The 114,509-nt window shown below is 67.9% G+C and carries 90 protein-coding genes and 1 tRNA gene (2 of these 91 cut by a window edge); 41 read left to right on the forward strand and 50 right to left on the reverse strand.

All coding sequences use genetic code 11. The annotated features are described in order from the left end of the window. Both G4D83_RS00905 and G4D83_RS00910 read right to left on the reverse strand, forming a co-directional pair. Window positions 1-482 carry the 5' portion of a DUF2760 domain-containing protein gene (locus G4D83_RS00905; protein WP_163861477.1) on the reverse strand. The gene continues 121 nt to the left of window position 1, outside the view, so the window shows 482 of its 603 coding nt (coding positions 1-482); its start codon is at window positions 480-482; the stop codon falls past the left edge of the window. Window positions 483-589: 107 nt separating this feature from the next. Beyond that, window positions 590-665, reverse strand: a tRNA-Ala gene (locus G4D83_RS00910). 191 nt (window positions 666-856) lie between these two features. Here G4D83_RS00910 and G4D83_RS00915 point away from each other — a divergent pair. The 5 genes from G4D83_RS00915 (at window position 857) to G4D83_RS00935 (ending at window position 7,235) form a co-directional block, all read left to right on the forward strand. Next, window positions 857-3,217: a tetratricopeptide repeat protein gene (locus G4D83_RS00915; RefSeq protein ID WP_163861480.1), complete on the forward strand. Its 2,361-nt coding sequence runs from the start codon at window positions 857-859 to the stop codon at window positions 3,215-3,217. A 308-nt stretch (window positions 3,218-3,525) separates the two neighbouring features. After that, window positions 3,526-4,410 carry a heme o synthase gene (gene cyoE, locus G4D83_RS00920; protein WP_163861483.1) on the forward strand — a complete coding sequence of 295 codons (885 nt, stop codon included), beginning with the start codon at window positions 3,526-3,528 and terminating at the stop codon, window positions 4,408-4,410. A gap of 29 nt (window positions 4,411-4,439) precedes the next feature. Beyond that, the gene (locus G4D83_RS00925; RefSeq protein ID WP_163861486.1) at window positions 4,440-5,429 is read left to right on the forward strand and encodes an ABC transporter ATP-binding protein; all 990 of its coding nucleotides are present in this window, start codon (window positions 4,440-4,442) and stop codon (window positions 5,427-5,429) included. Next, window positions 5,426-6,283, forward strand: a complete 858-nt coding sequence (locus G4D83_RS00930; RefSeq protein ID WP_163861489.1) for an ABC transporter permease — start codon at window positions 5,426-5,428, stop codon at window positions 6,281-6,283. The genes G4D83_RS00925 and G4D83_RS00930 overlap by 4 nt, the downstream gene beginning before the upstream one ends. Before the next feature lie 85 nt (window positions 6,284-6,368). Beyond that, a complete protein-coding gene (locus G4D83_RS00935; protein ID WP_163861491.1) occupies window positions 6,369-7,235 on the forward strand; it encodes a carboxypeptidase regulatory-like domain-containing protein in 867 nt (288 codons plus the stop codon). A gap of 190 nt (window positions 7,236-7,425) precedes the next feature. On the opposite strand, the gene G4D83_RS00940 is transcribed toward G4D83_RS00935, so the two are convergent. The 3 genes from G4D83_RS00940 to G4D83_RS00950 form a co-directional block, all read right to left on the reverse strand. Beyond that, window positions 7,426-9,021 carry a sensor histidine kinase gene (locus G4D83_RS00940; RefSeq protein ID WP_240356082.1) on the reverse strand — a complete coding sequence of 532 codons (1,596 nt, stop codon included), beginning with the start codon at window positions 9,019-9,021 and terminating at the stop codon, window positions 7,426-7,428. Continuing rightward, window positions 9,021-9,701, reverse strand: a complete 681-nt coding sequence (locus G4D83_RS00945; protein WP_163861494.1) for a response regulator transcription factor — start codon at window positions 9,699-9,701, stop codon at window positions 9,021-9,023. The genes G4D83_RS00940 and G4D83_RS00945 overlap by 1 nt, the downstream gene beginning before the upstream one ends. Window positions 9,702-9,991: 290 nt before the next feature. After that, window positions 9,992-10,507 (reverse strand): periplasmic heavy metal sensor, encoded by a 516-nt coding sequence (locus tag G4D83_RS00950; protein ID WP_163861496.1) that lies wholly within the window; start codon window positions 10,505-10,507, stop codon window positions 9,992-9,994. Between the two features lie 345 nt (window positions 10,508-10,852). Here G4D83_RS00950 and G4D83_RS00955 point away from each other — a divergent pair, with 345 nt between their 5' ends. Both G4D83_RS00955 and G4D83_RS00960 read left to right on the forward strand, forming a co-directional pair. Next, entirely contained in the window at window positions 10,853-11,056 is a 204-nt protein-coding gene (locus tag G4D83_RS00955; protein ID WP_163861499.1) for a cold-shock protein, read from the forward strand. A gap of 208 nt (window positions 11,057-11,264) precedes the next feature. After that, a complete protein-coding gene (locus tag G4D83_RS00960) occupies window positions 11,265-11,636 on the forward strand; it encodes a cupin domain-containing protein (protein WP_163861501.1) in 372 nt (123 codons plus the stop codon). Window positions 11,637-11,697: 61 nt separating this feature from the next. Here the strand turns inward: G4D83_RS00960 and G4D83_RS00965 are convergent, their stop codons facing one another. Next, window positions 11,698-12,123 carry a DoxX family protein gene (locus G4D83_RS00965; RefSeq protein ID WP_163861504.1) on the reverse strand — a complete coding sequence of 142 codons (426 nt, stop codon included), beginning with the start codon at window positions 12,121-12,123 and terminating at the stop codon, window positions 11,698-11,700. A gap of 91 nt (window positions 12,124-12,214) precedes the next feature. Between G4D83_RS00965 and G4D83_RS00970 the strand changes: the two genes are divergently transcribed. Next, the gene (locus G4D83_RS00970; RefSeq protein WP_163861507.1) at window positions 12,215-12,580 is read left to right on the forward strand and encodes a winged helix-turn-helix transcriptional regulator; all 366 of its coding nucleotides are present in this window, start codon (window positions 12,215-12,217) and stop codon (window positions 12,578-12,580) included. Between the two features lie 166 nt (window positions 12,581-12,746). Here G4D83_RS00970 and G4D83_RS00975 read toward each other — a convergent pair whose 3' ends face one another. Beyond that, a complete protein-coding gene (locus tag G4D83_RS00975; protein WP_205522545.1) occupies window positions 12,747-13,193 on the reverse strand; it encodes a hypothetical protein in 447 nt (148 codons plus the stop codon). Between the two features lie 288 nt (window positions 13,194-13,481). Here G4D83_RS00975 and G4D83_RS00980 point away from each other — a divergent pair, with 288 nt between their 5' ends. After that, the gene (locus G4D83_RS00980) at window positions 13,482-14,024 is read left to right on the forward strand and encodes an AAA family ATPase (RefSeq protein ID WP_163861513.1); all 543 of its coding nucleotides are present in this window, start codon (window positions 13,482-13,484) and stop codon (window positions 14,022-14,024) included. Between the two features lie 84 nt (window positions 14,025-14,108). Here the strand turns inward: G4D83_RS00980 and G4D83_RS00985 are convergent, their stop codons facing one another. After that, window positions 14,109-14,693 (reverse strand): TetR/AcrR family transcriptional regulator, encoded by a 585-nt coding sequence (locus tag G4D83_RS00985; RefSeq protein WP_163861516.1) that lies wholly within the window; start codon window positions 14,691-14,693, stop codon window positions 14,109-14,111. Between the two features lie 153 nt (window positions 14,694-14,846). Here G4D83_RS00985 and G4D83_RS00990 point away from each other — a divergent pair, with 153 nt between their 5' ends. Next, window positions 14,847-15,764 (forward strand): SDR family NAD(P)-dependent oxidoreductase, encoded by a 918-nt coding sequence (locus G4D83_RS00990; RefSeq protein WP_176434781.1) that lies wholly within the window; start codon window positions 14,847-14,849, stop codon window positions 15,762-15,764. 34 nt (window positions 15,765-15,798) lie between these two features. Here the strand turns inward: G4D83_RS00990 and G4D83_RS00995 are convergent, their stop codons facing one another. After that, the gene (locus tag G4D83_RS00995) at window positions 15,799-18,807 is read right to left on the reverse strand and encodes a Vps62-related protein (protein WP_163861522.1); all 3,009 of its coding nucleotides are present in this window, start codon (window positions 18,805-18,807) and stop codon (window positions 15,799-15,801) included. A gap of 74 nt (window positions 18,808-18,881) precedes the next feature. After that, the gene (locus G4D83_RS01000) at window positions 18,882-20,276 is read right to left on the reverse strand and encodes an APC family permease (RefSeq protein ID WP_163861525.1); all 1,395 of its coding nucleotides are present in this window, start codon (window positions 20,274-20,276) and stop codon (window positions 18,882-18,884) included. A gap of 198 nt (window positions 20,277-20,474) precedes the next feature. Here G4D83_RS01000 and G4D83_RS01005 point away from each other — a divergent pair, with 198 nt between their 5' ends. After that, window positions 20,475-22,160 carry a DUF4394 domain-containing protein gene (locus G4D83_RS01005; protein WP_163861528.1) on the forward strand — a complete coding sequence of 562 codons (1,686 nt, stop codon included), beginning with the start codon at window positions 20,475-20,477 and terminating at the stop codon, window positions 22,158-22,160. A gap of 66 nt (window positions 22,161-22,226) precedes the next feature. On the opposite strand, the gene G4D83_RS01010 is transcribed toward G4D83_RS01005, so the two are convergent. The 5 genes from G4D83_RS01010 to G4D83_RS01030 form a co-directional block, all read right to left on the reverse strand. Further along, window positions 22,227-22,949 (reverse strand): hypothetical protein, encoded by a 723-nt coding sequence (locus tag G4D83_RS01010; RefSeq protein ID WP_163861530.1) that lies wholly within the window; start codon window positions 22,947-22,949, stop codon window positions 22,227-22,229. A gap of 324 nt (window positions 22,950-23,273) precedes the next feature. Then, complete coding sequence (locus G4D83_RS01015) at window positions 23,274-23,528, reverse strand: hypothetical protein (RefSeq protein ID WP_163861533.1); 255 nt, start codon at window positions 23,526-23,528, stop codon at window positions 23,274-23,276. A gap of 705 nt (window positions 23,529-24,233) precedes the next feature. Next, a complete protein-coding gene (locus G4D83_RS01020) occupies window positions 24,234-29,747 on the reverse strand; it encodes an RHS repeat-associated core domain-containing protein (RefSeq protein WP_163861535.1) in 5,514 nt (1,837 codons plus the stop codon). A 114-nt stretch (window positions 29,748-29,861) separates the two neighbouring features. After that, window positions 29,862-34,328, reverse strand: coding sequence for a hypothetical protein (locus tag G4D83_RS01025; RefSeq protein ID WP_163861538.1), 4,467 nt, complete (start codon window positions 34,326-34,328; stop codon window positions 29,862-29,864). A gap of 393 nt (window positions 34,329-34,721) precedes the next feature. Continuing rightward, window positions 34,722-35,735, reverse strand: a complete 1,014-nt coding sequence (locus G4D83_RS01030) for an MBL fold metallo-hydrolase (protein WP_217911320.1) — start codon at window positions 35,733-35,735, stop codon at window positions 34,722-34,724. A gap of 144 nt (window positions 35,736-35,879) precedes the next feature. Between G4D83_RS01030 and G4D83_RS01035 the strand changes: the two genes are divergently transcribed. Further along, the gene (locus tag G4D83_RS01035) at window positions 35,880-36,803 is read left to right on the forward strand and encodes a LysR family transcriptional regulator (protein WP_163861541.1); all 924 of its coding nucleotides are present in this window, start codon (window positions 35,880-35,882) and stop codon (window positions 36,801-36,803) included. 42 nt (window positions 36,804-36,845) lie between these two features. Here the strand turns inward: G4D83_RS01035 and G4D83_RS01040 are convergent, their stop codons facing one another. Both G4D83_RS01040 and G4D83_RS01045 read right to left on the reverse strand, forming a co-directional pair. After that, window positions 36,846-37,502 carry a TetR/AcrR family transcriptional regulator gene (locus G4D83_RS01040; protein WP_163861544.1) on the reverse strand — a complete coding sequence of 219 codons (657 nt, stop codon included), beginning with the start codon at window positions 37,500-37,502 and terminating at the stop codon, window positions 36,846-36,848. A 49-nt stretch (window positions 37,503-37,551) separates the two neighbouring features. Beyond that, entirely contained in the window at window positions 37,552-38,202 is a 651-nt protein-coding gene (locus G4D83_RS01045) for an SRPBCC family protein (RefSeq protein WP_163861547.1), read from the reverse strand. A gap of 203 nt (window positions 38,203-38,405) precedes the next feature. Here G4D83_RS01045 and G4D83_RS01050 point away from each other — a divergent pair, with 203 nt between their 5' ends. After that, complete coding sequence (locus G4D83_RS01050; protein WP_163861550.1) at window positions 38,406-39,602, forward strand: acyltransferase family protein; 1,197 nt, start codon at window positions 38,406-38,408, stop codon at window positions 39,600-39,602. A 33-nt stretch (window positions 39,603-39,635) separates the two neighbouring features. On the opposite strand, the gene G4D83_RS01055 is transcribed toward G4D83_RS01050, so the two are convergent. Next, window positions 39,636-40,355 carry a helix-turn-helix transcriptional regulator gene (locus G4D83_RS01055; protein WP_163861553.1) on the reverse strand — a complete coding sequence of 240 codons (720 nt, stop codon included), beginning with the start codon at window positions 40,353-40,355 and terminating at the stop codon, window positions 39,636-39,638. Between the two features lie 76 nt (window positions 40,356-40,431). Here G4D83_RS01055 and G4D83_RS01060 point away from each other — a divergent pair, with 76 nt between their 5' ends. Both G4D83_RS01060 and G4D83_RS01065 read left to right on the forward strand, forming a co-directional pair. After that, a complete protein-coding gene (locus G4D83_RS01060; protein WP_163861556.1) occupies window positions 40,432-40,860 on the forward strand; it encodes a VOC family protein in 429 nt (142 codons plus the stop codon). After that, window positions 40,847-41,434 carry a YdeI/OmpD-associated family protein gene (locus G4D83_RS01065; protein WP_163861559.1) on the forward strand — a complete coding sequence of 196 codons (588 nt, stop codon included), beginning with the start codon at window positions 40,847-40,849 and terminating at the stop codon, window positions 41,432-41,434. The genes G4D83_RS01060 and G4D83_RS01065 overlap by 14 nt, the downstream gene beginning before the upstream one ends. 34 nt (window positions 41,435-41,468) lie before the next feature. On the opposite strand, the gene G4D83_RS01070 is transcribed toward G4D83_RS01065, so the two are convergent. The 7 genes from G4D83_RS01070 to G4D83_RS01100 form a co-directional block, all read right to left on the reverse strand. Next, window positions 41,469-42,407 (reverse strand): hypothetical protein, encoded by a 939-nt coding sequence (locus G4D83_RS01070; protein ID WP_163861562.1) that lies wholly within the window; start codon window positions 42,405-42,407, stop codon window positions 41,469-41,471. Then, a complete protein-coding gene (locus G4D83_RS01075) occupies window positions 42,404-43,432 on the reverse strand; it encodes a hypothetical protein (RefSeq protein ID WP_163861565.1) in 1,029 nt (342 codons plus the stop codon). Before G4D83_RS01075 ends, G4D83_RS01070 begins: the two co-directional genes overlap by 4 nt. 213 nt (window positions 43,433-43,645) lie before the next feature. Beyond that, window positions 43,646-45,004 carry a M57 family metalloprotease gene (locus tag G4D83_RS46720; protein WP_163861568.1) on the reverse strand — a complete coding sequence of 453 codons (1,359 nt, stop codon included), beginning with the start codon at window positions 45,002-45,004 and terminating at the stop codon, window positions 43,646-43,648. A gap of 187 nt (window positions 45,005-45,191) precedes the next feature. Then, window positions 45,192-45,677, reverse strand: coding sequence for a hypothetical protein (locus G4D83_RS01085; RefSeq protein ID WP_163861570.1), 486 nt, complete (start codon window positions 45,675-45,677; stop codon window positions 45,192-45,194). 115 nt (window positions 45,678-45,792) lie between these two features. Continuing rightward, window positions 45,793-47,622: a bifunctional metallophosphatase/5'-nucleotidase gene (locus G4D83_RS01090; RefSeq protein ID WP_163861573.1), complete on the reverse strand. Its 1,830-nt coding sequence runs from the start codon at window positions 47,620-47,622 to the stop codon at window positions 45,793-45,795. A 95-nt stretch (window positions 47,623-47,717) separates the two neighbouring features. After that, window positions 47,718-50,513 (reverse strand): TonB-dependent receptor, encoded by a 2,796-nt coding sequence (locus tag G4D83_RS01095; RefSeq protein ID WP_163861575.1) that lies wholly within the window; start codon window positions 50,511-50,513, stop codon window positions 47,718-47,720. 29 nt (window positions 50,514-50,542) lie between these two features. Continuing rightward, window positions 50,543-51,511, reverse strand: a complete 969-nt coding sequence (locus G4D83_RS01100; protein ID WP_163861578.1) for a hypothetical protein — start codon at window positions 51,509-51,511, stop codon at window positions 50,543-50,545. 177 nt (window positions 51,512-51,688) lie between these two features. Between G4D83_RS01100 and G4D83_RS01105 the strand changes: the two genes are divergently transcribed. Then, window positions 51,689-52,423 (forward strand): PaxA, encoded by a 735-nt coding sequence (locus G4D83_RS01105; protein WP_163861580.1) that lies wholly within the window; start codon window positions 51,689-51,691, stop codon window positions 52,421-52,423. A 184-nt stretch (window positions 52,424-52,607) separates the two neighbouring features. On the opposite strand, the gene G4D83_RS01110 is transcribed toward G4D83_RS01105, so the two are convergent. Continuing rightward, the gene (locus G4D83_RS01110; RefSeq protein WP_163861583.1) at window positions 52,608-53,717 is read right to left on the reverse strand and encodes a hypothetical protein; all 1,110 of its coding nucleotides are present in this window, start codon (window positions 53,715-53,717) and stop codon (window positions 52,608-52,610) included. A gap of 233 nt (window positions 53,718-53,950) precedes the next feature. Here G4D83_RS01110 and G4D83_RS01115 point away from each other — a divergent pair, with 233 nt between their 5' ends. After that, window positions 53,951-56,353 (forward strand): YfhO family protein, encoded by a 2,403-nt coding sequence (locus G4D83_RS01115; RefSeq protein WP_163861586.1) that lies wholly within the window; start codon window positions 53,951-53,953, stop codon window positions 56,351-56,353. A 155-nt stretch (window positions 56,354-56,508) separates the two neighbouring features. Here G4D83_RS01115 and G4D83_RS01120 read toward each other — a convergent pair whose 3' ends face one another. Further along, a complete protein-coding gene (locus tag G4D83_RS01120) occupies window positions 56,509-57,693 on the reverse strand; it encodes a fibro-slime domain-containing protein (protein WP_163861589.1) in 1,185 nt (394 codons plus the stop codon). A gap of 447 nt (window positions 57,694-58,140) precedes the next feature. On the opposite strand from G4D83_RS01120, the gene G4D83_RS01125 reads away from it, so the two are divergent. Both G4D83_RS01125 and G4D83_RS45435 read left to right on the forward strand, forming a co-directional pair. Continuing rightward, complete coding sequence (locus G4D83_RS01125; RefSeq protein ID WP_163861592.1) at window positions 58,141-59,394, forward strand: Tat pathway signal protein; 1,254 nt, start codon at window positions 58,141-58,143, stop codon at window positions 59,392-59,394. Beyond that, entirely contained in the window at window positions 59,391-62,618 is a 3,228-nt protein-coding gene (locus G4D83_RS45435; RefSeq protein ID WP_205522546.1) for a phospholipase D-like domain-containing protein, read from the forward strand. Before G4D83_RS01125 ends, G4D83_RS45435 begins: the two co-directional genes overlap by 4 nt. A 24-nt stretch (window positions 62,619-62,642) precedes the next feature. On the opposite strand, the gene G4D83_RS01135 is transcribed toward G4D83_RS45435, so the two are convergent. Further along, the gene (locus G4D83_RS01135; protein ID WP_275902347.1) at window positions 62,643-65,186 is read right to left on the reverse strand and encodes a glycosyltransferase; all 2,544 of its coding nucleotides are present in this window, start codon (window positions 65,184-65,186) and stop codon (window positions 62,643-62,645) included. A gap of 439 nt (window positions 65,187-65,625) precedes the next feature. Here G4D83_RS01135 and G4D83_RS01140 point away from each other — a divergent pair, with 439 nt between their 5' ends. The 3 genes from G4D83_RS01140 to G4D83_RS01150 all read left to right on the forward strand — a co-directional run bounded on the left by G4D83_RS01140 (window position 65,626) and on the right by G4D83_RS01150 (window position 69,515). Next, a complete protein-coding gene (locus G4D83_RS01140; RefSeq protein ID WP_163861597.1) occupies window positions 65,626-67,983 on the forward strand; it encodes a hypothetical protein in 2,358 nt (785 codons plus the stop codon). A gap of 137 nt (window positions 67,984-68,120) precedes the next feature. Further along, window positions 68,121-69,107, forward strand: a complete 987-nt coding sequence (locus tag G4D83_RS01145; protein WP_163861599.1) for a hypothetical protein — start codon at window positions 68,121-68,123, stop codon at window positions 69,105-69,107. A 30-nt stretch (window positions 69,108-69,137) separates the two neighbouring features. Beyond that, complete coding sequence (locus tag G4D83_RS01150; protein WP_163861602.1) at window positions 69,138-69,515, forward strand: DUF4345 domain-containing protein; 378 nt, start codon at window positions 69,138-69,140, stop codon at window positions 69,513-69,515. Between the two features lie 80 nt (window positions 69,516-69,595). Here G4D83_RS01150 and G4D83_RS01155 read toward each other — a convergent pair whose 3' ends face one another. The 3 genes from G4D83_RS01155 to G4D83_RS01165 form a co-directional block, all read right to left on the reverse strand. Beyond that, window positions 69,596-70,852 carry a chymotrypsin family serine protease gene (locus tag G4D83_RS01155; protein WP_163861605.1) on the reverse strand — a complete coding sequence of 419 codons (1,257 nt, stop codon included), beginning with the start codon at window positions 70,850-70,852 and terminating at the stop codon, window positions 69,596-69,598. Between the two features lie 311 nt (window positions 70,853-71,163). Beyond that, complete coding sequence (locus G4D83_RS01160) at window positions 71,164-72,048, reverse strand: hypothetical protein (RefSeq protein ID WP_163861608.1); 885 nt, start codon at window positions 72,046-72,048, stop codon at window positions 71,164-71,166. Then, window positions 72,017-73,336 carry a hypothetical protein gene (locus G4D83_RS01165; protein ID WP_163861611.1) on the reverse strand — a complete coding sequence of 440 codons (1,320 nt, stop codon included), beginning with the start codon at window positions 73,334-73,336 and terminating at the stop codon, window positions 72,017-72,019. The genes G4D83_RS01160 and G4D83_RS01165 overlap by 32 nt, the downstream gene beginning before the upstream one ends. Window positions 73,337-73,646: 310 nt before the next feature. On the opposite strand from G4D83_RS01165, the gene G4D83_RS01170 reads away from it, so the two are divergent. Continuing rightward, the gene (locus G4D83_RS01170; protein ID WP_163861614.1) at window positions 73,647-74,294 is read left to right on the forward strand and encodes a hypothetical protein; all 648 of its coding nucleotides are present in this window, start codon (window positions 73,647-73,649) and stop codon (window positions 74,292-74,294) included. Between the two features lie 315 nt (window positions 74,295-74,609). Then, window positions 74,610-74,933: a hypothetical protein gene (locus tag G4D83_RS01175; RefSeq protein ID WP_163861617.1), complete on the forward strand. Its 324-nt coding sequence runs from the start codon at window positions 74,610-74,612 to the stop codon at window positions 74,931-74,933. Between the two features lie 92 nt (window positions 74,934-75,025). Here G4D83_RS01175 and G4D83_RS01180 read toward each other — a convergent pair whose 3' ends face one another. From G4D83_RS01180 to G4D83_RS01195, 4 genes are all read right to left on the reverse strand, one after another. Then, on the reverse strand, window positions 75,026-75,610 hold the full coding sequence (locus G4D83_RS01180) for a hypothetical protein (protein WP_163861620.1): 585 nt from the start codon (window positions 75,608-75,610) through the stop codon (window positions 75,026-75,028). Window positions 75,611-75,790: 180 nt separating this feature from the next. After that, window positions 75,791-76,573: an SDR family oxidoreductase gene (locus G4D83_RS01185; RefSeq protein WP_163861623.1), complete on the reverse strand. Its 783-nt coding sequence runs from the start codon at window positions 76,571-76,573 to the stop codon at window positions 75,791-75,793. Between the two features lie 97 nt (window positions 76,574-76,670). Next, complete coding sequence (locus tag G4D83_RS01190; protein WP_163861626.1) at window positions 76,671-77,045, reverse strand: MarR family winged helix-turn-helix transcriptional regulator; 375 nt, start codon at window positions 77,043-77,045, stop codon at window positions 76,671-76,673. 148 nt (window positions 77,046-77,193) lie between these two features. Then, complete coding sequence (locus tag G4D83_RS01195; RefSeq protein ID WP_163861629.1) at window positions 77,194-77,619, reverse strand: VOC family protein; 426 nt, start codon at window positions 77,617-77,619, stop codon at window positions 77,194-77,196. 63 nt (window positions 77,620-77,682) lie between these two features. Between G4D83_RS01195 and G4D83_RS01200 the strand changes: the two genes are divergently transcribed. Next, complete coding sequence (locus G4D83_RS01200; RefSeq protein ID WP_163861632.1) at window positions 77,683-78,261, forward strand: TetR/AcrR family transcriptional regulator; 579 nt, start codon at window positions 77,683-77,685, stop codon at window positions 78,259-78,261. 28 nt (window positions 78,262-78,289) lie between these two features. Here the strand turns inward: G4D83_RS01200 and G4D83_RS01205 are convergent, their stop codons facing one another. Further along, window positions 78,290-78,517: an aldo/keto reductase gene (locus tag G4D83_RS01205; protein WP_240356083.1), complete on the reverse strand. Its 228-nt coding sequence runs from the start codon at window positions 78,515-78,517 to the stop codon at window positions 78,290-78,292. A 47-nt stretch (window positions 78,518-78,564) separates the two neighbouring features. On the opposite strand from G4D83_RS01205, the gene G4D83_RS01210 reads away from it, so the two are divergent. Beyond that, on the forward strand, window positions 78,565-79,020 hold the full coding sequence (locus G4D83_RS01210) for a TetR/AcrR family transcriptional regulator (protein WP_476703750.1): 456 nt from the start codon (window positions 78,565-78,567) through the stop codon (window positions 79,018-79,020). Here G4D83_RS01210 and G4D83_RS01215 read toward each other — a convergent pair. Then, window positions 78,998-79,537 (reverse strand): GFA family protein, encoded by a 540-nt coding sequence (locus tag G4D83_RS01215; RefSeq protein WP_163861638.1) that lies wholly within the window; start codon window positions 79,535-79,537, stop codon window positions 78,998-79,000. The two genes, G4D83_RS01210 and G4D83_RS01215, sit on opposite strands and share 23 nt — an antisense overlap. Window positions 79,538-79,611: 74 nt before the next feature. Here G4D83_RS01215 and G4D83_RS01220 point away from each other — a divergent pair, with 74 nt between their 5' ends. Next, window positions 79,612-80,487 (forward strand): alpha/beta fold hydrolase, encoded by an 876-nt coding sequence (locus tag G4D83_RS01220; protein WP_163861640.1) that lies wholly within the window; start codon window positions 79,612-79,614, stop codon window positions 80,485-80,487. 187 nt (window positions 80,488-80,674) lie between these two features. On the opposite strand, the gene G4D83_RS01225 is transcribed toward G4D83_RS01220, so the two are convergent. Both G4D83_RS01225 and G4D83_RS01230 read right to left on the reverse strand, forming a co-directional pair. Further along, on the reverse strand, window positions 80,675-82,393 hold the full coding sequence (locus G4D83_RS01225; protein ID WP_163861642.1) for an LVIVD repeat-containing protein: 1,719 nt from the start codon (window positions 82,391-82,393) through the stop codon (window positions 80,675-80,677). Between the two features lie 204 nt (window positions 82,394-82,597). Continuing rightward, the gene (locus G4D83_RS01230) at window positions 82,598-84,265 is read right to left on the reverse strand and encodes a phospholipase D-like domain-containing protein (protein ID WP_163861644.1); all 1,668 of its coding nucleotides are present in this window, start codon (window positions 84,263-84,265) and stop codon (window positions 82,598-82,600) included. A gap of 215 nt (window positions 84,266-84,480) precedes the next feature. Here G4D83_RS01230 and G4D83_RS01235 point away from each other — a divergent pair, with 215 nt between their 5' ends. After that, a complete protein-coding gene (locus G4D83_RS01235) occupies window positions 84,481-85,026 on the forward strand; it encodes a DUF3060 domain-containing protein (RefSeq protein WP_163861646.1) in 546 nt (181 codons plus the stop codon). 329 nt (window positions 85,027-85,355) lie between these two features. Continuing rightward, the gene (locus G4D83_RS01240; protein ID WP_240356084.1) at window positions 85,356-86,954 is read left to right on the forward strand and encodes a hypothetical protein; all 1,599 of its coding nucleotides are present in this window, start codon (window positions 85,356-85,358) and stop codon (window positions 86,952-86,954) included. 10 nt (window positions 86,955-86,964) lie between these two features. Here the strand turns inward: G4D83_RS01240 and G4D83_RS01245 are convergent, their stop codons facing one another. Both G4D83_RS01245 and G4D83_RS01250 read right to left on the reverse strand, forming a co-directional pair. Beyond that, entirely contained in the window at window positions 86,965-88,179 is a 1,215-nt protein-coding gene (locus G4D83_RS01245; RefSeq protein ID WP_163861648.1) for a methyltransferase, read from the reverse strand. 142 nt (window positions 88,180-88,321) lie between these two features. Next, window positions 88,322-88,693: a hypothetical protein gene (locus G4D83_RS01250; protein WP_163861652.1), complete on the reverse strand. Its 372-nt coding sequence runs from the start codon at window positions 88,691-88,693 to the stop codon at window positions 88,322-88,324. A 184-nt stretch (window positions 88,694-88,877) separates the two neighbouring features. Here G4D83_RS01250 and G4D83_RS46725 point away from each other — a divergent pair, with 184 nt between their 5' ends. From G4D83_RS46725 to G4D83_RS01280, 6 genes are all read left to right on the forward strand, one after another. Then, entirely contained in the window at window positions 88,878-89,111 is a 234-nt protein-coding gene (locus G4D83_RS46725; RefSeq protein WP_163861655.1) for a M57 family metalloprotease, read from the forward strand. Between the two features lie 115 nt (window positions 89,112-89,226). Beyond that, a protein-coding gene (locus tag G4D83_RS01260; protein ID WP_163861658.1) for an IS3 family transposase occupies window positions 89,227-90,386 on the forward strand; the annotation gives its coding sequence in 2 pieces (ribosomal slippage) (window positions 89,227-89,506 and window positions 89,506-90,386; 1,161 coding nt in all). A gap of 290 nt (window positions 90,387-90,676) precedes the next feature. Beyond that, entirely contained in the window at window positions 90,677-91,135 is a 459-nt protein-coding gene (locus tag G4D83_RS01265) for an OmpH family outer membrane protein (protein WP_163861662.1), read from the forward strand. A 456-nt stretch (window positions 91,136-91,591) separates the two neighbouring features. After that, window positions 91,592-92,074: a transposase family protein gene (locus G4D83_RS01270; RefSeq protein WP_163861664.1), complete on the forward strand. Its 483-nt coding sequence runs from the start codon at window positions 91,592-91,594 to the stop codon at window positions 92,072-92,074. A gap of 119 nt (window positions 92,075-92,193) precedes the next feature. Next, window positions 92,194-93,369 (forward strand): DUF2380 domain-containing protein, encoded by a 1,176-nt coding sequence (locus G4D83_RS01275; protein ID WP_205522547.1) that lies wholly within the window; start codon window positions 92,194-92,196, stop codon window positions 93,367-93,369. Next, window positions 93,366-93,836, forward strand: coding sequence for an NUDIX hydrolase (locus tag G4D83_RS01280; RefSeq protein WP_163861666.1), 471 nt, complete (start codon window positions 93,366-93,368; stop codon window positions 93,834-93,836). The genes G4D83_RS01275 and G4D83_RS01280 overlap by 4 nt, the downstream gene beginning before the upstream one ends. A 1,140-nt stretch (window positions 93,837-94,976) precedes the next feature. Here G4D83_RS01280 and G4D83_RS01285 read toward each other — a convergent pair. Then, complete coding sequence (locus G4D83_RS01285) at window positions 94,977-95,891, reverse strand: JmjC domain-containing protein (protein WP_163861669.1); 915 nt, start codon at window positions 95,889-95,891, stop codon at window positions 94,977-94,979. Window positions 95,892-96,062: 171 nt separating this feature from the next. Here G4D83_RS01285 and G4D83_RS01290 point away from each other — a divergent pair, with 171 nt between their 5' ends. The 5 genes from G4D83_RS01290 (at window position 96,063) to G4D83_RS01310 (ending at window position 102,926) form a co-directional block, all read left to right on the forward strand. Further along, window positions 96,063-96,671 carry an RNA polymerase sigma factor gene (locus G4D83_RS01290; RefSeq protein ID WP_163861671.1) on the forward strand — a complete coding sequence of 203 codons (609 nt, stop codon included), beginning with the start codon at window positions 96,063-96,065 and terminating at the stop codon, window positions 96,669-96,671. A 15-nt stretch (window positions 96,672-96,686) separates the two neighbouring features. Beyond that, the gene (locus tag G4D83_RS01295) at window positions 96,687-99,596 is read left to right on the forward strand and encodes a protein kinase domain-containing protein (RefSeq protein WP_163861674.1); all 2,910 of its coding nucleotides are present in this window, start codon (window positions 96,687-96,689) and stop codon (window positions 99,594-99,596) included. 78 nt (window positions 99,597-99,674) lie between these two features. Beyond that, window positions 99,675-100,100, forward strand: a complete 426-nt coding sequence (locus tag G4D83_RS01300) for a hypothetical protein (RefSeq protein ID WP_163861678.1) — start codon at window positions 99,675-99,677, stop codon at window positions 100,098-100,100. A 96-nt stretch (window positions 100,101-100,196) separates the two neighbouring features. Beyond that, window positions 100,197-101,192, forward strand: a complete 996-nt coding sequence (locus G4D83_RS01305) for a PH domain-containing protein (RefSeq protein WP_163861680.1) — start codon at window positions 100,197-100,199, stop codon at window positions 101,190-101,192. Between the two features lie 27 nt (window positions 101,193-101,219). Further along, window positions 101,220-102,926, forward strand: coding sequence for a hypothetical protein (locus G4D83_RS01310; protein ID WP_163861682.1), 1,707 nt, complete (start codon window positions 101,220-101,222; stop codon window positions 102,924-102,926). 120 nt (window positions 102,927-103,046) lie between these two features. Here the strand turns inward: G4D83_RS01310 and G4D83_RS01315 are convergent, their stop codons facing one another. The 7 genes from G4D83_RS01315 to G4D83_RS01345 form a co-directional block, all read right to left on the reverse strand. Further along, window positions 103,047-104,423 carry an esterase/lipase family protein gene (locus G4D83_RS01315; protein ID WP_163861685.1) on the reverse strand — a complete coding sequence of 459 codons (1,377 nt, stop codon included), beginning with the start codon at window positions 104,421-104,423 and terminating at the stop codon, window positions 103,047-103,049. Window positions 104,424-104,968: 545 nt separating this feature from the next. Continuing rightward, entirely contained in the window at window positions 104,969-105,817 is an 849-nt protein-coding gene (locus G4D83_RS01320) for an alpha/beta hydrolase (RefSeq protein ID WP_163861688.1), read from the reverse strand. A 10-nt stretch (window positions 105,818-105,827) separates the two neighbouring features. Further along, a complete protein-coding gene (locus G4D83_RS01325; protein ID WP_163861691.1) occupies window positions 105,828-107,438 on the reverse strand; it encodes an amino acid adenylation domain-containing protein in 1,611 nt (536 codons plus the stop codon). 18 nt (window positions 107,439-107,456) lie between these two features. Next, the gene (locus G4D83_RS01330; protein WP_163861694.1) at window positions 107,457-108,587 is read right to left on the reverse strand and encodes an acyl-CoA dehydrogenase family protein; all 1,131 of its coding nucleotides are present in this window, start codon (window positions 108,585-108,587) and stop codon (window positions 107,457-107,459) included. 30 nt (window positions 108,588-108,617) lie between these two features. After that, window positions 108,618-110,000, reverse strand: coding sequence for a TrpB-like pyridoxal phosphate-dependent enzyme (locus tag G4D83_RS01335; RefSeq protein WP_163861697.1), 1,383 nt, complete (start codon window positions 109,998-110,000; stop codon window positions 108,618-108,620). Between the two features lie 39 nt (window positions 110,001-110,039). Next, window positions 110,040-111,797, reverse strand: a complete 1,758-nt coding sequence (locus G4D83_RS01340; RefSeq protein WP_163861700.1) for a phosphopantetheine-binding protein — start codon at window positions 111,795-111,797, stop codon at window positions 110,040-110,042. Between the two features lie 86 nt (window positions 111,798-111,883). Next, on the reverse strand, window positions 111,884-112,330 hold the full coding sequence (locus G4D83_RS01345; protein WP_163861703.1) for a hypothetical protein: 447 nt from the start codon (window positions 112,328-112,330) through the stop codon (window positions 111,884-111,886). 982 nt (window positions 112,331-113,312) lie between these two features. Between G4D83_RS01345 and G4D83_RS01350 the strand changes: the two genes are divergently transcribed. Then, window positions 113,313-114,215, forward strand: coding sequence for a hypothetical protein (locus tag G4D83_RS01350; RefSeq protein WP_163861706.1), 903 nt, complete (start codon window positions 113,313-113,315; stop codon window positions 114,213-114,215). A 49-nt stretch (window positions 114,216-114,264) separates the two neighbouring features. On the opposite strand, the gene G4D83_RS01355 is transcribed toward G4D83_RS01350, so the two are convergent. Next, window positions 114,265-114,509, reverse strand: partial view of a hypothetical protein gene (locus tag G4D83_RS01355; protein WP_163861709.1) — the 3' portion only. 10 nt of this gene lie beyond the right edge of the window; only the last 245 of its 255 coding nucleotides appear in the window; the start codon falls outside the window, past its right edge; the stop codon is at window positions 114,265-114,267.

Genomic DNA, 114,509 nt, shown 5'->3' on the forward strand with positions numbered 1-114,509 from the left:
TGTCCCGTCACGTTGCCAATGAGGCGGATGCGCTGGGCATCGAAGGACACGGGCACGGTGACCTGCTCTCCCTCCGACTGGGGGAGCACCGGCTTGAGGGTGAAGTACTGGCCCACCACCTTGCGGCACCCCTCGTGGACGGTGCGGCAGGCGGCTCCCACCTCGGCGTCCGAGAAGGCGGCCACGTTCTCCTGGAGGAAGTCCACCAGCCGACCTTCCCTCTGGAGCATGGCGAGCAGGGCCAGGGCGCTGGCGTGCTCCCGCTCGGGCGGCAGGGCAGGGGGCGGCGGGGGGGCCTTGTCCACCGTGGGGGTGGGGGCCGGGGTGCCGGAGGGCAGGAGGTTCAACTGCCCGGCGTCGTAGGCCCGGCTGGCGGGCAGCACGGCGCGAGCGAATTCACCGGACACGAGGCAGCGCCAGAAGCAGAGCCAGGCGAGCCAGAAGCGCGCGAAGAACGACAGCGAGGCAGACGGGTCAGTCATCGACTCCGGATAACAAAGCCCGCCTGCTTTGCAATTCGGCAGTTGCCCGAAATGCCCCCAAATGCAAAGGGCCTCACGGTTTCCCGTGAGGCCCTTCGTTTTCAACATGGTGGAGGTGGACGGGATCGAACCGACGACCTTCGCATTGCGAACGCGACGCTCTCCCAACTGAGCTACACCCCCATTACGGGCCCTGCGTGCGGCGCCCCGGCGTTTGGGCCGCCGAGGTGAACGGGCTAGTACCGGACCGCTTTCATGCTGTCAAGCGCAAGCCTTCGTGACTCATCCGTGCGATTGACGTGCCGCGCAGCGGATGCCATAAAAACCCTTCTTCTCAGGCGTACCCTTCCCGCCCGGTGTCCCTCCCCCCGGTAATGTCTACCTCCCCTTCAAAGACGTTGAGCCCGGCCGAGCTCGCGAAGCTCGAACACGCGTTCGCTTCAGACCCTTCGTCCGCCGCCTATAAGCCCTTGGCCGAAGCGTACCTGAGCATGGGGCGCTTCATGGAGGCGATGGTCGTCTGCAAGAAGGGCGTGAAGGCGCATCCCAACGCCGCGGACCCTCGCATCCTCCTGGCCCGTGTCTATGCCGACCAGGGCAAGGACAAGAAGGCCCTGGAAGAGGCGCTCGGCGCACTCCAGGTCCAGCCCGAGGACAAGGCCGCGCTGCGGCTGGCCGGCGCCCTCCAACTCAAGACGGGCGAAGCCGAGCCCGGCAAGGCGAACCTCCTCAAGGCCTACAGCGTGGATCCGGGAGACCCGGACACCGTCACGCTGCTGCAGCAGCACAAGATCGACCCGCCTCGGCCCGTCGCGCCCGCGCCCGTCGCGGCGCCGCCCGTGGTGACGCCGTCCGCCACGCAGCAGTCGGCGTCGGCCCTCGCGAGTGTCGCGGCCACGGAGGCCCAGACTCCCGCGGCGCCCACGCCGAAGCCCGCGTCGACGCCGCGTGCGCCCTCGGGCCCGTCCGCTCAGGCCCGCACGGAGGCGCCCCGCGCGCCCACGCCCCAGCCCCGCCGCCCGCAGCCGGTGGTGGTGGAAGAGGTGGATGACGACGAGGACGACGAGTCTCCTCGTGGACGTCAGGCGAGCCGGCAGGGGGGTGGCCGCGGCAAGTGGGTGACGGTGGCGCTGGTGGCGGCGCTGGCGCTCTTCATCCCCGGCTACGTGATGTACACCCGGCACACGCGCAACGTCGCCCGTGAGCTGAAGAAGCACCTGGAGGTCGCCGCCGAAGCGCTCAAGCGCGACTCCTTCGACAGCTACAAGAAGGCGTGCGAGGCGGCCGACAAGGCGCTGGAGGTGAACTCCGACTCCGGCCTGGCCCATGGTTACCTGGCGTACGCCTACGCCATCCGCTGGGGCGAGCACGGCGGCGGTGACGACGCGCGCCGCCGCGCCGAGGAGCACCTGGCCGCGGGCATGAAGGCGGGCGACGTCAGCTCGCACCTCATCGCGGCCGAGGCGCTCGTCCAGACGTACGGGGGCAAGGGCAAGGACGCGCTGGGCAAGCTCGAGGAGAAGGTCCGGGCGCTGGACTCCCAGGGCCGCTCCAGCTCGCTGCTCTACCTGACGCTGGGCCTCATCCAGATGAACGCGGGCGACCTGGACCGCGCGCGGGACACCCTGGAGCGCGCGCAGACGCTGGCTCCGGACGACCCGCGCGTCTACTCCGGCCTGGGCGCCGCCTACCGCCGGCTGGGCCAGGACAACACCGCCTGGAAGAACTACGACCTGGCGCTGCGCTACGAGAAGGACCACCCCGAGTCGCTCCTGGGCCGCTCCCTGCTGATGCTGGAGCAGGACGAGCCCAACTTCGGCCTGGTGCAGTCCATGCTCAAGAAGCTCCTGGAGTCGGAGCCGCCGCCGTCGCCCCGTCAGCTCGCCGCCGCGCACCTGGCGCGCTCGCTGCTGGTCAGCCGCGTGTCCGCCGAGCTGCAGGAGCTCAAGCCGGACGTGCAGCAGAAGCTGGTGGAGGCCACCGCGGTGCCGCTGGAGAAGGACAAGGCGCGCGCGGAGATGCTCAAGAGCGAGGAGACGGGCTTCTCGCTCGACAAGCAGAACCCGGAGCTGCACCTCATCAAGGGCCGCAGGCTGCTGGCCGAGGGCAACTTCGAGCAGGCCGCCGAGGAGATTCGCAAGGCCATCCGCGTGGATTCGTCGCGCGCCCAGTTCCACGTCGAGCTGGCCAAGGCCCTCATGGGCAAGCAGGGCGGCGAGAAGGAAGCCGCCGAGGCGCTCCAGACGGCCCTCAAGACGATGGGCGACAGCCCCAAGCTGGTGGTCATGCTGGGCAACGCCCTGCGCCGCCAGGGCAAGCTGGATGACGCCCTGACGCAGTACCAGCGCGCCGTGAAGGACCCGAAGGCGAAGAACCCGGAGGCCCGGCTGGCCATGGGCACCATCTACCGGGAGCGCTCCGACTGGCCCAAGGCGCAGGAGCAGCTGGAGAAGGCGAGCCAGGAGTTCGTCGGTCAGCCCGAGCGCTCGGCCGTGGCGCTCACCGAGCTGGCGCGCGTCTTCCAGGGCAAGGGCGACGCGGCGAAGGCGGACGAGACGTACCAGCGCGCCCTCAACGCCGACGAGGCCTTCACCCCGGCGTACTACTACTACGCCACCCTGCTCTCGAAGGACGCCAAGCAGGGCCCGAAGGCGAAGATGCTCGCGCAGGAGTACCTGAAGCGCGAGCCGAGCGGTGAGCACGCCAACGCCGCTCGCTCCCTCTCCGGAGGGTGAGCGCGGCCCGACTCCGTCGCCGGGGTCGGACAAGCGGGGCTGATGCGCGCGGGCAGCAAGGCGCGCATCGTGCCCGCGGGCCCGGGTTGAAGGGACTCGGGTCCAAGGCTATGCCCCAGGTGTTTGCCTTCCCACGATTGCCAGGACACGAAGACGCGGACCCGGTCCCCCGAAGGGTGCCGGGCGGGCGGCCAGTCACGGGCGCCCCGTCGCGGTGACGTGTCCTTGCCCACCCCCCGGTGGTGCTTGTATGGGAGGGCCGTCAACGCGTCGGCAGTGCCCCTGTCACGCTCTCCCCTGGAGTCCGCTTGAGCGCGCGTGCCGAGTCCATGTCGACGACCGCGTCCGACCTGCTCTCCCTGATGAAGCCGAGGCTGTCGAGCCTCGTCCTCATCACCACGGCGGGTGGCATGTGGCTGGCGCCCGGCCACCTGGCCACGGGCGGTGCCCTGGTGACGCTGCTGGCCACGGCCGGCACGGTGGGTGCGGCCAACGCGCTCAACTGCTACTGGGAGCGCCATAGCGACCGGTTCATGGCGCGCACGCAGAACCGGCCGCTGCCCTCCGGGCGGATGGAGCCGGCGGTGGCGCTGTGGTTCGGCATCTCCCTGGCGGCGGTGTCCCTGCCGGCGCTCGCGCTGGGGGCCAACATGCTGACGGCGGCCCTGGGCCTGCTGGCGCTGCTCAGCTACGTGCTGGCGTACACGCCGCTCAAGGCGCGCACCTCGGTGGCCATGCTGGTGGGCGCGGTGCCTGGCGCGCTGCCCCCGCTGATGGGCTGGACGGCGGTGACGGACCGGCTGGACGCGGGCGGCTTCTCGCTCTTCGCCATCCTCTTCCTGTGGCAGATGCCGCACTTCATCGCCATCGCCCTGTTCCGCAAGGAGGAGTACGCGGCGGCGGGACTCAAGTCGGTGCCGCTGGAGCGCGGGGACGAGTCCAGCCGCGCGCAGATTGTCCTCTACCTGGTGGCGCTGGTGCCGATGACGCTCCTGCCCTTCCAGCTCCACATCGCCGGCACCTGGTACCTGGCGGCGGCGGTGGCGCTGGGCCTGAGCTTCCTGGGCCTGGGAGCGTGGGGGTTCTTCCGGCGACTCGGGAAGCCCTGGGCGCGGCAGGCGTTCTTCTTCTCGTTGGTCTACCTTACCGGACTGTTCGCGGCGCTGAGCCTGGACCGCGTTCCCCGCGGCTAGCGCGGGGGTGCCGGCGGGACACACCGCCCATGCCTGATACCTCGGTCTCCACCCCTCCCGTTCCGCTGCTCCACCTCGAGGGGCTGACCCGACGTTTCAAGGACCGCGTCGCCGTGGACGGTTTGACGCTGTCCGTGCGGCCGGGCGAAATCCTCGGCCTCCTGGGCCCCAACGGGGCGGGCAAGTCCACCACCTTCCAGATTCTGGCGGGCCTCCTGGCGCCCGATGCGGGGCAGGTGCGCTTCGCCGGGCGGGAGCTGTCGCTCAGCGACCCGGCCTTGCGTCGGCAGATGGGCATCATCTTCCAGCGCGGCAGCCTGGATGACCTGCTGACGGCGCGGGAGAACCTGATGCTCGGGGCCCGGCTGTACGGGCTGACGGGCGAGCGGGCGCGCGAGCGGGTGGAGTCCATGTTGACGCTCATCGGCCTGGCGGACCGCGGGGACGAGCGGGTGGGCACGTGGTCCGGGGGCATGCGCCGCAGGCTGGAGCTGGCGCGGGCGCTGGTGCATCAGCCGCGCGTGGTGCTGATGGACGAGCCCACGCAGGGCCTGGACGAAGCGGCCTTCCGCACGTTCTGGGCGCACCTGAAGCGGCTGCGTGACGCGGAGGGCATCACCGTGCTGCTGACCACGCACCGGGCCGATGAGGCCGAAGTCTGCGACAGGCTGGCGGTGCTCGACGCGGGCAAGCTGGTGGCGTGTGACACGCCGGCCGCGCTGGCCTCGCGCATGGGTGGGGACATCCTCACGGTGGAGGCGACCGAGCCCGAGACGCTGGCGCGCGAGGTGCGCGAGAAGCTGGGCGTGGACGCGAAGGTGGTGGAGGGGAAGGTGCAGGTGGAAGCCCGGCAGGGGCACGCGCTGGTGCCTCGGTTGGTGGAGGCCTTTCCAGCGGGCAGGTTGTCGTCCGTCTCGTTGCGCCGGCCCACGCTGGCGGACGTGTTCCTCCAGCTCACCGGGCGCGCGCTGGGCGCCGATGTGCCGGCCGCGGACCCCGCGCCGAGGAAACGCCGATGACCGCCGAACTCTCCACCGCGCATCCCCCCGCCGTGACTGTTTCCGCCCCGGCGCCGGCCGTGCCTGGGACGCTCGCGTTGCAGTGGGCGACGGTGCGCGTGTTGATGGCGCGCGACGTGGTGCGCTTCTTCCGTCAGCCCAGCCGCGTCGTCGGCGCGCTGGCGCAGCCCATCCTGTTCTGGTTCGTCATCGGCTCGGGCTTCGCGGGCTCGTTCCGTGTCGAGGGCGCGCAGGGGCTCGGCTACCAGCAGTTCTTCTTCCCGGGCGTCGTCACCATGGTGCTCTTGTTCAGCGCCATCTTCGCGACGATTACCGTCATCGAGGACCGGCGTGAGGGGTTCCTCCAGGCGGTGCTCGCCGGGCCGGGCTCGCGGCTGGCGGTGGTGCTGGGCAAGGCGCTGGGCTCGTCGGCCATCGCGCTGATGCAGGCGTCCTTGTTCCTGCTCCTGGCGCCGCTCGCGGGCGTGAGCGCGGCCACCGTCAACCTGCCGTTGCTCTTCGCGGTGATGGTGCTGTCGGCGCTGGCGCTGACGGGCATGGGCATGTCGCTGGCGTGGTGGGTGCGCTCCAGCGCGGGCTACCACGCGGTGATGAGCATCGTCCTGTTGCCCATGTGGGTGCTGTCCGGGGCGATGTTCCCGCTCAAGGGCGCGGGGACGTGGCTGTCGTGGGTGATGGTGGTCAACCCCATGCGCTTCTCCGTGGAGGGCGTGCGGCGGGCGCTGTACGGCGCGGAGGCGTCGGTGGTGGTGGGCTCGCCCATGTCGGGGACGGGGCTGGAGGTGCCGGTGCTGCTCGCGTTCGCGACGGTGTTCCTGGGATTGGCCGCGGTGAGCGTCAGCCGTCGCGAATAGCGCGGACGGGCCGTTGGACAGCTTCGCGTCCTTTGACTACGAGGGGACGCGGACGAAGTACACGGTTCACCGAGGAGACTGCACGATGACGCTGCGCACGCTCGGCCTGTCGATGCTGGGAGCCGCGGGGCTGTTGGCCCTGCCCGCTTGCACGAAGGAGGAGGCTCCCGCCACTCCGCCACCCACCACCCAGGCGCCGCCCCCGTCGACGGCCCGTGCGACAGCGCCTGGCGCCGAGCACGCGGCGTCGCCGATTCAGGCGCCCGAAGGCCAGGGGAATGAACAAGCGAAGGTCGCCGCGCCCGCCGGCACCGGTGTGGTGAAGGGGCTGGTGACTTTCACGGGCACGCCTCCCGCCGCGGCGGACCTGCCGCCGAACACCGACCCGGCTTGCGAGGGGCGAGGCTCCAAGGACGAGGCGGTGCTGGTGAAGGACGGCAAGCTGCAGAACGTGCTGGTGCGCGTGAAGGGGACCGTGGCCGGGGCTCCCGCCGCGCCGAGCACGCCGGTGACGGTGGACCAGACGAAGTGCACCTATGTGCCTCGCGTCCAGGGCGCGGTGGCGGGACAGTCGGTCGTCTTCAAGAACAGCGACGGCACGCTGCACAACGTGCGCGGCGTGGTGGGGACGAAGTCGGCCTTCAACGTCGCGCAGCCGCCCTCGGGGGCGCCGGTGCAGAAGCCCGTACCTCCGGCGGATGACGTGCTGAAGCTCAAGTGCGACGTGCACCCGTGGATGACGGCGTTCGTGGTGAGCAACCCGAACCCGTACTTCGCCACGACGGGCGCGGATGGCGCCTTCGCGCTCCAGGGACTGCCCGCCGGCACGTACACCGTGGAGGCGTGGCACGAGACGCTCGGGACGAAGACGACCGAAGTCACGGTGAAGGACGGTGCTCCCGCCGAGGTCTCCTTCGCGTTCTCCTCCGAGGACACGTCCGCGAAGAAGTAGGTCCGCGCCTGTCTCCGCGATGCGGGCCTGAATCCAGGTCCGTGTCGCGTGCCGCCGCGGCACCCGCCCCGAACAGGTCGGCGTGCCCTTCAGGTGGAGAGGGTGCTCCTGCGATACGGCCCGGTGTCGCACGCCTCTGCCGCCGCGAGAGTCGCTCGGGCGAAAGCAGGCTCGACGATTCCGAGCCCGCCTACGCCGCCGCCGGCCGGTCGATGGCGCCCGGGGGCCCGGCCTTCTTCACCGTGAAGCCCACGCGCGCGCCGCCGCCGTCGCGATTCCCCGCGAACGTCTCTCCGCCGTGCGCATGTGCGATGCGCTGCACCAGCGCCAGCCCCAGGCCCAGGGAACCCGCCTCGCGCGCCTCGCCGCCCCGGTCCTTCCGGTAGAAGGGCTGGAAGATGCGAGTCTCCTCGCCCGGCTGAAGTCCAGCACCTCGGTCCTCGACGCAGAACGCGAGGTGCTCTCCCTGCTCCTGCACCCGCAGCATCTCCACTCCGCCACCGTGCCGCCGGGCGTTGTCCAGCAGGTTGGCCAGCGCGCGTCCCAGCAACGTCGCGTCTCCCACCAGCCCCGCTTCCGGCGCATTCACGTCGAGCAATTCCAACGCGAGCCCCGCGCGCTCCAACGCCTGTGTCGCCAGGGCACGTCCATCCAGCACCCGAGATGTGAGCTGGCCGAAGTCCAGCCGTGAGCTGGCGAGCAGCTCGCCCACCAATGCGTCCAGCTCCACCACCTCGCGGTCCACCTGGTCCAGCGTCTTGGGATTGCCACCGCCATCCCGCAGCAGCTCCGTCAGCACGCGCATCCGGGCCAGCGGTGTGCGCAGCTCATGGGACACCGCCGCGAGCAGCTCCCGCTGGTCCGCCACCTGTTTCTCGATGCGCCCCGCCATGTGGTTGAAGGCGACGGCCAACACGGTGAACTCCCCCGTCGCATGTGGAAGCACCTCGGCGCGCGCGTTGAGCCGTCCCGCGCCCAGCGCCTCGGTGGCCTGCACCAGCGCATCCACGGGCTTGGCGAGCCTGCGCGCCATCTTCCCGGACGCCATCCAGAGGACGAGGCACGCCGCGAGCAACGGCAACATCACCTTCTCCGGAGTCTTGCCGCGACTGAGTCCATTGCAGACGCGCACCTGTCCCAGGGGCGTGTTGTCGCGCATGACGGGGAGGGTGAACTCGGCGTGCTTGCACAGCCCGCCCGCCAGCACGAGCAGCTTGCCGCTCGCGTCCGTCACCTCCACTTCGATGTCCAGGTCCTTCGCGAAGGACTGTGCCAGGGCGTCTCGCCGCGCGGGCTCGCTCCACACCTCCTCGAAGCGGTGGCTCGCGAAGTCCTTCAGACGGATCATCTCCTGCTTCCACGTGTTGCCGCCCACCAGGCTGAACACCGTGGCCACCACGACGCCCGTCATGAAGATGCTCAGGCCGAACCACAGGAACAGCCGCCTGTGCAGGCGGGAGCGCACGAAGTGCCCCAGCCGGCTCATGCCCCAGTAGTGGTGCCGCCAGTGCGCGCGTTGCTGGCGCTTCCAGTGGTGCCGCGCGCGGCGGTGATGCGTCTCCCACGCTTCCCTGGAGAAGGGTCCTCGGCGGGGGTCCTTCATCTCCTCGCCATCGTCCTTGTCCGCCTGGGTCCACTGGCCCTCGGGCGGACACGCGCCTTCTCGCTCTCCCTGCAACCACCGGGCGATGTCTTCGGCGGCGTCCGAGTCCGGGCCGTCCCACGGCTTGCACGCGTCCTTCGGATTCCAGGGCCCCCGGCCTCGCTTTCCGTCGCGGCCGGCCATCAGAGTCCCTCTTTGGCGAAGACGTAGCCCACGCCGCGCACCGTCTTGATGAGGCGCGTGCCCACGTCGCCCAGCTTCTGGCGCAGATGCGAGATGTGCACGTCCACCGTGCGCTCGCCCACCACCGTGTCGCTGCGGCCGGCTTCACCCAGCAGCGCGTCGCGGGGGATGACCCGCCCGGCCCGGCGCACCAGCGCCACCAGCAGGTCGAACTCCAGTCCGGTGAGGTCCACCAGCTTTCCTTCCGCGCGCACCTCGCGCCCGGCCACGTCGATGGACAGACCTCCCGCCTCCAGCCGGTCCGCCACGGACGAGGGCTGCGAGCGACGCAGCACCGCGCGCAGGCGGGCCAGGAGCTCCCGGGGGCTGAAGGGCTTGGGCAGGTAGTCGTCCGCGCCCAGCTCCAGCCCCACCACGCGGTCCGTCTCGTCTCCCTTCGCCGTGAGCATGACGACGGGGATGCGGCTCTTGGCGCGGATGCGCTTGCATACCTCCAGGCCATCCATGCCCGGCATCATCACGTCCAGCAGCACCGCGTCGTAGGCACTGGCCTCCAGCGCGGCGAGCCCCCGCCCGCCGTCGGCGGCATGGGTGACGTTGACGCCGTTCTGCCCCAGGTACTGCGCCAGCAGTTCGTAGAGGCGGGAATCATCGTCGATGAGCAGGACACGAGTGGACATGGACGGAGGGGAGTCTAACGCGGCCCCGGCGCGGGGGCCTCGGCCGTTGAGGGATGCGGTGACTCGGACCGCGCGGAGGCGGCCGAGGGAGGCGGGGGCGAATGGGCCCAGGGGCCCCGAGAGCCCCAGCGCTCAGACCCCTCGCCCGCCTGACAGTGGCGACGGTGGCGGGCGACGCTGGCGAAGCCGGAGGCATAACCTCCGAAGGTTCCCAGGGCGAGCAGGACGATGAGCAGGCGACGGCGCATGGTGGAGTTCCTCGTTCCTTTCAGGGGAGGGGAGACGGCGGCTCACACCATCCGCTGGTCGTCACCGCGCCAGCCGCCACGCCCGCCGCAGTGGCGTCCTTGCCAGCCCGGGCCTCCGCGCCAGCCATGCCCCCAGCCGTGCTCCAGGATATCCGCCAGCTCGCGACGCTGGCGCGCATCCAGCGCTTCATGCACCTGCGAGAGCGCGCCCTGGAGCGTGCCGCGCGCGTTCTCCACCGCCACGTCGTGCCGGGCGAACAGCTCGCGCAGCGCGGCGCCGTCGAAGTGCTCACCCCGCAGCGCGGTGCCCAGGGCGGAGCGGCTGGGGCTCACCTCGTCGCGCAGCTTGTCGAAGGCCTCCGTCAATTCCTCGGTGGCCTGGATGATGACCTTCTCCTGGCCGGGCGACGTCTCCAGCCGCTCGAACAGCCAGCGCAGCCTCATCCGCCAGCCGAACCGGCTGCCGCGCCTGTGGCCGTGGTGGCGCCAGCGACGACCGCCCCGCACCGTGTAGATGAGGCCCGCGAGGCACGCGGTCCCAAACAAGAATCCGAACATGGGTCCTGCTCCTTCAAATGGGGCAGCCCGAAGCGGGCGCGCCGTTGTTTGACGGAGAGGAAGGTAGAAGACGGGTGTGAAGGGCGCGCCGGAGCCGCATGAAGAAACGTGAAGGGCCGCGGGCGCCGGCGGGATGAAGACGCGAATGTGGTCTGTTCATCTCCCGAGCGATTTTCAGCGTCTCGGATTGTCCTCTGTACGACGACCGCCTGCCCGCTGGGCGGGGGTCGGGTGGACAAAGGAGTCCGGGAGGTAGATTGTCGCGGCAGTGTCGGAGCGATGTCCGCCCCGCACTGGTGGTCCGGCTGGTCCCGGGGCACCGTCTAGCAGAAAGAAGAAGGTCACATGGCACTCGGTACAGTGAAGTGGTTCAACGACGCCAAGGGTTTCGGCTTCATCGCTCAAGAGGGCGGTGAGGACGTGTTCTGCCACCATACGGCCATCAACATGGATGGCTTCCGCACCCTCCAGGAGGGTCAGCGGGTGGAGTTCGAAGTGACCCGTGGCCCCAAGGGGCTGCAGGCCCAGAACGTTCGCGCGGCCCCCTAAGGACTCGCGTCATTCCTGGCCACCCTTGAGTGAGCCCGAGGCCCGGTCTTCCCACAGGGAAGGCTGGGCCTTCGTCTTTGGTGCGCCCTGGCCCGTCGAGCGGGCGAGCGTCGCCACGGGCCCCGTCGAGCCCTTCCTCATTCCTTACCTTCAGGGCTGAGCGCGGCGCATCCGCCGCCTGACGCCCGAGGGCGAAGGAGACCAAGGCATGGGGGATACCAGCGTGAAGAAGGTGGAGAGCCGGCACTCACCCCGGGGAGACATGGGGCAGAAGTACCTGGCCTCCGGCGTGCGAGTGTCCATGCGACTGTGGGAGGACGAGCCACCTGGCGAGCCCCGGCCCGCCGCTCCGCGCGACTACGAGACGGTGGGCTTCGTGCTGAAGGGCCGCGCGGAGCTGCACCTGGAGGGGCAGGTCATCCTGCTCAACGCGGGTGACTCGTGGCTCGTGCCGCGGGGCTCCAGTCACACGTACAAGATTCTCGAGACGTTCTCCGCGGTGGAGGCCACCAGTCCACCCGCGGCGGTGCACGGCCGCGACGAGGGCGCCGAGAAGGAGCAGAAGCCCGCGAAGGCCTGAGGGTGCTCGGTGAGGAGCGAAGCGCACGGGCTCGCCGTCGAGGGGCGAGCCCGGGTGTTCTTCAACCCCGAGGTGGGATGGGCGCTCTGGAGCGCCGCCCCCAGGCGACGAAGAGCGAGAGCCCCACGAGCAGGAAGTTGAAAGGGGTGTTCGCCGACTCGCCACGCGAGATGTGGAAGAGGATGGCGGAGCCCTGGAGCGCGGCGCAGCCCAACGCGGCGAGGACGGTGAGGCCCGGTTTGATTCGCGTGAGCGAGGGCAGGACGATGCCCAGCCCGCCGAGCAGGTCGACCACGGCCGTCGCGTAGAGGAACGCCGCCGGGACTTGTCCCGCCCACGGAATCATCGCGGCGAGCTGGGGGATGGGCGTCAGGAGCTTCCAGACGCCCGTGCCGGCGAAGATGAGACCCAGGAGGGCCTGGGTGACCCACAGGCCGATGGGGAGGGCTTTGGATGCCTTCGCGCTGCCGCCGAACGCGGTCGTCATGGCGTACCTCCGGGTTCAGAGACCTCGCCTATCTTCCATGCTCGCGGATGCCGGACAAGGAGGCACATTGAAGTCACTAGGGAACGGAAAGATGACCAAGCGCTTCGTCGACGACTGCGTCGCGACGCGTGAAATCCTGAGCCTCATCGGGGACAAGTGGAGCGTCATGGTCATCGTCAACCTGGGTGACGGCGCGGTGCGCTTCAGCGAGCTCAAGCGCGCCATTGAAGGCATCTCCCAGCGCATGTTGACGCTCACGCTGCGGGGGCTCGAATCCGATGGGCTCGTGTCGAGGACCGTCTTTCCGACGACGCCGCCGCGCGTGGACTACGCGCTCACGAAGTTGGGACGAACGTTGTTGGAGCCGGTGACGGAGCTGGCCATCTGGGCGCAGCGCCACCGACCGGAGATTCAGCGGGCACGCGAGGCCTTCCAGCGCGCCGCTGTTCCGAAGTGAGCGTGTCCATGGTGCTTCGACTGCCCCCGAACCTCCCGTTCGATTGAGACCCCCGCGAACAGACATCCGGGTCCGCATCCAGGGCGGAGCCTCCGCAAGCCGTGGGCATCGTCAGGACTACCGCCACCAGCAGTCGTGACCCGTTGTCCGCGCACCCCGAAACGAGTCAGGGGCGTATGTCGTCCGCGAACTGGCGCACGGTGGTGGCCAGGTCCGCGCCCAGGATGAGGACCTGGGCCCGTGTGTCCGGGAGTGCTTGGCCCGTGCGCGAGCCGGAGACGTCAATGGAGACTGGCGCACTCGCGGACTGGGTGCCGCATCGCACTTCGAGTTGCCCTCGGAGTCCGAGTTGGAGGGCGCCATTCATCGGATGGGTGCCGCTGCCCCCGTTGATACGGAAGCTGGAGGTGCAGCCGGCCTCGGGGGGAAGCGGGCACTCGCCTTCGTTGACGGAGAAGGTGGTCTCACCTGTCATCGTCGCGCGGATGCCAGCGCCGCAGTCCATCCCGCCGAGATGGATCTGCACCCGGCCAGGATTCCTGGCAGGGGCCTCGATTCGAACGACATCCAGGATGGACGAGACGTCTGTCTGTCCATTCAGGACGATGCTCATGGTTCCCGTGACGTCATACGTGCCCGCGACGTTGGGACGATGGTCGGGTTGACTGTCGCCAGGAGGCTCGACATGCCCCGGCTCCTCTGGGGACTGGGAATCACTGTCACCACACGCACTGAGTGCCAGCAGGGCGACTGCCATCAAGACACACGAACGCAGCATTTGGGGCTCCCCTTCAGGAGAAGAAGCGCGAGACACCAGTGCCGGCCATGGCGTCTCTTGCACAGGGAACCCCGGGCCTCCATTTTCTGCGCACGGCTTCTTCCTCCTGCTAGAGCGTCAGGCATGCGAATCGCGGTATCCGGGACGCATCGCGCGGGGAAGTCCACCCTCATCGACGAGCTGTCCGAGCAGCTTCCCACCTATGTGACGGTGGATGAGCCGTACCACCAACTGGAAGAAGAGGGGCACGAGTTCCCGCAGCCCCCTTCGGTCGAGGACTTCGAGGCGCAGCTCGCGCGGTCCATCGCCAACCTGGAGGACGCTCCCCGCGACGTGTTGTTCGACCGCTGTCCGGTCGACTTCATCGGCTATCTGCTGGCCCATGAGGACAGCGACGCGTTCGACGTCGAGGCGTGGCTCCCGCGAGTGCGCGAAGCGGTCCAGGGGCTCGACCTCATTGTCCTGGTTGGGATTGAGCGCCCGGACCGCATCTCCTGCTCCGTCTCGGACGACAACGACCTGCGCGTGGCGGTCGACGAGAAGCTGAAGGAACTCCTCCTCGATGGGGCCTACGCCTTTGACGTGGAGGTGCTCGAGGTCGAGGGCTCTCTGAGCGCGCGTGCGAAGCAGGTGCTCGCGCATCTCTCTTCGTCACGTCGGGATTGAGCGCGTCGTGCGGGCCACAGCGGGCCGAGTCCCGACGGCTGCGAGTCCTCGTCCAGCCTGGGGCGCCGTGGAGAGTTGCCCAGGTCAATCCTCTCGCCGGGTGGGCGCTGACATTCCGCTCATCAGGATGCCCAGGTAGCGCTCGCTCGCGGCCCTGGGCTCTCCTCCGATGCGCACGGCATGCACGACGCCGCAGATCAGCCGACGGACGTCGTCGACGCCAACGTCCGTCCGGATGGCTCCCGCTCGGTGGGCACGGGCCAGCAGACGCTGGGTGGCCACGCCGAGTTCGGCCTTCAGCTTCGAAGTCTGCGGCAGCGCGTCCTCCTGCGTGCTGAGGACCTCCGCCAACCCCACGTCGGCCAGTTGCAGCTTCAGGACGGCCCGGAGGAAATGATGCAGTCCCTGGCGAGGCTCGCTCGCGGCCTCGGCTGCCCGTGCCTGCACGACGAGGGACTCGAGGTGCTCGTTCACCAGGGCCTCCAGGAGCGCCTGTCGGGTGGGGAAGTGGCGATACACCGTTCCCACCCCCACGCCCGCGGCCCGAGCCACCTGGTTCAACTGCAGGGACGCATCCCCCTGGGCCATCAGCTCCCGGGCGATGGCCAGCACGTGCTCCCGGTTGCGAGCGGCATCCACGCGCAGTGGCGGCTTCTCCTGCTTCTTCATGCGGCCATCCTAACGGCCAGGGAAACGGATTCTTTATCCGAATGGCTTGAAAATCCACCAGCCGCCCCGTATTCAATGGGCAGAAGTGGATGCCCCATCCGTTTCCATTCCGTGGAGCGGGCCTGGGCCGTCCTCCTACCTGGGAGCCGTCACGTGACTGGGCACACCGATGTTTCGCAAGCGCGTCGCCAGGAAGAAGGCGTCCCCAAGGATTCGGAGGCGGGCGAGCAGGTCGCGCTCGTCACGGGGGCCAATGCGGGCATCGGGTTGGCGCTCACGCGCAGCCTCCTGTCCACGGGCTGGCAGGTCATCGCGGTGAACCGCTCCGCCTTTCCCGAGGATGATGTCCTCCTGAAGGACGCTGTCGGCACGGGTCGACTGCGCGTCTACACGGCCGACCTGACGGACTTCGACGCGCTTCGCGCCGTGCTCGGTGAGCTCAAGGCGCGGGAGGCACGCATCGACGTGTTGTTCAACAACGCGGGCGGCAGCTTCCCGACGCTCGCGTTCTCCAAGCAGGGACGCGAGGTCCACTACGAACTGCAGACGGTGGCGCCGTACGTCCTGCTGATGGAGCTGCGAGAGCTGCTCCACCGGGGGGAGCTGAAGACGGTCATCAACACCTCCTCGGCCGTGTTCCTGCGGACGAAGGCCTTCGACCCGGGCGCGTTGGAGCGTCCCTCGAACTTCAAGATGCTCCTGGGCCCGTATTCGACGACCAAACTGGCGCTCTCGCTGTGGACGCGCGAGCTGGCGCCCCAGCTCGCCGCCGAGGGAATCCGACTCCTCAGCGTGGACCCGGGAGGCAACAACACACAGCGGGCCGGCAAGCCGTCGGGCCTCCCATTCTGGCTGCGGCCCATCGTGACGCTCTTCTTCCCGCCCCCCACGAAGGGCGCGTCGCTGCTGTACGACGCGGCCCTCGGGAATGCCAGACGGGAGCCACCGGGTGCCTACCTCGTCCAGGGGAAGGCGACCAGGCTGGGCTTCCAGACGCAGGGGCGCGCTGTCCTGGACCAGGTGCGAACCATCCATGCCCGGGAGTTCCCGGCCCAGCCTCCTCGGGCCTGAGGCTTCCGATTCTTGAGCACGCCCCGCCGTTCACCTACTCCATGCCCATCGCCTCCGGATTGGAGACGCCCTTCAGCATGGGCCCGCTGGGCCCGCCGTTGCGGATGCACTCATCCGAGTGTTGCGAGATGATGTTGTCACAGCCATCCGGGGGGTTGCCCCATTGGAGGGTGATGTCCATCCACCCTGGCCCGTTCGTCGAGGTATAGGTTCCCAGCGGCTGCCAGGGGATGATGACGGGGTTGACCCACCCGGGCCACGGCGTGCCTCGCCCTGTTTCGTCGCTCAGGACCTCGCCGTTGAAGAACGTCCTGTAGGGATGCGAGCCGCTGTCCGCATAGACGCCGTGCGAGCCAAAGGCCGCATAGGTCTCCGGGTGGAAGTTCAGCAGGCTCAGCGCCTTGTCTCCGAAGGAGAAGAGCTGCCCTTCGGCGTGCTGCGCCATGTAGACCTGCGTCGGTCGCCCCTCGACGAAGCGCACGGTGACATGCTCCCAGTCACCCACGTGGTTGCCGAAGGTCGAGAACCTCCCGATGCATTTATGCACGGCATTGTAGGTGCCGATGCAGACACGCTTGCCCCCGTTGTAGGGATAGAACATCCAGTAGACGACGTCGGTCGTCTGGGTCGGATTTCCGGCCTGCGTGCGAGGGATGATTTGCGCATACATCGGCACGTGGGTCGTCGGGTCCGGACGCTGGCCGGTCAGGAACGCGGGGTCTGTACAGGAGGCGCAGCCCAGTGGCTCCTTCGTCTCCAGGTAGTACCCGACAGGCTTCACGTTCGCGAGGAAGAACTCGGCGGATGACGGCCAGTAATACTCGTCCGGATGGAGCCAGACCATGGGCGCGTACTGGAGGACGGTGAGGTCATCGACTGGTGCGCCCTGGAGCTCGGGGTTGGCGAGGGCGCTCTTGTTGAGGGCCCAGAAAAGGCTGGCATTGGCGCCGCCATAACCCACCTGGCCCACCATGGAGGAGACGGTCAGGGTCCGGTGGTCGATGGGATTGGCCTGGAAGACAGTGCCGTCGCTATAGCCATGTGAGCCCTGGTCGTCCCAGAGCCAGGCGGGGCTGGCGGGCAGGACATATTCGCTGCGGACACATCGGACGAGCTGGGTGGAGGGCTTGTCATAGCCCAGGGTGGCCACCGAGCCGAGGCAGGTATAGCCAGGAGCGGGCTTGGGGTGCCAGAAGCTGGCATCGTGAGAGCCGCCGGTGTGTTTGTCATCCCAGACGAAGTCGTAGTCGATGGGAGGCGCCAGGAGGTCCCCCTCACCGGAGACGGCGAAGGTCATCCGAGCCGGTGTGCCGTGAGAGGGCAAGGCCACGTCGCCCAGGGAGTAGTAGCCCGGGAACTTGTCGAGCTTGGGACGCCAGACGGAGATGTCGTGGTTCGCTCCGGTGTTGTGGTCGTCGTAGACCCAATCGAAGGTGCTCACCGCCTGGACGGAGAGGCGCAGCGGATAGCGGAGCCGGGCCTTGTCGGACCGGAGCGTGAAATCGGCCGTCTCCCCGACCTGGGTCGTCGCGGCGACGAGCTTGTAGCCGCCGGGCTGGAGGTAACAGGCGATGTGCGCGCGTGAGCCGCCATTGGAGTTGTTCGCCTCCGCGAGCACGCGTCCGCTGGAGTCGAGGAGGTAGAGGTAGGGACCGACGATATCGGCTTCGAGGTCGAAGGTGACGATGTCGGGGGGGCCGGAGTACTCGACGAGGAACTGCCGGTTGGCGGTGCTGGTGGGGCTCTGACCACCAGAGGAGCGCCATTGTCCGGAGAGGATGTTGTTGTGACGGGAGGTGGTGGACTCGACGACGAGACTGGACGCCGTGGCGTTGAGGAGGTTGCCGGAGAGGTCCGTGTCCTGGGTGAGGACGATGCGTTGTCCTGAGAACCCCGAGTCCGCGTAGAGGGTGACCTGGAAGCCCTCGGGCACCTTGAGGGAGCGGACGGTGTCATTGCCCAAGGTCAGTTGGTTGATGTCATAGCGACCCGCGCGCAGCGCCTGACGGGCCCCCTTGAACTCGTGCTGGGAATAGAGGGTGACGGGGGCTTCCACCCGGATGCTGGAGGTCTGTCTGTCCCAGCCAGTGCCCGTCAGGATTGTGTCGGAAGTGACGGTGGTGAAGCTGCCGGAGAAGCCCGCGTGCTCATAGATTGTGACGGCCCAGCCTCGTGGAACATGGAGGGAGCTGATGGTGTCATTGCCGACGGTGAGCTTCTGCTGGTCGTACCAGCCGGGCTGGAGCGGCTGCGCGAAGGGCTCCGCACCGCCGGAGGGATAGACGCGCACGACAGGCGTCCACGTGGTGGGCGGATGGGCATAGAAGAGGGGAAGAGAGCCGCCGAGGGCGGGGTCGGCGCCGAGAGGAGCCATCCAGCCGCAGTAGCCACCGCCTGTGATGGAGACGACCTGGTCGACGAAGCTGTAGGACGCGGTGCCTCGCTGGCTGAAACCACTCGCCACGAAGGAGTTGGAAGCCACCTTGAACGGGGTGCCGCGCAAGTCGATGTTGGCCCTGCCGGAGTCACCCCAGTCGCAGGACATGGCGGTGGCGTAGGGCATGGTGGAGATGTTGGCCTGGCCATTGTGTGAGAGCGCGCCGGTGGACCTGGCGAACCGCTGGTCGGACGTGACGACCTTGAGTGTGACGGGGTCGATGCGCAGCCTGGAGAAGACGGTGCGGACGCTGGTGCCAGTCGCCGCGCCACCCGCGGTGTACTGGGCGAAGTTGGAGTGGAGGCCGTTCTCGGGGAGCGGGAGGTACTCGGTGGGGGTGCCCGCCATGTCATGGCACCAGGCTCTCCAGGGCCGAGCGGCGTCCCCCATGAAGTGCAGGATGTATTCACCGTCCATGGCCTGGGGCTGGGCGCTCTTGATCTCCTGACAGGACTGCTCCCTCAGGGGCGCGAGCCGTTGCTGGAGGACGGGCAGGCTCCCGTCCACCTCGATGCCTTCGCCCTGGCAACCCGTGAAGAGCGCGAGGAGTCCCCCGAGGAGCACTCCGTGCCACGCAGCGGACTTCAAAGAAAAACCCAGACGCATGTCGCCAACCCTTCGCTCGATTCAAGGAGCGGGCTGGAGACGGTGCGGGGCTTTCGGGTGTGATTCCCCGGGGATTAATCCGGCGCGGCGAAGACCGTGGCGCGCGCGTCCCTGCGCCTGCGCCAGTAGAGGAACACGGGCACGCCCGCGCCGAGCAGCAGCGTGCCCTTGAGCGCGTTGAGGGGATTGGAGGCCGTGGAGCCCACCACGACGTAGACCGCCGCCGCGATGAAGAGCAGGGGTGTGACGGGGTAACCCGGCACGCGATACGACACGCGAGGCACCTGTCCCTCGCGCTCCCGGGCCCGGTAGACGAAGAGCGTGGCGGCCGTGGCGCCGAAGACGAGCCAGTCGGCGAAGACGACGTAGTCGAGCAGCTCGCCGTAGGTCCCCGTGCCCGTGAGGAGGATGGCCCAGACCGCCTGGAAGACGATGGCCGCGGACGGTGTGTGGTAGCGCGGATGCAGCCGCGCCATCCACGGGAAGAACAGCCCATCCGCCGCCATCGCCTGATAGACGCGGGGCGACACGAGGATGACGAGGTTGAGGAACCCGAAGGTGGAGAGCGCCACACCCGCGGTGATGAACGTGCGGCCCGTGGGCCCCATCAGCAGCCCGAGCGCGTCCGCCGCGGGCGCGTTGCTCGCCGCCAGTCCCTCCGCTCCGAGCGTGCGCAGGTAGGTGAGGTTGGCGAGCAGATACACCGTCACCACGCCGATGACGCCCCAGAGGAGCGCGCGGGGCAGGTTGCGCTCCGGATTCACCAGCTCCTCGGCCACGAAGTTGGTCTGCTGCCAGCCGCCGTAGCTGAAGAGGACGGGGACGAGCGCGGCGCCAATGGCCAGCACGATGGAGTCCGGAGGCACTGGGGGCGTCGTGGTCCCCACCGAAGTCGAGGCCCCCGCGAGCAGCAGACCCGCGCCGATGAGCACCGCGAGCGCCACCAGCTTGAGCACCGTGAAGACGTTCTGCGTGAGCGCTCCGGGCCGCACGCCGAAGTAGTTGACCCCGGACAGCAGGATGATGGCGCCTACGGCGAGCGGAAACCGGTAGCCGTCAGAGAGGCCCGTCAGCGCCAGCGTGTAGTTGGCGAAGGTCACCGCCACCGCGGCGATGGCGCCGGTGGCGATCATCAGCAGCATTCCCCAGGCATTGAGGAAGGCGGGAAGCTCGCCAAAGGCATCGCGCAGGTAGACGTAGCTGCCGCCCGCCTTGGGGATTCGCTGGCCCAGCTCGCCGTAGATGAAGGCGCCGATGAGCGCCACGACACCGCCGAGCAGCCAGGCCCCCAGCGTGAGGGCGGGGGTGTGCACGCGCTGGGCGACGATGGCGGGGTTGAGGAAGATGCCCGAGCCGATGATGCCGCCGATGACGAGCATCACCCCCGAGAACAGGCCCACTCGACGCGCATAGCCTCCGCCCGACGCTCCTGACGGCGCTCCAGCTTCATGCTCGGCGGAAGGGCTCATGGCCCGAGCATAGACGGGAGGGTTCGGGGCCTGTTGAACTTCACGTCCTCGAAAGAATGGCCCATCCGCTTCTTCATCGCGGGTCGCGGGTTGGCTGCTGAACAGCGCGGAGCTCGTCGTCACAGGGGGGAAATCCGGTTCGTGGGGGGCCTGCGTACGGCCTCGGGAACGCAGTCCGTTGCCGCTCCAGGGGAGCCCATGACGCTTGTCAGTCCGCAGTACAGAGTCCTCGCCGTGCTCGCCACCGCGCTCCTGCTCACGGCTTGTAGTGACGACGATGACCCCACGCCGACTCCCGATGCGGGGATGGATGCCGGGACGGACGCTGGCTCGGATGCGGGGACGGACGCTGGGCCGGACCCGGTCATGGTGGGCGAGGTCATCGCGCTGACCGCATCCAATACGCTCGTGTCCTTCAATCGCGCGACGCCTGGCACCCTGGTGGGCTCTGTCGCCGTGACGGGCCTGAACCAGGGCGAGTCGCTGCTGGGCATCGACTACCGTCCCGCGGACTCAGGGTTGTATGGCCTCACCAGCGGGGGCCGAATCGTCACCCTGGCTCCAGACACCGGCGTCGCCACCGTGAAGTCCACGCTGTCCGCCATGACCGGGGACGACAATCCATTCACGGGCCTCGTTGGCACCGACTTCGCCGTGGACTTCAATCCCGTGGCGGACCGCCTGCGCGTGGTGAGCAACACGGGGCAGAACCTGCGCATCAACGTCGACACTGGCGCCACCATCACCGACGGTGCCATCAATGGTGGCAATTCCGGCGCGCAGGTCTCCGGTGCGGCGTACACCAACTCCTTCGCGGAGACCGCCACCACCCGCCTCTTCGTGCTGGATGCGGCAACCGACACCGTCTACCTCCAGGACCCGCCGAACAACGGCACGCTCTCTTCTCCGGCGGCGTTGGGCGTGGATGCCTCGGCGGTGAATGGCTACGACATCGATGCGCGCACCAACGTCGGCTATGCGGCGCTGACGGTCGACGGCACGCAGCGGCTGTATCGCATCACCCCGGCGAACACGACGACGGCGGCCACGGAGCTGGCGGCCATCGGCTCGACGGAGCCCATCAAGGGACTGGCGCTGAAGCAGGAGGTGGGGGCCGCGGTCTACGGCCTCACCGTCGACAACCAGCTCGTGCGCGCCGCTGTCTCCGCGCCCAACACCCTGACCGCGACGGTGGCGGTGACGGGCGTGCCAACGGGAGAGACGCTGCTCGGCATCGACCAGCGCCCGGCGGACCGGACGATGTATGCCCTGTCGTCCGCGGGGAGGCTCTACACGGTGGACACGCGGACGGGAGCGGTCACCGCGAAGTCCACCCTGGCCGCCGACCCCGCCGACCTCTCGGACCCCTTCACCGCCCTGTCGGGAGCCTCGTTCGTCATGGACTTCAATCCGGTGGCGGACCGTCTGCGCGTGGTGAGCGACACGGGGCAGAACCTGCGCATCAACGTGGACACGGGCGCGACGACCACGGACGGCGCCATCAACCGGACGCCGGCTGCCGTCGTCTTCGGCGCGGCGTATACGAACAGCGTCATGGGCGCGACGGCGACGACGTTGTTCGACCTGGAGCGCAACGACAACGTGCTGACCCAGCAGGTGCCCCCCAACAATGGCACGCTCGTCAACGTGGGCGCGCTGGGCGTGACGTTCGTCGGCGCGGCGGGGTTCGATATCGCTGGCGGTGACAACGGCCTGCCGCTGGTGGCGGGCCGCACGGCGGCCAGTGGGCCCTATGTGCTGTATCAGGTGAATCCGCTGACTGGCGCCGCGACGTTCTTCCCTCGCACCGCGACGACGGCGGAGCAGGCGGCCATCGGTGGACCTTCCGGCCCGGAGCTGCGAGACATCGCCGTCGTGTACTGACACAGGCGATTGAAGGACGTGCCCGGAGAAACGGGGCCCGGGCTCAGCTGCCGGGCCCCGTATTCATCAGCCGTCGAGGCCGACGAAGTAGTGGAACGTGTTGCCCGAGGCGCTGGTGATGTCCGAGCGGTAGGCGAAGTTGCTGCCGCTCTTCCAGTACCAGTAGTACTGGCCGGGGCCGATACCCTGGACGGCCTGCCCCTGGACGTTGATGACGATGTAGCCGTCAATCGAGCAGGCGGCGGTCCTGTGATAGTCCACGCTGCCCGACTGCGCATAGGCGCCGTTGCGGTGGTTCAGCAGGCACTGCTTCCAGTCGTAGGTGGCCGCGCAGAAGGTGTTGTGAAACCAGACCGGGTCGCATCCGGCGGAGGCACGCACCTCGCCCTCCTGGGTGGGGCCGTAGTGGGTGCCGGCGCTCACGGGCGACTGGACGACGAGCGGGACGACGGGACTGCTGGCCGTGAGCTGCTTGGCGCGCTCCTGCGCGGCCACGAGCGCCTCGGGCGCCGCCTGCTCACCGGTGAGCGCGCGCCAGGCGTCCACGGGGGACAGCTTGTCGATCTGCGCCGGAGGGTTCGGCGCGGTGCCGACTTCCATGACCATCAACTCGCCGGGGGCGCTCTCGAGGAACTGGACGACGTTGCCGTTGTCCCGCTCCACGCGAGCCAGCAGCCGCGCGGAGGTGGACTCGTCGGACGGAGTCTCCGCCACCGGCTCGGTGGTCTCCACACCGCAGCCCACCATCGTGAACAGCACCACTCCCATCACCGCATTCTTGAGCTTCATGGCGAACTCCATCGAGCAGCGTACCCAGACGCAGCTTCCGTTGAGAGGTGAGGCGCGAGTGCTTCCACCCAGTCCGCCGAGTGGCGCGGTGTGTGGAGCAGCGTCGCGACAGAACGGATTGCAACGCTGGGGCCAGCCAGCGAGCGTGGAGTCCTGAGAGGGACGCGTGTGGCGCGACGATGGAGGGGCCCGCCGTGGGTTGCCGACCCTGGCAATCCTTGCCGGCAGGAGGTGCCACGACAGGGGCCAGACCTCGTGCCTTTCCCTGTCGTGGCCCCTTCGAGACGCCCGAGCAGCCTGGCGGGCGCCGTACCGGAATTCGCGCTACCGCGGTGCCAGACTGCCTCCTACGCAGATGGCCAGGCAGTTACGACACTGGGGGGCGTACCAGCCGATCTCCTCACAGAGGTCGTCGCAGTAGACACAGTCCGGAGGTGGGGCCTGGGCCGTGACGTCGCCCGTGGAGGACTCGGGCGTGGTTGGGGCCGGCGTGACGTCTTCCTCTGGCATGGCGCCACCGCAACCCATCAGCAGGCCTGTGGCTACCGCGATTCCCGGCAGGTTTCGCAATAGATTCATGACCTGTGCCTCCTTGTGGATCCCCGCGACCATCGCGAGTCATGTGCCGGTGATTCGATGCCAAGGATAGGCGATGGATGCATGCGGCAGATAGGGAGGCGCCACTTTCTTGGTGGATGCCGTTGGTCTGGTGGGGCCGTCGTCGCCGAATGGGCGGGAGGCGACGACCAGGAACTCGTCGAGATGAGGTCTTCATGGTGAGTCTGTGGGGCGCGTTGAGTGTGTTTGCGGGAGCCAATGCCCTGGGTGGGGCACTGGCGGGTGCGGAAATGGCCGGGGGCAGCGGTGCCCGGCTCGGGTTGAGGGGGGCCTGGGGCTCTGTCTGGGTGTGTTGTCCATGGCAGCCATCAGGACGGCGGGAGCGCGTGTCTTTCGAACCCTTCCGCCCGAAGACACGTCCGTGCGAGCTCCGGTCCGGCTGCGCCTCATCTATGCGGCGGCGTTCGAGTGGTCCCTCGTCGCCAGTCCGGTCCTGAGCCAATGGGGCGCGGCGAGCATCATCCGCTTCGTCCTTCCCTAGGACGGGTTGGGTGTGCGTCCGCTCAGTGGGCACGCCGCCGTCCTCGGGCACGGTCTTTGGTACCGAGGACGGCACGGTGCCGAAGAGGTGACCTGACGCGAGGCGTGCGGCAAGGTCGCCTGGAACGCGAAAGAGGGCCGGTGGACGACCCGGCCCTCTTCCTCACTGGCTCACGGCGGGTGTCGCTACTTGTTGTCCTCGTAGAACTTCTTCAGCTCCTCCTCCGCGCTCTCCAGGTTCTCCGACGCCTTGTCGATCTTCTTCTGGAGGGCCTGGTCCTCGGCGGCCAGCTCCCTGATGCGCTGGTGGACTTCGTCCATGCGCGCCTCGTCCGGGTGGGACTGGCTCGCCTCTTCGAGGTAGCTCCCCAGCTCATGATGCAGGTTGGCCTGCTGCTGCTCCATCTCCTGGATGGCTTCCCGGATGAAGCGGGCCCGCGACTGGGCCAGCGGCTCGCTGAAGAGGGGGTTGGAGCCGTTGATGCACCCGCCGATGAACTTCACGACCTTGAGGGCGGAGTTGCCCTTGCGGAGGGTGGACACCACCGGGTTGTTCAGGAACCGCTTGCCCAGGTCGTACCCGGCCTTCACGCCCGAGACGACCTTGGGTCCACCGACGCGCACGCCCGCGGCGATGGCGATGGGCGCGCCGACACTCACCCCATTGCCGACGGCGTCCCCGTGGGTCAACGGCTTCTCCTCGGTGCCCGTCGGGTCCACCAGGTCCAGCGGACGGTTGCTCACGTAGCTGTAGAGGTTGCACTCCACGGGACTGGCGCGGCACTTCTCCAGGTCCTCGAGGAACAGCGGGTCCGGCGTCGTGAAGCGGTTGATGCGAGCGTCGTAGTCGCGAACGCCCATGCGCACGAAGCCCAGGTCCGCGTCATAGGCCTTCTCCACGTAGTCCAGCGCCGCCGCGCCCGTGGGGTGCGTCGCCCGGTCTCCGAAGGGAGAAGCAATCCTCGGCGTGCCGTCCGCGTCCGCCATCACCGTGCCCCGGCGGTCGGTGGACAACAGCCGGAAGGTGCCGTTCTGGAGCGCCCCCACCAGCTGCGAGTCCACGCGCACCGGCTGGGTGATGCCCGCGCCGTCCAGGTACGCCCCGCCCTCCAGGTAGGCCGCCAGCGGCGTCCCCGAGCCATCGCGCTTCAGCAGGCGCTCGCCATCCTCGTCGTACAAGAAGCTCCAGGACTGCGTGCCCTTGGTCGCGGTGGCCACCTGGCCGTCCGGCCCGTACGTGAGGCTCAGGTCATCCCTGCCCACCGTGCGGCCCAGTCCGTCCATCGTGTACGTCACGCCCCCGGCGACCAGCGTATTGGCGCCCGTGACGAGGTTGCGCGTGCCCGACGCGTCGGAGATGTGCGTGGACAACCCCATCGCGTCGAAGCCGTAGTCATACACATGCTGCGCGTCCTGCGCGGAGGACAGGAAGCCCTGGGGTGAATAGCCATACTGGCGCACGAGCGTCGTGCCGCCCAAGCCCATCACCTCGCTGCCGGTGAGCCCCCGCGCATTCAGCTTCCAGGCGATACCGGAAGTCCACGCGGGCGTCGTGTGCATGAGGGTGGTGCGCTGCCGGGTGAGGGCGTCGTAGCCCATCTCCACGGACGTCCCACCGCCGAAGTCCACCTTCGCCGTCTGGCCCAGGCCGTTGTACTGGACGCTCGCCCAGGGCTGGCCGTTGCGCGTCAGCGCGCTCATCCGTCCCCAGGCATCCCAGGAGTAGCCGAGCGTCGTCGTGGAGAGGACCGCGCCCCCCGCGTCCTTCACGCGAGTGACTTCCTGGCTCACCTCTCCGCTCTCCGCATACGTCAGCTCGCTCTCCACCGTGCGCCAGCCGCTCAACTGGAGTGTCGACTTCGACAGCGTGCCGTCCGTGCGGTACTCCATCCGCTTCGTGTACCCGTCTCCCGACGTGGCGGTGAGCAGGCCCGGAACGCTCGTGTTGGCGGGCGCGGCGGGTGAGGCGCCGTCGTAGTAGAGCTGGTACGACTTCACTCCGCCCGTGGCGCTCGTGTGGGTGATGCCGGTGCGGCGGCCGATGCCGTCGTACTGGTAGCTCTCGCCGCGGACCAGTGTGTTGCCCGGCGTGCGGAACTGCTTGGCGGACACCAGCCACGTCCCGGGGGCGTACTGGAAGTCCACGTTCGCCACGCCGTCGCGCTCCATGCGGTTGACGCGGCCATAGGCGTCATAGGCCAGGCGGTGTCCCTGGCTGTCCGGCATCGTCACGCTCCGCAGGCGTCCCAGCGAGTCGTAGGTGTACGAGTACGCGAAGCCCAGCTCGTCCTCGTACCGCGTCATCCGCTTCGCCGCGTCCAGGAACTGGCGACGCGTCTGCATGCCGTTCTCCTGCGTCTCGACGACGAGCCGTCCGCCCTCCAGGGCCCAGGACGTCGCCAGGGCCTGCTGGACGTCGGCGTGGTGGCGCAGCACCTTCTCCACGTCGTAGCCGAAGACGGCGGTGCGCACGCTCGACGTCTGCTCGATTCCGCCCAGCAGCGTCGCGTAGTCCAGGGCCGCCATGTCCGTGTTGGCCGGCAGGTTCGGACGCACGTAGCGCGTCTTCTCCCGCTGCTGGCGGCTGTGCAGCGTCAGCCCATCCACCACCCAGCCCTCGGGGATGAGGCGCGTTTTGGCCACGTCCTCGCCGGCCGCGGTGGAGTACTCCTCCGTGTAGCGCCGGGCGTTGCTGCCCGCGTCCACCAGCGCCGTCGCGGCGATGCCCGCGGGCCGCGTGGCCGTGGCGAACCGGTAGCTGAGCGTCTCGTTGGGATTCACCTCGCTCGCGACACCGAGCGAGTCCCACCGCTTCGCCAGCCGCTCCATCCCGTCGTAGCGGAAGCGCTCCACGTGGGTGCTCGCCCCGCGCCGCGTGGTCAACGTCAAGAGGCCGTCGTGCAGCGGGTGACGCTCGGTGACTTCCAGCGCGACGCCGTCAGGCTGAATGACCTTGGAGAGCAGCAGGCGACCCGGAGCGTAGTCGAACGTCGTGGTGCCCCGGCCGGGCTCGCTCACCGTCTTCACGGTGTAGTCGGCCGCGTAGCTCACCGTCTGGAGCGGCATGGCGCCTTGCGGTCCTTGCGCCACCACGCTCTGCACCAGTCCCACGGAGTTGCGGGTGATGACGCCCTGGTAGGAGAAGTCCAGCGCGGGCTGCGGGTGCGTGCCCGCGTACGTCACGTTGGAGGGCAGGCAGTGCAGGTGCTTGACGAGCGCCGGCAGGCTGGCGCGTCCCAGCGTGGTGGTGAGCGTGCCCCACGGGGTGGCGCGCACCTGTTGCTGCGGGCACACGCCGTCGAAGGCCACCGTCTTCGTCGACTCGGTGAGCGTCAGCGCCGGCAGGCTCGCGTCGCGGAAGCCCTGTCCCTCCTCCTTCAGGCGCTTGAACGTGAGGCCCTGGTGCGTGGCGTCCTCGTACTCGCGGAAGGACACCTCGCGGACCTGGGGCGTGAGCGCGTCCGTGCGCGTGTCGGAGAGCAGCAGGCCGGCGAAGTCGTCTCCGTTGAGGAAGTTGACCGCGTGGCTCTCTTGCGGCGCGGTGCGCACGACGCTGTCGAAGCCGACGAGGAAACCGCCCTGCGAGTGGTAGTTGGCCCCGAAGTACTGGTAGCCGTAGGTGACGGTGTCGTAGCCCGAGGACGCCGACGTCAGCGACGCGAGCACCGGCTGCCGGAAGCGGGCCCCGGGTGCCGCGGGCAGGCGGGTATAGGTGAAGCCCAGCACGGTGCCCTTGCCGTCGTCCGCGGACTTGAGCAGCCCCGTCTCGGGTCCGTCCAGGGAGGTGCTGTAGGCATCCGAGCCCTTCGTCACGGTGAGGCTGGTGTTGCCGCTGCCCGCGAAGTCGCCCTGAGTCAATGCGCTCGTCGTCCCGTTGAAGAAGGTGAGCGCGGGGACGGTGACCTCGCGGAACTCGCTGCCGTTGTTGACGAAGAGCAGGGCGAGGCCCGGCTTCGACAACAGCACGTCCGACAGGCCGTCGCGATTCACGTCGACGAACATGGCGGAGTAGGTGGCGAGCTGCGCCAGGCTGACGCCCGTCTTCGTCAGCACGGGGAACAGCTTGCTGGAGGCGGAGTCGAACGCGAACCTGCCGGTGCCCGGCCACACGTGCAGGCCGTTGGAGAGGCGCGCGACGATGTCCGGGATGCTGTCGCCGTTCATGTCATGGACCCACGTCGCCGTCGCGGACACGCTGGGCGTCAGCGTCCCGGTGACGGCGGCGCCGAAGCTGGTGCCGGGCGCCGCGCCGCTGGTGTTGGGACGCACCTGGAATCCGCCTGGGACGACGCGGATGAAGTCCGGCTGCTGGTCGCTGTCCAGGTCCACGAAGCGGGTGTGCGGGCCCAACTGCCACGCTCCCGTCAGGGACTGCTGGGACAGCAGCGTGCCCGCGCGGTCGCACACGCGGATGTCCGTGTTGGAGCCGCCGGGGTTGGTGATGGCCACGACCTCGGGCTTGAGCTGGTTGGGGCGCAGGCGCGCCAGCAGCCGGGGCTCGTTGCTCACGTTGGCGGTGGGACGGCACACCGACTGCGTGCCGGCGTTGGCTGGAGGCAGGGCCTCGGCGCGGAAGCCCGAGTCCTCCTGGACGTAGAGCATCTGCGCCTGGGCATGCTCGAAGTCGAGCCGGCCGTCCTCGTCCTCGTCCAGCAGCGTGGCGCGCCAGGGTTGGATGGCGTCCTGTCCCGCGGCGGCGAGCGTCGCGTCCAGCTTCGTCACCCGGGTGAAGCTGGCGGCGGCGAGCGCCTCCGCCGACGCGTGGTACGTGTACCGGGCCGTGGGCGCCACCGTCACGTTGGGCGCCGTGCCGTAGGTCTGGTCCACCTGGGCCAGGTAGAAGGCCACGCCCTCCACGGGCTCGGTGAAGGTGAGCAGGTACTGCCACCGCGCCTCGAAGAGGCCCGTGCTCGCGTTCTTCGCCTTCACCGACACGGAGGACACGCGCCGGTCCAACCGCAGCTTCTTGCTGGAGCGGAAGTCATCCACCGGCTTCGCCAGCGTCGCGTAGCCCACGTCCACCTGGTACTGGAAGTCATTGCCGGTGCCGCCGTACTGCACCGTCGTCAGGAAGAGGCGGCCCGTCGCATTGGCCTCATAGGTGAAGCGCGTCTTGCGGCCCGTGGCGCTCACCACCTCGCGCAGGGACCAGGAGTAGATGCCCTTGGCCGTGCTCACCTGCGCGCCGTCGCCAAAGGTCCACACGCTGCCGTCGGGGTGGTACGCGGTGAGGGCCGTGGCGGACTGCTCCACGCGCACGGCGGGGGTCAGGTCCGCCGGATACCAGGCGCCGTCGGCGCCGCGCACGAGCCGGCCCCAGGGACTGGAGAGGTCGTCCGTCGCGTAATCCAGGTCGCCCCGGACGCGCCAGCGGCGGATTTCCAGCTTGGTCTGCCAGCCGTGCCCCCACTCGGACTGGCCCGCGTCGGAGGAGTAGGTGGGGAAGGGCGAGCCGAGCACCTCGCCCCTGTCCTTGGGGAGGGTGAAGGGGGAGGCCAGCGCGAAGCCGCCGCGCGCCACGTCGGCCGCGCCGAAGGCCGTCTGCGCGTAGGTGCCGATGAGCGAGCCTCGCTGAGGCGCTGCGAGCTGGGGAGGTTGAATCTTGGCGTCCGTGAAGCCAGCGGGCTGCGCGAGCGCGAGGGGAGAGACGAGCAGGGCGGTGCCGCCCAGCATCCGTCGGAAGAGGGAAAGATGTTTCATGGTCCTACCTGATGGGTGAAGTGCTGACGACAGTGGTACTGCGAGACGACAGGGCGGCGGAGCGCGGGGCGTTCCCCACGTCGCTCCGCCACCCTCGAGGAAACCAAAGAGGGACTACTGGCAGACGGTGACGCCGGAGACCGGAGTCGCCAGCTCCAGCACGTCCACCTTCATGGTGATGACCAGCGCCGAGGCCTCGTCGAACAGCGCGGAAGGCACGTTGCCCAGCCGGATGTTGAAGGTGCCGAACGGCGACAGGCCATTGCCGGCGATGGTCGCGAACGGCTGCTGGAGGTCCTGCGCGAAGAGCGTCAACACCTCGATGTCGTTGCCGAACAGGAGATGGGGCGCCCCGACGAGGAAGTCCTGGTTGAGCATCACGTAGTTCTTGAGGCCCGTCGTGGAGGGATGGGACAGCACGTCACCCCACCGCACGGGCACCGTCAGGCCCGCCTGCGAGTCCGCCGCGTTGGTGCTGCTGAAGGGGCGGACGACCTGGATGCCCAGGTTCTTGATGATGGGCATGTGGTGCTGGCAGAGCAGCGCGCCACCCTGACCTCCCACGCTGTACAGGTCCTCCGGCGTGAGGGTGATGCTCACCTCGCCCGAGCCCGCCAGGAGCGTGTTCCACAGCGTCTCCGAGCGCTCCGCGTTCGCCGCGTGCCACTGGGTGGGCATGCTGAACGCGGGGTTGGGGAAGGCGAACGCAATCGCCACGTCCTTGGGCAGCTTGTCGGTGATGCGCGCCTGGGCCAGGGCCGTCTCGACGGCGGTGACGGCCGCGAGCGCCTTGTCGGCGAGCACCGTGAAGTCATCGGACCAGTTCGCCTGCAACAGCGCGTTGATGTCCGCGTTCGTCTTCAAGCTCACCAGGGAGTTGGGGTGGCGCAAATCCAGCGTCGGGTAGAGGTACTCGGTGACGAGCCCCGTCAACGCGCGCGACTTGTCACGCAGCTCCTCGCCATCCAGGTTGCGCAGGCGCCACAGCGGCAACAGGCGCAGCAGCCGCGCCTGGTTGGCGCCATTCGTCAGGTCATCCGCCAGGGACTGGATGTCGAGCAGCTGGAGCTCAATCGCGCGCTCCACGGTGCGCAGTTGCACCAGTCGCTCCAGTCGGGCGAGCTCCTGGGTGACGAACGTCACGAAGAGCGAGCTGAAGATGTCCGGCATGCCGCTCAACTGGCAGCCCGGGCACTCCACGCTGTACTGCTGGAGCAGTCGCGACTCGGCGTTGGCGCGCAGGGCCTCCAGCTCCGCGTTCGTCACGCGCCCCTGCTCCACGTGGGCCGGCGTCGCCCCGCGCAGCTCGGTCATCACCGTGGCCATGGCCTTGCCCAGCGCCCGGGCGGCTTCGCCGGTGGGCATCAGCCGCACGCTCTTCACCGTGAGCCGGTGGGACACGTCGTCCATGCAGGAGCCCACGTCGTTCACCACCAGGAAGTAGTCGCTGTCCGCCTCCACGATGACGCCCGTGTGCGGCGACTGGAGCACCTGCACGTCGCGGATGTGGTTGCGGCTGGTGCCTCCCGGCGTCATCGCCACCAGCAGCAGGCTGCCCACCGGCGCGTCCGGGAAGGGCGTGTTCGGCAGGCGCAGGCCCATGGAGAAGCTCGCGGTGCTGCGCTGCTCGCTGCCGGAATTCTCGTTGTACGTCCCTTCGATGCCCGTCGAGCTGTTCACGCAGGCCTCGGCCGACACGTAGGCCGTCGTCCCGTTGCCGAAGAACTCCGCGCCGACCTCCGTCTTGACGCCCGCGCACAGCCGGGTCTCCACCGAGCTCTTCGCGAACATGGACAGGTTGGAGCTCTCCGCTTGATAGCCGCTGCCGGAGAAGGTGACGGTGTAGCCCCCGGGGCCCGTGAGGGCCTTGCCGTTGCCCAGGTTGATGGCGGTCGGCGCGTTGCTGGTGGGGTGGGGCAGCACCGCTCCGGAGATGGCGCAGCTCGGCGTGTAGTCGCCTGCCACCTCGAAGTTCAGCAGCTCGCCGCGCAACGCGGGGATGCCGAAGGCCTGGGGACCGCCGGCGCCACCCGGGCCCGGCTGGCGCACCGCGAGCGTGAGGATGTTGAACGTCCCACCCGGAGCGTGGCGTGCCTCATCCGCGCCGATGCTGAGCACCTGCACCGGCCCGCGCTGGATGTCCGTGCCCAGGTTCGGCGACTCGATGTCCAGCGCGGTGTTGAACGCCGCCGCGAAGTCGTTGAACTGGGTCCGCTGCAGCTCCAGGTTGTCCTGGAGGCCGACGAGGTCCGCGTTGAGGGAGTAGAACTCGTTGAGCTTGCGCGCCAGCGTGGTCCGCACCGTCTTCTGGTTGGCGGCGTTGGCCACCTCGCCGAGCACCTCGTTGATGAGCGCGGTGCGGTGCTGGGTGAACTCGTTCAGGGCCGTGGTGAGCGCGCTCTTGCGCGTCGTTACGACGTCATTGATGAAGTTGGCCTTGTACTCCTCGATGCCCGTCTTCAGCGTGTCGCGCGAGGTGCTGACGAAGAAGCCAGACTTGGCGTAGCTGTTGGAACAGGCATCCGCCTTCTCCACCATCTGTGCCCAGCGGGCCAGCGGAGCGGGAGCGCCCGCGGCGCCGCTCTTGAGCAGGGCGGGGCTGTAGGTCGTCTCGCCCGTGGCGGACAGCACCGCCTGGGTGAAGGTTGCGTGGTTTGCGTGCAGCAGGCCGAACACCGCGACCCAGCCCGCGTGGTCCTCTCCGGCCGTGTTCAGCTTGTTGGCCGCCGCCATCGCCGCCTGGAGCGAGGGGGCCTCCGGCACGGCGCCGAACAGCGCCCACAGCTCTCCCGTCTCGGTGTCCACCGTGCCGCCACCGCAGCCCTTGAAGCGGCAGCCGAGGTCGTGCAGGTAGCTGAAGTCCTCCATGCGCTGGAACAGGCCGCTGAAGCCGTCACCCAGCAGCATCAGCAGGGGAGGGCCGCTCATCGCGGGCGTCCCCGTCAGCGTCGCCTCCAGCACCGCCTGGTCCACCAGCAGGCCCGCGTTGAGCGGCTGGGCGTGCAGCGGCAGGCCATTCACGTTGAGCAGGGCGTTCTCGTAGGCGACCTTCCAGAACATGCCGAACGTCTCGCTGAGCTGCTTCATCAGCACCGGGCTGTTGAGGGCGCCGGGGAACATCTGTGCCTGCTGCACCGCGTACCAGTCGCTGATGGACTTCAGGTGGGTGCGCACGTCCTCCGCGTTGGGCACCTTGCGCTGGAGCGTGTCGTTGGGGACGTCCTCGCGGCGCAAGTCGGAGAGGGTCCGCTCGTACAGCTTCACCCACATGGCGTGGTACTTCTCGCGGTACACGTCGCCCTGGCAGACGCCCGCGGGCACCGCCGCCGCCTGGGAGGCGAGGCCCACGCAGTAGGAGACCTGGGAACGGGCGGAGATGCCCGGGACATGGGCCGACGCGAAGCGGGTGCAGGTGTCCATCGCCGCGTTGAGGGCGGTCAGGCTGACGCCGCAGCCGGTCGTGGTCGGGGCGATGAAGCCGGCGCTGCAGGTGGTGTTCGCGCTCGGGTCTGACAGATACAGGCCTCGGATGAACTGTGCCTGTGCGGGCGTGAGCTGGTGGCCGTGCAGCTCGAAGAGCAGCTTCAGGCGGGAGACGACCTCGCCGCGAAGCTGCGCGCCTCCGGCTCCTGCGGGGAGTCCCGAGGCCAGGCCCTGCTGCAGCAGACAGTCATACTTCGCGGTGACCTGGGTGGTGGTGGACTGGGCGGTGAGCGCCAGGTGGTCGCACGTGCGGCAGAACGGCTGCTGCACATAGAGCGGGGAGGCCTCGTAGTTCTTCGGGCTCATGGCGCCCCACTTCGTTGACGCGGCCTGCTTCACGGCGGACAGGGAGGTGCCGGCCGTGTGGTACAGCGGGTTCGCGTTGCACGCGGACACCACGTCATCGCCGAAGCTGTTGTGTCGGCACGTGGGGTAGATGGGCTTCGTCGTGTCGTCGCAGGAGTAGCTGCCCGTGGAGGCTCCGCAGGCTGCGTCCGCCTTGAGGATGTACGTGGGCCACTGGGTCAGCGTGTACGAGCAGGAGCCGGAGGAGGTTTCCAGCTCGCCGGCGCCGTTGTAGCTCTGGATGGTGACGAGGTTTCGGTCCGCGAGCGGGAGGCTGTTGCGCTTCGCGTTCGCCGCCGAGAGGCACTGGGTGGCGCAGTTGAAGCGGGTGACCGTCGTGCAGATTTCGATTTCAGGCGTGTGCGGCTTGGGCCTGCAAATCTCTTCCGAGTACGAGGAGCAGGAGGAGACCGTCGTATTGAAGGCCGTCGTCTTGCGGCTCTCGACGCCGAACTGGGGCAGGCGGCACGACGGATAGTTGAAGCAGGTCTTCTGCTGGTAGCCGGTGAGGGCGCCGCAGCTGCTGTTGGTGCCGGACTTGTTGCAGTCGAGTCCGTACTGCCAGGGCACCGCGCAGACGTTGGACGGGTCTCCCGCGGAGGCCCAGGCCAGGCGGGTGTCATCACACGCGCCATTGAGCGTCTGCGGGGCCGCCGACAGGGCCTCCACGTCGTTCACTTCCTCCTCGGAAGCCTCTCCGCAGGCCATCAGGGCCAGGAGGACTCCGAGACACCACGGGCTCAACGAACGCATGAAACACACTCCTCCCGTGGAGCACGCGCAGGTGCGCGGCTCCCGGGGCTGTGGGCACTTCCAGGGCGCCCTGGGTCAGGGACTGCGATGCGACTCGCGCGGGCCACGCTCGGGGAGGAGCGCGGGCCCGCGGCGGTGTCGTGAAGGCTGTCGGGGAGGGGAACGGAGCCCGCGCCGGATATTCCCGGGGACTATTCCGTTCTGGATGCGGCTGGGGTTGCCCGCGACTCGTGGGGCGGCCTCTTCGGCCTGGGGCGCTGGCACTGCCACGGGTTGACGGCCGAGAGGCGGCTCCCGGCCGTCTTGTCCATCGTCAGCGTCGCGTCGCTGTCGCAGGCACGGATGGCCTCCAACTGTTCCTGGAGGCCATCAATGCCGTCGCCCTGCTTCACCTCACTCCGCGCCGACCTTCGCCTCCGGCCACCGCTGGCCCGAGCTGTAATTGGCGGGAATCCACCGGTAGCTCCTCCCCTCCGCGCCCAGGCGACCCAGTCCGGGGAAGGGCATGTGCGCGAGGCCCAGCAGGTCTCCGCGCGCCGCGGCGTCCGCGAACACACGCGCTCGCTGGGCGGCCGCGGCGCGGTCGTCGACGTCATAGGCGACCGTCACCGAGGGCTCACGAAGCTGCACCGAGCCGAAGTGCATGAGGTCACCGAACAAGACCAGCCGCTGCCTCCGGCTCTCGATGACGTAGCTGCTGTGCCCCGGCGTATGTCCAACGGTCGCCATGACGCGGATGCCCGGGACGATGGAGTCCCCGCCGCCGAACGTCCTCAGCTTCCCGGCGACGCGGTAGGGCTCCACCATCGCTCGCGCCTCCTCGAAGTACTTCGGGTCCACGTTTCCCCTCGGCTTCTCACGCCCGAGCCAGAAGTCCGCTTCGCGCGCGTGGACCTGGAGGATGGCGTTGGGGAACGCCCGGCGCGTGTTGGACATCAGCCCGCCGGAGTGGTCGGAATGGATGTGCGTGAGCAGCACCACGTCAATCTGTTCGGGCTGGTAGCCCGCGGCTTGAATGCTCTGCTGAAGCTGGCCGCCCACGCCGGGGCCGAAGAAGCTGCCCACCCCCGTGTCCACGAGCACCAGCGCCGTGCCGGTGTTGACGAGGAACGCGTTGATGGACAACTCGACGGGGTCCTCGAGGTGGTCGCGCGCGAGCAACTCCTTCACCCGCTCCGGCGTCGTGTGCGTCGCCACATCGCGCACGACTTGTGGAACGGTTCCGTCGGACAGCGCGGTGATTTCGAAGTCGCCCAGCATCATCCGGTAGAAGCCAGGCGCTTGCGTTCGCACCTGGGGCGCGGCTGAGTGGGCGGAGGCCGGAAGCAGTGAAGCGATGGCCAGCACCAGCATCGTGAGGGCGCGTGAGACTGCGAGGAAGGCACTGCGAGGCAGGGGTCTTGTCATGGGAGAGGAGATAGCGCCCGGCCTCGTCTTGGATAAACGGGCGCTCCTCTCACACACTGTTTCACCCCAGAAACAATCAGGAGCGCGTCGCGGAGCCCTGGGGCGCACAGGATGGACGCGATATGCCGCGAGTGGAGGTGGAAGATGGACAGGTTCCTGGCCATGGAGGCCTTCGTCCGCGTGGTGGAGAGTGGCACCTTCACCAAGGCGGCCGACGCGCTGGGCCGCCCGAAGACGGCGGTGACGCGGCTCATCCAGCAACTGGAGGCGCAGCTTCGCGTGAAGCTGCTGCACCGCACCACGCGCCGGGTGACTGTCACGCCGGAGGGCATGACCTACTACCACCAGGCCCTGCGCCTGTTGGGGGAGGTGCGGGAGCTCGAATCCACGCTGTCCCAGTCACGGCGTGGCCCCCGAGGACGCCTGCGGGTGGAGTCGAGTGGAACTCTTTCCCGGCTGCTGATCGTCCCCGCGCTGTCGTCGTTCTACGCGCGCTACCCGCAGATGCACATCGAGCTGGGGGTGAGTGACCGTGTCGTGGACCTGCTCGCGGACAACGTCGACTGCGCGATTCGTGGCGGTGGCGTGAGGGACGAGTCCCTGGTGGCGCGGCACCTGGGGGACCTCTGCTATTGGTTGTGCGCGTCACCCAGATATGTCGAGCGTCACGGGTCGCCACGTCACCCGCAGGAGCTGGCGGGGCCGGCGCACGCGGTGGTCAGCTACTTCTCGTCGCTGAGTGGCAAGGAGCTCCCCTTCGTGTTCCTCCGCGACGGCGAGCGACTGGAGGTCCAGGGACGCAGCCTGCTGACGCTCAATGAAACCAACGCATACCTGGCCGCCGGTCTGGCCGGCCTGGGCGTCATGTTCGCGCCGCGCTTCGTGGTGGAGCCGTACGTCGCCACCGGTGAGCTGGTGCAGGTGCTGGAAGGATGGCAGCCCGAATCCCGGCCCCTGTTCCTCGTCTATCCGCCCGCACGCCAGCAGGCCGCCGGACTGCGCGTTTTCATCGAGTGGACGATGGAGCTGTTCGCGAGCCGTCCGAGTCTGTGGCGCCGCGAAGGGTAGCCCTCGCGCCATGTCTTCCGGGGTGGAGGCGCTCCGGGTCGGTCATCGACGGGCGCCAGCCCCCAGCGCGACGGTCACCACCTCGGCGATGGCGACCTGCTCGAGCAGCTCGACCTTCGGAATCCCGGGGATGTTTCCCAGCACCCCCGCGGACCGCAGCGATGCGAAGCCATGGCACAGGGACAGGGCGGCGATGGCCCGGGCGACGACGGTCTCGAGTGGCAGCCCGGGATTGCCCTCGGCCACCACCTCGAACAGGGTCTGAAGGGAGCGGTCGGACGCCTCGTGGACGGACGCGAAGCGCACCCGGTCCTCGATTTCGGGCAGGAACATGATGCGGTAGTGCGAAGCGTGCTCCTTCGCGAAGGTGAGGTACGCGGCGGCGACCGCCGAGAGTCTGCCCGGCACGGTGGGCTCATGTGCCACGGCCCGTGCGACGCGCTCCGCGAGCAGGTCGTAGCCCTCGGTGGCCAGCGCCGCCAGGAGGGACTGCTTGTCGGGGAAGTGGTGGTAGGGCGCTCCGGGAGACACCCCCACGGCTCGCGCGAGGACCTGGATGGTCAGCCCGGTGACGTCGCCTTCCCGCAGGAAATCGATGGCCGCGTCCAGCAGTGCGCGGCGCAAGTCGAGGTGGTGATAGCCGCGAGGCTTCGGGGGCTTCTTGGCCACGGTCTGACGCGTCTTGGGTGTGTTCGCCACGGGGCTCCCGGTTCTCCGTGGCGAGCATAGGCCGAGGCCGCCCGCGTCGTCAGTTGGACCGCGCCGCCAGGTCGAGCGTCGACTCCGCCTTGATGTGCTCCATGCCGACCTTCATGTACCCGGCGAAGTCCTCCTCGACGAAGTCCTTGAGGATGCCCTCGGTGGGCCACCCATTGCCACGGAAGCGGTAGGTCCAGCGCAGGTGCGTCCCTGTCGATGTCGGCGTGAAGTTGAACTCGCCGACCGCGTACTGGACGGCGCGCCGCGCCTCGTTGGTGAAGTTCCAGACGACGTACCGGAACCGTTGGCCTTCCTCGACGAGGAGCAGCTCTTCGAGAGAGGTGTTCCCGTCGCGCAGCACCACCCGCCGCCGCGCTCCCGGGCCGCCCCAGGAAGGGGAGAGGACATCGGTCCGCTCGATGCCGGCGAGCTTCTCCGTCCCCAAGAGGATGCGCTCCAGCGGAACATTCACCAACCAGGGCAACAGCCGGTCCGGAGGCACCGCGATGTCTGTCTCCACGGTGTGCGCGATGAACGGCGCCTCCATGTCCACGGCGGGCGCCACCGTCGAGCGGTGCAGCGAGTCCCGCTCCGTGGCGGAGGTCCCCGATGCATAGCCGATGGGCGTCGCACACGCGCCCAGGAGCACACCACAGGCGAGGGAGAACAAGGCGATGGCAGGCGTGTCGAGCCGCGGCATGAGGTGTCCTCGCGAGTGATTGATCTAAAATACATTTAGATGTGAAGGCATGGATTGTCAAGGCGACCCCGGGGCGTCCTGGTGGCGCCGGACGTCCAGCGGTCGGGGAATCCGGCGGAGCGAGGCTGGGTGCTCGCCCTGGCCGGAGGCAGACCGTCCAGGCGTACAGCCACCCCATGAATCCCAGGTATGGTCCACGCGTCATGACGACCGTCCCCCCGGAGCCCCTGCGGTTGTCCGCACACCTTCCCGCGCTGGATGGCCTGCGCGGCGTGGCGGTGTTGCTGGTGATTGCCTATCACTCGCTGGGCGAAATCCGGACGGCGTCCATCGGCGGCCTCTTCCAGATGGGCTGGGCGGGCGTGGACCTCTTCTTCGTCCTCTCCGGCTTCCTGATTACCCGCATCCTGCTGCAGACGCGGGAGCGCGGCGGGTACTTCCGAGCCTTCTACATGCGGCGTGCGCTGCGCATCTGGCCGCTGTACTTCGTGATGTTGGCCTTCGTCTTCGGCCTCATGGGCGGGTTGCTGCCCGCCATGGCCTTCGATACCCAGCGGTATCCGTGGACGCTCTACGCGCTCTACCTCCAGAACGTCTGGTTGCCGGACTTCGGCCCACCACCGCTCAACGTGACGTGGTCGCTGGCCATCGAGGAGCAGTTCTACCTGGTGTGGCCCCTGCTGGTGTTCTTCCTGGGTCCCGGGCAACTGCGCGTCCTGCTCTGGACGCTCGTGCTGCTCTCTCCCATCGCTCGCCATGCCGCACTGTCGATGGGCGCCTCTCCCCATCTGCTCTACACCTTTCCCCTGTTCCATCTGGAGGGCCTGGCCCTCGGAGGGCTCCTGGCGCTGGGCGTGGTGGACGGCCGCTACACCGCGGAGTCCCTGGCGCGATGGGGCCGTCGCCTCGCGGCACCCGTACTGCTCATGGCCTTCGGGCTCGGCACCGTGTTCTTCAACCGTGAGCACTCCATCCACACTCCCGAAGCGCTCCAAGGGATGGGTGGCCCCCTCTTTCGCGCGCTGCTGGTGTCGGGCCTGTACACGTGGGTCGCGGTGGGCTTCGCCAGCCTGTTGGGCTGGGTGCTCACCGGACGCGTCCAGGTTCTTCAACGCGTGCTTCAGTGGGGCCCGCTGCGCTTCATGGGGCAGATCAGCTATGGCCTCTACCTCTTCCATGCGTTCGTTTTTCCCGTCAGTGCGCACTACCTGAGGCCGGTGTTCTCCCGACTCATTCCATCCAGCGTCGCCGCCACCGCGCTCTCGTTTCTCTTCGAGTACGCGGTGCTGCTGGCGCTCGCCGTCCTGTCGTGGCGGTTCTTCGAGCGCCCCCTGCTGCGCCTCAAGGACCGCTTCACCCCTTCGGAAGTCACCGAAAAGGCCGTCGCCCCCACGGCCTGAGGACGGGCTGGCTTCTGGGGTGGGGCCGACCGCTCAGGGCGCGGAGAAGACATCGCCGAGCGTGGCGATCATCGACTCCGAACCACGCAAGCGGAACGTCAACCCGGTGAGGCGCGCTGACTCGATGCGGTCGACGCGGAGCATGCGCACCGCCCCTCGCAGGTGGTCCCAGACGAGCAGGAACCAGGCGGGCCAGCTGAGCAGGAGGTAGTGCGGCTCCACGACGCGCAAGGTGCTCACGTCGTTCGCGCGGTAGGTCAGCTCCAGTGCGCGTTGCTCGAAGAACGCCTCCTGGATGGGGCGGAGCACCGCGGCCCTGGGTGCCTTCCACGTCGCGGTGACGTTCCTCGAGCTGGGGCCGATGAGAATCCTCCGGCGCAGCCCACTCACCCGAGAGCGCTCCTCCGGTGGAAACGAGGCGGAGAGCTTCTGCCTCAAGCCCTTGAGCGTGGAGAGCAGCAGGGGAGAGCCCAGTTGCTCCACGAGCGCCAGCGCGAGCATGAGGTCAAGGGCCTCCCGGGTGTCGAGCTGAACGCGTCCCAGTCCCGTCCGGGGTGGCACGCGCACGCCGCCGCCTCGCCCCGCGTCCGACTCAATAGGGACTCCGCGAGCCGCGAGCCGGGACAAGTCCCTCCGGATGGTTCGCACACAGACGTCCAGCTCCTCGGCCAGCTCCGACGCGGTCCACGAGGGTCGGGAGGCGAGGAGGCCGAGGACGCGGTCCAGGCGGTCGCTGACGGGTTCGCGTTTCAAAGGTGACTCATTCTGTCACCTTTACGGGAGACAGTCTCCAGGTCGCGAACGAACGCGGCCCCGACACGAGAGACCCATGACCTTCCTGCGCGGAATGAGCACCCTCAAGCTCTGGTCGGACGACCTGCGAGCGGCGACCCGCTGGTACTCGGAGCTGCTCGGCGTCGAGCCCTGCTTCAGCAGCGAGGCCACCGGGCGTGGGCCCGGTTACGTCGAGTTCCGCATCGGCGACTATCAGCACGAGCTGGGCATCATCGACCGACGCTTCGCGCCCCAGGGGCTCAACACGAGCCGGGGTGGGGTGGTCGCCTACTGGCACGTCGACGACGTCGCCGGTGCGCTCGCGCGGCTGCTCGAACGGGGCGCCGAGCTCCTGGACGGCGTCACCGAACGAGGCCCTGGCTTCGTCACGGCGTCGGTCATCGACCCCTTCGGCAACGTGCTGGGCCTCATGTTCAATCGTCACTACCTCGACGTCCTCGGAGCCCGCCATGGCGCGCGCTGAGCGAGGTGCCGTCGCCGAGGCCCCGGTGAAGGCGTTCCGTGGCGTGGCGGAGTTCGAGGCGTGGCTGGAAGAGAACGGGGGTGCTCGCGCCGGGGTCTGGTTGAAGCTCGCCAAGAAGGGGACGGGCATCCCCTCGTTGACGGATGACGAGGCGGTCGACGTGGGGCTCTGCTTCGGCTGGATATCCGGCCAACGGAAGTCGCTCGACGAGCGCTTCTATCTCCAGAAGTACGTGCCGCGCCGGCCGCGCAGCCGGTGGTCCCAGGTGAATGTCCGGAAGGTGGAGGCGCTGCTCGCCGCGGGCAGGATGCGCCCCGCGGGCCTCGCCGAAGTCGCCGCCGCCCAGGCCGACGGACGCTGGTCCGCGGCCTACGCGTCGCAGCGAAACGCCACCGTCCCCGGCGACCTGACGGCGGCGTTGTCCGCGAGCCCCCGGGCCGCGCGTGCCTTCGAGGCGCTCGGCAAGACGCGGCGCTACGCACTCATCCTGGAGGTCGTGACGACCCGTACGGAGACGGGTCGCACGAACCAGGTGCGTCGCATCGTCGACTCGCTCGCGTCCGAGAAGCCTTGAGGCGCTCGGGGCGGGCGTTGGAACGAGCCGGGTCCTACTGGCGCGGCGAGTCCTGACCCACGGAGCGCCGCTCCTGAGGCAGTCGACGCTCGACGCCATCGACATCGAAGTGCCGGACAATCATGCTCGCCGTGGGCCGCGATGCTCCCGGGCCGGTCCCGGCGATGGCCGAGGGCACGAGCACCTTCTCCGCGATGTCATAGCTCGCGAACGCTTCGAAGCCGCCATCCACCACCGCGGAGGAATGGCGGATGACCACCTTCCCAGACGGCAAGCCGGAGGGCAGTCGCGCCAGGAAGCCGCTCTTGTCGCCGCTCGCGACCAGCGCCTCGAGTCGCCTGGCGTCCTCCAGGACCTTGGCGGGAATGGCGGGCCAGTAGACCCACTCGCTGACGACCCTGCCGTCATTGCTCAGCCGTGCCCAGGCAACCGAGTCCACCACGGAGAACCTTCCGACGGTCCGTTCGAGGATGGAGGCATAGCCGTCGACCTGGGGCTGCGCCGGTCGCGACTCATTCGTCGTACCGTGCGATGACAGGTACGTGTTGGCATGCACGCCACCCATCTGGTCGCCAGGGACTCCCGCCGCGCGGAAGTACTCGATGACCTGGGCATTGTGCTTGTCCGGTCCCAGCGTGTAGCGGAGGTCGGGAGGGGGCGCCAGGACACCCACGGCCTCCTTGGACGAGCCGTTGCTCGGCGTGGCGATGACCAGACCATTGCCCAGGTGGGTGGCGAAGACGCCATCGGGGCCCACCACCTTCGCGAAGCCATGTTCATCGAGCCGCCGCAGGGCGACTCCAGGAGGGCCGGACAGGAAGCGGGAGCGCTCCATGGAGTGTTGGTAGCCGACCGCGCCGCCCTTGTCCGTGGCGATGAGTCCTGGGGCGGGGGGCTGTGCGAGCGCCGGGCCGGTGCACAGCAACGAAAGGCACGCGCCGAGGCTCAGGGAAAGTTCGCGGACCGTCTTCATGGCAGCTCCCAGGCGTTCTGGTTGGTGGCGGGCAGCGCGTAGTTGCAAACCCATCGCGCCGAGTAGAACTGATTGCCCAAGGCGTCATTGGAATCGTTCGCGAGCTGGACCCAGCTCTCGGCCATGGAGCCCGAGGCGCGCGCGGCGGAGTTGTCCATGCCGATGACGATGTTGCAGCCACAGCCGTTGAAGCCATGTCCTCCGCCTCCTCCCGGGCAGCCGCCTCCTTCGTTCGCTGGCAGGGAGTTCATCGTCTGCACCCAGGATTCGGACGCGCGGTTGTTCTCGTTGGCCCGGTAGAACATCGCGAAGGTCGCGCCGCGGTCCGGCACGTTGGCGGTGTCCCCGCCGGCGGTCATCATGGTGGCGATGAGCTGCACGCCCGCGCTGGCGTTCACGAACGTGTGCGCCCAGAACGGAGGAAGGATGCCGTGGCTGATGTCGAGCACCACCAGGTTGGCGCCGCCATCCGTGCCGGCGCCGGCCCAGGCGCCCGACTGGGGGCTCTCTCCGAACCGGATGGGTCCCTGGGTGTAGTTGATGAGCCCGCCGAAGCGGTCCCCGGTGCTGTGAGTCACGGCCTGACGGTCCACCATGTAGCAGCAGCGCGGCGCATCGAAGGGACTGAAGCGGCAGGTGCCGGGCATTCGGGCAACACCACCCCCTGTCGCGGTGCCGGGTTGATTGCAGGTGGCTGTCGTCGTGCAAGAGACCGTCGAACAGCCATGGTCGGTGATTCCATGGCCCGTGAAGAAGGCGACCGCCCGACCCGCGCGGTCAAAGTAGGTCTGGTCCGCTCCCAGTGAGTTCCGTGCGAAGTCCACGAAGTCCGTGTCGTAGACGGCGGAGTTCGTGTAGCGCGCGCCAGTGGCCCACCTGCTGCCCGCGAAGACCATGTTCTGCATGAAGCCGTCGCCATTGGCGATGGAGTTGCCCAACTGGTCGTTGGGTCCGTAGTCATTGACGCTCTCGACGATGATGGCGTTGCTCGTCTGCGCATGGGCGTCGAGTGCGAAGACCGCCATAAGCATTCCGATTGCCAGGAACCTCGAGTGATTCCCTGGGGTCATGCGGCGCTCCCGTGTCATGGGTGTGTATCTCCGGTCGTTGGATTGGTTTGTCTTGAAGCGTCCGCACGCCCTCCGGGAGCTGCTGTCCCGGAGGGCATGTCCGAGACGAGGTCCGGTGGCGTTTCCACCACCGTCCCGCGTCTCGACCGCGAGTTGTCGATGTGGCGGCTACGGGCTGACGGAGAAGCTCCCGCCCCAGGCGCTGTAGGAGAGCGTGGTGATGCCATTGCGGGTGGTGCCCGTGTAGCTGCTCTGCCCCGGCTGGATGGTGACAGTCACATTGCCTCCGGTGGAGGGAATCGCACCCGCGTGCACCGCGGCCGCGCAGGCGTTCGAGTCATCGGTATAGAGGTCCGTGCCCCACACGACCCCGCTGCTCGTCGCCGGGCAGTTGCAGCGAATCTGCGTCCCGTTCTGCCCGCGATAGGACGTGAAGCTGACGCTCGAGCAGCTCTGCGCGGGCGGGAGCTGGAACGAGAAGCTCCCGTCCCAGGCGCTGTAGGAGAGCGTGGTGATGCCGTTGCGGGTGGTGCCCGTGTAGCTGCTCTGTCCCGGCTGGATGACGGCGACCACCGTGCCTCCGGTGGAGGGAATCGCGCCCGCGTGCACCGCGGCCGCGCAGGCGTTCGAGTCATCGGTATAGAGGTCCGTGCCCCACACCGTCCCCGAGCTCGTCGCCGGGCAGCTGCAGCGAATCTGCGTCCCGTTCTGTCCGCGATAGGACGTGAAGTTGATGCTCGAGCAACTGGGGATGGTGCCTCCGTAGAGGTAATCCAGCGCGGTGTTGTCGGAGCTGGTCCACTCACCAGTCTCGGTGGAGCGGAAGCAGGAGTTCATGATGGACCCGCCCACGACGGCCGTGGTCGGCGTCCCCGGGATGTGGATGGCGCCCACGCCCGCATCGCCCTCGTCGCCGCCGGAGCCGCAGCTGATGCTGCGATTGTAGTAGTCCGAGTGACGGAAGCCGACCGCGTGGCCCAGCTCGTGGGTGATGACGTGCTCGTTCACGTCGGCGCTGTAGCTGTTCAGGCCGGTGCCGATGTTGATGATGCCGTAGGGCAGACCGCCCGAGGGGAAGCCCGCCGAGCCGCCGGTGCCTGTCGTCGTCTGCGCGGTGATGTTCGCGGTACAGCCAGTGGCCGGGCCGCGGGCGAAGGTGATGCGGAGGCCGCGCTCATTGTAGTTGGCGATGGCCAGGTCGAGCCCCTGGCTCAGAAACGTGTAGCTGTCGAACGCGGCGGTGGAGTTGACGCAGATCTTCGTCACGCTCGTTCCGACGAGGTTCGTCGTGCGGTACTGCTCGGGGCTCTCCGAGGTGGCCTGGAGCATCTCCCGGGACGCCTCGAGCGTGACGTGCGCGTCGCGGCCTACGTAGACGGCGTCGTCGGCGATGAGGATGTCGTCGGCGGGGAAGCCGGCCTCCAGAAGGTTGGAGATGATCTCCTCGTTCTCGGCCTGTGGGTCGGCACCGCAGCCGACCAGCAAGGCGCCACAGGTCACCGCGAAGACTGCTGCCTTCTTGAACATGGGGGCTCGTTTCGCTGACAGCGAGGATGCGCCGTCCGCCTGGCAGTCCCGCCAGGACAGCGCGACGTCCCTCCGAGCATTTCCCTGTTCAAGAGTTGGAAGTTCGTAAAAACGAGACTAACTGTTGAGGTCTGGATGAATCGTGGCTCCGAGCATTGCCAGCGTGGGGCGTCGTGGGAATGTCGGTTCACGCCTTCACGCGGGTGAACTCCATCACCCAGTTGGTCTCCCAGCTCTTGCCTTCGTCGGGGGAGAACGCCTGCTCCCAGCGCGCGGTGTCCTGTCCCAGTCGAGTCCATGTGAAGCGCACGCGGATGGCGCGGCCTTCGAACGTGTCGTTCGTCTCGAACTGGCCCACGTCGCCCGAGAAGCCGCCCAGCACGGGTGGGTCGATGGTGTGGTTGCGATTGTCCACCCAGGAGATGGACCACTGCTTCGTCGCCGGGTTGTAGACGCGGAGCGCCAGACCCACGAACCCGGGCCAGAACTCGCTGCGAAGGGTCTCCTGATTTCCAAGCCCGCCAGGCAGGGGGTGCTCTTCGGCGGTGGCCTCGAACGACAGCCATTCCGTGGAACCCTTCAGTCGCTCCTTGAGCCGTTGGTTGTGGACCCGCCAGGTCCCCATGAGGAAGTCGAAGTCCCGCGCCCCGTCGTTCTGTCCCTGTGCCCGCATACCATCGGCTCCGTTCAGGATGTCGAGGGCCCACCTCGGGCCTCTGAATACGAACGGTAGAGGGCATATAGGGCGAACCCCGCCCTGATTCGGACGGGCCCGGCTTATTGTGCTCTCAGGGCTTCCCGGTGGTCTCCGCAGGGCAACCCGCCGTCGCGGTGACGTGTTGGAGGCGGCCGGACGCCGGCGCCACCAGCGGCTTCTTCTGGGTCTTCCAGTGCTCGACGAGCGCGTCGCGCAGCGTCAGCGCCTGCTTCTCGCCCAGGTCGATGCTCGCGGGCGCCAGCGTCTTGAGCACGTCCTCCAGTCCGCCACCCCCGCGCGCCAGGAAGTCTGGCATGGCCACGCGGAAGCGCTTGCTGGCCGGAAGCGGCTTGCCGTTCGGCAGGGTGACGGAGGCGAGCCGCGACACGCCGTTGCACTGCTCGACCTTCACCTTCAGCCCCGACACCTGGAAGGTGCCCTTGCGTCCGTAGGCCGCCTCCAAGAGCCGCTTCAGCTCCGCCGTGGACAGGGTGAGGATGGCGAGGGTGTTGTCGAAGGGAAGCACCTCGTAGACCGCGCCGTAGGTGAGGTCACCCGCCGGCAGGTCCGCGCGAAGGCCGCCACTGTTGAGCAGGGCCACGTCCGTCGCGGAGACCGCGCGCAGCGCGTCCGCCAGTACGTTTCCGAGCGCGCTCTCCGCGTCGTAGTCGCGGCCGAGCGCCGCCGGCACACTCACCCCCAACGAGCGCTTCTGCTCCTCTTCCACGCGGGCGAACGCCTCGGTGAGCTGCGCCTCCAGCGCCGCGTCGGCCACCACCGCGCTCCCACGGAACGTCGCGGGGACGAGCCGCAGGCCCTTCGCCGCCTTCAGCTTCCGCTCGTCACACGTGCCCAGCGTGGCATCCATGCGCGCGCACACCGGGATGGAGCCCTGCAAGAGCGTCCGCTCGGGAAGCACCTTGCGCGTCACCGGGTCCACGAAGAGCTCCACCAGCCCGAACGCGCGGCCCCGGCCCGACGTCTCGATGACCGGCGTGCCCTTGATGAAGTGGCCCACGGGCTGATGCGTGTGCCCGGCCACCACCGCGTCCAACGTCCCCTCGGGCAGTGTCTCCAACAGCTCGATAATCTCACTGTCCCCGCGGTCGCAGGACGACGCGTCGCGAGGGTCATCTCCGCGCTTGCACACCGCGCCCGCATGCGCCACCGCGACCACGACTTCGGCCCCGCGTGCGCGCAAGGACTTCGCCGCCGCGAGCGCTGACTGCTCCAGGGCCGCGAAGCGCAGGCTCGCCACATTCACCGGATTCGTCACCTGCGGCGTGTGAGGCGTGGCCAGCCCGACGATGCCGATGCGCACCCCGCGCCGCTCCACCAGCAGCGTGCCCTCGTTGCCCAGCCACGTGGGAGCCACGCCCGTCTGCGCGTCGGTGACGTTGAACCCGAGCACCGGGAAGCGCGCCTGCTGGATTCGCGCCTTGAGCGCGCCGAACGGGTCGTCCCCTTCGAGCGCCACCGAGCGAGGCCCCACCGGCCCGTAGTCGAACTCGTGGTTGCCGAGCGCCGAGGCGTCATACTTGAGCGCGTTCATCGCGCCGATGACCACCGCGCCCTCGGTGAGGTTGGAGGCGAGCGTGCCCTGGAAGAGGTCTCCGCCGTCCAGCAGCAGCACGCCATCCGGGTTCTCCGCGCGCAGGATGGACAGATACCCCGCGAGCGTCGCCAGCCCGCCCTGCTCCACGCTGGTGCCATCCGGCAGCGTGGCCTTGGAGGGCATCACCCAGCCGTGCAGGTCGTTGGTCCCCACCACGGAGATGCGCAGGGGCTCCGGCGCGGCTTTCGCCTCGCTCGCTCGCGCGGGCACGGGGGCGGCCTCCGGCACGGACGGCGTGGAGGAGGCGCAGGCGACGAGGAGGGCGGACAGCAGCCCGAGACGGAAGGGACGGAGGGCGGAAGGCACATGCCCGTCTAGAACGTCGACCCCGCCTGATTCAAGGGCCCTCGCTTCCGTCAGTCAGACTTCCGGAAGCGAGGGCCCCAAGTGCGCGGGTGTAGCTAGTTGCGCACGCGCAGCAGCAGCTCGGCCTGCATCGGGCTGCGGCGGCTGGTCGCCGAGCCGAAGCGGTTGTTCGTGGGGCGGTACTGCTCCTGCAGGAACGTGACGTCGCTGTTGTTCAGGACGTTGAACATGATGAGCGTGAGCTCCATCTTGGTCTCCTGCGTCTTCACGATGCGGTTCAGGTCGTAGCGGGCCTGGAGATCGAACAGGAACTGGCTCGGCTGGCGCAGCTCGGAGACGGTCGACGGGTCGTTGAAGTCCGGCAGGTTGGTGCTGGAGTTGGAGGCGTGGCCAGTGCCGCGGTCCGAACGCGCCACGCGCTGCCGGTCCACGGTGCCCTCCGTGTACATCCACATGGGCGCGCCGGTGCGGTAGTTGAAGCGCACGCCGAAATCGAGCCCGAACCGCGTGGTGTACCCGATGGCGCCCTTGATGGTGTGGCGGATGTCCTCAGGCGACGGACCTTCGAAGAAGCGCTTGAAGCGCGGATTCACGCCGTAGCCGTCGAAGTAGTCACCCACCGTGCCGTTGCTGTAGGCCAGGGTGTAGCTGGCGAGCAGATCCCACGGGCCCGTCTTGCCCTGCGCCCACAGGTCCATGCCCTTGTAGTCGCGCCAGGCGTCATCCGGGTTGTGGATCTTCACGATGGTGTGATTCACGCCGTCCACGTAGTCCACCACGCGCGTGCCGGACGGATCCCAGATGCGGTTCATCTCCTCGTCCACCCACATGTTGGAGTACTTGCGGTAGGTGAGGTCGACGCCGATGACGGAGCCCTCGGTGATGGCGTGGTGCAGGCCGAGCGCCAGCTCGTCCACGTGCGGAGGCGTGTGGCTCGTCTTGTCGAAGTAACGGCCGGAGGCCCCACCCGCCACGCTGCACTGGGGGTTGCCGACGGTGTCCGGCGCACAGTCCGCGAACGCGCCACCGGCGAAGGTGGACCGCACCGTGAGCAGCTCCGGGTTGGCATGCTGCGCGATGAAGACGTCGCCCACTTCGTTGGAGCGGCCGTAGTGCGCCTTGATGAGCGTCGTGCGGTTGCCGAACATGTCGTAGGTGGCGGACAGACGCGGGCCCACGCCCACCAGGTTGGTGATGAACAGGTTGTCATCGCCGTACAGGCGGCCCACGTCCGCGCGGATGCCCGCGACCAGCGTGAGGTAGCGGTTGACGTTCCAGCGGTCCTGGAGGAAGGCGCTGGAGATGAGGGTGCCGGCCTCGGTGCTCAGCGGGGCCTGCACGCCGTCGGTGTTGTAGAAGTCGAGCCGCTCGTTGCAGAACGCGAAGGTCGTCGGGTCCTCGGGATTGCACTCGCCGCCGCGGTCATTGAAGCGCTGGTTGCCAATCACCTGCGTCGTCTTGTCGCCGCTCAGGTAGCTGAACTGCAGACCCGCCTTCATCTGGTGGTTCTTGAGCTTGAAGAGCAGCGTCGGGTCGAACTGGTAGCGCCTGCGCTGCTCAGTCACGAGGTTGCCCACCTCGTTGCGCAGCGCGCCGGCGTTCCGGTACGTGACGCTGTTGTAGGTGTGGGCGATATCCTGCGAGTCCTCGTTCATCGGCCCCTGCCAGATGTCCTTGTAGGTGGTGCCCGTCTGGAGCTGGAAGAGGACGTTGTCGGAGATGCTGCGGTCGTAGTTGACGATGGCGAAGAAGCCGCCGCGGTCGATCTGCGTCTCCGCCTCCGGGGTGGCGAACGTCGAGGCGACCTGGTTGGTGATGGTGTTGTTGTCGTAGTTGAACGCCAGGGACAGGCGGTCCTTCGGCGTGGGCTGCCAGGTGAGCTTCAGGCGGGCCAGGCGCGTCTGCGTGTCCGTCGTGCGGCTCTCCTCACCCAGCGGCGTGTCGCGCTTGGAGAAGTTCCACTGGCCGGAGACGTAGAACCACAGCTTGTCCTTGATGATGGGGCCGCCCACGCCCACCAGCGGGCTGTAGAAGGCCGTCTCCGACAGGGGCACTTCATTCTGCGTGTAGTTGGCGACGTTGGTGGGCTGGTTGGCCGCGCCCCGGTACTTCGCGTTGGCCCACGCCGGCGAGAGAATCATCGTCACGTCGTAGGTGAACTTGTTGGAGCCGCTCTTGCTGACGACGTTCTCGATGAGGCCCAGCGAGTTGTACTGCGCGTCGAAGCCGCCGGTGATGACCTCGAAGTTCTCCACCGCGTAGAAGCTCATCGGCGAGCTGATGCTGCCGTCCACCACGTCGGACGTGTCCATGCCGTCGATGAAGAACTTGCCGTAGCGCGACAGGCCGGCGCGCAGGCTGGGCGCGTTGCCGTTGCCCACGCCCGCCACCAGCTGGGGCATGGCCTGCACCTGCGTGAAGACGGGCGAAGTCGCCGCCTTCTCCGCGTTCATCACCGCGCCCGTCTGCGCGGAGTCCGGGTTGATGATGGGGTTGACCTTCTCGACGATTTCGTAGGTGGCCACCGCCGTCTGCTCGGTGAACACCTCCAGCTTCACGTCCACCTGCGTGGCCTGGCCGAGCAGGACGGTGATGCCCGCCTTCTTGATGGGAGCGAAGCCGGGGACGTTGACCTCGAGGACGTAGCCCTCGCCCGGGGGCAGGGTGTCGAACTCGAAGCGGCCGTCCTCGCCGCTGGTGCGGGACTGGGGCAGCTGCAGCGCCGGGCCCGTCACGGTGAGGGGCACCTCGGCGAGCGGCGCGCCCGTCGGGTCATAGACGTAGCCGGCCATGCGGCCGTAGTTCTGGCCGGCGGCGAGGGCGGATACGGGGAGGGCCGCGACGAGCGCGAGCAAGAGCAGCGCGCTGCCCCGGAGGAGAGTCGTCTTCATGGAAGGGCTCTGGGGAGAAAGGGGGGGACTCACAGGGTGCTCCCCACGACGAAGAGCACGCCGGCGTACCGGGTGACGGTGGTGAGGTTCAGCTCGGTCTCAGCGCAGGCGTCGACGCACAGGCCGGTGTAGCTGGAGGCGGGCTTGGCCGCGGTCGCGGTGAAGGTGCGCAGGCGCACCACCGGCGACCAGCCTTCCTCTCCGGGGAGAGAGGAGAACAGGTACACGGGCGTCTCCGTGGCGGGCGCGCCCGTCGGCGGGCTCACCAGGACGCCGTCCATGGCCACCACGTTGCCGGCCTCATCCACCTGCACGGGACCGCCGTCCAGGTAGGCCAGCTGCAGGCCGCGGTACCAGCCGCCCTGGGAGGTGAACTCGGAGCCGCTGCGCAGCGGGTTGAGCTGCGCGGAGACGTCGATGATGGCGCGCAGGGAGATGCTCGTGGCCTCCTCGGCGGCGCCGCCGAAGGAGCCCTTGGTGAGCGAGGCAAGGTCCTTGATGGCGTTGCACTGCTGGGCGCCCGTGCCCGTCCAGCGCGTCACCTTCGACAGCGGCAGCACGTGGGGCGTGGTGTTGCCGGTGACAGTCAGCGGCAGCGTGGCGAAGACGGGCCACTGCACCGTCTCCGGGAAGCTGTCGTTGCGGAAGTCGAAGTCCGCCTTGCCCGTCTTGCAGCCGTCCACGAAGTCGTACGACGTGGCCACCACCCGGCTCGCCGGGAGGAAGGGACGCCCGGTCTCATCCACGGGAACGCCCGAGTTGGTGATCACGCCCCGGTCGTCCTTGCGCTCGGTGGGGACCTGACCCAGGTTGAAGAAGGGCACGCTGGTGCCCTTCGCCTTGGCCGCCGCGGGCCGGTAGACGCCGCTGACGGGCCTGAACTTGGAGTCGAGGTTCGTGGCGTCGATGACTCCCTGGTACTTGTCACCGACCTCCTCGTTCGACTCACCACACGCCACCGCACTCAGGGCTGCAGCGAGCCCGAGTACGCACTTCATTTTTGTCTGCACGGAAAAAACCTCTGGGGATGGGACGAGGTGGCGGCCCTCTAGCACGACTCTCAGGTCCTCAGGTATCAGTTGAGTGGCTTCCACGTGACAGCCCCTCGTTATGCTGGGGCAGCACGATTACATCCTGAGGAGTCGCTCCCGGCTTGTGGTATGTGCCGACTCGGCATGTTCGCGCAGCAAACCGACCCTCCCTCCACACGAATCCTCGGCTTCGCCGCCTTCTCCGTCGCCGTCCACGTTGGCATCGTGGCGGTGATGATGTTGGTGGTGAAGCCCATCGTCCTCGAGGCGGAGCAGCCCATCGAGGTGGTGCTCAACCTCGTCAAGGCGCCGCCCCCGCCGCCTCCACCGCCTCCGCCCGCGCCGAGCAGGACGACCCCGCGTCAGGTGGAGAAGAAACCCCGCACGGAGCTCCGCCAGCCGGTGGAGATCAAACCCGTCGTGGAGGTGGAGAAGCCCGTCGAGCCCGAGCCCGAGGCGCCAGAGCCCGAGGCGCCCCCGGAAGAGGGTGGCGTCGAGGGAGGCGTGGCGGGCGGGGTGGCCGGTGGCGTCGTTGGAGGCGTGGTCGGGGGCGTCGTGGGCGGGACGGTGGGTGGGACGGGCCCGGCCGAGCCGGTGAAGCCCAAGAACGTGCCGCCCTTCGTCATCCAGCGTGACGTGGTGCGCCAGACGTCGCCGCGTCTGTCCGAGGTGTTCAAGCAGGCCCACCGTGGCCAGACGCTGCAGGGCATCTACAAGGTCTGCGTCTCCACCAGCGGCAGCGTGTACGAAGTGACGCCGGTGAAGTCCGTGCCGGGCGCGGACGAGGACATCATCCAGGGACTCAAGGTGGGCTGGGAGTACAAGCCCCAGAAAGTCCCGGTGTGCTTCCTCTACAACATCCCCATCACCATCCAGTAGGCGCGCTGCTGCCTCCAGTCCGCTGCGAGGCCTCGCGGTGCTGGAGTCGTCGCGGGCCGGGGAGGGGCGCGAAGCCTGCTCGCGGCGATGCGCGGTGGGGAGAGTCGCTCGTGGATTGGGATTTCGGGCGGCTCATGGCCCGGGCGGTGTGAGTGCGCTCCGCCCAGGCCGTGATGAAGGTGCTTCAGCCTCCGCAGCGGTTGAAGTTCTGGTCGACGTAGTACTGGCAGCATCCCGCGTAGGCGCCCAGGCACGTCTGGGTTCCGAGCGCCTGGGTGGCCCACTGCGAGGCGGTGGAGTACGAGCCCGCGCAGGCGTCAGCGCAGAGCGTGTTGGAGATGGAGGAGATGCTGCCGTCGATGTTGTAGCAGGTGGTGGCGTGGGCGCGGGCGTAGACGGCGCACGGCTCCTGCGGAGGCGGGGGCGTGGAGGTCGTCGTGCTCCAGATGGCGCTCAGGTACACGCGGTCATTGGACTGGTCGATGCCGGCCCAGCGCGAGCGCGGCCCCGTGTCCCAGGTGACCATCATGTAGTGGCGAGCCTGGAGGGTGGTGCTGTAGTTGACCTTCCACTCGCAGCCCTCCCACGGCCAGATGCTGCAGGATTTGAACTGGGTATAGAAGTACGCGCTGGAGTCGAAGCCGGCCGCGAGTCCCACGGCGCGGAAGTACACGGTGCCGTCCTTCGCGCCGCTGTAGGAGCCGTACCAATAGTCGACGAGACAGGTGCGGCCCTGCGTCGCCGTGGTGGCGCAGAAGTGGGTCTTGAACCAGTTCTTGTCGCCCACCCAGTCCCAGGTGTCATTGAGGCTGGAGGCGGAGGGGCCGCGCTCGGCGTCTCGGGGGGAGGGGCCTTCCTCCAGCGGGGCGGCGGCGGCGCGGACCGATTCCTGGGCGGCCTGCCGGGCCTGGATGATGCGGGCCATGGCGATGCGGCCCTGGGCCTGTACGAGCGCGGCGGGGACGTCGGAGCGCTTCGCGCCGGGCGCGAGGGAGAGGTAGACGTCCGCCAACTCCTTGCCCTGGAGGCTGTCCACCTTCTCGGCCTTCATCGACTCCTGGAGGTGGGCGGCATCGATGTCCATGTGGCCCGACTCCGCGACGAAGACCTCGCCCGGCTCGGACTCGATGAAGCGCACCGAGCGGGTGTCGCTCAGCTTCAGCTCATGCAGCAGGGTGCCCTGCTCGATGTTCTGGGGGGCGGGCGTCTCCGTGGACGCCGGTGAGCCGCAGGCGGCGAGGAGCAGGGCGCAGAGCACGGAAGACAGCAGGGGCAGAGGGGGGCGGTGGGTCATGTCGGGGGACTCCTGAGTCAGGGTTGCAACGACCTGAACGGGGATCCCCAAAAGGCTTCGCTCCATCAGCCCTTGCTCTCCTCATCGGCGTCACGGCTTGTTCGCCGTTCACTCGCGTGTGGGTCCGTCCGGCCAGCCGGTCGAGGTCGGCGGGGAAGACGACCTGGAGGGACAAGGGCAGCGGTACTCGCGGCTGGACCTGGACGGCATGACCGGGAACAATCCCGCTTTGGATGGTTCCCCCCGCATCGCTGGAGCGCGCCGGAGTCCGAGCCTCGATTGCGCGCGGGCCCTGGGCCGTGGTGGGCGGAGCGCTGGGCGTCACCTGTCTCTTCTTCTACCGCGCCCTCTTCAGCGCGGACGTCTTCATCGCCCGAGACATGCTCCTGGTCTACGCGCCATTGCGGCGCTACTGGGCGCAGCGCGTGTCCGAAGGCGACTTTCCGGGCTGGTATCCCTTCGACGGGCTGGGGCAATCGTTCGCGGGCATCATGCTGTCCGCGCCCTTCCATCCGTCGCAGGTGTTGGGGCTGCTGTTCTCCACGGGCGCGGCGATGAAGCTCGCGGTGCTGGCGTGCCCGCCCCTGGCCTTGCTGGGCACCTTCGCCCTCTTGCGCCTGTACGACGTGCCGCGGAGCGGGGCGTTCTTCGCGGGGCTCGCCTTCGCGTTCAGCGGCCACCTGGTGTCGCTCACCAACAGCCTGGCGTACCTCATGGCCGGAGCCACCATTCCCGCCGCCCTCTGGGCCGCCGAGCGCTTCCTGCGAGCCGCCACTCCGGGTCGCGCCGCCGTCGCCGCGTTGGGACTCGCCAGTGTGCTGCTGGCGGGTGACACCTGGAGCTATGCGTTCGCGAATGCCTTCGTGCTGCTGCTCGCGGTGACGAGCCCCGAGGCACGCGGTGTCCGCCTGCTTCGTGCGCTGGGCCTCGTGGCCCTCGGCGCGGGGCTCGCCGCGCCGCAACTGTTCGCGGGCATGGCGGTGTTCGCACGGGGCGCTCCAGGCGCGAGCTCGCTCGAGGACGCGCAGCGCTGGTCCCTGGACCCGTGGCGACTGCCGGAGTTCCTCCTGGGGCCGTACCTCGCCAATCCCACCGTCGAGCGCTCCGTTCCGGAGGAATGGGTCAAACCACTGCTGTCGACGGGCGGCTTCTCCACGCTGTGGACGGACTCGGCGCTCATCGGCGTGCCGGTGTTGGTGCTCGCGGTGACAGGACTGCGCTTCCTCCCATGGAAGCGCTGGGCGCCGTTCGCCGCCGTCTGGGTCGTGGTGCTCGCCCTCGCGCTCGGGTCCGCGTTGCCTGTCTACGGATGGCTCTACGAGGCCCTCCCGTTGTGGCGACCGTTCCGCTATCCCGAGAAGCTCGTGGTGCACCTGACGTTTGGGCTCGCGGTGCTCGCGGGCTTCGGATGGAAGGCCCTGGTGTCGTCCAGGGCGCGAGCGCGCTGGGCTGCTCTCGCGGCGGGGGGGATGTCCGTGGGGCTCCTCGCCGTGGCCCTCGCGGAGCGCCTGGGGGCCGTGTGGTCCCACGCGTTCGTGCTCGGGCGCTGGCCACGGGTGCCTCCCGAGACGCTGGAGACGCTGTCGCACGCGTTCAGCGGCGCGGCGTTCGTCGCGGCGGGAGTCGCGCTGGGCTGCGCCCTGGTGCTGCCAGGCCTCGCGGGCTCGTGGCACCGGGCATGCGTGTTGATGGCGCTGCAACTGGGCGCGGCGTTCACGCTGAACGAGCCGCTCTACATTCTCGGTTCGGAGGAACTGCTCGACAGTCCGCCGGTGTTCGTCGACACCGTGCGCGAGTGGGCCGCCAGGACAGGAGAGTCCACGCCCCGCGTCGCCTCCCGCATCCAGCGCTTCCGCTTGCCTCGATTCGACGGCTTCGAGTTCCAGGACAGCGTGGCGTTGATGGCGAGGGCCTCGTTGATGCCTGACACGCCCGCGCTGTGGGGCATCGGCGCGGCGGATGCGTATCTGCCTGCCGCGAGCTCCCGCTTGCAGCGCCTCCAAATCACACAACCTGGCTTCTTCACGGAGTCACAGCCACTCTTCGGGGTGCGGTTCAGCGCATACACGCCAGCGACCTATGCAGCGCTGGAGCCCAGACCGGGCCGCGTGGTGGCGCGCGACGACGTGTTCGAGCTGCTGCTCGTCGAGCATGCCGATGCCCTGCCGAGGTTGTTCCTGGCGAAGCCTCATTGCGTGTCGGACGAGAGCGCCGCGCTCGGGCTGCTGCGAACCGTGGCCTTCAGGGCGGCTGCCCAGGCAGCGGTGGAGTGTGGAGCGGTTCCTCTTCCTGCGTCGGGTCCGGAGCCTCTGAACGGGCGAGTCGCTCCAGCTCATGAGACGCCCGAGCACCTCATCGTGGACGTCGAGTCGTCCGGGGACGCGGTGCTCGTCATCAACGATGCGTGGCAGGCGGGGTGGACAGCGAGCCTGGATGGCGAGCCCGCGAGGCTGCTGCCAGCGAATGTCGCGGTGCGTGCTGTTGGCGTGCCCCCAGGCCGGCACCGCATCGAGCTGCACTACCGCGCCCCTGGTGTCCTGCCAGGGCTCATCCTCGCCGCCGTGACGCTCCTGGGCCTGGCATTGGCCGAGGGTTGGCGCCGTCGGCGAGGACCGGTCCGGATGAAGCCCGCGTGAGGAGACCGTCTCCGCGCGGCAGCCTCACGGTCCGCACTGAATCAACGGGGTGACCGTACCCGGCCCGCCCCTGGGCGTGAAGTCACGCCCACAGGGGGGCCCTGTCTGGGAATCCTGGCCGTGGAGTCAATGGGCGTACGGCAATGCGCCAGCGTTCACTCCGTCATCGATGCCGCCGCCGGAGTGGGGACACACGCGGAGCGGCGGACGCCGAAGTTCTGGGCGTTGATGTGGTACCAGGAGCGGGAGGTCTTGCGCTCGGCATGGAACACAGCGACCTCGTAGATACCGCCCGGCGTCAGCCCCAGATTGAAGGCCACGGCGGGCGTCAGGATGATGGAGCTTTGCTCCGTGACGTGGAGCCCCCCCATGTCGATGGCGAGGCGGCGGTTGATGAACACCCAGACGTCGTCATCGCCCTGGAAGGTGAAGCGCTCGGTGCCCTTGTACTCGAACCAGAACCGCGTCTCGGTGGTGAAGCTGTAGTTGTGCCCCGGCGGGAGGACGTCGTAGTTGTTGGTGCGGTGAGCCTCCGCGCCGGCGGCGACCCAGCCCAGGTCGTCCACCGGGAAGAAGTTCGGTGCATCGAAGACCTGCTGGCCGCTCGGATACTGGATGAAGGTCAGTGTTCCGACCACGGGCTTGTTCACCAGGTCCGTGTCCAGATACCACTGGGCGAAGTTCGCGGCGTTGCTCGTCGTGTTGGTGGGCAGTCCCGTCTTCGCGTAGGCCGGCTTGCCGAGCGCATTCAGGGTGGTCTGTACGAGGCCCTTCTCCTCGCCGAACTGGTTCACGTTCTGGAAGTCGATGTGCCCTCTCGGCAGGGCGCCCAGGGGCGGCAGGTCGTAGCCTCGGAAGTCGCGGTAGACGATGGGGATGGAGGAGGGAAGCCGGTTGGTCGTCTGACAGGTGAAGCCCGGCTCGAGCTGGCACGTCGGCGAGCAACCATCATTGGCGACCGTGTTGCCGTCGTCACAGGCCTCGGCGGTGCTGCCGGGCAGCATCACTCCGTCGCCGCAAATGGATGCACAGACGCCGTTGGTGCACTGGGGCTCCTTCGTACACAGCGGGGAGCAACCGTCTCCCGTGTCGTGATTGCCGTCGTCGCACTCCTCATCGTCCTCGAGGAAGGCATCGCCGCAGATGCTGGAGCTTCCACCGTCGAAGGCCGCGCTGGCCACGGTGCCCGCGTCGTCTGAACCCGTGGCGGATGCGGACTGCCCGGGGGCGCGAGGCGGGTCGTCCTCGGAGGGAGTGTTGTCTCCACAGGCCGCCAGGGAGAGGAACAGGGCCGCGAGCAGGAAGCTCAGCGGACGCGAAGGCGCATGGGGGATGGGCATGGGGAGCGGGAACGCACGTGAAGAGGGGACGAAGAGGGGCTCCGGACAACAGGAGTCGGTGAGGGATTGTTGGGGAGGTCCCAACCCATCCCGATATTTCTCCGCTTCGACGACCGTGACGACGAGAGGGTTCCACTTCGGTTCAACCCCGCCCTTCGCGCCCATGGCTTGCGCGGTCTGAAAGGACGCGGCTGCGTCTCATCGGTACGCAGCGCGTGTCCCGGCAGGGGCCCATGGTCCCTGGTGACCCTCCGTCATGTCCTCGCCTGATCCGCCCCCTCCGGGTTCGCTCTATCGTCCTCGCGAGAGGCGGGGCCTCGCGCGTGTGCACGGCACGGAATGTGAAGTGCGGAGCAACCCTCAGCGGGCTGTCCCCCTACAGCCGGTCCCCAGGCGCCGAGGGCTCGCGTCCGTGCAGGGACCCCATTCCACCAGGATGAAACTGGCATGCCGAAGAATGTCTACACCGTGAGCTTCTGCGGAACCGGCTGCTCGCGTGACGAAGGCGAGGAGACCCGCTTCTGGGACTACAAAATCCTCGCCCTCCTGGGCAAGGACAAGAAGTGGCTCAACAGCAACAAGGACATCTACGTCAGGGAGACCGGCTACATCCCGGTGCGGCTCCACACGGAGATCTCCACCGGCCTTCGCGATACGAAGAGCAGCATCACCGTTCGGGGTGTCGGCGAGAATGATTGGTTCAACCAGGAGGACGTGTGCGATCCCCTGGACGGCAGCCTGGTCAATGCCCCCGGCCCGCTGCGCGCATCCGCCCGGGACTACTCGGAGGGCAACCAACGGACGCAGTCTGGGCAATTGCTGGGCTGGGCCGATGGCGCGCTCGCGCTGCACGGCGCGAGTCTCGCGGCGGCCAGCAAGGCGGAGCAATACAACTTCCTCGGGCACAGCCGCGGCGCGGTCGAGTCCATCATGGCCGCCTGGTTCCTGTATGCCTATGGAGGCCCTGGTGTCCGGGACATCCCCGTCAACATCTTCGCCATCGACCCCGTTCCGGGACCGGGTGAGTGGTATGGAATCCAGACCCAGTTGCCGCCCAATGTCGTCAATTATGTCGGCGTCTATGCCTGGGACCACCTGGTCGCGGGGTTCAGCGCGCTGGTTCCTCGGCCCAATGCCCGGATGACCAAACAGCGTGCCCATGAGGACATCGAGGCCCGGGGACTGGGGGCCACGTATCTGACGCTCGCGGACAACCGCCAACTGGCGGATCCACTCGCTCGCGGCGACCTCCCGCAGCCGGAGGGCTACACGCTCTACGCGTGTCGGGGCGGGCATGGCACCGTCGCCGGCAACTACACCGCTGACGCCCTGTACGACGCGGCCAAGGTGAAGGACGAGGTCGCCGCGGTCCCCAAGCTCGTCTACAAGCTGGCCCGTGCCTACCTGACTCAATGGGAGACGGTCTTCCGCACCAGATGCCGCGTCCGGGAGAACGCCAGACACCTGAGAAAACAAATCCATACGGCGCACACCCATTTCGATGCCATGGGGGGCGGCGAGGCCCGGACCTCCCGGCTGACAGGGAGGCCCAACGTGCGGCAGGTCTCCTCCATCATGGGGAGAAACACCTTGAACCGCTATTACCTCGAGGATGTGGTGGGGACGCCCCCCTACAACCTGGCCTATCCCTGCACCATCGAGCAGTCCGGTGGCGGGTGGGTGAACTGGAGGTTCCTGTGAGCATCGACCGGGTGTCCGCCAAGGTGCGCGACTACTTCACGCACCTGAGCGGGACGAGCTATGTGCGAATCATGGACACGCCTCGCATCTGGGGGCAGCCCTTTGGCCCGGAAATCATGCCGGCGGCCAAGAGTCGCACCAAGGACTTCCAGCGAGCCCTCGTCGAAATCATCCAGAAGTCGAGGTATCGCTGCGACATCTCCTCCCTCAACAGTCCGGACCCCGCCTGGGCCAAGGTGATTCTGGGGGCCATGGATACCGCGCTGAGCGCGCCGTTGAAGCGGACCCATCGCACGCAGTTCAGGTTCCTGTTCGGGCAGACGCCCATGATCTTCAAGGACGGCACGTCTCCCAATCTCGTCGATTTCCAGGGCGCGCTGATTCGCCTGGTGAGGGTGCGGATGCAGACCGGCGCCTGGGAGATGCCGCCGGAGATCTGGATGGGGAAGTTCTTCCGGCTCCAGGAGGGACTCGTCGCGGGGCTCTCCGCCCGGGTCGCCTCGGTCCTGCCCACCTGGATGGGTTTGGAGGGCGATGACGAATTCACCAAGATGACGTGGAATCACTCGAAAATCGTCGCCGTGGATGGCACCGAGTCCCTGGTGGGAGGCCACAACCTCAACATGGACCTGTTCACCAGCTATCCGCCCGTTCATGACGTGTCTGTCGTCATGCATGGCGAGGCGGCCCTGGGCGCGCAGCGCTTCCTGGACCAGATGTGGGAATGCAAGACGGACGTGCTGGCCAAGGAGTTCCTGGACATCGACAAGGATACGCTGTCCTGGAAGGTCGGCGACGACGACGCCGCGGTGAAGCGCAAGCCCGAGAACCCGCTGGCCTCGCGGGAGGCCGGCGACTACCGCGCCGCGTGTTACAAGGACTTCGCGCGGCTGCATGAGGGCGGTGGGGGGGAGTCCAGGCCGCGTCTCTCTCGCCCCAGCCCTGAGTTCCTGTCGACCATCTTCGAGGATGTGGACTCGGTCGAGGACCTGGCCGCGGAGGCGATCCGCGCGGAGGATCTCCAGACGTTCGTGGACCTGGAGACTCCCGTGTTCACGGAGAAGCATTACGAGGGCTACTCCGGCCTTGGAGAGTACAAGAAGGCGACCCGGGTCCTGTCCATCGGGAAGTACTGGAACGGCCCCAGCATGGAGTTGAACTACCAGAAGGCGTCCGAGGTGATGAAGGAGGAGTTGATCAAGGGCGCCAAGACCATCCTCCGGTTGTCACAGATGGACCTGGTGAGCGCGTGGAAGAAGAAGTGGTCCTCGCACGTCGTCTGCCATTGGATCATGGAGGCGCTGCTCGCCAATCCGAAGCTGGAGGTCCAGGTCGTGGTCTCTCCCCTGGACGCGGGGGCCGGGGCTGAGGGAGACCAGTATTCATTCGGCTCGGGGGCGTGCCGCACGTTCGAGCTGTTCCAATATTACATGTCACATGCCGTCGACACCGACGCCCTTCTGCCGGACGCCGACGTCCGGGTGCGCGCCTTGGAGCGACTGCACATCGCCCCCTTCTATTTCACGGAGGTCCCGAAGGATAAGACCCGGGAGGGTGAAACGTATTTCTGGCCCAAGCTCACGCCAGAAGGGTACACGGCGACCTTGAAGCAGACCTCGCTCGTGGAGGACCCGCCGAGCAAGGGCGTCATCGGAAGCGCGGTGGAGTCCGTCAAGAAGGCCAGCGGCGCCGTCTACGACAAGGTTCCGTCCGCGCCGGGCAATCACTCCAAGATCATGATTGTCGACGACGCGTCGTATGTGGTCGGGTCGGACAATCTCTATCCAGGCTTCCTCTCCGAGTTCAACTACCTGGTGGAGGGGGCGCCCGCGGTGAGAGATCTGCTCAGGACGTATTGGACACCGCTGTGGCACTACTCGGGGCCGCATTGCGTCAATCCACGGTGCGTCGGCGGCTGCAAGTCGAGTTCGGAGGTGCCTGGGCCCTCGCCGTTCGGGTTGCCTGGACTGGGAAGGGGCCTCCCCGTGAGCGGGAGATTGGGTCCCGCGGGTCATGGCATGCCGATTGAGCGCCCTGAGTTCCTTCTTGGCAGGAGGCCGCCTCCCTTTCCGTCAGGGCTGGGGTCGGTCCGCTACAACTCTCCTTTCCGCAGTGCCTCGTTCGGGAGCGGTCGGGCGGCCGTGAATGCATCTCCGCCGCTCGTGAACCCAGCCAACGCGGGCAAGGTCTCGCGGGTCGACCTGCGCGCACCCGCGGACCTCGGAGAGATTCTCAAGCAGGACGCGGAGAAGGTGAAGAAGGAGGCGGCGGAGGTCCAACGCTCCCGCGAGAGAGCGGCGGCGGAGAAGGCCGCGAGGGAGAAAGCGGCGGCGGAGAAAGTGGTGGTGGTCTCGAGCTCATCGAACTCCGGGTCGACGCCTCCGCCGTCCACCTCCACCTCCTCGGGGGGAACGGGCCAGATACCTCCTCCGTCGCAGGATTCGAGTGCGCTGGTTGATCCGGATTCGAACGGCGACAAGATCGAGGGGTCGCACTTCTATACCGATCGTCAGCTCGACAGGCTGCTGCACCACTACCTCGACGGTGTGCCGAACGTGTACGTGGGCTATGGCCTCAACCTCTACCTGCTCAACCGCATCGCGCCCAACACGTTCGACGCCGCCCTCGCGGGTCAGGTCGAAGGCGGCGCTCCCCGCATCATCATCCAGCCCTACAACGTCGGTGGGAACCACTGGGGGCTCATCTACATCAGGGTGGCTCCCCCCCAGGGTGGGCGCAGGGGCCAGGCATGCGTGCTCTACATCGACCCGCTCGCCCCGGCCGGCGAGCCGACCATGCTCGGCACGCTGCGGCGTCCGTTTCCGGACCTGCAGGTCGAGCGATGCCTCCTCCGCTACCAGAATGACGCCATTGGGAGCGAGAAGGGTGGACAGCACAGCTGTGGGCCCTGGGTCGTCGAACTGGCGAGGCTCCTCGTCGGGTCCAACGGCGCCTTGCCCCCAGTCGCCGCGAGCCCCCGCGTGGCCGCCGTTGCGCTTCGCGCGGCGCACCAGCGGGTCCTGGATGATTTGAACAGGGACATCGAGGATGACTTCGTCCTGGTGTCCGGGCCTGTCGTTCAGTCCAGCGGCGGCAGCGTATTGCCCCGCCCCCAAGCGTCCCCCTCCACGGTGGTGACGAGCGGAGGGAGCACGGTAGCCCCCCTGAGCAAGGACAAGGGCGTCGTGGTCGAGGACGACGACGACGGGTTCGTCATGCTCTGACGCGCGGGGCCCGGCTGAGGAGTCTCAACGTGCGGGCACCCGGGGCCCTGTCTGTCCCAGGCTCGACAGCAGGGCCATGATGAAGGCAGCCAGATAGGGCATGGCCTGTACCAATAGCAGGGTCACCCAGATGCGCATGTCCGGGTCGGGCAGGCCGTGGACCGAATAGATGCCGATTGCGGCGCCCCACAGCAGGAGCATGAGGAACAGCTCTTCGCGGGCCTCCGAGAGCGCCACCCGCAGGCCATGTCTGTCCGCGGTTTTCGGTGTGCGGAAGAACGGCAGGTCGCTGGTGAAGGAGGCGTACAGCACCGCCTTGGCGATGGTGTGCGACAGCGCCAGCCCGGCCAGGGCGGCGGCGAAAGCGCCCGCGAGGTTGAACCCGACCGCGCGGCGGTAGAGGAAGACGCTCTTGCCGAGCTTGAACACGAACAACGCCAGCGGCGGGATGGCGAAGACGGGCATCGGCGGTTCTATCCGCTGGGGCGCGATGAGCATCGCCGCCGACCAGAGCAGCGCGCCGATGGTGAAGGAGAGATTCAGTCCGTCGGCGACCCACGGCAGCCAGCCGGCGAGGAAGTGGTAGCGCTGGCCCCGGGTCAGTTCACTGTTCTCGCCGCGCAGCAGGCTGCGGGCATGGTGCTTGATGATCTGGATGGAGCCGTAGGCCCAGCGGAAGCGCTGTTTCTTGTAGTCGATGAAGGTGTCGGGCATCAGCCCCTTGCCGTAGCTGTGATGGGTATAGGCGGCCGAGTAGCCCTTCTCGAACACCCGCAGGCCCAGCTCCGCGTCCTCGCAGATGCACCACTCGGCCCAGCCCAGCTCTTCGAGCACCGAGCGGTAGGTCATGGTCATGGTGCCGTGCTGGACGATGGCGTCGCGGTCATTGCGGGTGACCATGCCGATATGGAAGAAGCCCTTGTATTCGCTGTAGCAGACCTTCTTGAAGAGGCTCTCGCCCTGGTCCCGGTAGTCCTGCGGGGACTGCACCACGGCGATGCGCGGGTCGGAGAAGAGCGGCACCATGTGCTTGAGCCAGTTGGAGTCGACGCGGTAGTCCGCGTCGATGATCGCGACCACCTCGGCATCCCTGGCCGTGCGGGGGATGAGGTGGTTCAGCGCGCCGCCCTTGAACCCGGGCAGGGGCGAGACATGGAAGAACTGGAAGCGCTCGCCGAGCCGCTCGCAATGGGCCGCGAGTGGCTCCCACACGGCCGGGTCCCGGGTGTTGTTGTCGATGACCAGGACTTCGTAGTCGGGGTAGTCCAGCACGGCGAGGGCGTCCAGCGTCTGTTTGACCATCTCCGGCGGCTCGTTGTAGCAGGGGACATGAACTGACACTTTCGGCCGATAGGCATGGTCGTCCGGCACCGGCTGGAATTCGCGGCGGCGTTTGGGAATCCACACGGCTTCGGCCAGTTCGTGGGCTTCGGTGAGCAGGACGAGGAACACGCCGAGCGAGCCGATCGCCAGCATGAAGCCGACGGCCAGGCTGAACCAGGTGCTGTAGCGCTGGCTGTAGTCATGGGCCATCCACACCAGCGCCGAGCCACAGAAGAAGGAGGTGAAGGTCAGGAAGGCTCGGCCGCGCTGGCGCAGGGCCGAACCATCGATGAGCAGCAGCGTCATCGCGAGAGTGGCCAGGACCACCGAGCAGCCCGCGAGGGCGCGCCACTCTGGGATGGCCACCACCGGGCCCTCGAAGTTGAACTTCCGCCGACGGGTGGCGTCGAACACGCCCCAGTAGGCGCCGGCCGCGCCTTCATCGCCGCCCTTCCAGGGTTGGTCGTAGGCTTCGATGACGAAGTATTCGTAGCCCCGTTGATTGAGCGTGTTGACCAGGGTGCGCAGGTAGAGGGCCTGGTCGGCCTGGGTGGCGGTGGCACCACCTCGCATGCGGCCGTTGCTCGGCCAGCCGACTTCCGACAGCAGCAATGGCTTGCGCGGGAACAGCTGCCTGAGGTCCCGGGCACGCTCCAGCACGAAGGTCCCCGCCTGCTCCATCGGCACGTATTCCCAGTAGGGCAGGACGTGAGCGGCGATCAAGTCGACATGCCTGGCCAGCTCCCGGTGTTCCCTCCAGTTGTGCCATTGCTCGCTGGTCGTCACGGGCACCCTGACGGCCGCGCGCACCCGCCTCAGGTACCGGACCAGCGTTTCGAACGTGACGTCCCCGCGATACAGCGCTTCGTTGCCCACCACCACGCGCACCACGCTGCGTGAGGTGTTGGTCATCTCGATGGCTTTCTGGAGCTCCCGTTCATTGCGTTCCAGGTCGCGGCTGATCCAGACCCCCAGCGTCACTCGCAGGCCGAACTCCTCGGCCAGGCGCGGGATTTCCCCCTGGGGACCGTCGACCGTGTAGATGCGGATGCTGTCGGTCAGCTTGCTGAGCTGTTCGAGGTCCTCGCGCATCTCGGCTTCGCTGGGGTGCCGGCCCTTCTTCGGGCTCTCTCCGAGGCGGAAGGGTGAGTAGGACAAGCCGGATATCTTCTCCGGCCAGTCCGGGGCGGAGACCGGGCGGTTGTTCAGCGCCCAGAGCCCGGTGAACAGCGCGGCGATGGCCACGACGACGACCAGTTGGAGACCCAATCCACGCAATGGCATAGCGGCGCCATGGACAGCAATCGCCGCGCCACTCCGTTCGCGAAGGCGGCCCGAGCGGGGGACTTCTTGGACTGTCTTTGCCTGGACCCGGAGCGCTTGCGGAGACCAAGAGCCTGCTTCCCGCCGGCAAGCGAAGTGGTGCGCGCGGACCCGGCCTCCCGCCTTCCCCGAGGCCGCGCGGCTCGCCCAGATGTGGGCGCTGGGGCGTGGAGCAGGGCGCCGCCGGGGCCCCTCGGGTGCGCACCTCGACGGGCGCGGGTGCCCGGGTGCCCCCGAGGCGCCCAGGCGACCTGACGCTTCTCCCAGGCCCTCAGAAGGCCGCCTGGTGACATCTCCCGGCACCGGGGACGCGGACACTATGCCGAGGCTCCCACCGCCTCCCTGTAGTAGGTTGGCCTGAATGGTACGTACTTCAGCGCTGGTGTTGTTCGGGTTCTTCGTCTTCGCCTCTTCCCTGGCTTCGGCCGCGGCTCCAGAGGCTGGTGCCGCGAAGTCCATCGAGGAGGCCTCGAAGCGATTGGCGAGTGCGCGCGCGGCCCTCACGGCGGCCGTTCAGCGCATCGAGCAGGATCCTCCGCGCGGCGCCGACCTCGACGCCGCCCTCGTGGCGGTGGAGGCGCTGAAGGACGCGCTCGGCGCGGGAGCGAGCTTCGAGACGGAGGACCTCGAGTACGCCAAGAGCGTCCTGGCCGCGCGGAAGCAATTCCGGACGGACCGCGAGTACGTCGATGAGCGCCGGGCGAAGGTCCACATCCACGAGTTCCGCCGACGCATCGATGGCGCGCTCGCGCCCCTGAACGAGCGCATGGCGAAGCTCGGGGGAGGGGACCCCGGCGCCAAGGCGATGGACGATGCCCGCGCCGAGCTGGAGGCGCTCCGGAAGCTGACGGAGGAGGGCCGGCCTCTGAAGGCTCAGGACCCGAAGTTCGCCACGTACCTCACCGAGGTCGACGCGACCATCGCCCGGCACGAGAAGGCGCTCGACGAGCGGTGGCTGCAGGTGTCGGCGCAGAAGCAGCGCGGGCTCCTGGATGAGCGCCGCAAGGCCCTGTCCACCGCGCTCACCGAGGTGAACAAGGCCTGGTCGGACGAGAAGTTCGGCGCCACCGACAAGGCGACGGCGGCGCTGCAGAAGCAGCTCGAGGAGGGAGCGCCGCTGGAGGCGAAAGACAAGGCGTATCGCGCGGAGGCGGACAAGGCCCGGGCCGAGGTCACCCAGGCCAGGCGCCGGATGGAGGAGCTGGTGGTGCAGGCGGGCGTCTCCCGAATCAAGGTGGAGATGGGGCCCGCCCATGACGAGCTCGTCGCGGCCGCCAAGGCGCTCCGGGTGAAGCGGCCCACGCCCGAGCAGCTCTCCGAGGCGAAGACCGCGGCGTTCGTCGTCCGCAAGCTGGTGGAGAAGTACGACCCGCAGGCGGCGAGGAGCCAGGCGATTGCCCAGTACCTCGCGGACGTGAAGAACACGCTCGTCGAGGTGGAGGTGGCCCTCCAGGTCCGCGGCCTCGATGCGGCTCGCGCGGAAGTCATCCAGTCCCTGCGCAACGTCGAGAAGCGGGCCGTGACGCCCGAGCAGTTCGAGGAGGCGAAGACGGCGCTGGTCGTCCTGGAGAAGACGCTCGAGACGGTTCACGCGAAGAACCCCGCCGTCAGCCCCTCCGCCGCCGAGGCGCGTCAGCTGCTCAAGGACGGGCGGGCGACGCTGGAGCGGCGTCGGTACGAGGTCGACCTGACGCAGCAGCGCCTGAAGGTCGACGAGGCGCGGAAGAACGCGGCGGCGCTCGTCCTCCAGATTCAAAAGGAGGCGCCCTCGCCGGCGCTGCTCCAGGAGGCGGAGAACGCGGTCAAGCAGATTGGCGCGGTGCTGGAGGTCGGCGCCCCCTTCGTGAAGAAGGACCGCGACTACGCGGTGTACGCCAAGGAGACGAAGGAGCGGATGGCGGAGCTGAGCGACCGCATCACCCGGAGGAGGATTGTCCTCTCCGCGGCGGACGCCCGCGTCCAGCTCGCCACCCGGATGGCCATGACCAAGGAGAAGCTCGAGGCCGCGAAGGGAATCTCGTCGACCGACAGCGACGTCGACACCGCCTCGAAGGGCGTGGACGAGATGATGCAGATGTTCGAGACGCACGCGGAGCTGGAGCGGCAGGACGCGGGCTACGCGTCGGCGGCGGAGCGGGCGCGCGCCGACTGGCTGAAGCTGGTCGAGGCCCTCGAGTTCGCGAAGCAGGCGCGGGCGTTGCGCCGGCTGACGGGGGAGGCCCTGGTGGTCGCCAGCACGGCATCGGAAGCGGCCGCTTCCTCCTCGGACCTGCGCAAGAGGCGGGAGCTGTATGCGAGCGCGATGGAGAAGCTCAAGGCCTGCCAGGACGATGGCGCCCGGATGGTGAAGGAGAACGCCGGCCTCGCCGCGGTCGACGTGCTCATGGGCGGCATCCCCACCCCGCCGCAGGAGGTGATGGCGCAGTGCGCCCAGAAGGCAGACGCGCTGCGGGAGCCGCAGACGAGGGCCGACGTGCAGTTGCGGTTCCAGGAGGGCCAGCGGAAGGCGTACGACGCGGCGAAGGCGCTCCTCTCCAAGGGGAACAAGACGGATGCCCTCACGCAGCTCAACGAGTGCATCGCCGAGGGGCGCATCCTGGAGAACCGATATCCCCAGTTCAAGGACCAGAAGTTCGACATCGGCGGCGGCAGCATGAGCATGGTGGAGCTGGTCCAGGTCTGCGTGAAGGAGCGCAAGGCGTTGAAGCCCACGCCTTGAGTTCTTCGGACTGTCAGTGAAGAAGTCCTGGGGTGGTCGAGCCGCGCGCGCCTATGCTCCGCGCGGCTCACCTGGGCGGGGAGGGTGGTGGCGGCGAAGAGGGGTGTGCCATTCCCCATTCCACGAGGCCGTCCGCGATGCTCCGTTCCCTCAAGTCTTCCTGGTGGGTGTCTGCCTTTCTGCTGGCCGCCTGCCATCCCTCGGACCTTCCCGAGGCTGATGCGCCGTCCGCCATCGACACGCTGGAGCAGGGGGTGCTCTTCCCTCCGCCTCCGCCTCCGAGCGGCAACATCCTGGACAGCACCACCTTCTTGGGGAGCGTGGCCCTTCCCGGCTCGGTGCAGACGTCCTTCACCACGGCCCTCCAGCACTACTCCTTCGCCATCAACGTCGCGGCCGGCTCGAGCGCGAAGCTGGAGGTGACGCACCTGGGCAGCAGCATGGGGCTGGACACGGGGCTCTTCGTGTACGGCCCGAAGGATGCCAGCGGCAGCTACGGCACCACCGTGCGAGCCCAGGACGACGACGCGGGCTATGGCCAGCTCAGCAAGGTGGCCTCCGCCTCCTTCGCGCAGGGCGGCGAATATCTGGTCGTCGTCAGCAGCGGTGGGGGCGCGGGCAAGCGCTTCCGCCTCCAGCTCGACTGTCTCAGCGGCGATTGCGAGCCGGTGGACCCATCCGTGTCGCTGGGCTCGCGGCCGGTGAGCTCGAGCCTTCAGGCCACGTTGTCGGCGGCGAACGCGGCCTGCGGCACCTCCACCGCGTGCTACGGCGAGCTGCGGGGCTACTCCTTCCCCTGGAGCCACTCGACGCCCGCGAGCCTGGACAAGGTCGCCGAGGCGGTCTCCCTGACGGAGCAGAGCAACGCGCTGTTCGGCGTGCGCCTGGTGAATACGACATACACGCAGTTCGCGCAGACGCGCCTGCTCTCGAGGCTGTCCTCCCTGCATCCAGGCCTGGGGCAGGAGTACAGCAACGGCTCGGAGGCGGTGCAGGTGACGGGCTGGCACTACAGCCGGGAGATGTGGCCTGATGCCTGTATGGTCTGGGAGATGTATGTCATCTACTTCCCGGAGTCGCGCGGCGTCCTGGTGTTCGAACAGGACTACGCCCGGGATTGCTGAAGTGGCGGTACCTTCCTAGCGAGAACCCTCATGCGAGCACCGCAACGAATCGTGCAGGTCTGTCTCTTCCTGGTGGCCGCCATCGCGCTGTTCGGAGGCTCTGTCCAACTGCTCATGGGGCAGCCGGAGACGACGCCCCGCCTGGACAACCTTCATCGCTTCATGGGCGGCATCTATCTGTCCATGGGCGTCATCTGTCTGTGGGCGGGCCGCACGATTCGCCAGCAGGGGACGCTGGTCTACCTCATCGCCTTTTCCATTCTCATGGCGGCGGTGGGCAGGCTGGTGTCCATGGGCAAGGTGGGTCTGCCCGAGCCGACGGGCTTGTGGCTCGGCTATCTCATCCCGGAGCTGGGGTTCCCGGTCGTCATCGCCGTCGCGCACTGGATGCAGACGCGCGACGCCTGAAAGCCGGGCCGCCGGCGAAAGTGGCCTGGGTGGGGCGCTCCTCCTCGCCCTCCCAGGTCCTTTCCGGGGGCGCGATGCGCTCAGCAGCCCACGCCGCCCTGGCAATACGGGACGACGCCCAGCTCGGCCTGCACGCCGCCCAGGGGCGAGAAGGCGAAGTTCCACGGGTTGGAGCCCGCGCCCCACATCAGGCCCGTCAGCGTCACCCCGTTGCCGGTGAGGAAGTACACGGGAGAGCCACTGTCACCGCCGGCGCCGTTCTGCGTGGCGCTGGTCGCGATGTAGTTGCAGTAGTACGTCTGTGGCGTCCCACCCGAGTTCACCGTGGCGCACGCCCATTCGATGGTGCCGTTGGTGGTGCCCGTGGTGCGGCCCGTCTTGAACACCACCTGCCCCTGCGAGGGGTACGGCACCTTTCCCGTCACATCCCACCAGGAGGAGATGTTCAGGTTGAACGCTCCCGGCGTCTGGACGACGTAGGTGCCAATGGGGGCGTCCGCGCGGAAGAAGGCGCTGTCGCTGGAGCGGCAGACGCGCCCCGCCGGGCAGCTTCCTCCACTGGCGTAGCCGGGGTCGGTCGTCTCCGTCCCCACCTGCCACGGCGCCACCGCCTGATACGCGGGCGTCGACTCCACCCCGCCTTGGACGGTGGTGCAGTGCGAGTTGGTCACGAAGCCCAGCGTCCCGCCCTGGAGCGCTGGGAAGCCGAGCGTGCAGTACTTGCCCGGCGTCTCTATCTGCAGTCCGCCTCCCACCGGCGTCCATCCGCTCTGCACGGTGGCGGGGTTGATGGGCCCCAGCTCGACGATGTCCACCGCGTCCCGGGCCAACGACAGGCGGGAGAGGGTCCGCTCGATGGCGCCCCGCGCTTCGGAGCGCTCGACGCCGATGGCCACCCGGTTCGACTTCTCGTCCACGTCCGTGAAGACGGTGCCCGGAAGCGCGAGCACCTCCGGCGTGAGTCGCTCCTGAAGCGCCTTGAGCTGGGAGAAAGTCCACGTGGCGGGCTCCGTCACCACGCCCGCCGAGGGAAGCTTGTCCTCGCCGAACACGGAGGCGATGGCCCGGCGCGCGGCCGGTGCCGCGGTGGCATTCACCAGGCGCACCACGAGCCGCCCCTTCTCATCGTGATACATGCCGCCGAAGCCCGGCGCCTCGCGCTCCACCTCGAGCAGCGCTTCGTCCAGCGTCCGGGGACGCGGGGCGCCAGTGGCTGGCTCCACGAGCATTCCCACGGAGCCCTGCGCGGGCCCACCGGCCCATGCCGCTTCACTCCAGCCTCCCAGACACAGCGAGGCACTCCCTGCCACCACACGAAGAATCGCTTGCTTGCGCATGACGTTCGTCCCCCACGACAACGGGTGATGCCCGGCCAGTCGCGGCGGACTCATGCCGGGCCCTGCGACCCGGCACTCCAGCATCTCAGGTGGAGGACTTGAAGCTGTATTTCAGGAATTCCGTGGACTTCCTCGCGAGAGTCATCTCCGCCAGGCGCGCGCGTGCTCACCTCCGAAGACTGGACTGCATGCGACCGCCCGACAGACGCAGTCGCTGACGTCGAAGGCGTCGCCTTCCCCAGTACGTGGTAGCCGGGGGCGCGCTCGGGGAGCACGGCGACATTCCCACGGTTTCGCGCGATGGGCCGATGCTACTCCGACAACACCGAGCCGGACGCGACCTCCCGGACCTGCTTCGCGAGGAACCACGCGCCCACGCCGATGGGTGGATGGATGGCCAGGGCGAAGAGCCGCTGCATCAACCCCTCGAAGCCCCTCACGTCGAGCCCGCTCCACCCACTCATGATGGGAACCAGCGCGAGGAGGAGCATGTTCGTCGCGATGAGATAGGCCCGAAGGGCCCGCGCCTCCCGCCGTCCCCAGAACGTCGCGAGGAGGAGCGCGGGCAGCAGCACCGCGCCCACGATGAGCGGCCCCGAGTTGTGCCGGGGGCCGGCAAGGGAAACAGCGCGGCCCTCAACGTGGCCACCCCCAGGTTGAACACCTCCGGGAAGCGCTCCGCAGATGGCGCTGTAGACGTCGCGCTCTCCCATCACCGTCCCGGGCGCGGGCGCGCCGCTCACGCGGTCGAAGCCGTAGGTCAGACAGGTGCTCGGGTCCACGCCACCGTAGACGCGGTTGCCCTTGAGGCGAGGGGAGACGAGCACCACGCCGTTGTTGAGGTGGTGCCCTGTTCCGAAGGCGGTGGTGCCCGCAGTGGGGCGGTGCTTCTCCCGGCCGAAGTCGGTGGCGAAGTAGATGAGGCTGCGCTGCCACAGGGACGAGCCGGGATGGCGCGCGTCCTCGGTGGCCTTCAGGAGTCGGATGAGGCCATCGGTGACTCGCAGGACGTGGGACCACATGGCGTTCTGCGCGACGCGGTGGCCCGTGGGCGAGTCGTCGAAGGCGAGCTGGGCGTTGACGATTTTCTGGGTGCCCCCTCGGAACGCAGGGACTGCAACGCGAGGGCCAGTCCAGGCCTGTTCGACGGACAGCGCGAGGCGCTCAGCGGTGGACGATGGGGCAGGGATTCGCATCCACCTTGACCCGCATGGCGCCGGACGGACGGAACGGCGAGACGCCGAGGCTGGCCTCAATCAGGCAGGTGGTCGCGTAGAGGCTGAAGACAGGCCAGTTCTCCTTGGAGAGCACGATGTTCAGCCAGCGATTCAGCCGCTTGTTGCGGAATCCCGCCGCGTCCTTGTTCGCCGCCACGAGCTTCTTGCCCATCTGGTCGAGGCAGGGCCGCAAGTAGTCCACGGTCAAGGCGAAGGCGCCTCCCTGCCCGTGGTACGCGGTGATGAGGTGCTTCATGCTCGCGCCCGCCAGGTCCAGATCGAGGTGACGCTGGATGAGCCCGTCCTCTCCCTGACTGTCTTCACACGGTTTGCATTGATTGCCCGCCATGAAGACGGGGGAGCGGTATTGGCCCAGCGCGGTGAAAAGGTTTTCCATGCCTCCGGAGTCATTGAAGGACTCTATCTTGTCATCCATGGTCGTGGTCGCCAGGGATTTGCCACCCCCGTGCTCGGGAGGGAGCGTGCCGAGGACCTTCGGGTCATCCTCGTTGCGGTGCGAGGGCGTCACCTTGTCGGCGAGCGACGAGCGCATCGCGGCGAGGATGGCATTGAGCTTGGCCGGAAAGTCCTGGTTGTCTTCCAGGTCCTTGGCCAGCCCGGAGGTGACGGCATCGTAGAGCGCGCGGCCGGACTTCCCAGCCGCCGCCTCCCAGATTCGCTCCACCACATCCATCGCGGCCCTGAAGAAATAGGTGCCGGGCTCGGTGATTCCGTAGCGCCTGGGGTTGGCCAGCTTGCAGAAGGAGATGACGATGGAGGGGAAGTACCATTCCAGGGCGTGGTTCGAGATGACGCAGTGGGCCCGCATGCGGTCCATGGGGCCGTCGATGGTCTCTCCTACTGGGCCAGGTTCGTGAAACCCTGATTCGAGCACCGACGTCAGTGCCGTGAGGCAGAGCCGATTCTTGGTGCCGAGCCGCTGGAGCCGGTTCTCCTCGTCCAGACCCATTTCATTCGCTCCCAGACAGCCATGGCAGCAGGCGATTCTCGAGACATACCTCTCCTTGAACAAACCAAAGAGCGTATCGGGCTTGGAGAAGGTGAGGAGGGAAATCACCTCCTTCTCCCGCGCTTCCGGGGAGACCAGGCGCTTGCCGCACTTCGTGCAATCTCCGTCCTTGTCCGTCGGTTTCATCAAGTGCATCTTGTGCAGCTCGATTTCCTCCCCGAAGAGCTCGCACTCCTCCGTGACACATGCCGCTTTGACGGTGATCTGGTTCTTCTTTCCGCAGCGCACACAGGGCATCTTGGTTCCTCGGGTTGGAAATTCCTTGCGTGAGTGTACGCCTGCGCGACCAGGGGGCAAGGCCTGCAAAGCCAACCACCAAGGGCAGTCGCGGCCGCGCGCGGGAGGCCGCGTTCGTCGTTTGCAGTGTGTCCGTGTTCCGCGAGCGTGCCCGCGACGGTGGCCTCGCACATCACCCGCGCTTTCGCCGCGGACGTGACCTCCTGCTGGGTTGTCCGGTCCCCGCCAGCGGGCTCGTGTCTTCGCGACTCCGGAGGCGGCGGGCACCGGCTTCTTGAGCGACGAGAGATGCGACAAACGACTGGCGTGCGTGCGACTTCCCGCTGCCGCGTCATTCGCGAGCACCTACGAAACCTGGGGCACCGCGCTCACGGCCCAGGGCTGGCGGCCGAGCGTCAAGCTTCATGAGGAGGCGGCCCGGCAACTGGTGGCGCCGGCCCTGGTGGGCCGCGTGCGCAGCTCGTCGGCGACCTTCGAGTCCGACGGCCGCGGCGCCGCGGTGTGGGAGCAGTTCGAGGCAGGCGAGTGGAACGTCTTCCTCTCCGAGTTCGACGGCGCCCTCTGGGACGCGCCGGTCCGCATCGCGCGCAACGCCTGGCGGCCCCGCGTGGCCATCGACTCGACCCGGGCCGTCATCGGGTTCCAGCGGCCCGGCGCATCAGGGCGGCTCGACTACTGGACGGTGGCTTACGAGGCCGGCGTGGTGGGCGTGCCCATCCGTCACGGCGATACCTCCAGGGCCGATATCCCTCCACCGGAGTTCGTGCTGACCCGCGGCGCCGGGGGCTTCATGGTGCTCTGGGGCCTCACTGAGCTGCGCTCCAGCCAGAGCACTCCACCAGACCCCGGTGGTGTATCAAGGCCGGTACACGCAGCAAATCCTCTCTTGCTGCAACCCCTTCCCGCCGGGCAGCGAGCGCTGAGTCCTGCTGAAGCGCGACGGCGCCGCCAGGCCTGACGGCGTCGTACTCAGGGCCCGCGGTATTCCGAATCGCGGTTGTTGCCGATGTCCCCAGTGCGCTGCGTCTATCATCGTAAAGGCAGATGCGATGGTGTCATGTCGGCCCTGCGGGAATGCCCTTATGCCTGACGCCGCGCGCCGTGGCACCCCTTCGGGTCGAACCCTTCATTGTCATTGGATTGTCTGGCTTTTCTGATTTTGAATTGTCATTCCAGGGATCCTGGTGCTAGAGCCATGGAGGGACTTCTCCTCGCGGGGCGAACTTCCGAGGAGAAGTGCCACGTGTAGCCACACAATCCCCAGGAGAAGAGCATGTCCCGGAAGCCGATTTCGCTGCTGTTGTCTTTCGCGCTCTGTGTGATGCCTGTTGCCGCGCTCGCCGAGGAGTCCTGGACGGCGCAGGAGGCCGCACCCATCGTGAGCAGCGAGGCTCTTGTGAATGAAGAAGGGGGCGAAGGTCAGCAGTCCGAGGACCTGGCCACCCTGAGTGCTTGCTATTGGCGGACCACGTATTGCTCCAATGCTGCCTGCGCCAACGGAGGGGCCGTGGGGGTGCATGTCTACGACTGCTATGATGGTGGGACCCGCACCGAGCGCACCGTCAGTACCTGTTGCGGCGCGGTCAGCCCCCAGTAAGGCCTGGTATTGCTCTGGACACTCGGTGGCCAGGAATGCCCAGCAGCGCGGGATTCATTGACCGCGGCCTGCTGGGCCCCTGTGTCCCTTGCTCATCGCGGATAGGAGTCGCGTGCGCCCTGCTCGCGCGTCTGCTGCGCTTCCCTCCGCGCCTTCAGGTCGCGGTAGTACTCCGCGTTCTGCTCACGCTGCCGAAGAAGCACTGGCGGGTACTGCTCGAGGATGAGGGGCGTGAGCTGCTCCAGCGCGTTCTTGAGCAAGGGGAACGCCACCGTGTCCTTGTCGACCAGGACCTCCCACGGCTCCGTGCTGGAGCGGCGGGCCATGTCGAAGGAGACGCCCTCCGTCCTCCGCTCGACGGGCACGTCGACGCCGACGACCTCGCTGGGCTCGGCGCACGAGAAGACCTTCACCGAGTCCGAAGAGCCGAAGACCTGGCGTCCGGCACGGCGCCCTCCGTACTCAATCCTGCACGCGTCCAGGGGGCGCAGCTGTGACTGGATGAACGCCAGCTCCGCGAGCCCCCCTACATCGTCAACGGTCCGCGCGAAGTTCCGACCGCCGTGAAGAAACATCGCCCCGAGGCCGAGGACGCCGAGCATCCCGATGCCGGCGGCGATGAGGAGCGGGGACTTCGTGCGACGGGGGGCCGAAGGCGGCCTGGGCGGGGTGCGCATCAGGCCCGGACCCTAACGAAGCGCCGTACCCAGGACCAGGGTGGTGTGCGCCAGCGTATTGCACCCAGGAGGGGCGCACGGGCACTCCGCGTATGAGCGCCCGTGCGGTTCATCGGATGTCGCTGAGGGGCAGGTGTGGGTCGTCGCAGGCGCCGATGCGCGCGGTCTGTCCCTCGGTGGTCACCAGTCGACCTTGAACGCCGAGCGGAGCGCGACATCGAAGGACTTGTCGTCCAGCTTCGCGCGGGCGGCGAGGAGCGCTTCGGCGTCCGCGCCCGCGGGCCAGCGGAACTGCTTCTCGGGATTCTCCGCGGCGTCGGCCACCTTGCGCGCGATGGTCTCCGGCGGTGTCATCTCCTCTCGAGGCACGTGCTTCTGCGAAGCCGCGAGCGGCGCGTAGGGGTCGTTGGCACCGAAGAAGGAGCGCGGCGCATCGAGCGCACCGGTGCCGATGGTCCCCGGCTCCACGACGACGACGCGGACGCCGAAGTGGCCCAGTTCGATTCGCAGCGACTCACTCAGCGACTCGATGGCCCACTTCGTCGAACAGTAGATGCCCGTCAGCGGAAGCGCGGCGCGCCCGACGACGGACGAGAGGTTGACCACCGTGCCGGACCGGCGCTCGCGCATCCCCGGCACCACGGCCTGAATCATCCGGAGCGTGCCGAAGACGTTGATGTCGTAGAGCCTGTGAACCTCCTCGAAGGGGATGGACTCGAGCGGTCCGACGGCGATCTCCGCCGCGTTGTTGATGAGCACATCGATGGGCCCCGCTTGCGCCACCGCTCGGCGAACCGACTCGTCGTTCGTCACGTCGAGCGCCAGGCGCTTCGCGACGGGCAGGTCCGCCAGCGTCTCGACCTTGCGCGCCGTGGCGATGACCTCGTGCCCTCGGCGCACGAGCTCCAGCGCCGTCGCCCGCCCCAAGCCCTTCGAAGTCCCCGTGATGAGAATCCGTGCCATGGTCTTCAACGTCCTTTCCGAACCACATTGCCTGTATCTACAGGTTTTAAATCTTAAAGAAGGAGGCCCCCACAGGGCCGCGGTCGTCCCGCCCCCATCACACGGGCGAGGCGCCTGCCGCAATCTCAGGCAGGGACCGGAACGCCGCATCCCAGGTGGTCGCGGAAACCCGCTGCCGGAGCCGCTCCTGGACACTCTCCCAGAGCGGGGCTGCCTTGGTGATGACTGCCCGACCGGCGCGCGTCACCGAGACGTACTTCTCGCGCCGGTCTGTTCCCGCGCGAAGCGTCACCCACCCATGCTGCTCGAGCGGACGGAGGTTCCGGGTCAGCGTCGTCTCCTCGAGCAGCAACCCTTCCGACAAATCACGCACCCGCATGTCTCCGTTCTGGATGAGATAGGAGAGCACGGAGAATTGCGTGGTCCGGAGGTTCACCGGACGCAGGGCGTCGTCATACATGCGGGTCACCATGCGGGCGGCCTGACGAAGGTTCTCGCAGAGGCACGGTGACAGGAGCCGGGTATCGAGTGGCGGCGACATATTGCTTGTATATGCAGGTGTTGGGCTGCCTTCAACGATTTCGACGCCCCGAGTGAGCGCCCGGCCTCCAGTCCAAGGTCTACCTGGGCAGGGCCTGGGCGTCGTACTGCTTCGCGAACTCGGGGCTCGGAGGGATGGGTTTGATGACGTCGATGAGCACCCCGTTGGGGTCCGCGGTGATGAAGTGCCGCTGCCCGAACGCCTCGTCGCGCAGCGGGATGTGGATGGGCAGGCCCGCCGCCTGTGCGTCGCGGTAGACGGCATCCGGGTCCTCGACCTCGAAGTTGAGGACCAGGCCGGCCACGCTCGCCCGGGCCGCCTCCGGCACCGTCTCGTGCCGCCCATCGAGGATGGCCAGCGCGACGGACGCGTGCTCGGTCGACTGCAGATGGACGTACCAGTCGCTGGTGAAGAGCGCGCTGAAGCCGAAGTGCTTCGTGTAGAACGACACCGTGCCCGCGACGTCATGCGTCATGATGACCGGGTAGTAACTGGTGATTTTCACGAGGTTTTTCCTCCAGGGTTATCAGGGCTTGCGCCCCATTCAGGTAACATGCAGGCTGCATGTATGCAATCCAGGGGTCGGAGGAGCAACGACGAACGCAGCGCTTCGACGCGCCATGCGCTGGTGACGGCGGCCAGGGCGTTGTTCGTGGAGAAGGGGTACGCGCAGACGTCCACCCCCGAAGTGGTGGCCGCGGCTGACGTCACGCGGGGCGCCCTCTACCACCACTTCGCGGACAAGCAGGCCCTGCTGCGCGCCGTCCTGGAGCAGGAGCTCGACGAACTGCGCCGCGCCATCGATGCCGCGACACCGCCGGGACTTGGAGCGCGCGAGGCGCTCGTGGCGGGGAGCCTCGCCTATCTCGATGGGATGACCGTCCCCGGACGCACGCGACTGCTCCTGGTGGATGGGCCGGCGGTGTTCGGCCATGCGGAGATGGTGGCGCTGGACGAACGGCACGCCGCCGGGTCGCTGCGGGAGGGGCTCGCCGCCGCGCTGGGAGATGACGCCCTGGTGCCCTCGCTCGCGAGCCTGTTGTCCGCCGCTTTCGACCGCGCGGCGCTCGCCATCAGCACGGGGGAGGACCCCGCGACCTATCGCGCCGCGATGCTCCGCCTCATCGACCGCGTCTCCGGCGCCTGAGCCGCGGCCGCCTCCGTTGGAAGGGGTCTCAGCGTTCGCTGTCGAGCAGCTTCATCTGCTGCTCGGGATAGCGGCTGCCGGAAATCGCCTCGGGGGGGAGCAGCGCCTCGACGGCGGCCACGTCCTCGGACGACAAGGGCTTCTCGAGCGCTCCGAGCACGTCGAGCAGTTGTTTGCGCGTGCGCGCGCCGACCACGGGCACGAGCGTTGGTTGCTTCGCCAGCACCCACGCCACGGAGAGTTGGGCCGGCGTCATCCCACGCTCGTGAAGTCGCCAGTCGGGCAGGCGTCGGCATTGCGACGGTGTACCGGCACTTTCCACAGCGGGCCGAGCTGATCGCCGCGGTGTACCGGCGCGAAATCGACGCCTGCGCGGCCGAGGCCCTGGTGCTGGCACGTGAGCATCCGGCGTTCGAGGCGCTGACGAGGTGGCTTCACCGGTTCACGAGCTTGATTGCCACCAAGCGAGGGCTCGCCGCGTCGCTCAACGCACGGGATCCGACATACCAGTCGCTGCCCGAATATTTCCGTCAGCACCTCGAGCCGGCGCTCCAGTCACTGCTCGCGGCGGCCGCGGCGGAGGGGCAGGTTCGCGACGATGTCGACGCGTACGAGCTCCTGCGTGGCGTGGCGAACCTCTGCGTTCCCGTCGCGGAGGTCGGCCCAGGCCACACCCAGCGAATGGTCGACCTGCTCATCGACGGGCTGCGCTACGGCGCGCCAGGCCCCCGGCGTGTCAGACCTGGAGCGCTCCGTTGACGCAGGCAATCTTCGGGCTCCGGAACCCCATGGCCACCCACGCGCTCAAGAGCCTGGCGAAGAATGAGAACGATTGTTGCCGGGCATTCGGGACATCCTCGGGAAGCACCACGCCGGCGGGAAGGTCCGCTGTCATCGTCCGCATCTCGAGCGGGGGCAGGGTTCCCGAGGGCCAGAGGCAGCCATAGAGGCTGAGCCAGTGGCCGTTCTTGAACTCGAGGAAGACCGGCGTGTTGCAGCAGGTGGCGACAACCCGACGGGTCTTCGCCTCGGGCGTGAGGTGGAACTCCTTGAGATGGTCGGTGCCCTGGAGGAAGCGGACGCGGTCCTTGCGGTAGAGGACGAAGCGCGTCGCGCCGCTTGCTTCCAGGAACGTCGGGGCCGAGGGCAGGGTCTGTATCCGGGCGCCGGCCGCACGACAGCTGTTGCAGCAGCATTCGGCGTTGACGATGGGCGCGCCCTTCACTTCGAGATGGACCTGTCCGCAAGCGCAGGCGAGTCGATTGGTCTGGGTCATGGGCGTGCTCTCCGTTCGGAATGAATGCAAAGGCCCAAACCGGTTCCAGGGCAAGAAAATGGGATGCTGGGCGGATGAAATCGGCGTTCAAGGGCGAGCAGGCGAAGGCAGTCCTTTCCCGGTGGCATGAGCACTTCCGCGACCGCCTGAGGGTGCCCACCGAGAGCCGGACGGTGAAGACCCGCATCGGTGACACGCATGTGCTGGTGGGCGGGCCCGAAGACGGCCCCGAGGTCGTCGTGCTCCACGGCGCGCTCGCGAGTTCCGCGCACGTGCTCCACGAGCTGGCCCCGCTGCTGGAGCGATTCCGCCTTCACGCGGTGGACGTCGTCGGCCAGTCGGTGAAGAGCGCGGATGTGCGGCCGTCGGTGTCGAACAACGAATATGGCGAGTGGCTCCGAGACGTTCTTGACGGACTGTCGCTCCAGCGTCCCCATGTGGTGGGGGTGAGTTGGGGCGGCTTCGTGTCCATCCGGCTCGCGGCAATCTCACCCGAGCGAATCGACAGGCTCGCCTTGCTCTTCCCCGCGGGAGTGGTGAACGGCTCGCACTGGGAGGGGCTCACGAAGGTGGCCATCCCGATGATGCTCTATCGGATGTCCCCGTCGGAGCGGCGCCTGAAGGCGTTCGTCAGACACCTGCTCACGACCACGGATGATGACTGGGCGCCGTTCCTCGGCGATGCCGTCCGCGCGTGCAACATGGACATGCGCATCCCCGCGCTCGCGAAGCCGGAGGAGCTCGCGAGGTTGAAGGCGCCCACCCTCGTACTGGCCGGGGATGGGGATGTGAGCTTTCCGGGAGAGAAGCTGCTCGCGCGCGCGCGGGCGCTCTTTCCGACCCTCGCCGACCAGGAGCTCATCAAGGACTGTCGCCATTGTCCGCCAACGACGGACGCCTTCCGGCAATGGCTGGCGGGGCGCATCAGCGCCTTCCTGGGGGCGAGCTGACGCGAGACGGGACGGGGCCACGCGCACCTCGCACGCGGCCCCTGAGAGGCTGCTGGAGGAGGCGGGGTGAAGGTGATGCCCGACTCCGCCAGCTCCGCCTCGATGAACGGAGCCAGCGGCCCTGGGGTCCGCGCGGGTCGTCGCGGTCTGTTTGGGAGGCTTCATGCCCGCGGAGGGCGGCGGAAGCTCACAGCTCGTTGAAGATGATGAGCCCACGAGAGGATTCGGCGGTGTAGACGTAGCCGTCGCCTGGGATTCGCACGCCGAGGAGGCCCTCGAAGATGCTGTCACCTCGGACCGGGTCCGCCTCGCGGAAGACGTGGTGGTGCGCCACCTGGCGAAGCTGGGTGGGATTGGAGACGTCCAGCACGCGCAGGCCGTCGTGGTACCACGCGACGTAGAGCAGGTTGCCGCGCAGGATGAGATTGTGCATGGACGTGATACGCCGCATCTTGAAGGTGCCAATCTTCACGATGTTCGCCGGGTCGGTGACGTCGAGCGCGCGCACGTGAGAGGCGTTGAACTCGCCGCCCTCGAAGGCGATGGTCTTTCCCCCGAAGGTGCCCACGGCGCTGTGGTGGGCGAAGCCATCCGGACGCACGAAGCGGCCCAGCTCGCTGACATCGTCGAGGTCGCTGATGTCGAAGATGGCGTAGCCGTCGTAGGAGTCGCTGATGTAGAGGCGCCCTTCATGGACGAAGGAGTCGTGGGGGCCACCCGGGATGACGGTGCGCAGCACCGGGTCGAGCGGGTGGGTGAGGTCGTAGATGAAGGTGCCCGAGGTGGAGTCCATGGCGTAGAGGAAGTCGCCGTCGACCAGCACCGTGTGCGCGCCTCCCGCGCTGCCCGTGGGCACGCTGCGCACGAAGAGCGGCTCGGCGGGCTGGGAGATGTCGTAGACGATGACGCCCGAGGCATTGCTCGCGACGTAGAGCGCGTTGTCCTTGGCCCACACGCCATTCCAGACGTTGTCCCCGGGCAGGCTGATGGCGGCGGTGCGCAAGGGGTTGCGCGGGTTGCTCACGTCGAAGACGGTGAGTCCACCCGGCTGGTCCAGGTGGGGAAGGGAGACGACGTAGGCGTGGCCCTTGGCGACGTAGACGTCCACGGCGTGGCCCGTGGAGACACGGTGCTCGGACAGCAGCTCGAGTCCGCCCGAGGACTCGGGCTCGGCCTCCTGCGTGGCGAGGCGCTGGGCCTCGAAGGTGCCTCCCAGGGTGAACTGGCCTCGGCGGCAATAGGCGAAGCAGCCGGTGATGATGTTGGTGGACTTCGCCTCGCAGCCCGTCAGGTTGGTGACGAGGCCGGTTCGCGAATTCTGGCCCTGCAGGACGAAGCGGTCTCCCTCCATGTCGAGCTTGAGCAGGGGCTGGTCATACATGGTGCTGGTGCGGCCGTCGTCGCGAAGCTGGAACCCGGCCAGGGACGGGACGATGCGGATGCTGCCATCCGGCAGTGCGCGCTCGCCCCGGAGCTCGGCCTGGTAGATGCCCTCCTGGGGCAGCGAGCCGAGTGAGCGCATGTCACACTGGGACAGGTCGAAGAGGTCAGTGCGGCCCAACTCGTTGCAGATGGTGGCAGAGACGTTCCGGGGGTCGAAGCCGCAGGCGGCCAGGGCTCCGTTGTCCTCGAGGTCCCCATGCTCCTCGAGCGGTACATAGGTGCCATCCCAGACATAGGGGCCAGCATCAGTCCCCCCGTCCGGTCCCGCGTCTGGGACCTCATGGGGGCCCGCGTCCGGTCCTGAATCAGGGACCTCATGGGGGCCTGCATCGGGGCCAGCATCGCTGCCCGCGTCCCGGCCCGCGTCGGGCGTGGAGGGGGGTGAGTCCTTGTCACAACCTGTCAGCGGCGAGAGACACAAGGTCGCGAGGATGAGCCCGAAGGTGCGAAGAGAGCGTGTCAAGATTGGACCTCGGAAGTAGGGAGGGCTCCACGGGAGGTGTGAAGTGTGCCTGCCCAACGAAGGGCTCGGGTCGCCGTACCTCCGAGGCGTGCGGATGCTTGCGCCGCGAGGGGAACCCGGGACCGGTGGCGGTCCAATCCCGGGTCTACGGACAGCCTGGTCGCCGATTTGCAACCAGCCTCGCGTCCCCCTGGCCCCGCCGTGTCAGAGCCAGTTGAACTTCAGCTTCTTCGAGCTGCCCACGTCCTCGAACATGGCCCAGAGGTCCTCGGGCTCCCTGCGCGCGAGCCCCACGCACTGGGCTTGATGGCGCTCCTCGGCCGAGTCGTTCCAGCACGCGCGTGGGACTTCGTACATCCCATGGATGCCGTAGTGGTTGACGAGCCTCGCCTTGACGTGGTTCGCGAAGCCCGCGTCGTCGACGTGCACGTCCAGCTCGCCGTCGTAGTCCATGGCCCGGCAGTCGAAGTTGGCGCTCCCCAGCACCACGTGCTGACTGTCGATGATCATCAGCTTGGTGTGCAGGTAGATGGTCTCTGGCTGTTTCCCGAAGCCCCCATAACGGTAGGGGAAGTACACCTGTATCTTCGGGGCCACGTCCGCGTGCTTGGGCTGGGGCTTGCTCTTCTGGCCCGTCCCCTTGTGGATGAACCTCAAGACGGCGTCCAGCCGGACCTCCTTCCTCGCCCTCGTCTTCTTGTGTGTCAGGACCAGCCGGTAGTCCTGCTGGGGCCAGTCCTTGAGGGAGACGGACGGCTCGTCTATCTCCCAGACATAGTCATCCTTGGAGTACGTGGCCCTCGTGAACTGCTGGCGCTGGTCGCTGTTGTAGGTGATCTCCCCGTCGATGACCTCCACGGCGAGGCAGTTCTCGTCCAGGTAGCCACTCTCGACGGCCATCATCGCGTAGGTGATGCGCGTCAGGTAGGTGACGCCCTTGTCCGCGTCGTGGAGGGGATCCGGAATGACCAGCACCACCTTGAGCTGCCTGGCCCCCATCTGTTTGATGCGCGTGCGCACCGCCTTCACGAGCTCTGGATTGAAGAACTGGAAGTTCTCGATGTAGATGTATTTGTTCGCGTGGGAGATGAGGTCCACCAGCTTGTCGCGGATATGTGTCTGGTTGGATAGCGACTCGCTGTTGGTGGTCAGCGCGGTGACGGTGACGTTCCCGTTCTGGATGACCTGGCCGTTCGCGAGGGCCTGGACCTTGGAGCGGGCGACCGCGGGATGCGGGGGGCCGAACAGGTGGATGGTGGGAATCTGCTTCTTCCACCGGCGCAGCCACTCCTCCTCGATGTCGATTGTGACAGGGCCCTGGAGGAGCACGCCCGTGTCGTGGCACGAGTGGCCGTAGGGCCGGGAGTGGTCGATGTTGTCCCAGTACTCGGGCTCGATGTTGAAGCCACCGACCAGGACCTTCAGCGTGCCGGCGATGGAGAAGATGGCGATCTTCTGGTGGAGCGAGTAGCCCACGCCGACGCCGCTGTGCTTCTCCAGATACACCTGGATGCGTTGCTGGTAGTCGTGCAGCAGGGACCGGGTGGCCTTGTTCTTGGCGAGCGTATGCAGGGAGAAGTGGTCCGACATATTCGCGAGCTCGAGGCCCTTGACGGTGACGTCATCGGGTTGCCAGAGGCAGATGTCGACGGGGTGGCCCTGGTCCGCCACCTCCTTCAGGCACTGTCCGAAGTTCTTGCCCGCGTGGCGGTCGAGCAGGGTGTCGTGCTGGAGGCACCACCAGCCCAGTCGCACGTACGTCTTGGGGTCGACCTGCGCGTCACGGACCTCGTAGAGGCAGTCGCGGAACTTGTCGAAGTACTCTTCGCCGTCCATCAGGAACACGGCGGTGTTGTTGTGGGTCGGAGCCATGGACCTCGTTGAGCAAGCCACGTACCAGGGGAAGTCCCCGGACTCTGGACCCGGGGGGCTCCCGGCGAGGGCCGGGTGCTTGTCACCGGGACGCAGGCGCGTTGCTCGGGAACGCACGCAGGCGGCCCTCGAGGGGCTCGGCGGTGGCGGGGCGCGTGTGGAGGGAGCTGCCCATGCGTATATTGCGCGCCCAGTCACTCAAGGGAGCCATCTCAATGCGAAATCAAATCAGGTCGAAGACTTTCATCGTCATCGCATGTGTCCTGGGGGCGATGACGGCCAGTGCCCAGGATGAGGACGAGGCCGCGTCGGTCCAGGTCGGCAAGGACGGCAGCGTGAAGGTGAAGTCGCAGGGCAACACCGTGGAGACGCGCGGCGGAACGACCCGGGTCCGCGGTGGCGGCGGCGTCGACGTCCAGGTCGATGGCGCCGTGGCGCGGGACGACGACGACGAGGCTGACACGTCGTCGCGGCGCAGCGGCTCGCTCGAACTGGTGGACTCCGACGGCACCGTGGCGCACGACTGTGCCGACGGGGGCAAGGTGGAGATTGTCGGCTCCGATAACAAGGTCACCCTGACGGGGACCTGCGAGCTCGTCGAGGTGACGGGCAGCGACAACAAGGTCACCGTCCACACCGTGCGCCGCATCGAGACGACGGGCAGCGGCAACAGCGTCACCTGGAAGCAGGGCCCGGAGAAGGGCAAGAAGCCGCGCGTCAGCAACACCGGAAGCAACAACCGCGTCACCCAGGCGCGCTGAGCCGGGACGTCGCGAGGAGGCGCGGCACGCCGCCGCCGCGCCTCCGTCACATTTGATTGTGATTGATTCCGGTGAGACCGCGCGCCACGGCGGAAGCGCCAGCCGACGCGCGGAAAATTCCTCGCCCCTGTCGCCATTCCCGCGAAAATCGCGTAAGAACATTTGCGACGGAATGGAAACTGGCCGCGTGACTCGCGGGCAAGACAGCCATGTCCGCACAGCCGTCAGGCTGTCGAACTCATCGAACTACAACGGTGACTCCGTGGCATATGCCGCGTGGTGTCATGCGGCCTTGGGCCGCGATAGGGAGACGTATGCGGAAGGTGGCCATGACGGTCGTCATGCTGTGCGGAGCATGGGTGTCAGGGTGTCAGGGAGAACCGTGGGACGAGCCAGCCCACGAGCAGCCCGGCCCCGAGGCGTTTGTCGCGGCCACCCGTCAGGCGGTCCTCTCCCCGGAGCTCGAGGCGTCGCTCGCGTGTGTCGAGACGTATGCCAACGCGGGGACCTGTGACTGGGCTCACTGGAGCGAGATGGTCGAGACGTGCGGGACTCACGAGCACGGGGAACTCGAGGACGGACTCTTTCTCGAAGAGGTGCAGTCAGGTCACTGCACGGCGGCCAACTGGCCCGCGCTGAGCGAGCAGCTCATCACCCCCCGTCCGCCGCTCGTGCGCATGCGCGCGGACTGCAATGGCGCCTCCCAGATCGTCAAGGAGGTCGAGGCCAACGGCTGCTACGCCCTCGGACAAACCGCTGGCGCCTCCTACGTCGAGGTGCCGATCGGCAAGGCCGTGAGGCTCTTCGCCGGTGTGGACTGCACGGGGACTGGGGTCTCCGTCCAGACCGACGCGAGCTTCTGTGTGACGAAGTTCGCCAACGGCACCAGCACGAACGACAAGGTGCGCTCGTTCCGGGTTCAGGACTTGGAGGCGCCGCCATCGGAGTACCGGTATGACTGCGCCCCCGAGGAGTCGACGTGCGTCAAGAACCACAACAACACTGGCAGACTGGTCGACATCAACCGGAAGCACACCGTCAAGATCGTCCGCGTCTCCGTCGCGGGCAGGAGCACGACCTCGATGAACCTCATCGAGGCGCAGGTCCTCGCCATGTACGACTTCTTCCAGGGGGCCTCTCGCAATCAGATAAGCCTGGCGGAGGCCCCTACCCGGCGGGACCTGACGGCGCCGGCGGGCAGCACCTGCGAGGAGGCGAAGACCTATGCCGTCCGCTACGCCAGCCCGGACACGTTCCTGACCGTGTATACGATGCCCAACGGGCTGTGTAGCGTCTCGAGGGCTGGCGCGCGCAGCATCTACCTCAATGGCAACCTGCTCCGGGACCACGCCCACGAGACCGGGCATGTCCTCGGTCTCGCGCACGGCAACGCGAGAAATCCGTCAGGCGGCAAGGACATTCCATACGGCGACGCGAGTACGTACATGGGCAGTTTCCCGTCGGATAACTACAACCTCCCGCAGCTCCACTGGCTGGGATGGACGAAGAAGCAGGACCTCGTCAATGTCACCTCGGCCATCGCCAATGGTGCCACCTCCACGGTCACCCTCCGCCCGGTGGGGACCAATGCCGAGCTGGCCGGCGACCTCCCGCTGGGCGCGGTCTGGGATATTCCCGGCACCGAGCCCAAGGAGCGGTTGTTCATCTCGGTGCCGAAGTCACGCCTCAACGCCACGAATGACATCGAGGGGGGCACGGTGATTGTGTACCGCTCTCCCACCTGTGAGAACTGCACGGGCATGGCGATGAAGTCGACGACGAAGGGGCGGTTCAACGCCAAATCCGTCAATGAGCATGCGCTCGGCGGCCTGCGCCTCAAGGCAGTGGGTTACACGCTCAAGCCCGTCCAGCCGGGCGAGCCGAACATCGAGGATTTCGCCTCCGTCACGCTGCAAATCAGGCGGTAGCGGCCCGTGTTCAAGTGCTCCTCGACGCGATGAGCGCGAGGTTTCGTGGAGACAGGCGTGGTTCGAAGAGCTGGAGGAGCTCGACCTGGAAGCCCAGCTCCTCCAGGAGGAGCGCGCGATCCAGCAGGAGCACCACCTCCAGCGCCCTCGCGAAGCGGTCCCTCAGCAGATGGCAGAGCAGGAGGTCCCGCGTCTCGGCGCGGACGGACACCTCGAAGGCATCCAGCTCGACATCCGTCATGCGGGGCTCGAGGCCCAGGCGCTCCAGACGGTCGAGCGCGTAGAGGGCGAAGCGTCCGTCATAGAGCGCCCGGGGCGCGTCCCCGGCCCTCACGAAGCCGCGCTCGGGGAAGTGCCGCATGGTGAGGAGCGCGAACGCGAAGCGCCACGCGTACACCCGCTTCATCCGCGCGAACTCCGCGTCGGTCTTGTGAGGCCGTCCCCGCGTCGTCAACGCCAGGGCATGAGGGGTGAAGGGCAGGGGATGCGCGCCTCCGACGTGGGAGACGGGGTAATCCCGCGGGGTCTCCAGTTTGTCGTAGCAGCAGCCGACGTTCAGGACGAAGCCCGCCTCCTGACTCTTGCGGAGCTGCGTGAGGGCGAGTGGCCCGCAGGTGTGCAGCCCAATCGAGGCCCGGTCCCGGCCGGTGAAGAGCGGATCGAGCTGTGGTTGGAGGCCGTCCTCGACGGAGGCCTGGATGAAACACAGGGTGTCCCCGACTGGCGAGCGGGTCTTCGTCAGCCACCGCCGGCCCTTGTCCTGCAACGCGGCGTCTCTGTCGATGCTGTGGAAGGTCCATCCGAACGTCCGCGCACAGAGGCGGGCGAGGTGTCCCATGCCGCCGCCGATATCCACTGCCTGGTGGATGAAGCGCGTTCTCGGCGCGAGCAGGGCGAGCACCCGCTCGAGTTCGTGGGTCTTCTTGGTGCTGAGGCCCTGCGTCTCCGAGACGGTCAGCGCGTGAAGGCCCTCGTGCCAGGGCAGCGCCGTCAGTTCCTGGAGCGCGGCCAGGAGCGCGCCCAGGGACGGAGGTGGGGCGCCCACGAGCTCCCCCTGGTCCAGCCGCCGCTCGCCTGCTTCATCGAGCGACCGGGCATAGGCCAGCCAGTCCTCGGGCCAGGCGGTGCCGGACCCGGGCCAGCCCTGGAGGATGGAGCGGGACCACAGGGAGGACCAGGGCCGGAGTTGGTGCGTGAGCGCCTCGAGTCGCGCCTGGAAGTCCATGGCGGCGCATCCTATGCGCCGCTTCGCCGGTTTGTGATGACGGGGCCTGTCCCTCGACCACGATGCTCAGCGACACGTGGGCGCGCCCACGCCACCCCGGCGTTGTCTTGCGCCGGAGAGGTGCGAGGCAGCCGGTCCGCCGTCAGTTGCCGCGGTAGGTGGTGTCGAGGATGCCGACGCCCGCGCCTTCCACGTACAGGGTGACCTTCGTGCCCTGGGTGGCGGCCTGGGTGGCGCGCTCGAACAGTCCCAGGCGCTCGGCCTCGCTGTACTGGTAGCCGGCGGACGAGGCGCTCGCGCCCAGGTAGTAGTAGGTGCCGACGAAGCTCCCCGTGCAGTTCGCCGCGGTGTTCACCTGCACGAACACGTAGCCCTGACCATAGAAGGCGTTGGGTTGCCGGGTGTAGGTCGCCGCGCAGACGTAGCCATTCACGGTGATGGGGGCCGCCAGGGCCGTGCTGGAAAACCCGACCGACATCATCACCGCCGCAACAACGATGGACGCTCGCTTCATGGTGTTGTCCCCTCATTCCGTGGATTGAGGCCTCCGCGCCCGGGAAGGGCGGGGGGCTTCGGAAAGCGTCTCTGCCTTTCCACGTGAAGTAACGGACGAAGGGGGATTCCTTCCTCACTTCCTGTTCGCGTTCGAGGGTGGGAGGTGGTGTGGGTCCACCCGTCCAGACACGCTCTCGCGGCTGATGCGTGCCGACCTTGCGAACTCCTCGGCCAACACAATCAAGCACGTCATTACACATGAGCCTGGCCACTCAGTCGGCCTCCACCGCTCGGATTGCGACGACAGAAGCATCAGTTGCAGCGGCAGTCCGGTCAACGAAGGCACTCGCATTGAGCACAAAACCGAGCCCGCGGGGTCAATGGGATACGACAGCGCGGGCACGTCGTGGGCTCGGGGGCATGCGCACTGGGGATAGACGGCCTCTCCACTCTGGGTGGAGAGGCGAAGGAATGACTCGCGCCCCATGGGGCGGCTGTTGGGCGTGATCCGCTTCAGCGGACACCAAGGAAGAGGCAGGTACGGTGTCCGACATGAGGGAAGTAAAGAAGCCACGACGCCCCCGGCGTAGCTACACGGAGGAGTTCAAGGCCGGGGCAGTGAGGCTGGTGGTGGAGGAGGGAAAGACAACGTCCCAAGTGGCGAGGGACTTGGACTTGACGCTGTCGGCGTTGAGGATGTGGGTGGACCAAGCCCGAGCAGACAAGGGCCAGGGCAAGCCCGGGGCGCTGACGAGCGCGGAGCGGCAGGAACTCACGAAGCTACGCAAGCAGGTGCGCGAGCTGGAAATGGAGCGAGCGCTGCTAAAAGAATGGGTGGCCTACACCGCGAAGGAGAACGGGTGAAGTTTGAGTTCATCCGTGCGGAGCGGGCCTACTTCTCCGACAGCAGGCTGTGCCGCATGCTGAAGGTGTCACGTTCGGGCTTCTACGCGTGGAGCCAGAGGCCTGCGAGCGCACGACAGCGGGAGGACGCGCAACTGAAGGTGCTGGTGCACGAAGCTCACCAGAAAGGGCGGTGCACCTACGGCAGCCCGCGCATCCACCGGGCCTTGCGGAACCAGGGAGTGCGCGTCGGCCGCAATCGCGTCATCCGTCTCATGGGCGAGGATCAGTTGGTCGGGCGGGCGCGTCGACGGTACCGAGGCACGACGATGAGCGAGCACCAGCACCCCGTGGCGGGCAATCTGCTCGACAGGCGCTTCACGGCACAACGTCCGAATGAGCGCTGGGTAGGAGGCACCACCGAGCTGTCCACCCCCGGAGGCAAGCTCTACCTGGCGGCCATTGTCTACCTCTATTCGCGCTTCGTCGTGGGCTGGGCGCTCAGCGCGGTGAACGACAGGCACCTGACGCTCAAGGCGCTGGACATGGCGCTGCGCCACCGATGCCCAGCCGAGGGGCTGTTGCACCACTCGGACCAGGGAAGCACATATGCCAGTGAGGACTACCAGCACGCTCTGGCGAGGCACGGCATCGTCTGCAGCATGAGCCGACGGGGCAACTGCTACGACAACGCGGCCATGGAGAGCTGGTTCAGCGCGCTGAAGAACGAGTTGGGAGAAGTCTTCGTGAGCGCCAACGACGCGAAGGTGAAGCTGTTCGACTACATTGAGGTCTTCTACAACCAGCAGCGCTTGCACTCGGCAATCGGCTACGCTGCGCCGGCCGAGTTCGAAAGAGCAGCGGCGTAGTCAACCTGTCCATCGAACCGGATCACTCCCAGGTGCGTCAGCGAGGAAGTGCGCTGACTCCACGTAGATGCGTGCGAATTCCGACAGTGGCCCGGGACTTGAGGGGCTGCCCGCGACAAGACACCTTCAGCCCTCGCCCACTAGCGCTTATTCCGTAAGTACCCCTACCATAGCTTGGAAATGAGAATGAGGCGGTAGGGGGGATGGGACGGCGCACTGACCATCAACCAACACCTCCTGAGTCGTCGCCTGCTCAATGTGATTCGCATTGACTTACGGAGAGTTTGACTATGTCAGTTCTGGTCGATGCTCAGGTTGTCGCAAAGATTGCGGTCGTGGATGTAGCCAACATTGCAAGGCAGCTAGTGGATACGAGCGCTACTGCAAGGCAATTGGAGAATGAGTTTAAGAGCCGTGCCGCGGAGCTTGAGAAGATGTGGGCAGAGGTCCGGCGCTCAACAGAGCGCCTGCAAAGCGACGGCCCAGGCATGACTGATAGCGAGCGCAGCAAGCTTGAGACGGAAACTCAGCGCAAGCAGAACTCCTACAGCGCGAAGGCCCAAGCCTTCGAGGCCGACAATCGTCGGCGCAAGATGGAGGAAACCAATAAAATAATGAATCGCATCCGAAAGGCGGTGCGCGAACTCGCAAAAGAAAATGGATTCAACATTGTTGTCGACTCCGGTGCCACCGTCTACGCGGGGCCGTCTGACGACATCACCGAGCATGTGCTGAAGAGAGTGAAATAGATTTGTCCGTCATCATTCGATGGGCGGGAGGGGCAAGAAAGATGGTCTCGACATGTTCCGGGATTGGGTAGACACATCTCTCTTTCCTTGCCTCTATGACCCTGGTGCGCACCCGCGCGTGATTGAGATGCTGTGGCCTGCGGGTGGAAGTGCCTTGGGTCGGAGGGCTCCGTTTTTTCTACGCCGGCAATTACCTCCTGGGCCTGCGGTGTTGCCGCCGTAGGGAGGTGGCGTCATGGCACGCACGGCTGCTCACCCGCCAGCGGGCAGGCAAGTAGGGCTGGACAATCGACGGCGGCTGTCGGTCCTCAAAACCATTGATCCCCGCTGGGGCAAGTTTCTCGAAACCATTGATCCCTTGGGGATGAGGGTTTCTCAAAACCTTTGACCCCACCCGCGTGACTCACGGCCTACGCCCCTCCTCCGGGAGAGGTGACGGGCTTTCGAGAGGTCACGATGGAAGAGGTGAAGGAGGCGCTGCTGTTGCGGCTGGGCGGCGCGGCGAAGAAGCACATCGCGCGGCAGCTCCGGGTGTTGGTACCCGACAACACGAAGGCCCTCGTCGTCACGGCGGACGCGCTGGGCGCTCGGGTGACGCCCGCCTTCCTCGAGTACGCGCAGGCCCGGGGCTTCCATGTGGACGCGGCCCGCGCCCGAAGCCCCCAGGACAAGGGGCGCGTGGAGCGCAGCGTCCCCACGGTGCGTGACGACTGCTTCGGGGGTGAACGGCTGCGCAGCTTGGAGCAAGCGTGCGAGCGCAGCCGTCGCTGGTGTCTCGAGGAGTACGGCATGCGCCGGCAGGCAGGCCAGGGGCGCGCTCTTGGGCCAACACACCGAGCGACACGTCCTCACGCGTCCCGGTTGACCTCCCGTCCTCCTTCGCTGGTCCTGATGCGGAGCAACGGCGGTGGCGACCGAGGACTCCACGAGCCGCCGTGACGCTCGCTGGACCTGGCACACCCGCTACCGGAGGCGGCGGCCCGAGCGCCTAGGGGACGCGGCAAACCCTCCTCGAATCCATCGACGATGTGAAGGGCTCGCTGAAGGAGGCCGAGTCCATGCTCTCCCAACTCGCTGGGCGCGCGCCCGTCTTCAGTGGCAGGGCCCTCAGTGGCGGCGCGTTCACGCGCTATCTCGACCACGGTTCACGGCAAGTGGCGTGGATTCGTGGCGCTCTCGGTGGCGCGACGGAGCTGGCCAGTGTCGCGTCGGAGGTGGGGGACTCGGAGATGGAGCTGGGCGTCCTGCGCATGGCGGGCCCACGGTTCCAGTCCGCGATGTTCGGCGCCCTGCTGTTCGCCACCTGGGTGGACTTCCTCCAGCTCTCCGACGTCTTGCTCCGAGAGTGCCCGATGTGCGGCGACGAGAAGCTGTTCATCGACCTCCACCGCGTTCAGGGCTTGATGGAGCCAACGCTCGCGGACCTCACCTCCCAAAGTCCCGTGCGCGTCGAGGCGGCGGCACTCGCGATGCCTGAGCTGATGGGGAAGCTGACGCGTGAGTTCAACATGATGCACGCGGACGCCCGGTCCGCCATGGAGACAGGGGGCAAGATCATGGTGGCGGTGCAGGTGTGGGAGATGCTCGCCATGATTTCCACGCTGAAGTTGGGGCCCCCCAGGCTGCCACCGGCCGCCCCCGCGACGCTTGGCGTGGGCCTTGTCATGAGTTCTGGCGGCGTCATGGTGGGCTCACAGCTTGTCGTTTCCGCCGAGTGGGTGGAGATGATGCGGCGGCTGGTGCAGGCGGGCGTCCTCTCCGTCCCCGTGGTGAGCGCGGCCATCCGCATTCACGGTGGGCAGGCGATGATGGCGCAAGCTCACCAGGACTTGCCCACGGGCGTGCGCGATGCCCTGGGCGACAGTCCCGAGGTGCGCGGCATGCGCGTGACGGGCAAGGCGGGAGCGGGCATGTCCGAGGCCCCGAAGCACCACGTCATGCCGAAGGAGCACCGCGAGTGGTTCGAGGCGCGCGGCTTCAAGGGCGACATGGACATCGACCAGTTCTGTGTCCGGCTGGAGCAGGCTCACCACGAGGCGATTCACGGAGGTGGGAACTGGAAGCTGGGGCGTATGTGGCCCGGAGAATGGAGTCGGCTGATCATGGAGGCACTGCACGAAGCTGAGACCACGACAGGTCGGATGTTGACGCGGAACGAGGTTCTGGACATCGTCGCGGAGCGCATGCGGAGCTACGACATCCCGATGAAGTTCACCAAAGGGAGAAGTCGATGACGGATGGACGTTCGTGGCAGGGGAACTGGAAGGCCCGTGTGTATGAGCGCGTCCGCGAACGCGGCTACGACTCACTCACGACTTTTGCCGAGTCCCGCCCCACCGCATCGCTGGTGGCACTGGCCGAGGAGCTCGGGCCGGACGACGTTGCCGGAGTCCAGGTGTACGATGGTCTGGTCATCGAGGCGGTGCGAAGCAAGCAAGTGACCCGCTTGGTTCGTGGACAACTCGTGCGCGAGCTATGGGGGAGCCTCCCTGATGGGTGGCCGGCAGTGCTCGACGACACGAGTCGATTCGCAGTCGCAAAGGCACTTGGCCCCTGGATTGCCTATACCCCAGATACGCACAAGGGGCGTGCACGCGAAATCAGGACATCGCTCCTCGCCAATCCGCCACCGGCCGGCTGGCGTCCTCTCGGTCCTGACGATGAGCTTCTCCGGATGCTCCTCCCCGACGACGAAGCCTGAGCGCCGCCCGTAGCTGGTGAGTCAGCGACCAGGCCGCGGCTTCCGGCAGGGTGGGCTGTCCCACGCTGGGCACGACAACCAATAAAGGGATGACTCTTACGGGACGTATTCGAGGCGCCAGAAGGTCCGCGACGAAGGGCCGTTCTCATATCTGCAGACGACTCGGGCCAGCGCATCGCCATGGCAACAATCCCGCTGCGCACCCACGGGAGAGCACAGGCTGTTTGCCCATTGGCTGCACGCGGACAGGCCCGTGCAGACCGCGAAGTCACAGCTCTGGAACACACCGTTGCACGTCACTCCCACTCCATCTTCCGAGGAGCAGATCGCGCTGGTGCAGGACAGGGCCAGATTGGGACCGCAGTTCGCCGAACAAGTACTGAACTGTGAGACTGCTCCACGCTCCTCGTCCGAGGAGAACTCCGCGGTGTCGAGGTTGTCGGGAGTGGATCCGCCACACCCCACGATGGAAATGCAGACCAGGGCGGCCATGACCGCACGGACGTTCTTCATTGAGCGACCCCCATGGACACTTTGAGTGCCCAGACCAGTCTACAGGATAGCCAAACATAAGAGACTGAATCTACGGCATGGAGCGCAAGCCCATGGGAGAGGGACAACTGGAGCTTTACCGTGTCACGGAAAGCCCAGGCTCTCACTGTTGTCTTCATGCTGAGGCGCGGCAGTCCTTGGGAGATGCTTCCTCGCAAGCAGTTCGGCCTGTCGGGCATGACCGCCGGGCAGTATGGCTGGCGGCCCGTCCTTGAGCACCAGGGCGGGCCGCCATGCGCCGACTTGCTGGGGGCAGGGCACTGAAGCGCTGTGCGGCAGTCCTCAGTTCACACAGTTCTGGAAGCACTCGTCCCAGCACGTCGGGTTTGTCTGGCCGCAAGATTGATTGCAGGCTCTTGAGCAAAGGCAGGCGATGTTGTCTTCGCATGCTTGGGCCCTCACGTTTGACTCGAACTCACTCGGGCGCTCTTGCAAGGTCTCTTGCGAGTCCTCAGGCATGGGTTCACCACAGCCAGCCGTCAGTCCAAGCATCACTATCGCCGCCAACCACCTGGCTGCTCGCTTCAGTCTTTCCATCTCTTGTCCCTCCGCGTTGTGGTGGTACTGCGGCGGTCCGAATCCCGAGCCCTAGCTCTCCTCCACGATCTTCCGGGCCTCCAGTTCCAGGACGTGGGCCTGCAGTTCGTGAAGCAACTCGGAGAGTCGCGCGTGGCACGCTCCGCTGCGCTCGGGGTCCGGCGAGCCGATTCCGTCGGCGAGCGCGCGCCACCGCACGTCCTTCTGCAACTGCTGTCGCAGCGCGGCGCTGACCACGTCCGCCCAGGTGGGCTGGCTGTACGTGAAGTTCAGCGCCAGCGTGTCCTCCGAGGCCTCGGTGGCGTGCCAGTAGCCACGCGGCACGAAGAGCACCGAGCCGGGCTCGAGCGTGATGACCTCGGCCCCCTCGGGCATCTGCTCGGGCAGCTCCTGCTCCAGGTAGCTGGCCAGTTCGGGCGAGGGCGGCCCCATGTTCATCGCCCAGCGGTCCGTGGGCAGGGGCAGATGTGTATTGGGCGCGAGCGTCCAGCGCTTGGTGCCGCGCACCTGCACGACGATGTTCGCGTTCGCGTCGAAGTGGGGGCTATTTCCGCCACCCGACGGCGAGGCATAGAAGATGGCCCGCGCCACGGCGTTGCGCGCCAGCCCCAGCTCGAACGCCACCATGTGCAGCCACTGCTCGACCAGGGGGAGGTAGCGCTCCGCCGAGTCGAGGATGAGCGCCATTCCGCTGCGGTACAAGGCCGCCGCGGCCTGCGCCTCTACCCGGATGACGCTGTGCTCATCGCGCTTGTCCGGCAGCGCGACCATCACCGGGTTGCGGTAGGTGTGCAGCAACCGCTCGATGTCGTGGAGCTCGGGCAGCTCCGCGAGCTCCCCGAGCCGTTCAAGCGGGCCGTGGCAGACCAGGTGCCGCGTGGGCCAGTACTCCGTCAGGAACTCGCGACCCGGGTGCGGCGTGAAGAGCCGTTCGAGGAAGGGTCGCTCCGATGACTCCAAGTCCATGAGAGACGCTAACACGCGAGCGAATGGGGGCGCGGAGTCCTCGCGGCTCCTTGCCCACCTCCACTCCGGCGCCTACGCTCCGACAAGGGCTGGCCCCGTCCGCGGATACCCTCCACGAACGGGCGGTCAGCAGAAGGCAGTCTCCCTGATACATCGTGAGAGCGCCGCGCCATGGATGACGACGTCTCGCTGCTGACCGCGTGGAAGGCCGGAGACCGTCGAGCGGGGACGCGACTCTTCGAGCGGTACTACCCGGCGCTCGCCCGCTACTTCCGCAACAAGCTCTCCGTCGGCGCGGAGGACCTCATCCAGCAGACCTTCACCGGCTGCGTGGAGGGACTGGAGCGCGTCCGGAGCAGCGCCACCTTCCGCTCCTACGTCTTCGGCGTCGCGCACCACGTGCTGTGCGCGCACCTGCGCCGCCGCGCGCGTGAGCCCGTGGATTTGGAGACGGTGTCCATCCAGGACCTCGCTCCCGGGCCCAGCAGCATCCACGCCCGGCAGGAGGAGCAACGTCTCCTGTTGGAAGCCCTGCGTCGCATCCCCGTCACCCATCAGACCGTGCTGGAGCTGCACTACTGGGAGCAGCTCTCCTCGGAGGAGATGGCGGACGTGCTCGGAATCCCCGCCCCCACGGCGCGCGGCCGGCTGATGCGGGCGAGGGAGCTGCTGCGCGAGTCCCTGGCCGCGCTCACCGACAGCCCGGAGCACCTGCGCAGCACCGTCACCCGACTCGAGCACTGGGCCGCCCAGCTCCGTGCGCGGTTGGATGGCGGGTAGTCGGAGGCCCGCCCCATGACGGACCCCACGTCTCCCTCGTCACTTGGCGCACGCGTGGCCCAGGCGGCGCCATCCGCCGACCTGGAGTCTCGACGACTGGAGGCAGCCAGCCGCGCCCGGGTGCTGGGCATCCCCGTGGAGCCACCGCGCGTCGGCCGCTACGTCCTGCTCGAACGCCTGGGCGCCGGGAGCATGGGGGAGGTGTACAGCGCCTACGACGACAGGCTCGAGCGCAAGGTGGCCCTCAAGCTGATGTTGCCCGAGCTGGAGGCCCCCGCCGGGGAGCGAATCCTCCGCGAGGCGCGTGCGCTGGCCCAGCTCTCCCATCCCCACATCGTCCACGTCTACGAGGTGGAGCACTTCGAGGGACGGCTGTTCATCGCCATGGAGCTCGTGCGGGGCGAGAGCCTGCGTCAGTGGCTGCGAGCCGAGCCCCGGACCTGGCGCACGGTGCTCGACGTGGTCATCCAGGCGGGACGCGGCCTCGCCGCCGCGCATGCGGCCGGACTGGTCCATCGCGACGTCAAGCCCGACAACGTGCTCGTGGGCGCCGACGGACGGGCCCGCATCGCGGACTTCGGCCTGGCCCGGTCCACCTCCGACACCTCGCCCCCCAGTCCTCCTGGCGGCGGTGAGGACGCCTCGGTGCGACTCACCCAGACGGGCACCCGCGTTGGAACGCCCGCCTATATGGCACCCGAGGTCTGGCGCGGCGCGGAAGCCGACGCGGCGAGCGACCAGTTCAGCTTCTGCGCCATGATGTACGAGGCGCTGTTTGACGCGCTCCCCTTCGCGGGCGCGAACAGCGACGAGCTCCGCGCCGCCGTGCTCGCCGGCAGGCTTCAACGGCCCCCGCGCGGCCCTGTCCCCGCGCGAGTCCGTGCCGCGCTGGAGCGTGGGCTGTCCATGACACCCGCCGCGCGCCACGCGAACCTGGACGCGCTGCTGACCGCGCTGGCCCCGGAGCCCCGGCGGCAGCGACTTGGCGTGGTGGCAGCGACGGTGGTGGGACTCGGCCTCGTCGCCGGTGTCGTGGCCCGGCCCGGCGCGGACGCGGAGGCGACCTGCGCCCAGGCGGGCACCGAGCTCGGCCAGGTGTGGAGTCCGACTCGCGCGGACGCGGTGCGCGCCGCGCTGTCTCGGGAGGGACGCCCCTTCGCGATGGACACCGCGCTCCGGGTGGTGCGCGGGCTCGACGCCCATGCGTCGGCCTGGGCTCGCGAGCGCCGGGCCGCTTGCGAGGCCTCGCACGTCTACAAGGTGCAGTCCCCGGCGCTGCTCGATTTGCGCACTGCCTGCCTGGACCGCTCCGCGCGAGAAATGGAGGGGCTGCTTCACGCCTTCACCCAGGCGGGCCCCGCCACGCTGGAGAGCGCGGTGGATGCCGTCTCCCGGCTGTCGGCGCCGTCACGCTGCGCGGACCTGGAGGCCCTCCAGCGACTGCCCTCCCTCCCGGAAGCTCCCGCGGCGCGCGCGGCCATCGACGCGGTGCGCGCGCGCCTGGACCACGCCCGCGCCGAGGAACTCTCCGGCCGCTATGCCGAAGGACTGGCCGAGGCCCGCGAGGCGCTCACCCGCGCCGACGTCCTCGACTACCCGCCCGTGCGCGCCGAGGCCCTGTTCCAGGTGGGCCGACTCCAGGCGGCCACCGGCAAGCTCGTGGAAGCCGTGGCCTCGCTGAGCTCCGCGGTGGACCTGGCCGAGGCCCACAGGGCCGACGACGTGGCGGCGGACCTCTGGACCTTCCTCACCCGGACCGCCGTCCGCGAACTGGAGGCGCCCCGGGAAGGACGGGACTGGTCTCGTCGCGCGAGCGCCGCGCTGGCTCGCATCGGCGTCACGCGAGGGCCACGACGGGCCGAGCTCACCACCTACCTGGGACGCCTGGAGTACGTGGAAGGCCAGCCCGAGCGCGCGGAGCCCCACCACCGCGAAGCCGTCGCCATGCTGAGAGAGGCAGGCAATGCCCCCGTCGCGCTCGCCAGTGCGCTGCTGGGGCTGGCCAACGCGCTCGAATCCCGGGGGGACACCGGCCCCGCCGTGGCCGCCTACGAAGAGTCGCTGGCCCTCATGGAAGCGGAGCTGGGCCCTGGACATCCGCAGGTGGCGCGCGCGCTCCATGACCTGGGCACGCTCGAGCTCACGATGGGGCGCATGGACAGCAGTCGAACCCGCCTCGAACGCGCCCTCGCGCTCTGGAGCGCGGCCCATGGGGACTGGCACCGCGACGTCGGCCGCGCCCACCTCGCGCTGACCAGCCTGATGCTCGCCACGGGACGTCGCGACGAGGCGCTGGAGCATGCACGGCGCGCCCGCGACATCTACCGGCGCGTGCTCCCCGAAGGACACCCCGCGCGCGCGGACGCGGAGCTGTCACTCGGGGTGGTGCACTACTGGCGCCGGGAGCTGGAGCCCTCACTGGAGGCGTACCGGAGCGCGCTGGACGCGCAGCGCCTCGCGCTTCCCCCGGGACACGCCGAGCGCATCCAGACGCTCAGCTACCTGGGAGAGACGCTCGTGCAGCTCGGCCGGCACGCCGAGGCGGTGCGCATCCTCGAGGAGGCCGAGGCCGAGCTGGCACGGGACGCGGGAGGAAACCGGGAGCGGCTGCGCGCGCTGGTGCTGGCCTCCAAGGGCGGAGCCCTGCTGCGGCTGGGGCGGCTGGCGAGGGCCCGGGACAGTCTGGAGGAGGCCCTGCGCCTGCGAGAGGCCACTCCGGGCCGGCCGGTGGACCTCGCGGACGTGCGGTGGACGCTGGCTCGCGTGCTGGACAGGGAAGGGCGGGAGGCGTGCCGGGCGCGACGACTCGCCCAGGACGCGCTGGACGTCTACGCCACCCTGAAGGGTGCCGGTGCCGAGCGGGCGAAGCAGGTCTCCGACTGGCTCGCGGGCCCCCGGCGCTGCCGCGAAACGACGGCCCGGTGAAGAAATCGTGCGTCGTGAATGAACAGTCCGGAGGCTCGCGACACTTCCATGGGTGAGTCACTTCACCCAGGAGTCCCGATGCCCGACACCGCCAGTCCCCCCGCCACGTACGAGCTCCCCATGGACACCCGCCGCGTGCTGCTCCGCGCCGAGTCGATGGACTCGGACATCCAGCTTCGGCTCATGACGCACTCGACCCAGCCCCTGTTGCGGTCCGGGGACCAGGTCGTCGTGCCGTTCCAGGACGCGCACAGCGAGGGGGTCCACGTCGAAGTCACCCAGCCGGAGCGGGCCACGCTGAGCGGTCATGCGCTCCACGTGGAGAGCGGGCTGGAGCGGCCCTTCACCGTGCGCGGCATCAACGGGGAGCTGGGCAAGGACTTCGCCCACCCGGAGCGCCTGGCCACGTGGCGACTGGTGCTCCGGTCCTCGCCGGAGGGCACGGGCTCGCCTCCCGTGGACATCTCGCCCGAGGTCGTCATCAAGAAGGGCGGCGGCGTCTGACCCGGGCCTCGCGTCCCTCATGAAGCCCTGACGAACCGCGCTCCGCCGCCACGGCGTGAGCGCGGAGCACCTCTCACAACCCACCTGGAGCACAGCATGCCTGGCCATGACGCCACCCGTACGCCCTGGAGCGACATCAACCTCAGGGACTCCCTCGATGACGACGGACGAATCCCCTCTCCCAATGTGTCGTGGTGGATTTCCCCCGACATCATCCCGATGCAGGCCGAGGAGCTCTCGCCCGAGGAGCAGCGCCGGACCTGGGCCGAGGACGCTGGCCGCAACGTGCTGGCGGGCGTGCTGAACAACATCTACGTGCGAGGGTGGAACTACAAGTCCACGCCACAGTCGGGTCGCGTCTTCCTCTACTGGTCCGACTCCGCGCTGCTCACCCACCCGCGCGACTGGAAGCACCAGGTCCTGCGCACGGCCACGGGCCTCACGGACTACGTGCAGGTGAGCGGTGGAGCCAACGACTTCGTCTGCTCCAGCGAGCACTTCGAGTGGCGTCCGCCTTCTCCCATGGGCACGCATCCGTGCCTCATCGCCCGGGTGGTGACGGAGGGACACGCCAACCCGCTGCCCGCCGACGAAATCACCTCCGAGGAGTACGCCCGCTGGGTTCGCGAGAATCCAGGCGTCTGCCACCGCAACGTCACCGTGGTGCCCACCACGCGCCAGGAGCACCTGGTGGACACGGGCTTCACCAATCCGGACCCCGTCCACACGCGCTACCGCTTCGTCATCGCCGCCCGCCAGCTCCCCGTGGGCACCGCGGTGCAGGCGTGCTGCGATGACCCCCACTTGAGACAGGCCTGGAGCGTCAGCCGTCCGGAGGCCGAGTTGTTCACGTCTCAGCCCGTCATGCTCCCGCCTCGCTTCAAGGGAAAGCTTCGGGTGGAGACACGGCTGCCGCGTGGCGCGCGCGTGGCGCCGGGCGCCTCGCTCAACATCAAGTTCTACCGGGTCGCCGCCCAGGGCGAGTCACCCATCATCGACCGCTACGGCCAGTCGCCCGCGGCCATCGGCTTCGATGGCGAGCCGGGCGAAGTCGACCTCTTCCTCGGCAACTACGCCCTCCGCTTCGCGTGAGCCCGACCAATGCCATCCCTGGAGAACATGATGAAGACCCTGACGCGAATCCTGCCGCTGCTGCTCCTCCTGCACGGCGCCTCCGCCTTCGCTTTCAACTCCGACGAGCACAAGCGACTTGGAGACGAGGGCAGCTCCCTGATTCCGCTGTGCAACCAACCCCAGGAGAGGAATTGCCGCCCCTGGCGGGTGATGACGCGGACGGCACGCTCCGGCACGGGGCAGGACTTCATCCAGTTCGACCTGATGAAGACCTTCAAGCCCAGCACCCCTGATGGAATCCGACTGGTGGACCAGCGCTCACAAGCGGCCTTCAAGCAGGAGTTGATGGCTCGACAGCAGTGCTACGTGGACAACAAGACCAGCGGCCAGCTCCCCTACATCCGAGCGCTTTATGTGCCGCCCGCCGCGCCCCCCATCAGCCCCGTGCTCGTCTGGGTCGGGGACTCCATCCATCCATCCGGGGGAGGGGAGTACCTCACTTTCGGAGACCTCATCGCGCTCTACGGTGACTATCGACGGGCCGTCACCTGCGACGAGCAGGACAGGACGTGCGCGCTCGGTGACGCGGCGACGCACATGGACCCCAGCCTGCTGGGCCACCTGCGCAACATCGGTCGTGGAGAGGTTCCTCCGTTTGGTGCGTTGGGAAATGCGACGGGGGACTCGGGGGGAACCCCCACCGATGGCCCGTGGTGGGGCGATGAGATGATGCGACTGGCCTTCACCAACGACTGGCACTTCCAGGAGCATGCGCTGCGCTGGTACGTGGCCATGCACCGCCAGGCGCTCTACTACGCCCGGCTCGCCGTCGAGACGCGCGAGGAGGCCCACCTCTGGAAGGCCCTGCATTACGAGGCCAACGGGCTGCACAGTCTGACGGACCTCTTCGCGCCCGGACACCTCATCACCAGCCGGGAAGAGACGGTGAAGGGCATCTACGCGTCCAACCGCGTCACGCCCGAGAACAATGAGACGCTCCGATGGATGCGGGGAATGAACGCGCAGGGAGAGACCGCCGCGTCGGTCCCCAAGCCGCTGCCTGCTCCTCGCTCCAGCCGGTTGGCCTCCTACAACCTGAACTGGGTGCGCCACATGCGAGGCGAGGAGGAATACCACTCGGGCTTCAACCACTTTGGTGCACGGCTCAAGAGCGTGTCGGGCAATGAGTGGACGGGCTTTGGCGATGGGAAGTTGTTTCCCCGGGAGACCGACAGCGGCCCCGTGGTGGAGCAGCGACAGTGGGCCTTTGCCCGGCAGACGGTGAGTGACTCCCTGCAGTCCTTGTTCAACGCCTACCGGGACATGTCGTTTGAAGCCGGCAACCTCACGGGCGAGGCCCGCAAGCAGAAATGCCAGCAGGTGATGGAGCGCATCGCGAAGGGCAAGGACCTCTATCAGGCGCTCCGCCACGTGCCCGTCGAGGCGAAGAACATCTGCTACGCGCCGGACAAGTGTTGCGCCACGAAGGCGTGGATGGGCGCGCGCTATGGCGCGCAGGTCCGCACGCTGCTCCAGCTCCCACAGAGCTCCATCCCCCTGCTCCCCGTTCCCACCGGCGCGGACTGGGGCAGCATCTGCACCGAGCAGACCGCGCAGACCGAGACGGCCCGGCTGCGAGTCCCACCCGAGCCCCACCGGGACGCCTCTCCTCTGCGCCCCTGTCCCTACTCCGCCGTCTCCAAGCAGGACCTCGCGGCCCCCGGAAATCTCCCGGAGGCGCGGGTGGACTGACGGGCTTCCGACGCCACCCTCCGCGCGGCCATGCGACACGCTTTGCTTCGGGGATGAGCCAGAGCGAGTCTCATGTGCCGCCCGGCGCGGCGGCCCTTTCCATCGTCCCAGGAGGAGGAGTCAGAAGGTGATTTCCCTGATGACTTCGGTGTGGTCGCCCGGCAACCGGGGTGCCACCTGCCCGGCGAGCTCCTTGATGCGTGCCGCGGAGCAGCCGCCGCAGCCCAGGGCGTCCTTGAGCTTCTTCCCTCCTGGCCCCCGCAGGTTCTTGACGGCGTTCCACGCGTTGATGAGGCCGAACTTCCGGGTGCGCACGGTCTCCCCTCGGATGGCCTTGCAGATCAGCTCCAGGTCCGCGTCATCGAACTCGGTGAGGTCACGGGCTTTGTCGTCGTTCGCGCGGTTGGCATAGAACACCCTGCGTTGTCTGGAGAAAGTGGGCCGGGTGTTCAGCGTCTGCATGAGCGCGCTGCCCGCGGTGAGGTCTCCCGGTCCGGGCACGCAATCGGAGACGATGAGCGGAGCATCCGTGAACCCCTGGAAGGGCGGGTCGATCAACGTCATCCGGAGGTCGAGCTGACTCGGGCTCGGTGCCGGCTCCAGCACGAAGCCATTGCGGTGCCGGCCGCGCACCTTCTTCATGAACCCGCAGTTGGTGGGGACCTCCGTAGGCATCCACTCCGGGTCCGCGAGCGAGTGGTCCGCGCCCGTCGCGATGATGGCGCCGAGGGAATGCGCCACCACCTGCACGGTCGTCCCCGAGTGCGCTCCCCGTGCCTGAATGATGGCGTTGCGCAGGCAGTCCGCCGTCTCCATGGGGTGCCGGTTGTCGGGATAGAAGAAGTCGTAGACCTGCGCATTGGACGGGAAGTTGTTGATGGCCGGGTCCATCACCTCGGGGCCTGCGCCGATGCCATGCACGGAGATGTGGGGCACTTTGTTCGGGTCGATGGGACCTCTGGGCCGGAGCTCGCACATGCCACAGCGCATGCGCATCCGAGAGCGCTCCGCGCCATTCGTCCGGTCGCCCGCCGTGGTCGGCGTGGGGTTCAGGACGGGAGTGGGCGGGGCCAGGGGCGCGAAGGAGGCCTGCACGGTCGGCCACTCGGTCAGGGCGGCGCCCGCGTCGGTTCCTGCGTCGGCGCCCGCATCCGTGCCCGCATCCGCGCCAGGTCCCGCCCCCGCGTCCCGCCCGCCGTCCGCACCCGCGTCGGCGCCTCCATCCGAACCCGCGTCTGAACCACCGCCACCGCCGCCGCCACCGCCGTCCGAACCCGCGTCGCGGCCCGCATCGGTGCCGGTGCCTGCGTCGGCGCCCGCATCCGCGCCCGCGTCCACTCCCGCGTCGTCCTCACAGGTGGGTGTCTCGGTGAACTCCTGCTCAGGAGGATCACAGCCCGCGTCCCCGGCGTCACCCGCATCTCCCGCGTCCCCGGCGTCAGGGCCTCCGTCACACTCCTCGCAGGACTCGGGCTCCTCCTCGTCTCCGGTCGACATCCCTTCGCGCCTCTGCTCCGTGCTCCTGGCGTCCTCCTGCGCGAGGCATGCCGACATGCCGACAGCAAGCACGAGCATCGCCAGGAAGAGCGCGCGGGCAACGAGGGGACTGGCGGTCGGGAGTGGTTGGGAAACCCGCATGGGACTGTCCTGGATTGAGAAGGAGTTGTGCGCCCTTCCCACGAGCCTAGGGCACACAGGAACGCCTGAACAGGCTTACATGGAAAAGCATGATAAACTGACTCGGGCCTTCTGGCGATGATGCAGGAAGAGCGCTGGCCTCGCGGCGCAACTACGAGTTCTTCGGCGCGCCCACGGTCGGCATCCCGTGCATGCAATCCCAGAGGAGCTCGTCATCCTCCGTGGGTTGTCTTTAGCCAGGCCCCCGCCGCGCACCTCATGAGAGCATCTCTCCTCGGAGGAGATGGCGGACGTGCTCGGCATCCCCGCCCCCAAGGCGCGTGGCCAACTGATGCGGGGGAGGGATCTGCTGCGCGAGACCCTGGCCGCCCTTACCGACAGCCCGGAGCACCTGCACGGCACCGTCACCCGACTCGCGCACTGGGCCACCCAGCATCCGGGGCCCCCGTAGATGGCTCCAGGAGCCGCCCCAGCAGCCGGGTGGCCGCACGGGTCGCATAAGGCCAGCCATGGTCCCCAGGGTGCTCCTCGTAGGTATGCGCGACACCCGCCGCGTCGAGTGCCCGGTGCACCCGGCGATTCATCTCCACCACGCGGGGGTAGTCCTCGATGCCGACCTCCAAGGCCAGGGCGGGCGCCCGCCCCGCCGCCGCGCCCTCGATGAGCCGCCCCGTGTCATACGCCCGTCGCACCTCGCTACCCACGGGCCCCCAGACGCGGTCGTGCTCCTGCTCGGTCGGCATCATGCACGCACCACCCCGCATCGACGCGTAGGGGTCTCCCTGCCGCTCCGACGCGTAGAACGCTCCGGCGACGGCGAACGCACGAGAGAACACCCCAGGGTTGCGCAACGCGAGGTGAATCGCTCCCGCGCCGCCCATGGAGAAGCCGCCGATGATTCTAGACCGCGCGGCCCGATCCACCGGATACGTCGCCTCGATGGTGGGGATGAGGTCCGCCAGCAGGTAGTCCTCGTAGCGCTTCCCGGAGGCGTCGTTCATGAACCAGCGCCGGCCGCTCTCGGGGAAGACAAACAGGACGTCACTCGCGAGCCCCGTCAGGAAGCCGTCCCCTTGCCGCGCCCAGGAGTGCCGGTCCCCTCCAAAGGAATGGAGCAGATAGCAGACGCGGAATCCCGCCAGAGGTGGACGCCCCGAGGGGACCTGGACATGCGCCACCTTCTTGCGACCCAGGGAAGGCGCATCATGTTCGAACTCCGAGCCACGCAGGACTTCGGACCGCGGTATCAACATGGGTCTCTCCTCAGGCGCTCCCGCTCCGGAGCGACGGCATCGTTTCAGGGGGATTCACAGGCCGGGACAGCAGCTCCATGACCTGCTGGGCATCGATCTTCCCCCGATTGTTCCGGGGGAGTGCGTCCACGGGCAGGAGCTTCGACGGCACCATGTACGGAGGAAACCGCTCGGCGCAGTGCCGCCGGACGTCGTCAAGCAGTGCCTCGGATGGAGCCCGCAGGACGAGCGCCGCGCCAAGCAGCTCCACGCCGCTCTCCTGAAGGACCACCACCGACGCCTCCGTCACCGCGGGGTGAGCCTGGAGCACATGCTCCAGTTCCTCAAGCTGGACGCGATACCCGCGCACCTTCACGAGTCGGTCACGTCGTCCGAGGAAGATGAGTCGACCTTTCTCGAAGCGGGCCATGTCCCCCGTGCGGAAGAACGTGCGGCCATCCGCCCCTCGCTCGAAGCGCTGCGCGGTGAGCGCATCCAGCCCGCGATAGCCCTCCATCACGGTGGGCGCACAGACGAGGAGCTCTCCCTCCTCCGTGGGCGCACCCGAGCCGTCCTCCAGTCGAATCTCCGCATAGGGACACGGCAGGCCGATGGGCACCGGACCCTCCGAAGCCAGGTCCTCCGGCCCGATGTCGTGGAAGGTGAAGACATTCGTCTCTGTCGGGCCGAACCAGTTCGAGAGCGTGCACCCGACGGGAAGCCGCCGCGCCAGTTCCTGGAGCCCGGGCTTGGGAATGACCTCCCCCGCGAGAATCACGTGCCGGAGCGACGAGGAGGCCAGCTCGCGCAGCGGTGTCCCCGCGTCGGGTCGGAGCAGCACCGAGGGAACGGAGTACCAGACGGTGATGCCGCTCTTGATGATGAACCGGCACGTCTTCGCCACCTGACCGAACAGCCACTCCGGCACCGGCGTGAGCGCGGCCCCCACCACGGCGGAGGCGAAGAAGTCGAAGATGGTCAGGTCGAACGAGGGTGACGCATGCTGCGACAGCACGTCTTCCGGCCCGAGGCCGAGGTGCCGTGCCCCCCACTCCACGAACGCCACCGCGCCGCGATGCGCCTGAATCACGCCCTTCGGCTTCCCAGTCGACCCCGATGTGTAGAGGACATACGCGACAGCCTGCTCCTGGACGGGAACCGCCTGGGACAGCGGCGCTCGGGAGAGCGCTTCGCACCAGGAGACCCGGTCCACCTCCTGGGGAACGAACGCTGTCAGCAGCGTCACCACCACCTCCTGGCGCGCGGCCCACAGCCCTTCTCTTGCTTCGTCACGGAACAGGGCGTCCGCGACATGCTGCGTGGTGATGAGGTGCCCCGGCTCCGCGTCGCGCAGGATGAGCCGGGCCCGGGCCGCGGGCGTCGCATGGTCGATGGGCACATAGCTGGCGCCCGCCAGCAGCGCGCCGTAGATGGCGATGGACAGCTCCTCCCCCTTCGGCAGGCAGATGGCCACCCGCCCTCCAGGGCGCAGCCCTGTCTCCACCAGATAGGCGGAGAGCCGCAGCGCGCGTTCAATCAGCTCGCCATAGGTGAGCCGTTTGGCGGGAGTGATGAGCGCGGTGCGCGAGGTGAAGCGCGACGCCGCGTCCAGGAGGACGGTCGACAAGGTCTGCTGACGCATCTTGAGTGCCTTTCCCGCTCAGGGGTCCAATCCCAGCTCGGAAGCGATGATGACCTTCTGGATTTCGGAGGTTCCCGAATAGAGGATGCCTCCCAGTGCATCACGCAGCTCGACGCCGACGTCCGAGCCCTCCATGAACCCCATGCCTCCGTGAACCCGGAAGGCATCCGTCCCCGACGCGAGTGCCGCCTCGCTGACATACAGCTTGGTGAGGCTCGCCTCGCCCGCTGTCAGGACACCCGCCACGAGTCGGGTCACCGTCTCTCTCACGAGGAGCGCGGACGTCCGGTAGCGCACCAGCATGTCCACGAGCCGCGCGGCGACCTGCTGGTGTGCACCAATCGGCCGGCCGAACTGCTGCCGCGTCTTCGCGTAGCTGAGCGAGGTCAGGAACTGCTTGCGCATCATCCCCAGGTGGAACCCCGCGAGCATGCTCCGCTCCCACAGCAAGGCATGCTGGAACACCGTGGCCCCCTGTCCCGACAAGCCCACCATCGCGCTCCGCGGCACGCGGACCTCGTCGAATCCCACGGAGCACACGGAGCAGCCGTGCATCCCCATGCGGGGCTCGTCGATGCCCACCTCCACCCCCGGTGCACTCCGAGGTACCAGGAACGCGCTGACGCCTCGGTAATGCAGGCGCGGGTTCTTGGTCGCCAGCACCAGGAACCAGTCTGCCTCACGGGCGTTCGTGATGAAGCACTTGTCCCCGGTCAGGACACACGTGTCGCCCTCGACGCGAAAGCGCGTCCGGAGGGACATGACATCGGAGCCCGCGCCGGGCTCGGTGGCGGCGAGCGCGCCAATCGCGGAGCCGTCCCGCAGCGAGGGCAGGAGCCGCTTCTGCTCCTCGTCGCCAAAGCGCAGCAGGCCCGAGGCGAAGCCGAAGCAGTGCGCCCCGAGCCCCAGGGGAAAGCCGCCCCCCTTGCACCCCATGCCGAGCCCCTCCAGGACGGACAGCACCGTCGGCGCATCCAGCGCACCGTCGGGCATGAGCACCTCGAAGACTCCGAACCCGGCGGCCTTCGTCCAGGACTCCCGGAACCATGCCTCCGCACCGACACCGATGCGGGGCACACCCAGCGACTGTCCGAACATCCTCGCCGCTTGCAGCTCCGGCGGCTCCGCGGGCAAAGCATTGCCATCCATGGTCTGGCTCCTGTCCTTGCTCGCGAGGAACTACGACGACGCCCCGGTGATGCGCGTGTTGAATTCCCGGACATGGCGAAGGCTCTCGGACAACAGCGCCTCGTTTGGGGCGTCCGGGGCCAGGGTGTCGCTCCGGCAGTGTTCATAGGCGCTCAAATCGAAGAGCCCATGACCGCTGATGTTGAGCAGGATGACCTTCGGCGGCGCGTCGCCCGGGTGCTTGCGCGCGAGGTCGAGCGCCCCCGCGATGGCGTGCGCCGACTCGGGCGCGGGAAGCAGGCCTTCGCACTCCGCGAAGAGGAGCCCCGCGGAGAGGGCTTCTCGCTGGGGCACCGCCATCGCGTCGAACCCCTTGTCCGCGAGCATCGCGCTCAGGAACGCCGACGTCCCGTGGTAGCGCAGCCCTCCGGCGAAAATGGGCGGGGCGATGTAGTTGCTTCCCAGCGTGTACATCCGGTTGATGGGTGTGGTGCCTGAGAAGTCGTTGATGTCGAGCGCGTAGAGGCCCCGGGTGAGCTTGGGGCACGCGGCCGGCTCCACCGCCAGCAGCCTCACGGAACGCTCCCGCTCACGCGCCGCGCGGAGGAAGGGCAGGCCAACCCCACCGAAGTTGCTGCCCGCCCCCATGCACGCAACGACATGGTCCGGGAACTCCCCCAGCGCGCCCATCTGCTCGACAGCCTCGCCGCCGATGAGCGTCTGGTGCAGCAGCACGCAGTTTTCTCCGCTCCCCACGGCGAACCGGACGCGCTTGCCACCATGCGCGACCTCCAAGGCCTCCCCGGTGGCGATGGCCAGGCTGCCCACGCGCTCCGGGTCCTTCTGAGTGGCCTTGCGACCGACCTCGGTGGCGTCGCTGGGGCTCTCGTGCACGGTGGCTCCGAACAGCTCCATCATCGCGCGGCGCTGCGGCTTCTGGCGCAGGCTGGCGCCCACCATGAACACCGTGCAGCGAAGACCAAACAGCTTGCACGCATAGGCCAGCGCGGTCCCCCACTGCCCCGCGCCCGTCCCCGTGACGAGTTCCTGGATGCCCGCCTTGGCGTAGTAGTAGGCCTGCGCCAGCGCCGAGTTGAGCTTGTGGCTCCCGGACACGTTGAGGCCCTCGTACTTGTAATAGATGCGAGCGTTGGCCCCCAGGCGGCGCTCCAGCTCCCGAGCGCGCCGCAGCGGCGTTGGCCGGTACTGCGAGTAGAGCTCCAGGAGCCGCTCCGGAATCTCATGGTACGGCTCGCTGATGCTGTTGGACTGCGTCACCAGGGAGAGCGGCTGTTGCGGCACCACACTCACGCGGCGGGTGCCCTGGGTGAGCAGGGCCACGCCCCTGGGAACGTCCTGCCCCGCGTACTGCGGAAAGTCGTAGAGGAAGTTGCACCATTGCTTCGGGATTGAAATCCCCTGGGTTTTCGACATGGCTTGCACACCTCGAAGCTGGGGCCGGACGGCAATGACTCACTTGCGGGTAATGCCCACCACGAAGCCCACCAGGTCGCCTACGGTGACGAGCTCGGCATCCAGCAGGTCCTCATCGTCGATGTCCAGCGACAGCTCTTTCTCCAACGTGGACAGGAGCTGGACGAACTGGAGCGAGCTGATGGCCAGGTCGGCGTACAGCTCCAGCGACTCGTTCAGGGCGCCCGTGTCCTTGAACAGGGGCAACACCTTCGCGAGCGCGGCGGAGACCACCTCGCGGGCCACCTGCTGTTCGTCCACTTCCAGCAGATGGAGCACCCCGAGCTGCTCCGCCTGCTTGCGCCGCGCCCCTACCGGGATTCGGGCGAGGTTGATGATGGGGCGCAGCTTCCCGGAGGGCTCGCGCTGGATGGTCTCCGCGCGGTGGGTGAGCACCTGGACCCCTTCGCCCAGGATGGACTTCAGCCTCGCGGTGGTTGCATCCAGGTTCGCGGGCTCGAACCCCACCCCAGGCAGGTACTGCATGACGTACCGCTCGGGGGACAGGCCAATGACGCGGTACTGGGCATGCGGGAGGGTGTCCTTGATGGCGCCCAGGATCTGGAACGTGGTGACCGAGCGGCCATCGGGTGGCTGGAGCATGTCGGCCTCCTTGCCCTCCAGTCCGTCCAGGGTGGCGCACACGAGTGTGCTCGTCACCGAGACGGGCTCTCGTGGACGCGCCACGTCTCCGATGTCGTAGCGAATCAGGGGCATGGTGTCATTCATCAGGTCCGTGACGACCAGCCGGGACAGCTCCCCCGTCCCCGCGAGGCCCTGCCCATCCCTCCGCAGGGTCTCCAGATGCAGGCGGTCGGATTCGACCTGCAGCAGCGCATCCTTCGCGGCCTGCCACGCCATGAAGCCGAACTCGTTGCTCGCGTAGATTTTCAGCGGCTCGCACTCCAGCGCCCGCCGGATGTCCGCCGCGCCTTCCAGGGAGAGGACCTCCGACGTCGTCCACACCTGCTGGACGGTGGGCAGCCGCAGGCCCTCCTCGTCCATCCAGCGGGCGAGCGCGGCGATGACACTCGCGAAGCCCATGAGGCTCTTGGGTTCGAGCTCCGCCAGTGCCGCATAGAGCTCCGAGGGCGGCAGCAGCGAGTTGACCGTGATGGCCTTGCTCGCGCCCTGTGCCTGCGGGGCCTCGGGAGGAGAGTCCGTGCCGTGTCGCTTCGCCTTCTTCGCCATGGCGGTGAAGCGCTGGGTGTGTTCCTTGAGCTCACGCACCTCCGTCCGCGCGGGCGTCCGAGGAGGTGGTGCTTCCCCCTGGGCGCCGTTGGCCGCCGGCTTCCGCGCATCTTGCGCGGTGCGGACCACGAAGTCCCACGGGAAGATGTACGTGAGCTTGCTCGCCTCGCTCGAGACGAGGTGCTGGTGGGGCCGTTGGAAGCGCCACTTGCGGAAGACGAAGACGCGGCTGTCCAGGAGCAGGGCAAAGGGCACGCCCGTGCTGCCACTGGTGGGCCGGCGGATCAACTCGGAGGAGGAGTAGCAGGGGTTGAGCAGGCGGGCCTCGCCTGCTGCCTGGAGCTGGGACTTGTTGACGATGGGGAGTTGCTGGAACCAGTCGAGGAAGCCCGCGCCGGACGGGACGGCGCCGAACGGGCTGTACAGCTCGCGGTAGAAGGGGACGTGCTCGATGGCGGAGAGGACCCGCTCCCGCAGCAGCTCCAGGGGAGACACCGGAAGATAGCCAATGGAGCCGCCCTCGATTTCTTGCATCGCGGCGGTCAGTGCAAGCTGGGTGTGGTGCATGGGTTTGAGTCCTTTGCGGAAGGCCTGGGAAAGGGACCGCACCGGCACGCGCGGCGCCGGTGCGGTCCGGGTTCATCTCGGGACGACTAGGCAGTCTCGGCTTTCCGCGCGGCCTGCTTCTTCGCGCCGAACTGACGGACCTGCGCGGTGCGCGCGAGGCCTTGCTTGCCGAGCACTCCCCCCGCCCCGGTCAGCGTGGCGCTCCGGGCGAGCTTGAAGCTCTTCCGCGCGCTGAACTGGCGCAACTGCATGGGCTTGGCGAGCGACACCTTGTTGTTCTCCGAGCCGCCCCCCTGGAGCCCGGTCAGCTTCGCGGCGAGCTGCTTCGTCGCCTTGAGCTGGCGCAACCGGCCCTGCTTGGGCGTCTTGGCCTCACCGCCCTGGGTGGAAACAACGACCGCGGGAAGCGCCAGGCTGCTCTTCTCCCGAAGCTTGCGCACCTGCTTGGCACGCGCCACGCGGGGCTGCATCGCCCCTGTGCGGCCCGTCTGCTCGGTACCATTTCCGGACCTGTCATCATTGCGTCTACTCATGCTGCCTCCTTGCTGCTGGTGATACACTTTGAAATGAGCAAGGCAGACGGCCAGCATCCGGGCGGCCGCTCAGGCGCCGGCGACGATGGGTGTGTTTGCCTTGGTGGCGCGTGGCAGGGGCTTGTCTAGCGGAGTTGATTCCTGCCATCAAACCGCATTTCAGGGAAAACGTTTCCGAGGTGACGTGCTCCATGGATGGCCAATCCCTGGCATTTCAGGGCGGGACAACCCGGTGAGGGACCTTCGCTCGCCTCGCCAGCGTCAGGCTGTTTCCACGCGGCTTCCCTGCAAACGGGAAGAAAGCCAGTCACGGCATGGCAATGATAGACGCCATGGGTTGGGCTGGGCAGGACGACTCCTTGGGTGTCTGTCGCGGAGGATTTGACAAACACCGGGGGCAACCTGCCCCCGAGGGCATGAGTGTCCGCTGGTGTTCACATCCGCCCTTCGTGCCCCCGCGCCTCCCAATAGGCCAGGGGCGCCTGGATGCGCTCGGGACTCCCTGAAGCAGGCAGGGCACCCGCACGATAGGTGATCGAAATCGTTGGGGGAGGGCCTGGGCCTGGGCAGGCATATGATAGCAGGTGGGGTTGGTTGCCCCTCGCCATGACCAGGACTGATGAGACAACCATGTCACAGAGGGTGAACGCACGGAGCAACCGCGGCAGGCGCTCATGGCGGAGGTGAACGCCCATCCGCGTGAGCCGGCTCCGTTGCCAACATCTTTTCGGGCGCATCGCCGTCTCCAGCGAAGTCAGCGCCCGGTGGGTGGTGACGGGAGTCACCAGGGCACGAACCCCCGTCACCAGGTCGCGCGGCTTCGGGCGGGGCCTTGCCTCCATTGGCGTCCCGCAACCGCTGGTATTGACAGGAACTCCGTCGTGGGCGCTGCCGGCGCAGTTCCTGGCCCGGGAGTTGCTGATGGGTTGAGCCAGCGTCCCCCGGTAAGCCCCCAACCCCATCGACGACAGGAATCCCTCCCATGAAAGGCATCAAGTTCGGCGGCTTCAAGAGTCCCTCCGTGCCCAAGAGCCCCTCTTCCTCCGCGAGCGGGACGAACAAGCCAAGCGCTCCTCCGCCGGTGGAGTCGAAGCCCACGTCCAAGCCGGGCCCCGTCAAGGACGGGTTCGACGCGCAGGGCAGCAAGGTGAACACGCCGCCCACGAAGCAGCCGGGCAAGGACGTCACCTCGTCGTTCGGTGCGAACCCGTTGGGCTACTCGGGGCAGAACGTCCTGAACGCCTACAACATGTTCCCGGGCGGCGCGCCCCAGGGTGTGGCCCTCCCCACCGCCCAGAAGCCCTTCGTCAACGCGAGTGACTCGAAGGTGACGCTCAATGCCCACCAGCATCAGGGCAACACGAACCTGTCTGTCTCGCCCGCTGGTGGTCAGGGCATCCCGGCGCACTACATGCACTACCTCTCCACGGGCGAGGGCAAGTTCGCGGGCATCCAGGGGGTGCCGCTGCATCCGCGTCCGGGCGAGCCGACCACGGTGGTGACGGGCGCGCTCAACGGTTGCGCCATTCATGCCCTGCACGACACGAAGGCCAACAACCTGTCCTTTCTCCACCACGCGGACTACTCGAGGAACGGCAAGGCGGAGCTGGACGGCTTCCTCTCGCAGCACCCGACTCTCAGGCCAGCGGGGAGCCTCACGCCCAGCGACTATTCGCACCCCACTGGCAAGCACGGCGACCCGACGGGCGCCACGCCCTTCATCCATTACTCCCAGGGGACCGACAACCGGCCGGGACAGTGGACCCTCGCCGGTCAGCTCAACGCCTTCAAGAATGGTGGCACCCCGGGGGGCCGCCCCGAGCTGATGCGCCCCACGGACCTCCAGGTGCCCTTCGTGCAGACCGTCCCGGTGGACGTGGCTTGAGTTTTCCGCGGCCGGGCCCGGAGATTTTCTCCAGGCCCGGCTTCAATGCTCAGTTGGACATACAGACCCACTTGTTGTGGGGAATGGCCTGGCAGAAACAATAACCCGGCGTGCCGTTGGCGAAGGTACAGCCAATCTCCCGGTCCGGGTTGCACCCCCTGCCCTGGAGGGACTCGCAGGTGGCGGCCTGCGCGGACACGTCCTGCTCGGGAAGGGCGCCGGTCTCGGTGCCCTCCGCGACTTCTGCTCCGCCACAACCCACGATGGAAACGAAAGCCGCGAGCGCCAGTACAC

It is taken from the genome of Myxococcus eversor, assembly GCF_010894455.1.
Lineage (GTDB): Bacteria > Myxococcota > Myxococcia > Myxococcales > Myxococcaceae > Myxococcus > Myxococcus eversor.

What these genes read in the sequence shown, in the direction of transcription:
- G4D83_RS00915 (WP_163861480.1), top strand. Translation starts at nt 857, where the DNA reads ATGTCTACCTCCCCTTCAAAGACGTTGAGCCCGGCCGAGCTCGCGAAG.
- G4D83_RS00925 (WP_163861486.1), top strand. Translation starts at nt 4,440, where the DNA reads ATGCCTGATACCTCGGTCTCCACCCCTCCCGTTCCGCTGCTCCACCTC.
- G4D83_RS00930 (WP_163861489.1), top strand. Translation starts at nt 5,426, where the DNA reads ATGACCGCCGAACTCTCCACCGCGCATCCCCCCGCCGTGACTGTTTCC.
- G4D83_RS00935 (WP_163861491.1), top strand. Translation starts at nt 6,369, where the DNA reads ATGACGCTGCGCACGCTCGGCCTGTCGATGCTGGGAGCCGCGGGGCTG.
- G4D83_RS00940 (WP_240356082.1), bottom strand. Translation starts at nt 9,021, where the DNA reads ATGGCCGGCCGCGACGGAAAGCGAGGCCGGGGGCCCTGGAATCCGAAG.
- G4D83_RS00945 (WP_163861494.1), bottom strand. Translation starts at nt 9,701, where the DNA reads ATGTCCACTCGTGTCCTGCTCATCGACGATGATTCCCGCCTCTACGAA.
- G4D83_RS00950 (WP_163861496.1), bottom strand. Translation starts at nt 10,507, where the DNA reads ATGTTCGGATTCTTGTTTGGGACCGCGTGCCTCGCGGGCCTCATCTAC.
- G4D83_RS00955 (WP_163861499.1), top strand. Translation starts at nt 10,853, where the DNA reads ATGGCACTCGGTACAGTGAAGTGGTTCAACGACGCCAAGGGTTTCGGC.
- G4D83_RS00960 (WP_163861501.1), top strand. Translation starts at nt 11,265, where the DNA reads ATGGGGGATACCAGCGTGAAGAAGGTGGAGAGCCGGCACTCACCCCGG.
- G4D83_RS00965 (WP_163861504.1), bottom strand. Translation starts at nt 12,123, where the DNA reads ATGACGACCGCGTTCGGCGGCAGCGCGAAGGCATCCAAAGCCCTCCCC.
- G4D83_RS00970 (WP_163861507.1), top strand. Translation starts at nt 12,215, where the DNA reads ATGACCAAGCGCTTCGTCGACGACTGCGTCGCGACGCGTGAAATCCTG.
- G4D83_RS00975 (WP_205522545.1), bottom strand. Translation starts at nt 13,193, where the DNA reads ATGAGCATCGTCCTGAATGGACAGACAGACGTCTCGTCCATCCTGGAT.
- G4D83_RS00980 (WP_163861513.1), top strand. Translation starts at nt 13,482, where the DNA reads ATGCGAATCGCGGTATCCGGGACGCATCGCGCGGGGAAGTCCACCCTC.
- G4D83_RS00985 (WP_163861516.1), bottom strand. Translation starts at nt 14,693, where the DNA reads ATGAAGAAGCAGGAGAAGCCGCCACTGCGCGTGGATGCCGCTCGCAAC.
- G4D83_RS00995 (WP_163861522.1), bottom strand. Translation starts at nt 18,807, where the DNA reads ATGCGTCTGGGTTTTTCTTTGAAGTCCGCTGCGTGGCACGGAGTGCTC.
- G4D83_RS01000 (WP_163861525.1), bottom strand. Translation starts at nt 20,276, where the DNA reads ATGAGCCCTTCCGCCGAGCATGAAGCTGGAGCGCCGTCAGGAGCGTCG.
- G4D83_RS01005 (WP_163861528.1), top strand. Translation starts at nt 20,475, where the DNA reads ATGACGCTTGTCAGTCCGCAGTACAGAGTCCTCGCCGTGCTCGCCACC.
- G4D83_RS01010 (WP_163861530.1), bottom strand. Translation starts at nt 22,949, where the DNA reads ATGAAGCTCAAGAATGCGGTGATGGGAGTGGTGCTGTTCACGATGGTG.
- G4D83_RS01015 (WP_163861533.1), bottom strand. Translation starts at nt 23,528, where the DNA reads ATGAATCTATTGCGAAACCTGCCGGGAATCGCGGTAGCCACAGGCCTG.
- G4D83_RS01020 (WP_163861535.1), bottom strand. Translation starts at nt 29,747, where the DNA reads ATGAAACATCTTTCCCTCTTCCGACGGATGCTGGGCGGCACCGCCCTG.
- G4D83_RS01025 (WP_163861538.1), bottom strand. Translation starts at nt 34,328, where the DNA reads ATGCGTTCGTTGAGCCCGTGGTGTCTCGGAGTCCTCCTGGCCCTGATG.
- G4D83_RS01030 (WP_217911320.1), bottom strand. Translation starts at nt 35,735, where the DNA reads ATGACAAGACCCCTGCCTCGCAGTGCCTTCCTCGCAGTCTCACGCGCC.
- G4D83_RS01035 (WP_163861541.1), top strand. Translation starts at nt 35,880, where the DNA reads ATGGACAGGTTCCTGGCCATGGAGGCCTTCGTCCGCGTGGTGGAGAGT.
- G4D83_RS01045 (WP_163861547.1), bottom strand. Translation starts at nt 38,202, where the DNA reads ATGCCGCGGCTCGACACGCCTGCCATCGCCTTGTTCTCCCTCGCCTGT.
- G4D83_RS01050 (WP_163861550.1), top strand. Translation starts at nt 38,406, where the DNA reads ATGACGACCGTCCCCCCGGAGCCCCTGCGGTTGTCCGCACACCTTCCC.
- G4D83_RS01060 (WP_163861556.1), top strand. Translation starts at nt 40,432, where the DNA reads ATGACCTTCCTGCGCGGAATGAGCACCCTCAAGCTCTGGTCGGACGAC.
- G4D83_RS01065 (WP_163861559.1), top strand. Translation starts at nt 40,847, where the DNA reads ATGGCGCGCGCTGAGCGAGGTGCCGTCGCCGAGGCCCCGGTGAAGGCG.
- G4D83_RS01070 (WP_163861562.1), bottom strand. Translation starts at nt 42,407, where the DNA reads ATGAAGACGGTCCGCGAACTTTCCCTGAGCCTCGGCGCGTGCCTTTCG.
- G4D83_RS01075 (WP_163861565.1), bottom strand. Translation starts at nt 43,432, where the DNA reads ATGGCGGTCTTCGCACTCGACGCCCATGCGCAGACGAGCAACGCCATC.
- G4D83_RS46720 (WP_163861568.1), bottom strand. Translation starts at nt 45,004, where the DNA reads ATGTTCAAGAAGGCAGCAGTCTTCGCGGTGACCTGTGGCGCCTTGCTG.
- G4D83_RS01085 (WP_163861570.1), bottom strand. Translation starts at nt 45,677, where the DNA reads ATGCGGGCACAGGGACAGAACGACGGGGCGCGGGACTTCGACTTCCTC.
- G4D83_RS01095 (WP_163861575.1), bottom strand. Translation starts at nt 50,513, where the DNA reads ATGAAGACGACTCTCCTCCGGGGCAGCGCGCTGCTCTTGCTCGCGCTC.
- G4D83_RS01100 (WP_163861578.1), bottom strand. Translation starts at nt 51,511, where the DNA reads ATGAAGTGCGTACTCGGGCTCGCTGCAGCCCTGAGTGCGGTGGCGTGT.
- G4D83_RS01105 (WP_163861580.1), top strand. Translation starts at nt 51,689, where the DNA reads ATGTTCGCGCAGCAAACCGACCCTCCCTCCACACGAATCCTCGGCTTC.
- G4D83_RS01110 (WP_163861583.1), bottom strand. Translation starts at nt 53,717, where the DNA reads ATGACCCACCGCCCCCCTCTGCCCCTGCTGTCTTCCGTGCTCTGCGCC.
- G4D83_RS01115 (WP_163861586.1), top strand. Translation starts at nt 53,951, where the DNA reads ATGGTTCCCCCCGCATCGCTGGAGCGCGCCGGAGTCCGAGCCTCGATT.
- G4D83_RS01120 (WP_163861589.1), bottom strand. Translation starts at nt 57,693, where the DNA reads ATGCCCATCCCCCATGCGCCTTCGCGTCCGCTGAGCTTCCTGCTCGCG.
- G4D83_RS01125 (WP_163861592.1), top strand. Translation starts at nt 58,141, where the DNA reads ATGCCGAAGAATGTCTACACCGTGAGCTTCTGCGGAACCGGCTGCTCG.
- G4D83_RS01140 (WP_163861597.1), top strand. Translation starts at nt 65,626, where the DNA reads ATGGTACGTACTTCAGCGCTGGTGTTGTTCGGGTTCTTCGTCTTCGCC.
- G4D83_RS01145 (WP_163861599.1), top strand. Translation starts at nt 68,121, where the DNA reads ATGCTCCGTTCCCTCAAGTCTTCCTGGTGGGTGTCTGCCTTTCTGCTG.
- G4D83_RS01150 (WP_163861602.1), top strand. Translation starts at nt 69,138, where the DNA reads ATGCGAGCACCGCAACGAATCGTGCAGGTCTGTCTCTTCCTGGTGGCC.
- G4D83_RS01155 (WP_163861605.1), bottom strand. Translation starts at nt 70,852, where the DNA reads ATGCGCAAGCAAGCGATTCTTCGTGTGGTGGCAGGGAGTGCCTCGCTG.
- G4D83_RS01160 (WP_163861608.1), bottom strand. Translation starts at nt 72,048, where the DNA reads ATGCGAATCCCTGCCCCATCGTCCACCGCTGAGCGCCTCGCGCTGTCC.
- G4D83_RS01165 (WP_163861611.1), bottom strand. Translation starts at nt 73,336, where the DNA reads ATGCCCTGTGTGCGCTGCGGAAAGAAGAACCAGATCACCGTCAAAGCG.
- G4D83_RS01175 (WP_163861617.1), top strand. Translation starts at nt 74,610, where the DNA reads ATGTCCCGGAAGCCGATTTCGCTGCTGTTGTCTTTCGCGCTCTGTGTG.
- G4D83_RS01180 (WP_163861620.1), bottom strand. Translation starts at nt 75,610, where the DNA reads ATGCGCACCCCGCCCAGGCCGCCTTCGGCCCCCCGTCGCACGAAGTCC.
- G4D83_RS01185 (WP_163861623.1), bottom strand. Translation starts at nt 76,573, where the DNA reads ATGGCACGGATTCTCATCACGGGGACTTCGAAGGGCTTGGGGCGGGCG.
- G4D83_RS01190 (WP_163861626.1), bottom strand. Translation starts at nt 77,045, where the DNA reads ATGGTGACCCGCATGTATGACGACGCCCTGCGTCCGGTGAACCTCCGG.
- G4D83_RS01200 (WP_163861632.1), top strand. Translation starts at nt 77,683, where the DNA reads ATGCAATCCAGGGGTCGGAGGAGCAACGACGAACGCAGCGCTTCGACG.
- G4D83_RS01205 (WP_240356083.1), bottom strand. Translation starts at nt 78,517, where the DNA reads ATGACGCCGGCCCAACTCTCCGTGGCGTGGGTGCTGGCGAAGCAACCA.
- G4D83_RS01215 (WP_163861638.1), bottom strand. Translation starts at nt 79,537, where the DNA reads ATGACCCAGACCAATCGACTCGCCTGCGCTTGCGGACAGGTCCATCTC.
- G4D83_RS01220 (WP_163861640.1), top strand. Translation starts at nt 79,612, where the DNA reads ATGAAATCGGCGTTCAAGGGCGAGCAGGCGAAGGCAGTCCTTTCCCGG.
- G4D83_RS01230 (WP_163861644.1), bottom strand. Translation starts at nt 84,265, where the DNA reads ATGGCTCCGACCCACAACAACACCGCCGTGTTCCTGATGGACGGCGAA.
- G4D83_RS01235 (WP_163861646.1), top strand. Translation starts at nt 84,481, where the DNA reads ATGCGAAATCAAATCAGGTCGAAGACTTTCATCGTCATCGCATGTGTC.
- G4D83_RS01240 (WP_240356084.1), top strand. Translation starts at nt 85,356, where the DNA reads ATGACGGTCGTCATGCTGTGCGGAGCATGGGTGTCAGGGTGTCAGGGA.
- G4D83_RS01245 (WP_163861648.1), bottom strand. Translation starts at nt 88,179, where the DNA reads ATGGACTTCCAGGCGCGACTCGAGGCGCTCACGCACCAACTCCGGCCC.
- G4D83_RS01250 (WP_163861652.1), bottom strand. Translation starts at nt 88,693, where the DNA reads ATGAAGCGAGCGTCCATCGTTGTTGCGGCGGTGATGATGTCGGTCGGG.
- G4D83_RS46725 (WP_163861655.1), top strand. Translation starts at nt 88,878, where the DNA reads ATGCGTGCCGACCTTGCGAACTCCTCGGCCAACACAATCAAGCACGTC.
- G4D83_RS01265 (WP_163861662.1), top strand. Translation starts at nt 90,677, where the DNA reads ATGTCAGTTCTGGTCGATGCTCAGGTTGTCGCAAAGATTGCGGTCGTG.
- G4D83_RS01270 (WP_163861664.1), top strand. Translation starts at nt 91,592, where the DNA reads ATGGAAGAGGTGAAGGAGGCGCTGCTGTTGCGGCTGGGCGGCGCGGCG.
- G4D83_RS01275 (WP_205522547.1), top strand. Translation starts at nt 92,194, where the DNA reads ATGCTCTCCCAACTCGCTGGGCGCGCGCCCGTCTTCAGTGGCAGGGCC.
- G4D83_RS01280 (WP_163861666.1), top strand. Translation starts at nt 93,366, where the DNA reads ATGACGGATGGACGTTCGTGGCAGGGGAACTGGAAGGCCCGTGTGTAT.
- G4D83_RS01285 (WP_163861669.1), bottom strand. Translation starts at nt 95,891, where the DNA reads ATGGACTTGGAGTCATCGGAGCGACCCTTCCTCGAACGGCTCTTCACG.
- G4D83_RS01290 (WP_163861671.1), top strand. Translation starts at nt 96,063, where the DNA reads ATGGATGACGACGTCTCGCTGCTGACCGCGTGGAAGGCCGGAGACCGT.
- G4D83_RS01295 (WP_163861674.1), top strand. Translation starts at nt 96,687, where the DNA reads ATGACGGACCCCACGTCTCCCTCGTCACTTGGCGCACGCGTGGCCCAG.
- G4D83_RS01300 (WP_163861678.1), top strand. Translation starts at nt 99,675, where the DNA reads ATGCCCGACACCGCCAGTCCCCCCGCCACGTACGAGCTCCCCATGGAC.
- G4D83_RS01305 (WP_163861680.1), top strand. Translation starts at nt 100,197, where the DNA reads ATGCCTGGCCATGACGCCACCCGTACGCCCTGGAGCGACATCAACCTC.
- G4D83_RS01310 (WP_163861682.1), top strand. Translation starts at nt 101,220, where the DNA reads ATGATGAAGACCCTGACGCGAATCCTGCCGCTGCTGCTCCTCCTGCAC.
- G4D83_RS01315 (WP_163861685.1), bottom strand. Translation starts at nt 104,423, where the DNA reads ATGTCGACCGGAGACGAGGAGGAGCCCGAGTCCTGCGAGGAGTGTGAC.
- G4D83_RS01320 (WP_163861688.1), bottom strand. Translation starts at nt 105,817, where the DNA reads ATGTTGATACCGCGGTCCGAAGTCCTGCGTGGCTCGGAGTTCGAACAT.
- G4D83_RS01325 (WP_163861691.1), bottom strand. Translation starts at nt 107,438, where the DNA reads ATGCGTCAGCAGACCTTGTCGACCGTCCTCCTGGACGCGGCGTCGCGC.
- G4D83_RS01330 (WP_163861694.1), bottom strand. Translation starts at nt 108,587, where the DNA reads ATGGATGGCAATGCTTTGCCCGCGGAGCCGCCGGAGCTGCAAGCGGCG.
- G4D83_RS01335 (WP_163861697.1), bottom strand. Translation starts at nt 110,000, where the DNA reads ATGTCGAAAACCCAGGGGATTTCAATCCCGAAGCAATGGTGCAACTTC.
- G4D83_RS01340 (WP_163861700.1), bottom strand. Translation starts at nt 111,797, where the DNA reads ATGCACCACACCCAGCTTGCACTGACCGCCGCGATGCAAGAAATCGAG.
- G4D83_RS01345 (WP_163861703.1), bottom strand. Translation starts at nt 112,330, where the DNA reads ATGAGTAGACGCAATGATGACAGGTCCGGAAATGGTACCGAGCAGACG.
- G4D83_RS01350 (WP_163861706.1), top strand. Translation starts at nt 113,313, where the DNA reads ATGAAAGGCATCAAGTTCGGCGGCTTCAAGAGTCCCTCCGTGCCCAAG.